Annotated in this window: 99 protein-coding genes (2 of these 99 only partly in view); 63 read left to right on the forward strand and 36 right to left on the reverse strand. The window is 65.2% G+C overall.

What is annotated here, in order from left to right:
* Nucleotides 1-636: the 5' end (the start) of a cardiolipin synthase gene (gene cls / locus FSY59_RS10325; protein WP_148728913.1), read on the reverse strand. Its footprint begins 810 nt before the window's first position; only the first 636 of its 1,446 coding nucleotides appear in the window; the start codon lies at nucleotides 634-636; its stop codon lies off the left edge, out of view.
* A gap of 208 nt (nucleotides 637-844) precedes the next feature.
* Here cls and FSY59_RS10330 point away from each other — a divergent pair, with 208 nt between their 5' ends.
* Nucleotides 845-2,077: an ammonium transporter gene (locus tag FSY59_RS10330; RefSeq protein ID WP_029158519.1), complete on the forward strand. Its 1,233-nt coding sequence runs from the start codon at nucleotides 845-847 to the stop codon at nucleotides 2,075-2,077.
* Nucleotides 2,078-2,103: 26 nt separating this feature from the next.
* Complete coding sequence (locus FSY59_RS10335) at nucleotides 2,104-2,424, forward strand: hypothetical protein (protein WP_003071883.1); 321 nt, start codon at nucleotides 2,104-2,106, stop codon at nucleotides 2,422-2,424.
* A 104-nt stretch (nucleotides 2,425-2,528) separates the two neighbouring features.
* On the opposite strand, the gene FSY59_RS10340 is transcribed toward FSY59_RS10335, so the two are convergent.
* Nucleotides 2,529-3,905: a glycerophosphodiester phosphodiesterase family protein gene (locus FSY59_RS10340; protein ID WP_222864293.1), complete on the reverse strand. Its 1,377-nt coding sequence runs from the start codon at nucleotides 3,903-3,905 to the stop codon at nucleotides 2,529-2,531.
* Nucleotides 3,906-4,022: 117 nt separating this feature from the next.
* Complete coding sequence (trpB, locus tag FSY59_RS10345; RefSeq protein WP_148728914.1) at nucleotides 4,023-5,225, reverse strand: tryptophan synthase subunit beta; 1,203 nt, start codon at nucleotides 5,223-5,225, stop codon at nucleotides 4,023-4,025.
* Nucleotides 5,226-5,409: 184 nt separating this feature from the next.
* On the opposite strand from trpB, the gene FSY59_RS10350 reads away from it, so the two are divergent.
* On the forward strand, nucleotides 5,410-6,843 hold the full coding sequence (locus FSY59_RS10350; RefSeq protein WP_019043081.1) for a DUF2868 domain-containing protein: 1,434 nt from the start codon (nucleotides 5,410-5,412) through the stop codon (nucleotides 6,841-6,843).
* A gap of 2 nt (nucleotides 6,844-6,845) precedes the next feature.
* Nucleotides 6,846-8,402 (forward strand): DUF3482 domain-containing protein, encoded by a 1,557-nt coding sequence (locus tag FSY59_RS10355; protein ID WP_148729023.1) that lies wholly within the window; start codon nucleotides 6,846-6,848, stop codon nucleotides 8,400-8,402.
* On the opposite strand, the gene FSY59_RS10360 is transcribed toward FSY59_RS10355, so the two are convergent.
* Together FSY59_RS10360 and FSY59_RS10365 are read right to left on the reverse strand one after the other, a co-directional pair.
* Nucleotides 8,377-9,549, reverse strand: a complete 1,173-nt coding sequence (locus FSY59_RS10360) for a cell wall metabolism sensor histidine kinase WalK (protein WP_019043079.1) — start codon at nucleotides 9,547-9,549, stop codon at nucleotides 8,377-8,379. The two genes, FSY59_RS10355 and FSY59_RS10360, sit on opposite strands and share 26 nt — an antisense overlap.
* Entirely contained in the window at nucleotides 9,534-10,283 is a 750-nt protein-coding gene (locus FSY59_RS10365; protein ID WP_003059738.1) for a response regulator, read from the reverse strand. Before FSY59_RS10365 ends, FSY59_RS10360 begins: the two co-directional genes overlap by 16 nt.
* A gap of 233 nt (nucleotides 10,284-10,516) precedes the next feature.
* On the opposite strand from FSY59_RS10365, the gene FSY59_RS10370 reads away from it, so the two are divergent.
* Genes FSY59_RS10370 through FSY59_RS10410 form a run of 9 tightly spaced genes read left to right on the forward strand, consistent with a single transcriptional unit; the run spans nucleotide 10,517 to nucleotide 18,332 of the window.
* A complete protein-coding gene (locus FSY59_RS10370; protein WP_148728915.1) occupies nucleotides 10,517-11,893 on the forward strand; it encodes an efflux transporter outer membrane subunit in 1,377 nt (458 codons plus the stop codon).
* On the forward strand, nucleotides 11,890-13,038 hold the full coding sequence (locus FSY59_RS10375) for an ABC transporter permease (protein ID WP_003059735.1): 1,149 nt from the start codon (nucleotides 11,890-11,892) through the stop codon (nucleotides 13,036-13,038). Before FSY59_RS10370 ends, FSY59_RS10375 begins: the two co-directional genes overlap by 4 nt.
* 10 nt (nucleotides 13,039-13,048) lie before the next feature.
* Entirely contained in the window at nucleotides 13,049-13,804 is a 756-nt protein-coding gene (locus tag FSY59_RS10380) for an ABC transporter ATP-binding protein (protein WP_003059734.1), read from the forward strand.
* Between the two features lie 2 nt (nucleotides 13,805-13,806).
* Nucleotides 13,807-14,742, forward strand: a complete 936-nt coding sequence (locus tag FSY59_RS10385) for an HlyD family secretion protein (RefSeq protein WP_148728916.1) — start codon at nucleotides 13,807-13,809, stop codon at nucleotides 14,740-14,742.
* Nucleotides 14,735-15,448, forward strand: a complete 714-nt coding sequence (locus FSY59_RS10390; protein ID WP_148728917.1) for an MtnX-like HAD-IB family phosphatase — start codon at nucleotides 14,735-14,737, stop codon at nucleotides 15,446-15,448. The genes FSY59_RS10385 and FSY59_RS10390 overlap by 8 nt, the downstream gene beginning before the upstream one ends.
* On the forward strand, nucleotides 15,445-16,353 hold the full coding sequence (locus tag FSY59_RS10395) for a carboxylesterase (RefSeq protein WP_148728918.1): 909 nt from the start codon (nucleotides 15,445-15,447) through the stop codon (nucleotides 16,351-16,353). The genes FSY59_RS10390 and FSY59_RS10395 overlap by 4 nt, the downstream gene beginning before the upstream one ends.
* A complete protein-coding gene (locus FSY59_RS10400; RefSeq protein WP_148728919.1) occupies nucleotides 16,346-16,714 on the forward strand; it encodes an EamA family transporter in 369 nt (122 codons plus the stop codon). Before FSY59_RS10395 ends, FSY59_RS10400 begins: the two co-directional genes overlap by 8 nt.
* 12 nt (nucleotides 16,715-16,726) lie before the next feature.
* Nucleotides 16,727-17,113, forward strand: coding sequence for a multidrug efflux SMR transporter (locus FSY59_RS10405; RefSeq protein ID WP_003059725.1), 387 nt, complete (start codon nucleotides 16,727-16,729; stop codon nucleotides 17,111-17,113).
* A gap of 1 nt (nucleotide 17,114) precedes the next feature.
* Nucleotides 17,115-18,332, forward strand: a complete 1,218-nt coding sequence (locus tag FSY59_RS10410; RefSeq protein ID WP_003059724.1) for a DegT/DnrJ/EryC1/StrS family aminotransferase — start codon at nucleotides 17,115-17,117, stop codon at nucleotides 18,330-18,332.
* Nucleotides 18,333-18,407: 75 nt separating this feature from the next.
* On the opposite strand, the gene FSY59_RS10415 is transcribed toward FSY59_RS10410, so the two are convergent.
* From FSY59_RS10415 to FSY59_RS10450, 8 genes are all read right to left on the reverse strand, one after another.
* Nucleotides 18,408-19,721, reverse strand: a complete 1,314-nt coding sequence (locus tag FSY59_RS10415) for a cyclopropane-fatty-acyl-phospholipid synthase family protein (RefSeq protein WP_050873044.1) — start codon at nucleotides 19,719-19,721, stop codon at nucleotides 18,408-18,410.
* 47 nt (nucleotides 19,722-19,768) lie between these two features.
* On the reverse strand, nucleotides 19,769-20,668 hold the full coding sequence (locus FSY59_RS10420) for an arginase family protein (protein ID WP_148728920.1): 900 nt from the start codon (nucleotides 20,666-20,668) through the stop codon (nucleotides 19,769-19,771).
* Nucleotides 20,665-21,726 (reverse strand): GNAT family N-acetyltransferase, encoded by a 1,062-nt coding sequence (locus tag FSY59_RS10425; RefSeq protein WP_148728921.1) that lies wholly within the window; start codon nucleotides 21,724-21,726, stop codon nucleotides 20,665-20,667. The genes FSY59_RS10420 and FSY59_RS10425 overlap by 4 nt, the downstream gene beginning before the upstream one ends.
* Before the next feature lie 152 nt (nucleotides 21,727-21,878).
* A complete protein-coding gene (locus FSY59_RS10430) occupies nucleotides 21,879-23,252 on the reverse strand; it encodes an aspartate aminotransferase family protein (RefSeq protein WP_003059716.1) in 1,374 nt (457 codons plus the stop codon).
* Nucleotides 23,253-23,501: 249 nt separating this feature from the next.
* Nucleotides 23,502-25,412 carry a DNA helicase RecQ gene (gene recQ / locus FSY59_RS10435; protein ID WP_003059714.1) on the reverse strand — a complete coding sequence of 637 codons (1,911 nt, stop codon included), beginning with the start codon at nucleotides 25,410-25,412 and terminating at the stop codon, nucleotides 23,502-23,504.
* Between the two features lie 137 nt (nucleotides 25,413-25,549).
* Nucleotides 25,550-26,284: a histidine utilization repressor gene (gene hutC / locus FSY59_RS10440; protein WP_003059711.1), complete on the reverse strand. Its 735-nt coding sequence runs from the start codon at nucleotides 26,282-26,284 to the stop codon at nucleotides 25,550-25,552.
* 46 nt (nucleotides 26,285-26,330) lie between these two features.
* On the reverse strand, nucleotides 26,331-27,479 hold the full coding sequence (locus FSY59_RS10445; RefSeq protein WP_148728922.1) for an acyl-CoA dehydrogenase family protein: 1,149 nt from the start codon (nucleotides 27,477-27,479) through the stop codon (nucleotides 26,331-26,333).
* 32 nt (nucleotides 27,480-27,511) lie between these two features.
* Entirely contained in the window at nucleotides 27,512-28,801 is a 1,290-nt protein-coding gene (locus tag FSY59_RS10450) for a CaiB/BaiF CoA-transferase family protein (RefSeq protein WP_187427906.1), read from the reverse strand.
* On the opposite strand from FSY59_RS10450, the gene FSY59_RS10455 reads away from it, so the two are divergent.
* From FSY59_RS10455 to hutH, 6 genes are all read left to right on the forward strand, one after another.
* The gene (locus FSY59_RS10455; protein WP_148728924.1) at nucleotides 28,780-29,712 is read left to right on the forward strand and encodes a LysR substrate-binding domain-containing protein; all 933 of its coding nucleotides are present in this window, start codon (nucleotides 28,780-28,782) and stop codon (nucleotides 29,710-29,712) included. The genes FSY59_RS10450 and FSY59_RS10455 overlap by 22 nt on opposite strands.
* 261 nt (nucleotides 29,713-29,973) lie before the next feature.
* The gene (locus tag FSY59_RS10460) at nucleotides 29,974-30,942 is read left to right on the forward strand and encodes an ABC transporter substrate-binding protein (RefSeq protein WP_003059705.1); all 969 of its coding nucleotides are present in this window, start codon (nucleotides 29,974-29,976) and stop codon (nucleotides 30,940-30,942) included.
* 17 nt (nucleotides 30,943-30,959) lie between these two features.
* On the forward strand, nucleotides 30,960-31,823 hold the full coding sequence (locus FSY59_RS10465; protein ID WP_043370475.1) for an ABC transporter permease: 864 nt from the start codon (nucleotides 30,960-30,962) through the stop codon (nucleotides 31,821-31,823).
* Nucleotides 31,823-32,602, forward strand: coding sequence for an ABC transporter ATP-binding protein (locus FSY59_RS10470; protein WP_003059701.1), 780 nt, complete (start codon nucleotides 31,823-31,825; stop codon nucleotides 32,600-32,602). Before FSY59_RS10465 ends, FSY59_RS10470 begins: the two co-directional genes overlap by 1 nt.
* 10 nt (nucleotides 32,603-32,612) lie before the next feature.
* Nucleotides 32,613-33,380, forward strand: a complete 768-nt coding sequence (hutC, locus tag FSY59_RS10475) for a histidine utilization repressor (protein ID WP_003059699.1) — start codon at nucleotides 32,613-32,615, stop codon at nucleotides 33,378-33,380.
* Nucleotides 33,381-33,447: 67 nt separating this feature from the next.
* A complete protein-coding gene (gene hutH / locus FSY59_RS10480) occupies nucleotides 33,448-35,007 on the forward strand; it encodes a histidine ammonia-lyase (RefSeq protein WP_003059697.1) in 1,560 nt (519 codons plus the stop codon).
* Between the two features lie 140 nt (nucleotides 35,008-35,147).
* Here the strand turns inward: hutH and hutC (FSY59_RS10485) are convergent, their stop codons facing one another.
* Nucleotides 35,148-35,864, reverse strand: a complete 717-nt coding sequence (gene hutC, locus FSY59_RS10485; protein WP_003059695.1) for a histidine utilization repressor — start codon at nucleotides 35,862-35,864, stop codon at nucleotides 35,148-35,150.
* Between the two features lie 145 nt (nucleotides 35,865-36,009).
* Between hutC (FSY59_RS10485) and FSY59_RS10490 the strand changes: the two genes are divergently transcribed.
* From FSY59_RS10490 to hutG, 8 genes are all read left to right on the forward strand, one after another.
* A complete protein-coding gene (locus FSY59_RS10490) occupies nucleotides 36,010-37,482 on the forward strand; it encodes a cytosine permease (protein WP_050873036.1) in 1,473 nt (490 codons plus the stop codon).
* Between the two features lie 31 nt (nucleotides 37,483-37,513).
* A complete protein-coding gene (hutU, locus tag FSY59_RS10495; RefSeq protein ID WP_003059691.1) occupies nucleotides 37,514-39,235 on the forward strand; it encodes a urocanate hydratase in 1,722 nt (573 codons plus the stop codon).
* 171 nt (nucleotides 39,236-39,406) lie between these two features.
* A complete protein-coding gene (locus FSY59_RS10500; protein ID WP_148728925.1) occupies nucleotides 39,407-39,973 on the forward strand; it encodes a HutD family protein in 567 nt (188 codons plus the stop codon).
* A gap of 139 nt (nucleotides 39,974-40,112) precedes the next feature.
* Entirely contained in the window at nucleotides 40,113-41,375 is a 1,263-nt protein-coding gene (gene hutI, locus FSY59_RS10505; RefSeq protein ID WP_148728926.1) for an imidazolonepropionase, read from the forward strand.
* Nucleotides 41,376-41,399: 24 nt separating this feature from the next.
* Nucleotides 41,400-42,788, forward strand: a complete 1,389-nt coding sequence (locus FSY59_RS10510) for an FAD-binding oxidoreductase (protein WP_043370483.1) — start codon at nucleotides 41,400-41,402, stop codon at nucleotides 42,786-42,788.
* Nucleotides 42,785-43,945 (forward strand): histidinol-phosphate transaminase, encoded by a 1,161-nt coding sequence (locus FSY59_RS10515; protein WP_003059684.1) that lies wholly within the window; start codon nucleotides 42,785-42,787, stop codon nucleotides 43,943-43,945. Before FSY59_RS10510 ends, FSY59_RS10515 begins: the two co-directional genes overlap by 4 nt.
* A gap of 42 nt (nucleotides 43,946-43,987) precedes the next feature.
* Nucleotides 43,988-45,412 (forward strand): formimidoylglutamate deiminase, encoded by a 1,425-nt coding sequence (locus FSY59_RS10520; RefSeq protein WP_148728927.1) that lies wholly within the window; start codon nucleotides 43,988-43,990, stop codon nucleotides 45,410-45,412.
* Between the two features lie 42 nt (nucleotides 45,413-45,454).
* Nucleotides 45,455-46,270, forward strand: coding sequence for an N-formylglutamate deformylase (gene hutG, locus FSY59_RS10525; protein WP_043370488.1), 816 nt, complete (start codon nucleotides 45,455-45,457; stop codon nucleotides 46,268-46,270).
* Nucleotides 46,271-46,277: 7 nt separating this feature from the next.
* Here hutG and soxR read toward each other — a convergent pair whose 3' ends face one another.
* Nucleotides 46,278-46,748 (reverse strand): redox-sensitive transcriptional activator SoxR, encoded by a 471-nt coding sequence (soxR, locus tag FSY59_RS10530; RefSeq protein WP_050873028.1) that lies wholly within the window; start codon nucleotides 46,746-46,748, stop codon nucleotides 46,278-46,280.
* A gap of 341 nt (nucleotides 46,749-47,089) precedes the next feature.
* Between soxR and FSY59_RS10535 the strand changes: the two genes are divergently transcribed.
* From FSY59_RS10535 to FSY59_RS10590, 12 genes are all read left to right on the forward strand, one after another.
* Nucleotides 47,090-48,280 carry an efflux RND transporter periplasmic adaptor subunit gene (locus FSY59_RS10535; protein WP_148728928.1) on the forward strand — a complete coding sequence of 397 codons (1,191 nt, stop codon included), beginning with the start codon at nucleotides 47,090-47,092 and terminating at the stop codon, nucleotides 48,278-48,280.
* A gap of 11 nt (nucleotides 48,281-48,291) precedes the next feature.
* Nucleotides 48,292-51,486 (forward strand): efflux RND transporter permease subunit, encoded by a 3,195-nt coding sequence (locus FSY59_RS10540; protein ID WP_148728929.1) that lies wholly within the window; start codon nucleotides 48,292-48,294, stop codon nucleotides 51,484-51,486.
* Nucleotides 51,479-52,963 (forward strand): efflux transporter outer membrane subunit, encoded by a 1,485-nt coding sequence (locus FSY59_RS10545; protein WP_148728930.1) that lies wholly within the window; start codon nucleotides 51,479-51,481, stop codon nucleotides 52,961-52,963. Before FSY59_RS10540 ends, FSY59_RS10545 begins: the two co-directional genes overlap by 8 nt.
* Complete coding sequence (gene alkB / locus FSY59_RS10550; RefSeq protein WP_003059672.1) at nucleotides 52,960-53,634, forward strand: DNA oxidative demethylase AlkB; 675 nt, start codon at nucleotides 52,960-52,962, stop codon at nucleotides 53,632-53,634. Before FSY59_RS10545 ends, alkB begins: the two co-directional genes overlap by 4 nt.
* A 66-nt stretch (nucleotides 53,635-53,700) precedes the next feature.
* Nucleotides 53,701-54,777: a homocysteine S-methyltransferase family protein gene (locus FSY59_RS10555; protein WP_003059671.1), complete on the forward strand. Its 1,077-nt coding sequence runs from the start codon at nucleotides 53,701-53,703 to the stop codon at nucleotides 54,775-54,777.
* Nucleotides 54,778-54,964: 187 nt separating this feature from the next.
* A complete protein-coding gene (locus tag FSY59_RS10560) occupies nucleotides 54,965-56,110 on the forward strand; it encodes a Fe-S oxidoreductase (RefSeq protein WP_148728931.1) in 1,146 nt (381 codons plus the stop codon).
* Between the two features lie 258 nt (nucleotides 56,111-56,368).
* Nucleotides 56,369-57,364 (forward strand): porin, encoded by a 996-nt coding sequence (locus FSY59_RS10565; protein WP_148728932.1) that lies wholly within the window; start codon nucleotides 56,369-56,371, stop codon nucleotides 57,362-57,364.
* A gap of 475 nt (nucleotides 57,365-57,839) precedes the next feature.
* Nucleotides 57,840-58,901 carry a biotin synthase BioB gene (gene bioB, locus FSY59_RS10570; protein ID WP_034399978.1) on the forward strand — a complete coding sequence of 354 codons (1,062 nt, stop codon included), beginning with the start codon at nucleotides 57,840-57,842 and terminating at the stop codon, nucleotides 58,899-58,901.
* 131 nt (nucleotides 58,902-59,032) lie between these two features.
* Nucleotides 59,033-60,376: an adenosylmethionine--8-amino-7-oxononanoate transaminase gene (bioA, locus tag FSY59_RS10575; protein ID WP_003059667.1), complete on the forward strand. Its 1,344-nt coding sequence runs from the start codon at nucleotides 59,033-59,035 to the stop codon at nucleotides 60,374-60,376.
* Nucleotides 60,373-61,056: a dethiobiotin synthase gene (bioD, locus tag FSY59_RS10580; RefSeq protein ID WP_050873016.1), complete on the forward strand. Its 684-nt coding sequence runs from the start codon at nucleotides 60,373-60,375 to the stop codon at nucleotides 61,054-61,056. Before bioA ends, bioD begins: the two co-directional genes overlap by 4 nt.
* Nucleotides 61,053-62,249, forward strand: a complete 1,197-nt coding sequence (gene bioF, locus FSY59_RS10585; protein ID WP_148728933.1) for an 8-amino-7-oxononanoate synthase — start codon at nucleotides 61,053-61,055, stop codon at nucleotides 62,247-62,249. The genes bioD and bioF overlap by 4 nt, the downstream gene beginning before the upstream one ends.
* 225 nt (nucleotides 62,250-62,474) lie before the next feature.
* The gene (locus FSY59_RS10590; protein ID WP_148729024.1) at nucleotides 62,475-63,443 is read left to right on the forward strand and encodes a porin; all 969 of its coding nucleotides are present in this window, start codon (nucleotides 62,475-62,477) and stop codon (nucleotides 63,441-63,443) included.
* A gap of 171 nt (nucleotides 63,444-63,614) precedes the next feature.
* On the opposite strand, the gene FSY59_RS10595 is transcribed toward FSY59_RS10590, so the two are convergent.
* Entirely contained in the window at nucleotides 63,615-65,096 is a 1,482-nt protein-coding gene (locus FSY59_RS10595; protein WP_148728934.1) for a PLP-dependent aminotransferase family protein, read from the reverse strand.
* 107 nt (nucleotides 65,097-65,203) lie between these two features.
* Between FSY59_RS10595 and FSY59_RS10600 the strand changes: the two genes are divergently transcribed.
* The 3 genes from FSY59_RS10600 (at nucleotide 65,204) to FSY59_RS10610 (ending at nucleotide 68,710) form a co-directional block, all read left to right on the forward strand.
* Complete coding sequence (locus FSY59_RS10600) at nucleotides 65,204-66,433, forward strand: benzoate/H(+) symporter BenE family transporter (RefSeq protein ID WP_148728935.1); 1,230 nt, start codon at nucleotides 65,204-65,206, stop codon at nucleotides 66,431-66,433.
* Between the two features lie 4 nt (nucleotides 66,434-66,437).
* On the forward strand, nucleotides 66,438-67,250 hold the full coding sequence (locus FSY59_RS10605) for a YggS family pyridoxal phosphate-dependent enzyme (protein ID WP_148728936.1): 813 nt from the start codon (nucleotides 66,438-66,440) through the stop codon (nucleotides 67,248-67,250).
* 260 nt (nucleotides 67,251-67,510) lie between these two features.
* Entirely contained in the window at nucleotides 67,511-68,710 is a 1,200-nt protein-coding gene (locus tag FSY59_RS10610) for an aspartate aminotransferase family protein (RefSeq protein WP_148728937.1), read from the forward strand.
* A gap of 69 nt (nucleotides 68,711-68,779) precedes the next feature.
* On the opposite strand, the gene alr is transcribed toward FSY59_RS10610, so the two are convergent.
* Complete coding sequence (alr, locus tag FSY59_RS10615; RefSeq protein ID WP_003059659.1) at nucleotides 68,780-69,886, reverse strand: alanine racemase; 1,107 nt, start codon at nucleotides 69,884-69,886, stop codon at nucleotides 68,780-68,782.
* A gap of 132 nt (nucleotides 69,887-70,018) precedes the next feature.
* On the opposite strand from alr, the gene lplT reads away from it, so the two are divergent.
* Nucleotides 70,019-71,320 carry a lysophospholipid transporter LplT gene (gene lplT, locus FSY59_RS10620; RefSeq protein WP_050873007.1) on the forward strand — a complete coding sequence of 434 codons (1,302 nt, stop codon included), beginning with the start codon at nucleotides 70,019-70,021 and terminating at the stop codon, nucleotides 71,318-71,320.
* A gap of 81 nt (nucleotides 71,321-71,401) precedes the next feature.
* On the forward strand, nucleotides 71,402-72,286 hold the full coding sequence (locus tag FSY59_RS10625) for a DMT family transporter (RefSeq protein WP_003059657.1): 885 nt from the start codon (nucleotides 71,402-71,404) through the stop codon (nucleotides 72,284-72,286).
* A 58-nt stretch (nucleotides 72,287-72,344) separates the two neighbouring features.
* Here FSY59_RS10625 and FSY59_RS10630 read toward each other — a convergent pair whose 3' ends face one another.
* Both FSY59_RS10630 and FSY59_RS10635 read right to left on the reverse strand, forming a co-directional pair.
* Nucleotides 72,345-72,860 carry an AmiS/UreI family transporter gene (locus FSY59_RS10630; RefSeq protein ID WP_003059656.1) on the reverse strand — a complete coding sequence of 172 codons (516 nt, stop codon included), beginning with the start codon at nucleotides 72,858-72,860 and terminating at the stop codon, nucleotides 72,345-72,347.
* Between the two features lie 117 nt (nucleotides 72,861-72,977).
* Nucleotides 72,978-74,129: a helix-turn-helix domain-containing protein gene (locus FSY59_RS10635; protein WP_050873022.1), complete on the reverse strand. Its 1,152-nt coding sequence runs from the start codon at nucleotides 74,127-74,129 to the stop codon at nucleotides 72,978-72,980.
* Between the two features lie 161 nt (nucleotides 74,130-74,290).
* On the opposite strand from FSY59_RS10635, the gene FSY59_RS10640 reads away from it, so the two are divergent.
* Both FSY59_RS10640 and FSY59_RS10645 read left to right on the forward strand, forming a co-directional pair.
* Entirely contained in the window at nucleotides 74,291-76,417 is a 2,127-nt protein-coding gene (locus FSY59_RS10640) for a PQQ-dependent dehydrogenase, methanol/ethanol family (RefSeq protein ID WP_043370509.1), read from the forward strand.
* Nucleotides 76,418-76,537: 120 nt separating this feature from the next.
* Entirely contained in the window at nucleotides 76,538-77,968 is a 1,431-nt protein-coding gene (locus FSY59_RS10645) for an aldehyde dehydrogenase family protein (RefSeq protein WP_148728938.1), read from the forward strand.
* 55 nt (nucleotides 77,969-78,023) lie between these two features.
* Here FSY59_RS10645 and FSY59_RS10650 read toward each other — a convergent pair whose 3' ends face one another.
* The 9 genes from FSY59_RS10650 to FSY59_RS10690 form a co-directional block, all read right to left on the reverse strand.
* Complete coding sequence (locus FSY59_RS10650; RefSeq protein ID WP_003059652.1) at nucleotides 78,024-78,776, reverse strand: ProQ/FinO family protein; 753 nt, start codon at nucleotides 78,774-78,776, stop codon at nucleotides 78,024-78,026.
* Between the two features lie 76 nt (nucleotides 78,777-78,852).
* Nucleotides 78,853-80,106: a glycolate oxidase subunit GlcF gene (glcF, locus tag FSY59_RS10655; protein ID WP_148728939.1), complete on the reverse strand. Its 1,254-nt coding sequence runs from the start codon at nucleotides 80,104-80,106 to the stop codon at nucleotides 78,853-78,855.
* An 18-nt stretch (nucleotides 80,107-80,124) separates the two neighbouring features.
* On the reverse strand, nucleotides 80,125-81,273 hold the full coding sequence (gene glcE, locus FSY59_RS10660; RefSeq protein WP_003059650.1) for a glycolate oxidase subunit GlcE: 1,149 nt from the start codon (nucleotides 81,271-81,273) through the stop codon (nucleotides 80,125-80,127).
* 133 nt (nucleotides 81,274-81,406) lie between these two features.
* Nucleotides 81,407-82,759 carry an ammonium transporter gene (locus FSY59_RS10665; protein ID WP_003059649.1) on the reverse strand — a complete coding sequence of 451 codons (1,353 nt, stop codon included), beginning with the start codon at nucleotides 82,757-82,759 and terminating at the stop codon, nucleotides 81,407-81,409.
* Between the two features lie 39 nt (nucleotides 82,760-82,798).
* A complete protein-coding gene (gene glnK / locus FSY59_RS10670; RefSeq protein WP_003059648.1) occupies nucleotides 82,799-83,137 on the reverse strand; it encodes a P-II family nitrogen regulator in 339 nt (112 codons plus the stop codon).
* A gap of 17 nt (nucleotides 83,138-83,154) precedes the next feature.
* Nucleotides 83,155-83,907 (reverse strand): TorF family putative porin, encoded by a 753-nt coding sequence (locus FSY59_RS10675; RefSeq protein WP_003059647.1) that lies wholly within the window; start codon nucleotides 83,905-83,907, stop codon nucleotides 83,155-83,157.
* Nucleotides 83,908-84,280: 373 nt separating this feature from the next.
* Nucleotides 84,281-85,609, reverse strand: a complete 1,329-nt coding sequence (locus FSY59_RS10680) for a sulfatase (protein ID WP_148728940.1) — start codon at nucleotides 85,607-85,609, stop codon at nucleotides 84,281-84,283.
* A gap of 113 nt (nucleotides 85,610-85,722) precedes the next feature.
* Nucleotides 85,723-86,715 (reverse strand): Bug family tripartite tricarboxylate transporter substrate binding protein, encoded by a 993-nt coding sequence (locus tag FSY59_RS10685; RefSeq protein ID WP_148728941.1) that lies wholly within the window; start codon nucleotides 86,713-86,715, stop codon nucleotides 85,723-85,725.
* Between the two features lie 129 nt (nucleotides 86,716-86,844).
* On the reverse strand, nucleotides 86,845-87,816 hold the full coding sequence (locus FSY59_RS10690) for a tripartite tricarboxylate transporter substrate binding protein (RefSeq protein WP_148728942.1): 972 nt from the start codon (nucleotides 87,814-87,816) through the stop codon (nucleotides 86,845-86,847).
* A gap of 92 nt (nucleotides 87,817-87,908) precedes the next feature.
* On the opposite strand from FSY59_RS10690, the gene FSY59_RS10695 reads away from it, so the two are divergent.
* Together FSY59_RS10695 and FSY59_RS10700 are read left to right on the forward strand one after the other, a co-directional pair.
* Entirely contained in the window at nucleotides 87,909-88,457 is a 549-nt protein-coding gene (locus tag FSY59_RS10695; RefSeq protein ID WP_148728943.1) for a MarR family winged helix-turn-helix transcriptional regulator, read from the forward strand.
* A gap of 85 nt (nucleotides 88,458-88,542) precedes the next feature.
* The gene (locus tag FSY59_RS10700) at nucleotides 88,543-90,081 is read left to right on the forward strand and encodes a YifB family Mg chelatase-like AAA ATPase (protein ID WP_148728944.1); all 1,539 of its coding nucleotides are present in this window, start codon (nucleotides 88,543-88,545) and stop codon (nucleotides 90,079-90,081) included.
* Nucleotides 90,082-90,094: 13 nt separating this feature from the next.
* Here FSY59_RS10700 and FSY59_RS10705 read toward each other — a convergent pair whose 3' ends face one another.
* Nucleotides 90,095-91,024, reverse strand: a complete 930-nt coding sequence (locus tag FSY59_RS10705) for a LysR substrate-binding domain-containing protein (protein ID WP_148728945.1) — start codon at nucleotides 91,022-91,024, stop codon at nucleotides 90,095-90,097.
* 110 nt (nucleotides 91,025-91,134) lie between these two features.
* Between FSY59_RS10705 and FSY59_RS10710 the strand changes: the two genes are divergently transcribed.
* Nucleotides 91,135-92,316, forward strand: a complete 1,182-nt coding sequence (locus FSY59_RS10710) for a YbfB/YjiJ family MFS transporter (RefSeq protein WP_050872994.1) — start codon at nucleotides 91,135-91,137, stop codon at nucleotides 92,314-92,316.
* A 33-nt stretch (nucleotides 92,317-92,349) separates the two neighbouring features.
* Entirely contained in the window at nucleotides 92,350-93,417 is a 1,068-nt protein-coding gene (locus FSY59_RS10715) for a nitronate monooxygenase family protein (protein WP_148728946.1), read from the forward strand.
* 131 nt (nucleotides 93,418-93,548) lie between these two features.
* Here FSY59_RS10715 and FSY59_RS10720 read toward each other — a convergent pair whose 3' ends face one another.
* The 4 genes from FSY59_RS10720 to FSY59_RS10735 are packed head-to-tail and all read right to left on the reverse strand — an operon-like array spanning nucleotide 93,549 to nucleotide 98,514.
* Nucleotides 93,549-95,354, reverse strand: coding sequence for a feruloyl-CoA synthase (locus tag FSY59_RS10720; protein ID WP_148728947.1), 1,806 nt, complete (start codon nucleotides 95,352-95,354; stop codon nucleotides 93,549-93,551).
* Between the two features lie 20 nt (nucleotides 95,355-95,374).
* Nucleotides 95,375-96,322 carry a 3-hydroxyacyl-CoA dehydrogenase NAD-binding domain-containing protein gene (locus tag FSY59_RS10725; protein WP_148728948.1) on the reverse strand — a complete coding sequence of 316 codons (948 nt, stop codon included), beginning with the start codon at nucleotides 96,320-96,322 and terminating at the stop codon, nucleotides 95,375-95,377.
* Entirely contained in the window at nucleotides 96,319-97,527 is a 1,209-nt protein-coding gene (locus FSY59_RS10730; RefSeq protein ID WP_148728949.1) for an ABC transporter substrate-binding protein, read from the reverse strand. The genes FSY59_RS10725 and FSY59_RS10730 overlap by 4 nt, the downstream gene beginning before the upstream one ends.
* A 48-nt stretch (nucleotides 97,528-97,575) precedes the next feature.
* Nucleotides 97,576-98,514: a 3-keto-5-aminohexanoate cleavage protein gene (locus FSY59_RS10735; RefSeq protein WP_148728950.1), complete on the reverse strand. Its 939-nt coding sequence runs from the start codon at nucleotides 98,512-98,514 to the stop codon at nucleotides 97,576-97,578.
* Between the two features lie 206 nt (nucleotides 98,515-98,720).
* On the opposite strand from FSY59_RS10735, the gene FSY59_RS10740 reads away from it, so the two are divergent.
* A complete protein-coding gene (locus tag FSY59_RS10740; protein ID WP_255439332.1) occupies nucleotides 98,721-99,350 on the forward strand; it encodes a Crp/Fnr family transcriptional regulator in 630 nt (209 codons plus the stop codon).
* Between the two features lie 19 nt (nucleotides 99,351-99,369).
* On the opposite strand, the gene FSY59_RS10745 is transcribed toward FSY59_RS10740, so the two are convergent.
* On the reverse strand, nucleotides 99,370-100,275 hold the full coding sequence (locus FSY59_RS10745; RefSeq protein WP_148728952.1) for a LysR substrate-binding domain-containing protein: 906 nt from the start codon (nucleotides 100,273-100,275) through the stop codon (nucleotides 99,370-99,372).
* A 134-nt stretch (nucleotides 100,276-100,409) separates the two neighbouring features.
* Between FSY59_RS10745 and FSY59_RS10750 the strand changes: the two genes are divergently transcribed.
* The 12 genes from FSY59_RS10750 (at nucleotide 100,410) to FSY59_RS10805 (ending at nucleotide 112,431) form a co-directional block, all read left to right on the forward strand.
* Nucleotides 100,410-101,423, forward strand: coding sequence for a tripartite tricarboxylate transporter substrate binding protein (locus tag FSY59_RS10750; RefSeq protein WP_148728953.1), 1,014 nt, complete (start codon nucleotides 100,410-100,412; stop codon nucleotides 101,421-101,423).
* Nucleotides 101,424-101,445: 22 nt separating this feature from the next.
* Nucleotides 101,446-102,336 (forward strand): MaoC family dehydratase N-terminal domain-containing protein, encoded by an 891-nt coding sequence (locus FSY59_RS10755; RefSeq protein ID WP_148728954.1) that lies wholly within the window; start codon nucleotides 101,446-101,448, stop codon nucleotides 102,334-102,336.
* Between the two features lie 64 nt (nucleotides 102,337-102,400).
* Entirely contained in the window at nucleotides 102,401-103,567 is a 1,167-nt protein-coding gene (locus FSY59_RS10760) for an acyl-CoA dehydrogenase family protein (RefSeq protein ID WP_003059579.1), read from the forward strand.
* Between the two features lie 174 nt (nucleotides 103,568-103,741).
* The gene (locus FSY59_RS10765; protein WP_050872973.1) at nucleotides 103,742-104,935 is read left to right on the forward strand and encodes a CaiB/BaiF CoA-transferase family protein; all 1,194 of its coding nucleotides are present in this window, start codon (nucleotides 103,742-103,744) and stop codon (nucleotides 104,933-104,935) included.
* 34 nt (nucleotides 104,936-104,969) lie between these two features.
* Entirely contained in the window at nucleotides 104,970-106,328 is a 1,359-nt protein-coding gene (locus FSY59_RS10770; RefSeq protein ID WP_043370549.1) for an MmgE/PrpD family protein, read from the forward strand.
* 9 nt (nucleotides 106,329-106,337) lie between these two features.
* A complete protein-coding gene (locus tag FSY59_RS10775; protein WP_003059576.1) occupies nucleotides 106,338-107,480 on the forward strand; it encodes a M20 family metallopeptidase in 1,143 nt (380 codons plus the stop codon).
* A 3-nt stretch (nucleotides 107,481-107,483) separates the two neighbouring features.
* Nucleotides 107,484-108,434, forward strand: coding sequence for a tripartite tricarboxylate transporter substrate binding protein (locus FSY59_RS10780; protein ID WP_003059574.1), 951 nt, complete (start codon nucleotides 107,484-107,486; stop codon nucleotides 108,432-108,434).
* 29 nt (nucleotides 108,435-108,463) lie between these two features.
* Nucleotides 108,464-109,453: a tripartite tricarboxylate transporter substrate-binding protein gene (locus FSY59_RS10785; protein ID WP_019042922.1), complete on the forward strand. Its 990-nt coding sequence runs from the start codon at nucleotides 108,464-108,466 to the stop codon at nucleotides 109,451-109,453.
* 79 nt (nucleotides 109,454-109,532) lie between these two features.
* A complete protein-coding gene (locus tag FSY59_RS10790) occupies nucleotides 109,533-110,405 on the forward strand; it encodes a CoA ester lyase (RefSeq protein WP_003059570.1) in 873 nt (290 codons plus the stop codon).
* Between the two features lie 70 nt (nucleotides 110,406-110,475).
* Nucleotides 110,476-111,333: an SDR family NAD(P)-dependent oxidoreductase gene (locus tag FSY59_RS10795; protein WP_043370554.1), complete on the forward strand. Its 858-nt coding sequence runs from the start codon at nucleotides 110,476-110,478 to the stop codon at nucleotides 111,331-111,333.
* Between the two features lie 82 nt (nucleotides 111,334-111,415).
* Nucleotides 111,416-111,844: a DUF4878 domain-containing protein gene (locus FSY59_RS10800; protein ID WP_050872962.1), complete on the forward strand. Its 429-nt coding sequence runs from the start codon at nucleotides 111,416-111,418 to the stop codon at nucleotides 111,842-111,844.
* The gene (locus tag FSY59_RS10805; RefSeq protein WP_034400815.1) at nucleotides 111,841-112,431 is read left to right on the forward strand and encodes a YiiX/YebB-like N1pC/P60 family cysteine hydrolase; all 591 of its coding nucleotides are present in this window, start codon (nucleotides 111,841-111,843) and stop codon (nucleotides 112,429-112,431) included. The genes FSY59_RS10800 and FSY59_RS10805 overlap by 4 nt, the downstream gene beginning before the upstream one ends.
* A gap of 9 nt (nucleotides 112,432-112,440) precedes the next feature.
* Here FSY59_RS10805 and FSY59_RS10810 read toward each other — a convergent pair whose 3' ends face one another.
* The gene (locus FSY59_RS10810; RefSeq protein WP_003059566.1) at nucleotides 112,441-113,211 is read right to left on the reverse strand and encodes an ABC transporter ATP-binding protein; all 771 of its coding nucleotides are present in this window, start codon (nucleotides 113,209-113,211) and stop codon (nucleotides 112,441-112,443) included.
* Nucleotides 113,208-113,963, reverse strand: the 3' portion of a protein-coding gene (locus FSY59_RS10815; protein WP_003059565.1) for an ABC transporter ATP-binding protein. 6 nt of this gene lie beyond the right edge of the window; the window shows 756 of its 762 coding nt (coding positions 7-762); the start codon falls outside the window, past its right edge; its stop codon occupies nucleotides 113,208-113,210. Before FSY59_RS10815 ends, FSY59_RS10810 begins: the two co-directional genes overlap by 4 nt.

Genomic DNA, 113,963 nt, shown 5'->3' on the forward strand with positions numbered 1-113,963 from the left:
CATGACCTTGAGCAGATTGCTGATGGGCAGGGCAATCGCCAGGTGCACGCCGGCCTGCCGCATCTGCTGCCATAGTGGCGAGCGCGTCAGTGCGCGCGAGCCCAGTCCGTCGACCATGGCCCGGCAGGTCACGCCGCGCTGAGCGGCACGTATCAGGGCATGGGCCATATCGGTGCCGGTGCCGTCGTCCAGCCAGATGTAGTACAGGACGTTGATCTCGTGGCGTGCGGCATCCATGTCGGCCAGCATCTGCGCCCGGGCATGCGCGCCATCGCGCATCAACTCGGCCCTGTGGCCGGGCAGCGGCACAAAGCCGTTGATGGACGAGGCATAGCGAAAGGCCGGCAGCCATTGACCGGGCATGGTCGGCAGTGCCTGCGGGCTGCGGTCGGCATCGGTAGCGGCGCTGCTGTGGGACTGGCAGAACTCGCGCACATTGAGTCTTCTGCGGCCTGGTACGCGGCCCAGGGCTACCTCGCCAAAAAGGTAGTACAGCAGGCAGCTCGCATAGGGCAGCAGCACGATGACCATGAGCCAGGCCAGGCGCACGTCGGGCCGCATGTCCCGGCGCAGCAGGATGCGCAGGCCGAAACCGGTGATCAGCAATACATGAAGAGTCAGCAGCAGCCAGGTCATGAATCAGTGCAGCAACGATGGACCTTGTCGAGCATAACGGGCTCTGCTCCAAGCACAAGCTGCAAGCCCTGATTCATATGCAACGAGCTTGAACTCTTTGATGAAAAAGCGCGGACTGCTATCAGTAATGCAGCGACAGAAGACAGACATGGCGCTGGCATGGAACCTGCTTCCTTTTCTTGTCAAAGCAAACAAGCAGGGGGAGTGCATGGAATTGGTGCCATTGACTGCCATCGACAAGGCAGATACCGGTTGGGTCATGGTTGCGTCGGCGCTGGTCTTGCTGATGACCTTGCCGGGCATCGCCCTGTTCTATGCGGGGCTGGTGCGTCGCAAGAATGTGGTCAACACCATGGTGGCCGTGTTCGCGGTGGCCTGTGTGGTGACCCTGACCTGGTTCGGCCTGGGCTACTCGCTGGCGTTTACGGCCGAGTCTCCCTGGCTCGGCAATCTGGGACGCGCCTGGTTTGCCTCTTTGCACTTTGATGGCCGGCGCAGCGTGATCTCGGTCAGCCATCTGGCGCCGCATCTGCCCGAAGCGGCCTATGCCCTGTTCCAGGCCGCATTCGCCATCATCACCACCTCGCTGATCGTGGGGGCCGTGGTCGAGCGCATGCGCTTTGCGGCCCTGCTGGTGTTTGCCGCGCTGTGGAGCGTGGTGGTCTATGCCCCGGTGGCGCACTGGGTGTGGGAGAGCGGCGGCTGGCTGAACCAGCTGGGCGCACTGGACTTTGCCGGCGGTGCCGTGGTGCATGTGAACGCGGGTGTGGCTGCGTTGGTCTGTGCCTTCATGATGGGGCGCAGGCGTGGCTATGGCACCGAGCCCTTCGAGCCGCACAGCCTGGGCTGGACGGCCATGGGCACGGCGTTGCTGCTGTTCGGCTGGTTCGGCTTCAACGCCGGATCGGCCCTGTCCGCCGACGGGCGTGCAGCGCTGGCCTTTGTGGTCACGCTGGTGGCGGCCTCGGCCGCGGGGCTGGCATGGATGGTGGTGGAGTGGCTGGTGCGCGGCGCTCCGACCTTGCTGGGCCTGCTCTCGGGCATGGTGGGCGGACTGGTGGCCATCACCCCGGCTGCTGGCTTTGTGCAGGTGGGCAGTGCAGTGTGGATAGGCCTGATTGCGGGCGCTGTCTGCTTCTGGGGGGCAACCTGGCTCAAGCGCCGACTGGGGGCCGACGACTCGCTCGATGTCTTCGGCGTGCATGGCGTGGGCGGCATTGCCGGCTCCATCCTCACGGCGGTTTTTGCCGATCCTCTGATCGCGGGCACAGGCGCCACGGTGCTGAATCAGCTGATTGCGGTGGCGGCGGTGGCTGCCTACAGTGCCGCAGCCACGGCCGGGGTGCTGGTGCTGATCCGTCTGCTGATGCCGTTGCGGGTGGATGCCGTGCAGGAAATGGAAGGTCTGGATATCAGCCTGCATCTGGAGCGTCAGCACTAGTGATCCATCAAAGACAGGAGCGGTGTATGGAGGACAGCGAGCGAGTGGCAGTGGCCGCACATCTGCATGTGGTGTTGCGCCGCAAGACGGGCCGGGTGACCGATACCGAATGGATGGCGTGCAACCAGGCCTATGCACAGGCCATGGTGGCTTTTGCGCTGGAGCATGCGCGAGAGCAACAGGACGAGGAGCTGGCGCGCCTGGCCCGGCGTCTGCAGGACAGCTGGAGCGGCGACAAGCCCCGGCATGCAGCGCCTGCCGAGACCGCGCAGAGCGATAGCTCGGTCACCACCAAGGCCGCCGAGATACTGCGCACCTCGGCACGCTATATCGGCGGGCTGCGCTGAGGCACAAGCCGGATCCGAGGCCGGGACGTCTTGCTGCCACGGATCACAATCCCTGTGATCCGTGGTAGTCCGCCGCCGCAGGCTGCGGCGGCAACGAGCCAGGCCTATTGCTTTTTCAGCTCGGCAATATAGGCATCGCGGGCCTTTACGCCATCGGCCGTGAAGTCGGTGAACACGCCGTCAATGCCCAGACGGTAGTAAGCCAGATATTCCTGCAGCGGGTCGCCCTTGAAGATGCCCGCGAGCCGGCTGGCCTCGCTGCGGAAGGTGAAGCTGTGCACCACCAGGCCGGCCTTGTGCGCATTGGCGATCAGGCCGGTGTCCTTGAGCGTGTTGACGTCCTTGAGGCCTGCGCCGTCCTTGTAGGGAACGACGGAATGGGCCAGCACCTGGGGTTTCCAGGGACCGATGCCGTCGGCATAGGTCTTGATCTCGGCCAGGCCTGCCGGCGTCTGCATGACCGCGAAGGTGCGCGCATCGCCGGCCAGAGTCCAGCTGTAGGGGCGGCCGCTGATGAAGGTCCATTCGTCGGCAGTGATATAGCCTACGGAGCCGTCCCTGAAGTTGTAGTCGTTGCCATCGATCAGCTGCACCCCCTTGGCCCGCATGCCTGCCTTGCGCAGATACTTCAGGCTTTCGGGGTCGAAGCTCTGGATGTAGATGGGCGCTTCCTTGCGGTTGAGATTGTTCCTGTCCAGCAGCGCCATCACGGCGTCCTCGAAGGGGTGCTCACCCGTTCCGCAGCTGTTGGCAATGGCCTGCTGGTTGTTCCAGTAAGGGTTCTTGGTCTCGGCGTAGACGGCAATCGTGCGGCCTGCCGCCTTGCCCCTGGCGAGTGCGATATCGATCACATCCTGTGCGCTGATCAGTGGCAGCTTGCCGTTCCATTCGCTGGGGCGGTCGGCGCGGTTGTCCAGCGTGGTGCCGCCAAACAGCGTGCGCAGCTCATGCAGGGTGAAGTCCGAGATGGACCAGTCGCCGGTGTGGTCCTCGCCATCGACCACCAGAGCCTGCAGAACCGACTTCTGATTGTTCGGATCGATGCGGTCGCTCAGGTACTGCGCGGGGCCGTTGGCGGCAATGGGCGGGTACTTCACGTTGACCAGCACGCCGGGCGTGTTGCGCTTGCGGCCAGCCACATAGGCATTGATCTTGGCGACCTCGGCGATATTGGTGCTGTCGCTGAGCCAGGCGTTGTGGCGTGCCACCAGCTGGCAGTCGCGGCTCAGGTGCATGTCCAGCTCGATCATGTCGGCACCGGCATCGATGGCTTTCTCATACGCCATCTGTGTCTGCTCGGGGTAAAGGCCCGAATAGCCGCGGTGGGCGATGACCTGGGGCTGCTTGCCGTCCAGCGTCAGAAACTGCGGTGCAGGTGCCGGCGTCGGGCCGTCTCCACCGCCACAGGCGCTCAGGGCAAGGGCGGCAAGCAAGGTCAGGGCAAAGACGGGGTGGCGGGTAGGGGACATGGTTTCAGGCATGGATGGAGATTGCCTCATGCTTGCGGTTGTTGATGACGGTTGTGTGACCGTGCCCTCAGAGCATTTCACGCTCCGAAGCACAGGGCTGCGGGAGCAGCCCTGTGCGGGATGCGGCTGTTACAGCCCCAGCTTCCTGGCGACGTAATCGGCATCCTTGTCGCCGCGTCCCGAGAGATTGACCAGAATATGCTGGTCCTTGCCGAGCCCCGGCGCTTCGCGCATGGCCCAGGCCACGGCGTGCGCACTTTCCAGTGCCGGGATGATGCCCTCCACACGCGACAGCGTCATGAAGGCATTCAGGCATTCCTTGTCGTTCACGGACTGGTAGTCCACGCGCCCTATGTCCTTGAGATAGCTGTGCTGCGGGCCCACGCCGGGGTAGTCCAGGCCCGAGGCGATGCTGTGCACGGCGGCCGGCGTGCCGTCGGCGTTCTCCAGCACATAGCACTTCATGCCGTGAATCTCGCCGGGCTTGCCAACCGACAGCGTGGCGGCATGGCGGCCGGGCTTGTCCACGCCTTCACCGGCAGGCTCCACGCCCACCAGATGCACGGACGCGTCACCCAGGAAGGCCGTGAAGATGCCCATGGCATTGCTGCCCCCGCCTACGCAGGCTGCCACATGGTCGGGCAGCTTGCCGTGCCGGGTCTGGAACTGTTCGCGAGCCTCACGACCCACGATGGACTGGAAGTCCCGCACCATCATGGGAAAGGGGTGTGGGCCGACCACCGAGCCAATCGCGTAAATGGTGTTGACGGGGTCCTGCAGATAGACCTCGAAGGCGCTGTCCACGGCCTCCTTCAGCGTGGCTGCGCCGCGCGTGACGGGCACCAGATTGCAGCCCAGAATGCGCATCTTGGTGACGTTGGGGTGTTCCTTCTCGATATCCACCTGGCCCATGTGAATCTCGCAGGGAATGCCCACCAGCGCACAGGCCGTGGCCAGGGCTACGCCATGCTGGCCGGCGCCGGTCTCGGCAATGACTTTTTTCTTGCCCATGAACTTGGCCAGCAGTGCCTCGCCCAGGCAGTGGTTGATCTTGTGTGCCCCCGTGTGATTCAGATCCTCGCGCTTGAGATGGATCTGCGCACCGCCCAGCTGATCGGACAGGCGTCTGGCGTGAAAGATGGGGCTGGGTCGGCCCACATAGTCGGCAAACAGTGCGGCCAGCTCGTCCTGGAAATCCTGGCGCTTGACGATCTCTTCATAGGCTGCGGCGATCTCGTCCATGCATTGCTTGAGCTCGGGTGGCACGAGCTGGCCGCCATAGGGGCCGAAGAAGCCCTGGGCATCGGGCATGGCTTGGGGGTTCTGGGTCATGGCTTGTCTCCTGGGGGGTGTGCAGCAAAGCTGCATTCATAGCACATGGCGGGCTTGGGGCGCTTGCAGGCAAGTCCCGATGGCAGAGTCGTGAAAAATGCCTGCAGCCCGCACGAAGAATATGCTGACAGCTATTGTTTTGATATTTGCGACGCCCTCTCTTGCTCTGAAACACAATAGCGACATGAAAGCCAGCTCAGCCCGCGATATTGTCTTTGCCCATGCTCTGGAAACCGCCGCTGCGCACGAGGCGCTGCCAACGGCCGAGCGCTGCACTGCCATCACGCAGGAGTGTCTGCACGCCCAGGGCAAGACCAGGGGCGGCGGCCGTGCGGCGTTCGAAAGCTTTCTGCAGGAGCGGGCGCAACGCGTGATTGCTGCGGCGCAGCTGCCTGCCGACATACGCGCGATGGCTCGGCAGCGCGCCGGCATTTCGCGCTGGATGGTGCTGGCCGTAATGGCTGCGGCGTTTGCGCTGGGTTTTGCGGGCCATGCGATCACCGACCCGCATCGGGTGGACCTGCTCTCTGCCTCCCTGATCGGTATCGTGCTGTGGAATCTGCTGGTCTATGCGCTGTTGCTGCTGACCTGGCTGCGCAGTCTGCTGCGGCGCAGGAAGATGGTGATTGCGCCGCTGCAGCCCGAACAGGGTCAGGGCGCTGGGGCAGCGCCCGGTGGCTGGCTGCAGAAGCTGCAGGCAAGGAAGTGGAGTGTTTCGCGCGGCACGGGGCTGCGCAAGATGGCGCTGAACTTCGAGCGCAACTGGTGGCAGGTCAACCAGCGGCCGCGCCATGCGCAATGGCTTGTGTGCCTGCATCTGGGGGCTGCCATGCTGGCGCTGGGCGCGCTGGCATCGCTATGGCTGACCGGCCTGACCAGGGCGTATCAAGTGGGCTGGGAGAGTACTTTTCTCTCGCCTTCCGCCGTGCAGACCTGTCTGAACCTGCTGTTTGCGCCGGTGCAGCATCTGCTGGGTCTGGCGCCGTGGAGTCTGGCCCAGATCCAGGCGCTGCAGGGCTGGTCGGCCGGTGATGCCGCAGATGCGGGGCCGCGCTGGGTGCAGCTCTACAGCTGGCTGCTGGGCTTGATGGTGGTGGCGCCGCGTCTGCTGCTTGCGCTGTGGCAGGGTGTCAGGGGCTGGTGGTTGAGCCAGCATCTGGCCTTGCCGCTGCAGCAGCCTTATTTCCAGAGGCTGCAGCGTGATTGGGCGGGACGCGCCACGGCGCTGCTGGTGCAGCCCTACAGCCTGGACATCACGCCCGAGCGCGAAGCCGCCCTGCGCAACCATGTGGCGCAGAGCTACGGCGCTGGGGCGCAGCTTGCGCTGCTGCCGGTGCTGGCCTATGGATCGCCATTGCCGGATGCTTCGGCCGTTGACGCACAGCAGGTGCTGCTGCTCAACCTGGCTGCCACGCCCGAGGCGGAAATCCATGGCGTGCTGCTGGCGCAGGTATTGAACCGCTGGGGCGCGCAGACCGATGTGTGGCTATGGGCGGCGGACTTTCGTGCGCGCAACAGCGGTGCCCCGGCGCGCGTGCAGGAGCGCGAGCAGCTGTGGCGGGAATTTGTGCGCAGCGCGGGATTGAATGCGACCCTGGTGCCCGGCGCAGGAGTGTGATGATGAGCGAGAGCAAGGAACTGGTTCCGATCGACCGCAGCGTTCAGTGGTGTCTGCTGTCGCACACCAATATCGGCAAGACCACGCTGACCCGTACGCTGATGGCCGACGACGTCGGCGAGATTGACGATGCCGCCCATGTGACCACGCAGTCACAGCGCTATCTGCTTCAGAAAACGCAGCAGGGTGATGAGCTGTGGCTTTGGGACACACCGGGTTTCGGCGACTCCGTGCGGCTCTATGAGCGCCTGCGGCAGCAAGGCAATCCGCTGGGCTGGTTTCTCAGCAATGTCTGGGATCGGTGGCGCGACAAGCCTTTTTACCTGAGCCAGCGTGCCCTGCTCGCCGCGCGCGACCATGCGGATGTGATGCTCTACCTTGTCAACGCGGCAGAAGACCCGGCCGATGCCGGCTACTGGAGCGCCGAGATGAACATACTGGCCTGGCTGAACAAGCCGGTCATCGTGCTGCTCAACCAGATCGGCTGCGACACCACGGCCGCTCAGACGCAGCAGGATCTGCGGCGCTGGCAGCAGGCGACGCAGAGCTTTCACAGCGTGGTGCGCGACGTGCTCGTGCTCGACGCCTTCACGCGCAGCTGGTGGCATGAGCGCAGGATGATGCAGAGCATTGCGCCACTGTTGCCTAGCTCCAAACAGCCCGCCTATCAGCGTCTGCTGGAGCAGCGGGCCTGGCAGCAGCAACAGCGCGAGCAGGCGAGCCTGGCGGTCATGGCAGAGCAATTGCTGACGGCTGCGGGGCTGCATGAAAAACTCGATCCCGAGCAAGGCCGGCTGCTGGCGCGTGCCTGGCAAAGCCTGAGCCAGCTCACCGCCAAGCTGGGCAAAGCGGCAGAGGGTGAAGAGCAGCTCGGAGCCCAGGCCAAGGTGGCCGTGCAGCGGCTGCTGCAGACTTTGCGTCAGGCCGATGTGCAGGCCACGCAGCGCTTGCTTGAGATTCATGGACTCGACGGTCAGGCGGCCAGTCAGATTCAGGAGCAACTGCGCAGTCAGCTTCAGATCACCACGCCTGTGGATGCGCAGGCAGCCAGCTTGTGGGGGGCGTTGACTGCCGGTGCAGCCACAGGACTGGGTGCCGATCTGATGGCCGGAGGCTTGACGCTGGGTGCCGGTGCCCTGGTGGGCGCGCTGCTGGGGGCTCTCACCTTTGGCGGGGCTGCCTGGGGAGCGAACAAGATGTTCGACCAGGAGCAGCAGAGCTTTCGACTCTCTGGCGACTATCTGAACGCCAGCGTGAGCCAGGTACTGCTCAAGTACCTGCTGATCTCGCATTTTGGCCGCGGTCGCGGGCGTTACACCAGCCCGGCGGCGCCCAGCCAATGGAGTGAGCTGGCCCAGCTCACGGTGCAGGCACATGCTGCGCAATGGGCGGCACTCTGGGCGCAGTTGCGCGAAGCAAATGCCGCAGGGACGGCCATCGATGCGCAAAGAGCCGCCATCATGGAGCTGCTCTCGCAAAGCCTGCAGCAGATCATGGCCGATCTCTATCCGGGGCTGAACGCGGACTCCGGAGTCAGAGGCGCGGAAAGCGCACCGTAAACAGGGCACCGCCACGCTCGGAGACGCCCGTGCTGACGGTGCCGCCCTGGGAGGTCACCAGAGCCTTGACGATGGACAGGCCCAGGCCCGAGCCTTCCCGGCGACGCTTGCCCGGGGCCTGGACAAAGCGCTGGAAAGGATGGGCCTGGACCTCGGTCGCAAGGCCGGGGCCCGCATCGCCCACTTCCAGGATCACCCATGACTGGTTCTGGTGGTCGGAGCTCGCATGCACCCGGATGCTCAGCCAATGGCCGCTGCTGGCATGGCGCAGCACATTGCTGATCAGGTTGGTGGTGATCTGGCGCAAGCGGTCGGTGTCGGCTTTGATGTCGGTGCTGCCATCGCCGTCCTGCATGGGCAGATCCAGTGACAAGGTCATGTCCAGTTTTTGCAGCTGCGGGTGCAGCTCCTCGACGACATCGCCGACCAGTGTGGCGAGGTCTATGCGTTCCTTGCGCAGGGACAACTGTCCGGCGTCGGCCATGGACAGGGTGTGCAGGTCGCCGACCAGCCGTCCCAGGTGCTCGACCTGGGCCAGCAGCGTCTTCATTTCGGCCTGGCTGGAGTCGATGACGCCGTCGCAGATCGCATGCAGTCTTGCCTGCAGCACCGTCAAAGGGGTGCGCAGCTCATGGGAGATGGAGGCGGCCGTGGCCAGCCGCTCCGCTTCCAGGGTCTCCAGCGAATCGACCATGCCGTTGAAGGCATCGATCATTTCTGCCATCTCTCCATGGGCATTGCCCTTGACGGCTCTGGAGGCCAGGTCGCCGCGCTCCACGCGCGCAGCCACTTCCACCATGGAGGCCAGCGGACTGGTGATGCGGCGGGAGATCCAGAAACCCACGGCCATGCCGAAAGGCAGGCTGACGGCCAGACCGATGACCAGCGACCATTTCTCGCCGAACAGGCGGTCGCCTTCCCAGTACTCGGAGTAGATCTGCAAGGCTCTGGGGCTGTCCTCCAGATCCTGGGACTTCAGCGCTTCCAGCTCGGTCTTGACGGGGCTTGGCAGGTGGCGATAGAACTCGCGGTACTGCAGCTCGGAAAACGCCAGCACGCCAATCGCCAGCGAGGCAATGGCCAGCAGCACGGCCGCCGTGATCCACAGACCAAAGCGGACCCAGATGCGGTTCAGTCCCAGGGCCATAGACGATAGCCAATACCGCGCACGGTCTCGATCAGTCCGTCCTGTCCGGCCAGTTGCAGCTTGCGGCGCAGCTTGGAGAGATGGGAGTCGATCACCCGCTCCAGCGCGTCGCTTTCCGGCAGGCAGTTCTCAATCAGGTAGGCGCGTGAAAAACAGCGGCGCGGCTGGGCCGCCAGACAGGCCAGCAGCCGAAATTCCGTAAGCGTCAGCGCCAGGGGAACGGCCTGGCCCGCATCGTCGTAGACGGCTGCGCTATGGGCTTCCACGTCGATCTCTATAGGTCCGACGCGGATGGGGGCTGCCACTGGCGCAGGCTTGGCCTGGGTGCGGCGCAGCACGGCACGCACCCGTGCCACCACCTCGGGAGGGTTGAAAGGCTTGACCACATAGTCGTCCGCCCCCAGGCGCAGTGCCAGCAGCTTGTCCACATCGTCGGCCAGGGCCGTCACCATGATGACGGGGACATCGCTGTCATTGCGAATCATGCGCAGCACATCCACGCCATCGACCTTGGGCAGATGGATGTCGAGCAGCACCAGGTCCGGGCGCAGCTGGCGAAAGCTCTGCAGGGCCTCCTCGCCGTCCTGCGCCATGCGGATGCGCAGGCCATCGCGTTCCAGATAGGCGCTGAGCACGCCGGCAATGGCGGGTTCGTCTTCGACTACAAGCACCAGGGGCGTGGAAGCAGGTTGAGCAAAAGTAGCCATGGTTTTGTGTGCAGCAAAGTCATGCATCTGCGGGACTCCCTGAATCTTGTTGTTTGCACATTATGTGCGTTGCCGCTGCAATCAACGAATGGCGGCGGCTCTCCATAATTCCTACATAAACCCTGCAATCTGGCGAAAGCTTGCTGCCGTCCAATGGCGAGGATGGAAAGCTGTTTCCGCTTTCTGCAGGTTCCCGGGTGACACCTATAGCTTGAGCCAACTGCGCTGTGATATTTCCCTCCCACGTCTCGCGTCTTCGCATGGGCAGCCTGTGTCTGTGCGCCTTGTCGTTGCTGGCAGGCTGTGCTGCGCCCGAGGCAGTCAGGCTGGACCGGACCACGCCACCGCAGTGGCAGCAGCAGGAGTCGGTTCAGAAGTCGGACTCTGCGGAACTGGCACGCTGGTGGCGTGCCTGGAATGATCCCGCGCTGAATGCGCTGGTGGACGAGGCGCTGTCCCAGAACCTTGATGTAGCCCAATCCGTGCTGCGTCTGCGTCAGCAGCGCTTGCTGGCAGGCACGGCCGATGCGGCTTTCCGCCCCGCGGTCAATACCGGAGCGCGGACCCTGCAGGATATTGCGGCAGTTGACACCTACTTTCATGCCAGCATCGATGTGAGCTGGGATCTGGGCCTGTTTGGCGATTCCGCCGCAGCACGCCGAGCAGGTGCGGCCGGCGTGCTGGACGCGCAAGCCCAGCTGCATGCGGCGCGGGTGGCCCTGGTGGCCGATGTGGTGCATCGCTATCTCGATATCCGGCTGGCCCAGGTGCAGCGCGGTCTCGCCGAAAAGCAGTTGCAGCAGGCACAGCGACAGCTGCAGCTCTTGCAGATCCGGCATGCGCAGAGGCTGGCGGATGCCCAGTCTCTGGAGCAGCAACAGCTGCAGCTGCGCACCGCAGAGTCCCAGCTGTCCACCCTGAACGAAGCCCAGGCGCGTGCTGCCCATGCGCTGGCAGCGCTGCTGGGGCGCGAGCGCGCCGAGCCGCAATGGCTGCAGCCCAGTGGCGATGCCGGGTTGCCCGCAGTGCAGGCACTTGCCGTGCTGCCGGCAGACCTGCTGCGCAATCGCCCCGATATTCAAAGTGCCGAGGCTGCGGTGGAGCAGGCCGCGGCCGAGGTCGGCGTGTCGCGCGCGGCGCTCTATCCGCGGCTGACCCTGACGGGGTCCTTGCTGTATGCCTACAACCTGACGCGCAATCACCGCACGACTTCGGACTCCATCCCCATGGTCGGTCCGCAGATCGATATTCCGCTCTTTGACTGGGGTCGCCGCCGTGCCGTCGCGGACGGCAAGGAGCTGGCGCTGCAGGCCAGCATCAAGGCCTACCGCCAGGCTGTGCTCAACGGTATTGCCGAGGCGGAATCGGCGCTGGCGGCGGTTGCCGCCCAGCAGCAAAGGCAGCAGCAGCTGCAGTCCGAGAGGCAGATCCATGCCGGGCGCGAGAAGGCCCAGGCAGTGCGTCAGCAACTGGGCCTGTCCAGCGAATTTGCGGGTATCGACAACGCCCGCGCCAGCCTGCTCAACCAGAGCGAGCTGGCAACTGCCAGGGCTGCCGAGGCGCTGGCCTATGTGGCGCTCTACAAGGCCGTGGGTGCTGCGCCCATCGATGCCGCGGTCTCCGAGGTCCAGCCATGATTGCCCTGGCGCGCAAGACGCTGATCTATGAGTGGAGGCGCTTTGTCCCCTCGGTGTTCGCCGTGGGCTTTTCGGGCGTTCTGCTGGCCATGCAGGCCGCCCTGGTGCTGGGCATCTTCGGCTCTGCAGCGATCTACGTGACGGCTTCTTCAGCCGATCTCTGGGTGGGCTATCCGGGTACGCAAAGCGTGAACTTCGGGCGCAATATCGGCAGCGATGTGGAGATGCGCCTGCGCATGGACCCCGATGTCGCGGCCGTTGAGTCCTATGTCTGGGTCGATGGCGACTGGCGTGCGCGCGCCGGCGCCCAGGGCGCGACCGGAGGTGGCGTCTCGGTCTATCTCTCGGGCGTCAGCACTGCGGACAACTCCATGATGTTCACCAAGGTGCTCGCCTCCTGGCAGCGACAGCTGCTGCGCGAGCCCGGTGCCGTGATTGTGGACAGGGCGGACCTGGGGACTCTGGGTGTGCAGGAAGGCAGCACGGCCTGGATCAACAACCATGCGGTCAAGATCGTGGCTGCCGTCGACGGCCTGCGCGGGCTGGGCGGCGTCAACGTGATCGCCTCGCTCAGCACGGCTCGCGAAATTGCAGAAACCAGTGCCGAGCATGGCAGCACCTATTTCGTGGCGCGTCTCAAGCAAGGAGCCAAGGCAAGCGAGGCCGAGGCGAGATTGAGCCGGTCCAGCAGCAGCTTCGGCCCGTACGAGGTCTGGACGGCGGATGCCTTTGCGCGCCGCTCTCAGCGTTACTGGATGCTCGATACCGGCGCCGGTGCCGGCGTGCTCTTCATGGCCGTCATCGTCTGCCTGGTGGGCGCCATCGTGACCAGCCAGTCGCTCAAGGCGGTGGTGGCAGGATCCGCCCGCGAGTATGCGGTGCTCAATGCCCTGGGCGTGAGCCGAGCGGCCTTGGGCCGCGTGGTGGTCGAGCAGGCCTGCTGGATTGGCGGTCTGGGCTTCGTGCTGGCGGCATTGGCCAGCGCGGTGCTGCTCAGCATTGCAGCAGCCTATCGCGTCCCTGTGGCCCTCAACCTGTCCGCAGTACTCGCCTGCGGCTTTCTGTTGGCCGTGCTGTCGCTGCTGTCGGGTCTGGGCGCCATGCGCAGCCTGCTGCGTGCCGACCCTGCAACCCTGTTGCGTTAAGGCCTGAAACATGCAAGCCGAGACCATGGAACGCGTCAAAACACCTGCTGCAGCCAAGGAGGCGGTGCCCAGCCTCGAGGCCGTGCGCCTCGACAAATCCTTTGTGTCGGGCATCGTCCAGGTGCATGTGCTGCAGGGGCTGTCCGTCAGCCTCTATGCGGGGGAGCTGAGCCTGATTTCCGGCCCGTCGGGCTGCGGCAAAAGTACGCTGCTGTCGCTGATGTCGGGACTGCAAAAGCCCGATGCCGGCCATGCGCTGGCACTGGGCGAGGACCTGGCCAGGCTCGGCACGGCGGCGCTGGAGAAATTTCGTCTGCGCCATACGGGCTTCGTCTTCCAGGGCTTCAATCTGTTTCCGGCCCTGACGGCACTGGAGCAGGTGCAGCTGCCACTGGGCTATATGGGCCTCAGAAGCGCCGAGACATTGCGCCGCGCCAAGGAGGCGCTCGATGAAGTGGGGCTCTCGCACCGCAGTCATATGCGCCCGGCCCAGCTGTCGGGCGGCGAGAAGCAGCGTGTGGCCATCGCACGTGCCATGGCCAAGCAGCCCCGTCTGCTGTTCGCCGACGAGCCCACCAGTGCGCTGGATGCCGAGAGCGGCCAGCGCGTCATTGACTTGCTGCACCGCGCAGCGCGCACGCACGGCACCACGGTGCTCTGCGTCAGCCATGACCCGCGTCTGGTGCGCCACGCCGATCGTGTGCTGGGCATGGAAGATGGCGCCATTCGCAGCGACTGGCGCCAGAACAGCCCCATCAAGGAATAAACATGAACCCAAGCCCATTTCGTCTCAGCATTGCGTCGGGCGCGCCGCTGCTGGCGGCGGCCGTGCTGATGCTGGGCGGTTGCTCTCCGTCTCAGGACGCGGCCTCCGTGGTCACACCGGCTGCAGCCCAGACCAAGCCTCAAAGCCAGGTAGCGGTTGCGAGAGGCAAGATCGACGTCGAAGGCGGTCTGCTCGATCTTTCGTCGGCCGCAGCCGGCGTGGTGCAGCAATTGCTGGTCAAGGAAGGTCAGAGCCTGCAGAAAGGCCAGCTGGTGCTGCGTCTCGCGGACGATGCGGCGCGTGCCGATCTGGCGGTAGCGGAGTCCGAGCTGCAGCTGGCACAGACCAAACTCAAGACGCGCCAGGATCGCCTGCCCGCGCTCAAGGTCACGCTGACGCGCTGGCAGGCTGCCGCCAAACAGGGCGCGGCGGATCTGCAGAGCGTTGACGAAGCCGTGCAGGCCCTGCGCGACGCACAGTCCGAAGTGGATATTGCGGCTGCGGAAGTCGCGGTCGCCAGGCGCAAGGCCGAGCAGCTGCGGGCCCTGCTGCAGCGCCACGAGCTGCGTGCGCCCGAGGCCGCGGTCGTGGTGCGCCTGCTGGCCCAGGGCGGCAGCATGCTGCAAAGCGGCAGCCCAGTGGCGGTGCTGCTGCCCAAGCGGCCCCTGATCGTGCGGGCCGAAGTCAACGAAAGCTATGTGACGGCGATTCGCGAAGGCATGAAAGCCCAGGTAGTCGTTGACGCAGACGGCAGCGCTGCCCGCCAGGAGTTTCCCGCGGCGACCGTGTTGCGCATCAGTCCCGTCTACGGCACGGCCCGGCTGCAGGACGACGCGCAGCGGGGCCCGGTAAGAGTTGTGGAATGCGTGCTGGCATTTGACCAGCCGCCCGTCAATGTCAAGGTCGGTCAGAACGTGAGGGTCAGTTTCCATGAATAAGCGCATTCAGATTTTCCCGTCGCCTGCAGGTACAGCTTCGACCGGCTGGATGGTGCAAAGCGATTTCGACGGCACCATCAGCCTGCTGGACGTGACCGATACCCTGCTCAACCGCTTTGGCAAGCCGGGCTGGCAGGAGCTGGAAGACGCCTGGGAACGTGGCGAGATCGGCTCGCGCGAATGCATGAAGGGTCAGGTGGCCCTGCTGGACATGAGCGAGGCAGAGCTGTGCAGCCATCTGGACGGCATAGCGATCGACGAGCACTTTGCCGGCTTCGTGGCCGAGGCCAGACTGCATGGCATCAAGGTGCAGGTCGTCAGCGACGGCATCGACTATGCGATTCGCCATGTGCTCGCCCGCCATGGCCTCGGGGATCTGGAAGTCATCGCCAATCATCTGGTGCAGACGGGCGAGCGCAGCTGGCGACTGGATTCGCCCTGGGCCAGCAATCGCTGCACGCGGGCCAGCGGCAACTGCAAGTGCGAGCGCCTTGCCGAGCAGCAGGCGGTGCACGGGCGGGTGCTCTATATCGGCGACAGCACGTCGGACTTCTGCGTTTCCGGCAAGGCGGATTTCGTGCTGGCCAAGTACAAGCTCATCGACTATTGCGAGAGCCAGGGGATTGCCCATGCGCGCTTCGAGCATTTTGCGCAGGCCACCCAGTTGCTGGAGCAGGTCCTGCTCGGCATGGAGCAGACTGCATGAATGCCGCCGATGGATTGGGGCTGCTGCAGCAGCCGGATTGGCAGCAGCTGTGCGTGACGCCGCATGAGTTCGTCATGCCCGGCGAAGGCCGCAATGCCCGCACGGGCGTGCTGCTGATTCATGGCCTGACCGGCACGCCGGCCGAGATGCGCCTGCTCGCCAAAGGTCTGAACAAGCAGGGCTTCACGGTCTACGGGGTGCAGCTGGCAGGACATTGCGGCAGCATGGAAGACCTGGTGGCCGCGCGCTGGACGGACTGGCTGGCAGGTGTGGAGTCGGGTCTGCAGCGCTTTTCGCTGCATGTGGACCATGTGGTGGTCGGCGGTCTGTCCATGGGGGCGCTGCTGTCGCTGGCCGTGGCCGAGCGCCATCCCGACAAGGTGGCCGGCGTCTGTGCGCTGTCCACCACCTTCCGCTATGACGGCTGGAGCATTCCGGCCTATACCAGGCTGGCGTTCCTGCTGCCGCTGTTCCGCCTGCTGGGCATCGGTCGCAACAGCGTCTTCATGGAGGCGCCGCCATACGGCATCAAGGACGAGGCCTTGCGCGCGCGCGTGGTCGAGCAGATGAACAGCGGCGACAGCTCTGCCGCGGGTCTGCCCGGCAATCCCTGGTGGAGCGTCATCGAGCTGCGCGCCCTGTCTGCGAATGTGCAGACCCGACTGGCGCAGCTGCGCTCGCCCTGTCTGGTCATTCATGCCCGGGAAGACGATATTTCCTCGGTCAGCAATGCCCACGATATCCAGCGCGGCGCGGTCAACGCCCATGTCGACCTGGTGCTGCTGGACAATTGCTATCACATGATCACCATCGACCGCGAGCGCCGCACCGTGATTGCCAAGCTCAACGAATTCATCGCGCGTATTGCCAGCTCGGCGGCGCCTGCCAGGGGGGCGAATGGGTAGTGATCTCTCGCCCCTGGTGGTGACGCTGTGGATACTCAATGTGCTGGTGGACAGTGGCGGGCAGCTGGCTTTCAAGGCCGCGGCCAGTGAGCCCGGGCATCGCAATGGCACGCAGCGTTGGCGCTTCATGCTGGCCAGGCCCTGGCTGTGGGTGGGCATTGCCTGCTACATCGCAGAGTTTCTGGTCTGGCTGGCGTTTCTGTCGCTGGTGTCGCTGTCGGACGGGGTGCTGCTGGGCTCGATCAACATCGTTGCCATCATGATTCTGGGCCGGGTGCTGTTTCGTGAAAAGCTCGCGCCCATGCGCGTGGCCGGCATCGTGCTGGTGTCCATAGGCGTGGCCATCGTTGGATTGCATTGAGGGCCGTCGGCTATGAAGCGTTTTTACATTGTCGGCTTTCTGGTTCTCATGGCCTTTGACACGCTGGCACAGCTCAGCTTCAAGCAGGCCGGTGATTCCGCATTGCCGCTCGAGTTCTCGACCGGCTGGCTGCTGCGCGTGTTCAGCCAGCCCTGGATCTACGGTGCCTTCGTGGGCTACATCGGGGCCTTTTTCACCTGGATGAGCCTGCTCAAGCACGCTCCCATCGGCCCGGCATTCGCCGCCTCGCATCTGGAGATCATCTCGGTGCTGGCGATCTCGTACTGGCTGTTCAACGAGCCCATTGGCTGGTCGCAGATCATTGGCTGTCTGTTCATCGTGGCCGGCATCATGTGCCTGGCCGTGAGCGAGAAGCCAGAGGCCGAGCAGGCCGCCTGAGATGCGTCAGCCCACCGTGCCGCCAACGGCCGGCCTGCCACTGCAGCTCGGCGATCTCTGGCCCTCGGGGGCAGGCAGCCTGGCAGCGCAGCTGGCCGCGTGGCTGGGCGTGGAGGCGGTGCAGCTCGAATGCTCGGGCACCTCGGCCCTGATGGTGGCTCTGCGCAGTCTGCAGGCCCTCAGTCCGGGGCGCAGCGAGGTCGTTGCACCGGCCTATACCTGTCCGCTGGTGGCGCTGGCGATTGCGCAGTGCGGGCTGCAGCTGCGCCTGTGCGATCTGCGCGCCGATGCGCTGGACATGGACCCGGTCTGCCTGCAGCGCCTGTGCAGCGACCGGACACTGGCCGTGCTGCCAACCCACCTGTGCGGGCGTGTGGCCGATGTGGATGCCGCCCTGCGATGCGCGCGTGCCGTGGGTGCCTATGTGATCGAGGATGCGGCCCAGGCGCTGGGCGCACGCAGCGACGCAGCTTCGGTGGGCCTCAAAGGCGACATCGGCTTCTTCAGCCTGGCCGTCGGCAAGGGGCTGAGCACTTTTGAAGGCGGCGTGCTGATGGCACGCGAGCCCTCCATGCGTGCCGCGCTGCACGCCGCCGGCGCCGCCACGCGCTTCAGCCCGTGGTGGGAGCTGCGCCGCAGCATCGAGCTGCTGGGCTACGCCATGCTCTACCGGCCCTCCGGGCTGCGCATGGCCTATGGCAAGCCGTTGGAGAAATCACTGTCCCGCGGTGATTGGGTGGAGGCCGCAGGCGATGACTTCGACGACCTCATTCCTCAGCACCGTCTGGGGCGCTGGCGCCAGAGCGTGGGCACGAAGGCATTGCGGCGGCTGGCAGCATTTCAGCAACAGACCTCCGAGCAGGCCGGCCTGCGCATCGCCCGGTTGCAGGCCTGCGGGCTGGAAGTCGTGCAGGATGCCGTTCCCGGGGCGCAGGGCGTGTGGCCGGTCATCCTGCTGCGCATGCCCAGCCAGCAGGCCAGAGATGCCGTGCTGCGCGCGCACTGGGGTCGTGGCTGGGGTCTGTCCCTGCCCTTTGTCCACGTGCTGCCCGACTATGGCCGCTACGACCATGTGCTGGGTGCTGCGCGGGGCGACACTGTCGACCAGGCGCGTGACTGGGCGCAGCGCCTGCTGGCCATCAGCAACAGCCCGTGGCTGGATGAGGCACGGTTTGCCCTACTGGCGGGCCACCTCCGGTCCATGGTTCAGCATGCCTGATGCTCATGAAGCGATAGCTTCTTGCGCTTGAGATAAAAAGATTTCAAGCCTTTTTGATGTTGAAATCGATACGAGTCAAGCGGTAGATGCTTTGATTTTTGCGGCGCCCGCCATGGCTGGCGCGATCAGGCCCAGGGCCGCCTCCCGGCTTTTGAGTGTCCCTTCGCGCTGGTGCACATAGTCGCGCGTCAGCGGCACAGCATCCTGCCTGCGTGCCAGCTGAACCTGGAAGATGGCAATGTCCTGGTAGCGGAACGCGGTTTCCGACATGGACAGATAGAACTCCCACATGCGGCAGAAGCGCTCGTCATACAGGGCTGCGGCTTCGGCGCGGCGGGCCATGAAACGCTCGCGCCACAGGCGCAGGGTCTGGGCATAGTGCAGGCGCAGCACCTCGATATCGCAGATCACCAGGCCCGCGCGCTCGATGGCCGGCGTGAACTCCGACATCGACGGAATATGGCCGCCGGGAAAGATGTAGCGCTCTATCCAGGGATTGTTGAAGTCGGGCACATCGCTGTTGCCGATGAAGTGCAGCAGCATCACGCCGTCCTCGCTGAGCAGCTCATGGCATTTGCGGAAGAAGGCGTCGTGGAATCTCGTGCCCACATGCTCGAACATGCCGACAGAGACGATGCGCTCGAACGGCCCATGTGCCTCGCGATTCATGTCGCGGTAGTCTTGCAGCCGGTACTCCAGCCGCTCGCCATGGATGGACTGCGAGGCCCTGGACCGCGCGCCGGCCAGTTGCTCCGTGGACAGCGTGATGCCGGTGACATGGCCGGCGCCGGCCACCTCGGCCAGATAGCGCGAGAGACCGCCCCAGCCGCAGCCGATGTCGAGCACGCGCTGGCCCGGCTCGATCAGCAGCTTGGCGGCGATATGGCGCTTCTTGGCCAGCTGTGCCGTTTCCAGGTCTTCGTTGCCCTGCTCGAAATAGGCGCAGGAGTATTGGCGCTCGCTGTCGAGAAACAGCTGATAGAGCCGGTCGTCCAGATCGTAGTGATGTGCCACGTTGGCGCGTGATTTGCCGCGCAGATTGTTCTGCAGCAAGGGCCGCAGCTTCATGCGCCAGGCATCGAGCATGCGCACCGTGGCGCTGACGGGTACCTGTCTGGCACCGCGCAGCACCAGCTCCAGCACGTCGTAGACCGTGCCTTGCTCGACCAGCAGGCGCTGCTGCATGAACAGCTCGCCAAAGTTGAGGTCGGGGTCGCGCAGCAGCGCAAGGACGGCGCGTCTGTCGGCAAAGCGCAGGCGCGCCTGAGGCTGGCCGCCGTCGCCGAAGATCAGCGCCTTTCCTGAAGGAGTGATGACTTCGAGCCGTCCCGTGGTGACCAGAGGTGCAAATGCCTGTTGCAGCAATTTTTCGGTCAACCGATCCAGCATGTCAGCTCCTTGAAGCGAAGTGTTGAAAAGTGGTCGGTGAAATCGCTCTAACTCGTGCTGCTGAGCGCTATGCGCTGTATCAGCCGCTGGTTCAATGCATGTTGCCCGGCCTGCCAGCCGGCCAGCGTCGCAGCGTCAATCTGTGTGTCTTGGCCGTCGCCCGCGCTCATCAGTCGTTTCCACCAGGTGCCATAGTGCCATGACGACACGTCGCCCGTGATGTCACTTCCCGCGATCTGTCCGCGCAGCGCATCGATCAGCTGCACGGCCTGCTCTTGCAGCATCCGGCCCTGGTCCCAGTTGGTGCGCACGACTTCGGCGGCGAACACATCCTTGTCTATGCTCAGATACGTGTCCTGCGGCCAGTCATGCAGATGGCTGGACAGTGCCTGTACCAGCTGCGAGATCTCGGCAAAGCTGCGAAACGCCTTGCCCGCGCCCACGCGCCTGGCCCAGCCGGTGTCCACGCCGCAGCTCCAGTAGGTGAGCTTGCCGGCGCGCAGCGGCCGCAGATAGTTTTCCCAGGCGTGGGCCGAGCCTATGTCCTGCGAGGTAATGCCTGCCACATGGACCTGCGACACGGCGGGGTGCATGGCCACGCGCCGCACCCAGGAGCCACAGTGCACGCCCCAGGGAAAGCGCATATTGTCGGGGTGGTTGTCCAGCACCACCACGCGCAGCGGATGCTTGGCACTGAAGGCCTTCTGGGCGATGCAGCGCTCGATCAGCGGCCAGCTCAGATGGTGAAAGTCGCCGCTGCCCATGAGCACGGTGCCGTGCTGCGCGGGCAGCTGCTCCTGCATGGCCTGGCTGAAGCGCCTGAAGCTGCGCAGGCCGCAGCCAAAGCGCACCAGCTCCTGCCACTGGGCAAGCGCAAGGCGTTTTTCCTGGGCCAGCGGGCCTACCGATCCATCGATATCCAGCACCACAGGTGTTTGTTGCATCATGGCTTGTCACTCCACTGGCGATCGCTTTCAAACAGACGGGAGAAGCGTCGCCCCAACGCGCGCAGCACGGGGTTGCGGATGAAGACCAGATGCTGCGTCATGGTGAAGCTGGCGCCGAGCTGGGCCTTGACTTCCGGATCGGTCCAGCCTGCCACATAGTGGAAAAGACCCCGTTCGAGTGCGTACTCGAGATTGACCATCCAGCTCACGAAATAGAGATTCGCCTCACGCGCTGCCGGGTAGGACAGGCCTATGTATTTGTCGATCAGCCTGCCGTCATGCTCGAAGCACAGGTTCCAGCCCAGCAGCGCACCACTGATCCGATCCCGATACTCGAACACCATGCCGCCGTTGTCCGCATCGCGCAGCAGGCCGGCCAGGAAGGCGCGCGAGAGCTTGTCGAAATGGATCTCGCTTTGCGCATACACCGCTTCGAACAAGGTGTAGTACGCGTCGATGCGGCTCTCGCCGGCAAAGGCAGCGCCGGTCGGCAGGCGACGAATGTCAAGCCCGGCGCGGCTCTTTAGCTTGCGCTTGAGGCTGCTGCGGCGGTTCTTGGACAAGCCGGCCAGATACTCATCCGTGCTGGCAAAGTCCAGCGGCACATAGGCCAGCGCCTGGCCTTCCAGGGCCACAAAGCCCCGCTCGGTCAGCGCTTGGGACAAGGCCTGGGCAAAGTCATTGTCGCTGGCGCTCAGCAGCGGCGATGCCTGCGGCAGATCCTTGACGATGGTGAGCAGGGTCCGGCCCGCAACGGCACGCAGCTGCCTGGCCAGCGTGGCGGCATCGGAATCGCGGGGCAGCGGCACATACTCGCTGACCGTGCTGCCGACGAAGTCCGTTTTCAGCCTGAGCCTGGAACTCAGCCAGCGCCCGCCGGGCAACGACAGAAGACGCGCCTTGAGCGCGTCATCTGCGGTGGTCAGCAGATCGAAGGGGGCGGTGAATGCTGGCGCCGGCCAGTCCTGCAGCAAGGCAAAGCCTTCTGGAGGATGGTTGGTGAACTGCTGCAGCAAGCCACTGGGTTCGAGCTGGTTGCGGAAATTTTCCGTCGCCATTTCGCCTTTTGTAGTCGGTTTTGATGGCGCCTGAGCGTGTCTGCAGCGCAGAAAACTGGCACAACCCAAGCAAGAGACAGCGAGGCTGTCGTCCCCCTCCCGAAGAGAGAGGGGGAAGCGGCGGGGCCGCCTAGGCAAAGCCGCTCAGGGGGTTACGCCTTTTTAGCCTTGGTCAGCAACTGATCCAGCAGCACCATGGCTTCGTCGATCTCGCTGCGCGAAATCATCAGCGACGGCGCGAAGGTGATCACGTTCTTGTAGTAGCCGCCCACGTCCAGCACCAGGCCGCGCTTCTGGCCCTGGTATTCCAGGCCGCCTTCGAGGCCGATGTCCACCATCTTGTCCAGCAGCGCCTTGTTGGGCGTGAAGCCGTCTTCGGTGCAGATCTCGGCACGCAGCGCCAGGCCCAGGCCGTCCACATCGCCGATTTCCTTGTGGCGCTTCTGCAGCTCCTTGAGGCCTTCGAGGAAGTAGGCACCCGATTCGCGCACCTGACGACCGAAGTCCATCTCGTGGGTCATCTTCATGACTTCCAGGCCCAGGGCCGTACCCAGCGGGTTGGAGGCAAAGGTGGAATGGGTGGAGCCGGGCGGGAACACCGTGGGGTTGATCAGCTCTTCGCGAGCCCACAGGCCGGACAGCGCATTCAGACCATTGGTCAGGGCCTTGGCAAACACCAGTACATCGGGCTGGATGCCGAAGTTTTCCACCGACCACAGCTTGCCGGTACGCCAGAAGCCCATCTGGATTTCATCGACCACCAGCAGTACCCCGTGGTCGTCCAGCACCTTCTTCAGGCCGGTAAAGAAGTTGGCAGGCGGGATCACGTAACCACCGGTGCCCTGAATGGGCTCGATGTAGAAGGCTGCGTATTCGCACTGGTTGGTCTTGGGGTCCCAGACCGCGTGGTATTCGTTTTCGAACTTGCGACGGAAGTCGGCCACGATGGATTCCGCGTACTCCTCTGCCGTCATGCCCTTGGGGCGGCGGAAGGGGTAGGGGAAGGGGATGAACTGTGCTCGGTCGCTGAAGTGGCCGAAGCGGCGGCGATAGCGGTAGCTGGAGGTGATCGAGGAGGCGCCCAGCGTACGGCCGTGATAGCCGCCTTCGAACGCGAACATCAGGCTCTTGCCGCCGCTGGCGTTGCGCACGACCTTCAGCGAGTCCTCGATGGCTTGCGCGCCGCCCACGTTGAAGTGCACGCGGCCGTCATGGCCCCATTTGCGCTTGGCGTCTTCGGCGATGAACTTGGCCAGTTCGATCTTGGTGGGGTGCAGATACTGGCTGGCCACCTGGGGCAGCTCCTGCAGCTGTTCGATCATCTTGGCTTCAAGACGCTTGTTCTTGTAGCCGAAGTTGACGGCCGAATACCACATCTGCAGATCGAGGTAGGACGTGCCGGCATCGTCGTACATATAGCTGCCTTCGCAGCCCGTGAAGATCTTCGGAGGATTGACGTAGTGGACGGTGTCGCCAAACGAGCAGTATTTGGCTTCGTCAGCCAGCAATTGGGCAGTATTGATCACAGCAGAAAGCGCTCCGCAAAAATGGATTCGGTCAACGGTATGCGGCAGCAGTGTGCGTTTGCAATATTTCCGGGCTGTCGAGCATTTGTGTGGGAATTGTGGAGAGGTTCCTATTGCCGGCTTCCTGCGGCATCAGGGACTTGAAACCGGCATAGCAGCTCTCCCGCTGCGGTTTCTGCAGGCCCAAGACCCCGGGGCCGAGTCGCCACCGGCTGGCCAGGTTGCGCGGAGGCCGCTGTGGCGGGCCGATCAGCCCAGGGCCACCACGCGCAGCACCTCGGCTCCATAGGCATCGAGCTTCTTGGCGCCCATGCCGCTGACGCCCTGCAGCTCCTGCAGGCTCTGGGGATTGAGTTCGGCGATCGATGCCAGCGTGGCGTCGTGGAAGATCACATAGGCCGGCAGATTGTGAGACTTGGCCACTTCGGCGCGCCAGGCCTTGAGGTTGATGAAGCGAACCTGTGCATCGGGGCCCAGATTGACCGCAGCCGCATTGGCGGCGGACTTCTTGCTCTGCTTCTTGCTGCGTGAAGCGGCCACGGCCTCGCGCAGCTGCACCTGTATCTCGCCCTTGAGCACGGCACGCGAGCCTGCGGCCAGACACAAGGTGTCAAACACATGGCCGCTGTTTTCGCTCACTACCTTGTGCAGGCCCAGGGCCCCCGTGGCCAGCAACTGGCGCATCACGGCGCGCAGCTGCGGCTCCGAATAATCCTTGCCGATGCCGAAGGTGGACACCTTGTCGTGCCCGTACTGGGTGACCTTGTCCGTCTCCTTGCCACGCAGCACGTCCATGATGTGGCCCGCGCCATAGGTCAGGCCGCTGGCCTCGTGCACGCGGAAGATGGTGGAAAGCAGCTTGCGCGCCGCATCGGTGCCGTCCCAGAGCGCCGGCGGCTCCAGGCAGTTGTCGCAGTTGCCGCAATGGGTGCGGGCAACGGCCTGCAATGGCTTGCCGTCCAGGCTGGGCTCCTGTCCATACTGCTCGCCAAAATAGGCCAGCAGGCGCACACGGCGGCAGTCCGTGGCCTCGGCCAGACCGAGCAGGGCATCGAGCTTGCCGCGCATCACCTGCTTGAACTGTTCCTCGGCCGGGCTTTCGTCGATCATGCGGCGCTGGTTGACCACGTCGCTGAGGCCGTAGGCCATCCAGGCATCGGCGGGCAGGCCGTCGCGGCCCGCACGGCCGGTTTCCTGGTAGTAGCCCTCGATGTTCTTGGGCATGTCCACATGGGCCACAAAGCGCACATCGGGCTTGTTGATGCCCATGCCGAAGGCAATCGTCGCCACCATGACCACGCCGTCCTCGCGCAGGAAGCGGTCCTGGTGGTTCTGACGCATGTCCTGGGGCAGGCCGGCGTGATAGGGCAGGGCATTGATGCCGTTCTGCACCAGGGTCTGGGCCAGTTCCTCGACACGCTTGCGCGACTGGCAATAGACCACGCCGGCTTCGCCCTCGTGCTCGCGTTCGATAAAGCGCAGCAGCTGGTTGCTGACATCCTTTTTCTCGGCGATCCGGTAGCGGATGTTCGGGCGGTCGAAACTGCTGATGAAATGCTGGGCCGCTTCCAGCTGCAGGCGCTCGATGATGTCGGCGCGCGTCAGCGCATCGGCAGTGGCCGTCAGCGCGATGCGCGGCACATCGGCATAGCGCTGGTGCAGCACGCTCAGCGCGCGGTATTCGGGGCGGAAATCGTGTCCCCACTGGCTCACGCAATGCGCCTCATCGATGGCGAACAGCGACAGCTTGCCCTGGGCGTGAAGGTCGTCGAGCAGACCCAGAAAACGTGGCGTGTTCAGCCGTTCGGGCGCGGCGTAGAGCAGGGTGATGTCGCCGCTTTGCAGGCGCAGCTCCACCTCCTGCGTCTCGTCGTAGCTCAGGGTGGAGTTCAGATAGGCGGCGCTGATGCCAGCCTCATGCAGTGCGCCGACCTGGTCGTGCATGAGCGCGATCAGCGGCGAGACCACGATCGTCACGCCATGGCCGAGCTGCTGGCGCGCAATGGCCGGAACCTGGTAGCACAGCGATTTGCCGCCGCCCGTGGGCATGAGCACCAGCGCATCGCCACCGTTGATGACATGCGAGACGATGGCCTGTTGGGGGCCACGGAATTGCTCGTAGCCAAAAACGGCTTGCAGAATGGATTGCGCGGAAGACACCGGGTACTCTTGAATCGATAGCTGGTAGCGCTTGCTGTATATGGGTTTGAGGTGGATTTGACCTCAGATGCAAGCATCAGGACTGGCCCTATTGTGCGCCGCGACCCGACGCGCTGCCCGGGCCGGGTTATGCGCAATCAGCCAGCCTGCCCCATGGTGGAGGGTGAAAAATGCGCATCCAGCTCGTAGAGATCGGCGGGATAGGTCAGGCGCACAAAGGTGATGGGCAGCTGCCCGGTCCAGGTGCGGCGGTCGATCACCAGGCAGGGAAAGCCGGGCTTGATCTCCAGCAGGCCGGCGGTTTCCTCGCTGGCTGCCTCGGCGCGTATGCGGTGTTCGGCCGAGCTCCAGGGCACATGGTTGACCATCCAGGAGCTGGGGCTGTGTTCGGTGAACGGCTCGTGCTCGGCATCCGGCACGGATTCGAGGTTGATCAGGCGGTCTTCGATGCAGAACGGCCGGGATCCCGCCATGTGCAGGCACAGCACATGGACGATGGAGGCCGGGCGGACCATGCGCATGGCCTCCATGTCCTCGCGCGTGCTGCGCCGCTGCGTGCGGCCGAGCAGCCTGCTCGAATACTCCTGCCCCATGCCCAGCACCACTTGGCGTAGATCTGGAATCTCCAGCACGGCAGAGCTGGTTTGTGGGCGCGTCACAAAGCTTCCGGCCTTGCGCTTGCGCACCAGCAGACCGGCTTCCGCCAGCTTGTTCAGCACCTTGCTCACCGTCATGCGCGAGCATTGGTAATGGACGGTCAGCTCCATCTCCGACGGGATGCGATAGCCGGGCGGCCAGCGGCCACTGAGAATGTTCTGTTCAATCTCGGTGAGAATTTTCCCGTGCAGCGACATGGAAGAGTGTTTGTCCATGGAGTGGATTACACCAGCAAATCCGGCCGGGTGCCGCTGCGCCTTTCTAAGCGTTCAATACGGAGCGCGCGATGATGGTGCGCTGAATCTCGGAAGAGCCTTCGTAGATGCGCAGGATGCGGGCGTCGCGCACATAGCGCTCCAGCGGCATCTCACGGGTATAGCCGTAGCCGCCATGGATCTGCAGCGCCTCGTCGGTCACGAAGCTCACCATCTCCGAGGCGAACAGCTTGGCCATGGCCGACTGCTGGGTGAAGGGCTGCCCCTGCTGGCGCAGTGCCAGGGCCTGCATGGTCAGGCCCCAGGCAGCTTCCAGGCGCAGCTTCATGTCGGCAAGCTTGAACTGTATGCCCTGCTTGCTGGCGATCGGTTCGCCGCCCACCATGCGCTGGTTGGCCCAGCCGGCCGCCGCCTTGAGCGCGGCCTCGGCGATGCCCAGAGAGGTCGCCGCCACGTCCAGGCGGCTGTTGTCCAGCACTTTCATGGCGGTCTTGAAGCCGGTGCCCTCGGCGCCGAGGCGATTGGCCGCCGGGACGCGTACGCCGTCCAGCGAAACTTCAAAAGCATGGCCGCCGCGGATGCCCATGAGTTTTTCGGGCGACGATATCTGTATGCCGGGCAGATCGCGCGGCACGATGAAGGCACTGACTCCGCGTGCCGCAGCCTCCGCATCGGTCTTGGCGAAGACGACCATGAAGCGGGCCTCTGCCGCATTCGAGATGAAGTGCTTGACGCCCGTGATCAGATAGTCGTCGCCGTCGCGCACGGCCCGGGTGCGCATGTCTGCAGGGTGAGAGCCGCCACGCGGCTCGGTCAGCGCGAAGGCCGCCAGCCATTCCCCGCTGGCGCAGCGCGGCAGCCATTGCTCGCGCTGCGCCTCGTCACCGCCGATGAGAACGGCATCCGTTCCCAGGTAGTGGGCACCGATCATGGACGAGGTCGCTGCACAGGCGCGCGAGATGGCGACCAGCGACATCAGCATGGCGGTGGGGGTGACGCCCGGCCCGCCGAAGCGCTCCGGCAGATTCATGCCCATCACGCCCAGCGCGGAAAGGCCGGGCACATGGCGCGTGGCGGAAAAGGCTTCCTCGTCCATGGCCTGGGCCAAGGGCGCCAGGGTTTCTTCAGCAAAGCGTGCAACGGCATCGGCAACGGCCTGATCTTCTTCGGTCGCGCCCAGACGGATCAATGACATGGCGGTCTCTCCTTGTTTTCTTGCTATCAAAATCAACCCAGGGCGCCTGCTTCGCGCAAGGCGGCAATGGCGTCCGTGCTGCGGCCCAGCCAGCTTTGCAGCAGCAGCTCCGTGTGCTCGCCCAGGGCCGGTGCGCGTTGCGCACGATTGGGCAGTGCGCCGCTGAAGTGCACGGGCTGTGTCGGCAGCTGCAGGCCCGGAAGGCGTTCGTCCTCGACCTCGCAGAGCAGGCCACGCGAGCGGATCTGCTCGGAATTCAGGGCTTGCTCGATATTCCAGATGGGGGCTGCGGGAACGCCTGCGCTCTCCAGCCGCGCGACCACATCGGCGACATCGTGCTGCGTGCTCCAGCCCTCCAGCGCGGCGCGCAAGGCGGGCTCGTTGGCCGAGCGGGCTTCGTCGCTGGCAAAGCGCGGATCGCTGGCCAGCTCGGGCAGGTCCATGGCGGCTGCGGTGGCGTCAAACAGCTTCTTGTTGAGCACGGCCAGGGCGTAATGGCCGTCACGTGCCCTGTAGACGCCGAACGGCGCCGAGAGCGGATGCCGATTGCCCACACGCCGCGCAGGCTGGCCGGTGAACAGATAGCGCGACATCGATGTCGCCAGAAAGCTCAGCGTGGTGTCGAACATGGCGACATCGACATGCTGGCCGACTCCGGTTCTCTGCGCCTGCAGCAGGGCTGCCAGTGTCGCCCAGGAGGCAAACAGGCCGGCAACCACATCGCTGACCGCCTCGCCGACCAGGGTGGGCGCACCTTGAGGCTCGCCGGTGGCCTCCATCAGGCCGCTCATGGCCTGAACAATGATGTCGTAGGCCGGCCGATGGGCCAGCGGGCCGGTCTGGCCGAAGCCCGAGACGCTGACATACACCAGCCGGGGATTGAGGGCACGCAGCGTTTCGGGGCCGATGCCCAGGCGCTCGGCCACGCCAGGCCTGAAGTTCTCGACCACCACGTCGACCTGGCGGGCCAGCTCATGCACCACGGCGACCGCGTCCGCATGCTTGAGGTCCAGCACCAGGCTTTGCTTGTTGCGATTCATGACCGTGAACAAGGCGCTTTGCCCGTTCTTCATGGGACCGATGGCGCGGTAGTCGTCGCCCTGGGGCGGCTCCACCTTCACGACTTGCGCGCCCAGATCGGCCAGCAAGGCCGTGGACATGGGGCCCGCCAGAACCCGGGTGAAGTCCAGGATTCGGATGCCGTCCAGCGGACGGGAGGCAGATTTTTCGGTGGATTCAGGCATGGGATTCCCGCTGTTGATCTGAAGCGATGTCTGCATGCTGCCCAAGATATGAATCAATGGAAAATATTCATTTCCCATTCATTGGATTCAAAAAATTGATTCAGATAAATCTGCGACAGCTCGAGTACTTCGTGGCTGCGGCACGCCACTGCAGCACGGCCAGGGCGGCGCTGGCCATCAATGTTTCACAGCCCTCCATCTCCAAGGCGATTGCCGACCTCGAAGCCCAATGGGGCGAGAAGCTGTTTGTGCGCAAACATGCCGTCGGGCTGGACCTGACCGCGGCAGGGCTGGCCAGAAGCCGGGAGGCCCTGAGCCTGCTGGAGGCTGCGCAACGGCTTCAGGAGCCACGCAAGCAGGCGGTTTCCGGCACGCTGAGGCTGGGCTTTCTGAGCACGCTGGGCGCGCTGTGGATTCCGCAGTTGCTCACCCAGATGCAAAAGCGCCACCCGTCCATCGACATCGAGCTGATCGAAGGGGACATCGCCTCCCTGACGCGGCAAGTGGAGCGCGGGGAGATCCATGCCGCACTGCAATATGACCTGGGCCTGGCCCGCCCTCTGCTGACCATGCACCCGGTTGCCGCATTGCCGCCCTATGCCTTGTTGCCTGCCAGGCATGCCCTGTCTGCGGCGCCCAGCGTGAGCCTGGCGGAGCTGGCCCAGTCGCCGTTGCTGCTGATTAACCTGCCGCAGAGCCGCGAATACTTTCTCTCGCTGTTTCGGGAAGCGGGCGTGGTTCCCACGGTGAACTATGAACTGGCGTCGATAGAGCTTGTCCGCTCCATGGTCGCCAACGGGCATGGCGTCAGCGTTCTGACCACGCGGCCGGTGGTCGACCGAACCCACGACGGCAAGCGGCTGGTCTGCAAAAGAATCAAGGGCCGCGTCGCCAAGCAGGCCGTGGTGCTGTCGGCGCCCAGGAGCAATGCCTCGGCGCTGATTGCACCATTTCTGACCGTGGCAAAAAGCGTGATTGCACCCGACTAGCGCAACGCGGGTGCTGTTTTGGTGCGCTCCCCAGGAGCCGGCGGAGGCGGCCCGTGGACGAGCGAGTTGGCACATAGCTTGCTCTTGTGGATTGTTGATGCATGTCTATACAGCTGTGAAATCCGGTAACTATGGCGCTCGGGTAAGCCTGTATATACATGTTCAATCAGCAACCGCAAACTTCGCTGTCTGCACTGTCGTGCAAGGCTTGAAGTCCGCATCAACAACCGAACTGCTCTGGCATCGACCGAGGAGAGTCCCATGAAATCGACACGTCGCGTTCCCATCTGGCAACTGGCATTAGCCGCAACCGTTCTGGCGTCTGCTGCACAACATGCAGCGGCTCAGGAGACCAAGATCGTCCTGGGCATGTCGGGATGGACAGGCTTCGCGCCGCTGACGCTGGCGGACAAGGCCGGGATCTTCAAGAAGAACGGTCTCAATGTCGAAATCAAGATGATTCCCCAGAAGGACCGGCATCTGGCGCTGGCCTCGGGTGCCGTTCAATGTGCCGCCACCACCGTGGAGACGCATGTGGCCTGGAACACCAATGGCGTGCCCATCGTGCAGATCTTCCAGATGGACAAGTCCTATGGTGCAGATGGCATTGCCGTGCGCAACGACGTCAAGAACTTTGCCGATCTGAAAGGCAAGACCGTCGCCGTCAGCGCGCCGGGCACGGCTCCCTACTTCGGTCTGGCCTGGATGCTGAACAAGAACGGCATGACCATGAAGGACATCAAGACCGTGTCGCTGGAGCCCCAGCCTGCGGCCCAGGCCTTTGTCTCCGGGCAGAACGATGCGGCCATGACCTATGAGCCCTATCTCTCCACGGTGCGCGCCAACCCCAGCGCCGGCAAGATTCTGGCCACCACCATCGACTACCCGATGGTGATGGATACCGTGGGCTGCGACCCCAAGTGGCTCAAGGCCAACACGGCAGCCGCCAAGGCGCTGACCCAGTCCTATTTCGATGCCATCGCCATGATCAACTCCGACAAGGAAAAGAGCTACGAAATCATGGGCGCAGCCGTCAAGCAAAGCGGCGAGCAGTTCGGCAAGTCGGCAGCCTTTCTGAAATGGTCGGACAAAGAGGCCAACCAGAAGTTCTTTGCCAGCGATCTGCTGCCTTTCATGAAGGAGTCTGCCGCCATCCTCAAGGAAGCCGGCGTGATTCGCAGCATTCCTGAGAACTACGGCGTCATGTACGACGCCAGCTTCATCAAGTAAGCGCAAAGAGGTTGCACATGGAAGCGGTATCACCTTCTATCAAGTCTGCATCACCCGCATCGGTTCAGGTGGCATCGCCTTCCGTGAGGCCGGCTCGCCGGCGCTATATGGCCCCTCTGGAGCCTGTCAGCCCCAAGGCCAAATGGCTGCTGGGCACGGGCTTCTTCCTGCTGTTCCTGCTGATCTGGTCGGCCGTCACCTTTGGCGGACTGGTCTCGCCGACCTTTCTCGCCAGCCCGCTGACGATGCTGCGCGAAGGCATTCTGCTGTTCACGGAGTTCGACTTTCATCATGACATCGGCATGACCGTATGGCGCGTCATGGGCGGCTTCATCCTGGCCAGCATCGTGGCCGTGCCGCTGGGCATTGCCATGGGGGCCTGGAAGCCCGTGGAGGCGTTCTTCGAGCCTTTTGTCTCGTTCTGCCGCTACCTGCCCGCCTCGGCCTTTATTCCGCTGCTGATCCTCTGGGCCGGCGTGGGCGAGGCCCAGAAGCTGCTGGTCATCTTCATCGGCTCGGTGTTCCAGATCACCCTCATGGTGGCCGTGACCGTGGGCGGTGCGCGCAAGGATCTGGTGGAGGCCGCCTACACCCTGGGCGCCAGCAATACCGGCATCGTCAAGCGGGTGCTGATTCCCGGTGCTGCTCCTGGCATCGCGGAAACCCTGCGACTGGTTCTGGGCTGGGCCTGGACCTATGTGATCGTTGCCGAGCTGATCGGCTCGTCCTCGGGCATCGGGCACATGATCACCGACAGTCAGGCGCTGCTCAATACCGGACAGATCATCTTCGGCATCATCATCATCGGGCTCATCGGTCTGGTGTCGGATTTCATCTTCAAAACCCTCAACCGTCGCATGTTCGAATGGAGTTCCCTGTGATGAACCAGCTGTCCATTCAAGGCGTTTCGCGCACCTTCACCAGCCACAAAGGCGTCAGCACCCAGGCGCTGCTGCCGGTGGATTTCGAGGTCCGGGAGAACGATTTCGTGACCATTCTCGGGCCCTCCGGCTGCGGAAAATCGACGATGCTGCGCATTGTTGCGGGTCTGGATTTCCCGACGACGGGGCAGGTGCTGCTGGACGGGAAGCTGGTGCAGGAGCCCGGCGCCGACCGCGGCATGGTGTTTCAGAGCTATACCCTGTTCCCCTGGCTGACCGTGGCGCAGAACATTCGCTTCGGGCTGCGCGAGAAAGGCGTGAGCGAAGCCGTCCAGAAAGAGCGCAGCGACTACTTCATTGCCAAGGTGGGCCTGCGCGGGTTCGAGAATCACTATCCCAAGCAGCTGTCGGGCGGCATGCAGCAACGCACGGCGATCGCGCGCGCGCTGGCCAACGACCCCAAGATCCTGCTCATGGACGAGCCCTTCGGTGCGCTGGACAACCAGACCCGGGTGCTGATGCAGGAGTTGCTGCTGGGCATCTGGGAGGCCGAGCGCAAGACGGTTATGTTCGTGACCCACGATATCGATGAGGCCATCTTCATGGCCAATCGCGTGGCCGTGTTCAGTGCGCGTCCGGGCCGCATCAAGGCAGACATCCCGGTCCATCTGCCGCACCCTCGGCATTACACCGTCAAGACCTCGCCCGAGTTCATGGAGCTCAAGGCCCGGTTGACGGAAGAGATTCGCGCCGAGTCACTGGCTGCGGCTGTTCACTGAGGCCTGCATCATGAATGTCCGAGATCCTGCCCAGCGCAAAACGGCTCCTGCAGCCCAGATGCCGCTCGCGTTGTATCAGCAGGTCAAGGACCATGTGCTGCGCAAGATCGGCGACGGCTCGCTGGCGGCCGGTGCGCGCGTGCCTTCCGAGCAGGAGCTGGTCAACGAGTTCGGCGTGGCGCGCATGACGGTGAACCGTGCCCTGCGCGAGCTGGCCGAGCAGGGCGTGATCGTGCGTGTGGCGGGGGTCGGCTCCTTCGTGGCCGAAGAAAAGCCGCAATCGACCCTGCTGCGCATTGCCAATATCGGTGAAGAGATCACCCAGCGCGGCCACGATCATCGCTTCGAGCTGCTCGATATGCGCCGCGAGTCCGCCTCGCCCGAAGTCGCTGCGGCGCTGGATCTCGCGGTCGGCGCCTCGGTCTTTCACCTGCACGGCGTGCACTTCGAAAACGAGCTGCCGGTCCAGATCGAAGACCGCTATGTGAACCCGCGCCTGGTCCCTGACTTCATGGACCAGGATTTCTCTGCCGTGCAGCCCTCGGTCTATCTGGTGCGCAATGTGCAGTACGACCAGATCGAACATGTGGTCGATGCGATCTTGCCGACGGCCGAACAGGCCCGGCTGCTGCAGATGGCTATCGACCAGCCTTGCCTGATGCTCACGCGCCGTACCTGGCTGCGCGGCGTCCCGATCACCTGGGTGCATTGCGTGCATCCAGGCATGCGCTACCGACTCGGTAGCCGTTTCCGAACCGATTCAGTGCACGGCGGCTGATCCCGGCCAGGCCCTTGAATCCCTCAGTACGTTTTTGTTTCTCTTGACTGTATAGACAGGTATAGCCATGAACACTACCACCACCCAAGAGCTCTCGAACTCCGAACTGGAACTGCATCCCGGCGAGCTCACGCTGGCTCAGCTGCGCCGCATTCAGGACGGCGGCGTGCAGCTCAGCATGGCGCAGGCTGCCTATGGCGCCATGCGCAAGGCCGAGGCACATGTGCAGCACATCGTCGATGAAGACCAGGTGGTCTACGGCATCAACACCGGTTTCGGCAAACTGGCTTCGACCAAGATCGCGCATGAGCGTCTGGCCGAGCTGCAGCGCAATCTGGTGCTTTCGCACAGCGTGGGCACGGGTGACCCGCTGCCGGATCATGTGGTGCGCCTGGTGCTTGCCACCAAGGCCGTGAGTCTGGCCCGCGGGCATTCGGGAGCCCGCACGGCGCTGGTGGACGCGCTGCTGGCTCTGGCCAATGCCGATGTCCTGCCCGTGATTCCCTCCAAGGGTTCGGTGGGCGCTTCGGGCGATCTGGCGCCGCTGTCGCACCTGGCCTGCGTGCTGATCGGCGAGGGGCAGGCCAAGGTGGACGGCAAGATCGTCTCCGGCCGTGAAGCCATGAAACATATCGGCCTGGAGCCCTTTGTGCTGGGCCCCAAGGAAGGGCTGGCATTGCTCAATGGAACCCAGGTCTCCACCTCGCTGGCGCTGGCGGGTCTGTTCCAGGCCGAAAGCGTGCTGGCCGCAGGCCTGGTGGCCGGTTGCCTGACGCTGGAAGCCATACAGGGCTCCATCAAGCCCTTCGATGCGCGCATTCATGAGGCCAGAGGCCAGCAGGGGCAGATTGCCGTGGCCGCCGCCGTGCGTGGCCTGCTGGATGGCAGTGCCATCGACCCCTCGCATCCCAATTGCGGACGCGTGCAGGATCCCTATTCCATCCGCTGCGTGCCGCAGGTCATGGGCGCCTGCCTGGACAACCTCAGCCATGCTGCACGCGTGCTGGTCATAGAGGCCAATGCCGCCTCGGACAATCCGCTGGTGTTCGACAACGGCGACGTGATTTCGGGCGGCAACTTCCATGCCGAACCCGTGGCCTTTGCGGCCGACATCCTGGCGCTGGCGATCGCTGAAATCGGCGCCATCTCCGAACGTCGCATGGCCTTGCTGCTGGACACCGGACTGTCGCGCCTGCCGGCCTTCCTGATCGAGGACAGCGGCGTCAACTCGGGCTTCATGATTGCGCAGGTCACGGCGGCCGCCCTGGCGGCCGAAAACCAGTGCCTGGCGCACCCGAGCAGCGTGACCAGCCTGCCTACGTCGGCCAACCAGGAAGACCATGTCTCCATGGCCACCTATGGTGCGCGTCGCCTGGCCGACATGGCCAGGAACACGGCGGTGATCGTGGGCGTCGAGGCCATGGCCGCAGTCCAGGGCATGGACTTTGACCGCCGACTCAAGAGCTCGCCGCTGATCGAGGAGCAGTACGCGCTGATCCGCAGTCAGGTGCCCTATCTGGACAAGGACCGCTACCTGGCGCCCGATATCGAAATCATGCGACTGTGGGCGCTGGAAACCGCCTGGCCCGAGGTGTTGCAGAACATTCTGCCAAGCACGGAGCGCTAAAACTGCTGCCTACAACCCACATCGCAAAAATCGCCGGTGCCGCAGGCCAGGGGTGCCAAGCAAGAGCCTCAGCCGGCCGCGCCACCTCGCAGCGAGGGCGCCGTCCCCTTGGGGGAAAGCGGCGCAGCCGCTCAGGGGGATCAAAAATTTCCTGCGAACTGGTAGCGCGATGCCGGGTGCCACAAGGCCGAAACCGAGGCCACCTGGCCCTGGGAGCGGGTTCTGCGGCGCAGCACCAGACAGGGTTCGGTGACCTCCATGCGCAAAAGCTCTGCCACCTCTGGCGTGGGCATGCTCGCTTCGATGGAGAAACTCACGCCCTGCAGCGGAGCCACGCGCACCAGATAGGCATTCGGCGTCTGGCTTGCAAAGTCCTGGCTCAGATAGTCGGGAGCCACGGCCGGGTTCACATAGCGGTCTTCGACCTGGATGGGGACATCGTTTTCGAAGTGCACGACCACGGAGTGAAACAGATGGGGGGCGGCGTTCAGCTCGAACTGGCGCAGCAGGGCGGTGTCGACCTTGCAGCGCTCGAGACGCTGCAGCTCGCCCCGATGGCGGTGGCCGCGAGCCGCAATTTCGTCGGCGATATTGCGCAGCTCGACCAGGGTGGCCTGGTACTTCTGCTGGGCCACGAAAGTGCCCGAGCCCTGGACACGCGTCAGTGTCTTTTCGTCGCTGAGCTCGCGCAAGGCACGGTTGACGGTCATGCGCGCCACATTGAACTGTTTGACCAGCGCAGCCTCGCTGGGAATGGCCTGGCCTTCCTGCCATACGCCACTGTGGATCTGCTGCAGCACATGGTCTTTGATGCGCTGGAACGCAGGTACGGCGGCGGTGGTATCGGTTCGCGACATAGGGTTTGTTTGGATTAGAAAAGCTGTCTAGATGATTGACGTTGGCAGGAGTAAATCACAAAATTCGTATAGACAACTTCATGGAAATTACTGAAAGTTGTTCGGACATATAAGAGACATCCAGAGGGATTGACGGAGCAATTTCATGAGTATTGATACAGCAACGCTGGGTTCCTCTGGCGCCATCGAGAGCAGAACCATCGACATGGTTCCTGAGAGCGAGCGCCACGGCACGCCCTCCAGCCAGTTCACCCTCTGGTTCGGTGCCAACATGCAGATCACCGCGGTGGTGGACGGCGCCCTGGCCGTGGTGTTCGGTGCCGAAGCCATGACCGCCATCCTGGGCCTGCTGATCGGCAACATTCTCGGCGGCATCGTCATGGCGCTGCACTCGGCCCAGGGGCCGCGCCTGGGGCTGCCCCAGATGATCTCCAGCCGCGTGCAGTTCGGCGTCAAGGGCGCAGCCCTGCCACTGGTTCTGGTGATCCTGATGTATGTGGGCTTCGCGGCCACGGGCACCGTGCTCTCGGGTCAGGCCATCAATCTGATGTTCGGCTTCCACAGCCCTGCGGTCGGCATCATCATCTTCGGCGCGCTCACGGCCCTGGTCGCCGTGGTGGGCTACCGGCTCATCCATGTGGTGGGGCGCATTTCCACCGTGGTCGGCATTCTGGGCTTTGGCTATCTGGCCTGGCAGCTGTGCCACCAGTTCGATGTGGTCTCGGCGTTCGGCCAGAAGCCTTTCACCTGGGCCAGCTTTCTGACCGCCATGGCCCTGTCGGCAGGCTGGCAGATGACGTTCGCACCCTATGTGGCCGACTATTCGCGCTATCTGCCCACCAGGACCTCGACCGCCGCCACCTTCTGGACCACGTTCAGCGGCAGCGTCATCAGCTCGCAACTGGCCATGACCTTCGGCGTGCTGGTCGCCGCCCTGGGCGCCAACTTCATCAAGAACCAGGTCGGCTTCATGGGCCAGCTGGCTGGCCCGCTGGCGGTGGTGATCTACCTGGTCATCGTCACCGGCAAGCTCACCGTGAACTGCCTCAATGCCTATGGCGGCTTCATGACCGTGCTGACAACGGTCAGCGCCTTCAACCGGAAAACGCAGTTCACTGCGACATCGCGCCTGCTCTACATCCTGGGCTTTGTGCTGGTGACGGTGCTGGTGGCCCTGATGGCCAGCTCCAACTTCCTGGCCACGTTCAAAAATTTCGTGCTGCTGCTGCTCACCGTCTTCGTTCCCTGGAGCGCCGTCAATCTGGTGGACTACTACCTGGTCTCCAAGGAAAAAGTGGACATCCCGGCGCTCTATGACAGCCAGGGCCGCTATGGCGCCTACAACTGGACGGCCCTGTCCTGCTATGTGATGGGCGTTGTGGTGCAGATTCCCTTCATCAACCAGGCCATGTATGTGGGCCCGCTGGCCAAGGCCATGAACGGTGCCGACATCTCCTGGATCGTGAGCCTGATCGTCACCTCGCTCGTCTACTACCCGCTGGCCAGGAGAAGCATGAATGTGCCCGGCCAGATGATTTACCCCAGCCCGGCTCCTGCCACGACCACAGGCGCAGACAGGAACTTTGCTGGTGCCACTTACGCCGTGCAAGCCGGCTGAATCCTCCCACCCATTCTTGAAGGATACGACCATGAACGCCAACGACGCCATCATCAGCGCGGCCAAGCAAGATCCCCGCTACGACGCCAGCCGAGAAATCCGCGCTCCCCGCGGCAGCGAGCTGCACTGCAAGAACTGGCTCGCCGAAGCGGCCTATCGCATGATCCAGAACAACCTGGACCCGGATGTGGCCGAGAACCCCAAGGCGCTCGTCGTCTACGGCGGCATCGGCCGCGCGGCTCGCAACTGGGAGTGCTATGACGAGATCCTGGCCCAGCTCAAGAAGCTCGAGGCCGACGAATCGCTGCTGATCCAGTCGGGCAAGCCGGTGGGCGTGTTCAAGACCCACCCCGATGCGCCGCGCGTGCTGCTGGCCAACTCCAATCTGGTGCCCAAGTGGGCCAACTGGGAGAAGTTCAACGAGCTCGATCAGAAGGGCCTGTTCATGTACGGCCAGATGACGGCCGGCAGCTGGATCTACATCGGTGCCCAGGGCATCGTGCAGGGCACCTTCGAGACCTTTGTCGAGGCCGGTCGCCAGCACTACAACAACGACCTGACCGGCAAGTGGATCCTCACCGCCGGCCTGGGCGGCATGGGGGGTGCCCAGCCGCTGGCCGGCGTGCTGGCCGGCGCCTGCGTGCTGGCCATCGAATGCAAGCAGTCCAGCATCGACTTCCGCCTGCGCACCCGCTATGTGGACAAGCAGGCCAAGGATATCGACGACGCGCTGGCCCTGATCAAGCATCACACCGAAAAGGGCGAGGCCGTCTCCATCGCGCTGCTGGGCAATGCGGCCGAAGTGCTGCCCGAGCTGGTCAGGCGCGCCAAGGCCGGCGGCATCCGTCCCGACATCGTGACCGACCAGACCTCTGCCCATGATCTGATCAACGGCTATCTGCCCGTGGGCTGGACTGTGGAGCAATGGAACGCCGCTGCGGCCGACCCCGGCCAGCACCCCACGCTCAGGAAGGCCGCCGCCCAGGGTTGCGCCCAGCATGTGCAGGCCATGCTGGACTTCCAGGCCATGGGCATTCCCACGGTTGACTATGGCAACAACATCCGCCAGGTGGCCCTGGACGAAGGCGTGAAGAACGCCTTCGACTTCCCCGGCTTTGTGCCTGCCTACATCCGTCCGCTGTTCTGCGAAGGCAAGGGCCCGTTCCGCTGGGTGGCGCTGTCCGGCGACCCCGAGGACATCTACAAGACCGACGCCAAGATCAAGGAGCTGTTCCCCGAGAACAAGCACACCCACCGCTGGCTGGACATGGCCAAGGAACGCATCGCCTTCCAGGGCCTGCCATCGCGCATCTGCTGGCTGGGTCTGGGCGAGCGCCACAAGGCGGCCCTGGCCTTCAATGAAATGGTCAAGAACGGCGAACTCAAGGCGCCCATCGTGATCGGCCGCGACCACCTGGACTGCGGCTCGGTGGCCAGCCCCAACCGCGAGACCGAAGCCATGAAGGACGGCACCGACGCCGTCTCCGACTGGCCGCTGCTCAACGCCCTGCTCAACACGGCGGGCGGCGCCACCTGGGTCAGCCTGCACCACGGCGGCGGCGTGGGCATGGGCTACTCGCAACATGCCGGCGTTGTGATCGTGGCCGATGGTACGGACGAGGCTGCGGCCCGCCTGAATCGCGTGCTCTGGAACGATCCCGCCACCGGCGTGATGCGCCATGCCGATGCAGGCTACGAGATTGCCGTGCAAGCGTCCAAGCGCCATGGCTTGAATCTGCCGATGGTGAAGTAACTGTCACCCCCTGAAGCGCTTACGCCTAGGTGGCCCCACGCCTTCCCCCTCTCTCGCTGCGCGGGAGGGGGACGACAGCCTCGGTGCGGGGCGGCCCTTCCTCGCTGTCTCTCGTCTGGGCCGTGCCAGTTTTAAGCTGCGTTTTGTGGTAGTTTTTTGTGCTTTTGATCGATGCAACGCTTTGACCTGAACCAGATTGTGCCCAGCCCGTGGAAGAACGGGGGCGGCAGCACGCGCGAGATTGCCTGCTGGCCGCAGGGCGCGGGCATGGACAGCTTTGGCTGGCGCGTGAGCGTGGCCACGATTGCCCAGGCCGGCCCGTTTTCGGCATTCCCGGGCATAGACCGCCAGATCATGCTGCTCGATGGCGACGGGGTGCGGCTGCACAGCGTCCAGGGCCAGGTCGAGCACGCATTGACCGATCGCTGGCAGCCCTTCGCCTTTTCGGGCGATACGGCTCTCGATTGCGATCTGCAGGGCGGGCCGTCCAGCGATTTCAATGTCATGACCCGGCGTGGACAATGGTCGGCACGGCTGGAGCTGCTCGCCGGCCAGGCCGAGGTGGGGCTGAGCGCTGCAGGACTTTGCATGGTGCTGCAGGGCAGCTGGAAAGCTGCCGACGGCCGGGTGCTGGAGACCGGTCAGGGCCTGTGGTGGAGCCGTACCGGGGCCGAGTCGCTGGTGGCGCAAGGCGAGGATGCCAGACTGATCCTGGTCAGCCTGACAGCGCACACCTGAAACAGGAGCAGCTTGCGCCTATGTACCGGACACTTCAATGAAGATTGATCTGAAAAGTTAAAAGGGGCAGGCGCTGGTAGCTATGAAATCAGGAGTTTCATGGCCTGGATTGTCGTTATCGAACACGAGGAGCATCGCCATGGCGCAAGCTAATCCCCATCCCGCAGTCTCCGCCGACGGCTGCTGGCACAACCTGCGTCTGGCGCCGGAGCTGTATGTCTCCGAGGTGGCGGATATTCCCGAAGGCACGCTGGCCTGCATCGTGGTGCAGCAAGGCCGCATGGTCTGGGTGGGACCGCAGCATGCCATGCCTGCCGAATACCAGGCGCTGCCCAGGCACGACGGCGCAGGGCGCCTGGCCACGCCGGGCCTGATCGACTGCCACACCCATCTGGTCTATGGCGGCGAGCGCGCCAACGAGTTCGCGATGCGCCTGGCCGGTGCCAGCTACGAAGAAGTGGCCAGGGCCGGCGGCGGCATCGTCTCCAGCGTCAGGGCCACGCGCGAAGCGTCGGAGGACGAGCTGGTGGCGCTGGCGCTGCCGCGTCTTGAACAGTTGCTGGCCGAGGGCGTGACGGCCATAGAGATCAAGTCGGGCTACGGCCTGGCCCTGGAACACGAGCGCAAGCAGCTGCGTGCCGCACGGCGCCTGGGCGAGCTGTGTGCCGTGACCGTGCGCACCACCTTTTTAGGGGCCCATGCGCTGCCGCCAGAGTATGCTGGCCGCAGCCAGGAATACACGGATCTGGTCTGTCAGGTCATGCTGCCGGCGCTGGCCGCCGAAGGCCTGATCGATGCCGTGGACGTGTTCTGCGAACGCATCGCCTTCTCGCTGGCCGAGACCGAGCAGGTCTTCGAAGCGGCCAAGGCCTTGGGCCTGCCCGTCAAGCTGCATGCCGAGCAGCTGTCGAATATGGAGGGTGCCGCCCTCGCGGCCCGCTATGGCGCCCTGTCATGCGACCATATCGAGCACCTGTCCGAGCACGGCATCACCGAGATGAAGAAGGCCGGTACCGTGGCCGTGCTGCTGCCCGGGGCCTTCTACACGCTGCGCGACACCAAAGTGCCGCCCATTGAAGGTTTAAGAGCTGCCAAGGTCCCGATGGCCGTTTCTACCGATCACAATCCGGGTACCTCCCCGTGCTTGAGCTTGCTGCTCATGGCCAATATGGCTTGCACGCTGTTCCGTCTGACGGTTCCCGAGGCTCTGGCCGGCATCACCCGGCACGCTGCGCATGCTCTGGGCCTGCAGGACGAGCAAGGCCTGATTGCCGTGGGCCGTCCCGCCAATTTCGTGCTCTGGCCCGTGCAGCGGGTTGCAGAGCTGGCCTACTGGTTTGGCAGCAAGCCTGACTGTACGGTGGTGCGCCAGGGCCGGATTGCGCAGCAAGCCAAAGCCTGAAGCGGGGAGCGCGAAAGGTTGCTGATGTCTCACGAACAATTTCTCAATGAACTGATTTCCACCCTGGGCGCCGATGTGGCGCTGCGCGGCAATGACACGCCGGAGCGTAGCCGCACCGACTGGAGCGGCACGCCGCCCCAGCAACCGCTGGCGCTGGTGCGCCCACGCACCACGGAGGAAGTCAGCGCCGTCATGCGTCTGTGCAGCGCCCACAGGATTGCGGTGGTTCCGCAGGGTGGACTGACCGGGCTGGCCGGTGCCGCAGTCCCTACGGAGGGCGCTGTCGCGCTGTCGCTGGATCGCATGAACCGCATCGAGGACATCGATGCCCAGACCGGGTTGATGCAGGTGCAGGCCGGCGTCACCCTGCAAGCCGTGCAGGAGGCGGCCGTGGATGTCGGCATGGTGTTCGGCGTGGATCTCGGCGCTCGCGGCAGCTGCCAGATCGGCGGCAATGTCTCCACCAACGCGGGCGGCAACGGCGTGCTGCAGCACGGCATGATGCGCGAGCAGGTGCTGGGCCTGGAGGTGGTGCTGGCCGACGGCACGGTGCTGCCCATGCTGCGCCCCATGATCAAGAACAACACGGGTTACGACCTCAAGCAGTTCTTCATCGGTGCCGAAGGCACGCTGGGCATCATCACGCGCGTGCTGCTGCGCCTGCGTCCTGCGCCGCAGGCCACGGCCACGACGCTGGTGGCCATGCCCGATTTCGACTCGGCGCTGGCCGTGCTCAAGCGCATGCAATCGCACTTCGGCAACAGCGTCGCGGCCTATGAGCTGATGTGGGACAGCTTTGTGCAGGCCTCCATGGCCTGGCTCAAGCTCGCTGCGCCTTTTGAACAGCGTTACCCCTTGCTGGCCCTGATCAATGTGGACGGCAAGGACGAGGCGCAGTTGCAAGGCGATGTGCAGCAGGTGCTCGAGGAGGCCATGGAGGCCGGCGAGGTGCTCGATGCCATCGTGGCCCAGTCGGTCGCCCAGGTACAGCAGCTGTGGAAGCTGCGCGAGGCACCTGCCGAGCTCAACAGCAATATGCATCCCGCGATCAACTTCGATGTGAGCCTGCCCCAGGCGGACATCGGCCGTTTTGCCGAGGCCTGCATGCAGGCCTTTGCCACTCGCTGGCCCGCTCACCAGGCGCTGTACTTCGGCCATGTGGGCGACGGCAATCTCCATGTCTCGGTGGATGGCAAGACCGTCAACGGCGAATGCGAGCAGGTGGAGGCGCTTCTCTACCGCATCGTGGGCGAGATGCAGGGCAGCGTCTCCGCAGAGCACGGCATCGGCCTGCACAAAAAGCCCTATCTGGGCAACAGCCGCACGCCCGCAGAGCTGGCGGCGATGCGGGCCATCAAGCTGGCCCTCGATCCCATGGGCCTGATGAATCCCGGAAAGGTGTTTGATCTATGACGAATTCCCTGGTGGCTTCGCTGGCCCGCGCCCAGGTGCGCCCGCTGCCCGCGTACAACGCCGGCCTGTCCAATGAAGCGGTGCGGGCGCGCTATGGCGTGACCGATATCGCGCGACTGGCCAGCAATGAAAATCCCTTCGGTGCCAGCGCCTCGGTGCGCCGGGCGATTGCCGAGGTGGCCAACGATGTGGGCAACTATCCGGATGCCAACTGCACGGCCTTGCGCGAAGCCATTGCCGAGCGCACCGGGCTGCCCGCCGGGCGTCTGGTGTTCGGCGACGGCTCGGAAGACCTGATCAAGATTCTCTGCGAGGTCTTTCTCGCCCCCGGCGATCTGGTGGTGACCCAGCGTCCCGTGTTCGGCCTGCACGAAATCTATCCAAAGATGATGGGCGCGGAGGTCGAGCTCCTCGAGCTGAACGAGGAGCTGGGCTTCGATCTGGGCGCCTGGTGCGCTGCCGTGGCCAAGGCCCCCAAGATCGCCTTCCTGCCCAACCCGTCCAACCCCGTGGGCTGCATGATGGATGCGGCGCAGTTTGCAAAGGTGCTGGAGGCCACGCCCGCCAACACCGTGCTGGTGGTGGATGAGGCCTATTACGAATACGCGCTGCATGACGATGACTATCCCGATGTGCTGGCCATGCTGGATGCGCGGGTCGGGCCCTGGATCGTGCTGCGCACCTTCTCCAAGGCCTGGGGCCTGGCCGGTCTGCGCGTGGGCTACGGCATGGCCGACAGCGCCGAGCTGGTGAGCCTGATGGACAAGGTGCGCTCGCCCTTCAACGTGAACATGGCGGCCCAGCGCGCGGCGCTGGCGGCCTGGAACGATCCTGCGCACATGCGCAGCGGCGTGGCGACCACGGTGGCGCTGCGCGAGGATCTGCGCAGACAGCTGCTGGCGCTGGCAGGGCCGTGCCAGCCGCTGCAAGGCCTGCGCATTGCGCCTTCGGTAGCCAACTTCCTGTTTCTCGACCTGGGCCGTCCCAATGCACCGGTGACGGAGGCGCTGCTCAGACAGGGCGTGATCGTCAAGCCCTGGAAGGAGCCCGGTTTCGAGAATTTTCTGCGCGTATCCATAGGTACCGAGAAGGACAACGCGCGTTTTGTTCTGGCTTTGCTCGCTGCGATGGAGCAGACTGAGCGCGTGACTGCATGAGCTGCGCGGTTTGATCTTTTCCGCCTCATAGAGACCATCACCATGACTGCATCCTCATCCATTTCGCGTACCTTGTTTGCCGCAGACGCCTTGCTGCCCACGGGTTGGGCGCGCAATGTCCTGCTGAGCTGGAACGAGAGCGGCCAGCTGACCGAAGTGCTGACCGATGTGGACCCGCAAAGCGGCGAGGCCGGGGAGGCGGAGGACGCCGCCAAGGCGGCCGGCCCGCTGATCCCGGGCATGCCCAATCTGCACTCGCACGCCTTCCAGCGCGCGTTCGGCGGGTTGACCGAATTTCGCGGTCAGGCGCAGGACAGCTTCTGGAGCTGGCGCAAGCTGATGTACGGCTTTGCCAATCGCATGACGCCCGAGGCGCTGGAGGCGATTGCGACCTGGCTGTACCTGGAGATGCTGGAGGCGGGCTATACCTCGGTGTGCGAGTTCCACTATGTGCACCATGATGCCGGTGGCAAGCCCTATGCCAACGATGCCAGCCTGTCGCTGGCGCTGCTGCGTGCGGCGCAGAAGACCGGCATCGGCATGACCTTGCTGCCCGTGCTCTATCAGACCAGCGGCTTCGGGGGCCTGCCTCCTCGCGAGGACCAGGCCCGTTTCATCCGCAGCACGGACAGCATGCTCTGCCTGCTGCAGCAGCTGGAGCCCGTGACCAGGGCGCAGCAGGCAGCTCTGGGCCTGGCTCCGCACTCGCTGCGCGCCGTGCCGCCGGACAGCCTCAAGACCGCGCTCGCAGGCCTGCACGCCCTGCTGCCCAAGGCTCCGGTGCACATCCATATCGCAGAGCAGACCCAGGAGGTGGATGACTGCCTGGCCTGGAGCGGTCAGCGCCCCGTGCAATGGCTGCTCGACCATGCTCCCGTCGATGCGCGCTGGTGCCTGATCCATGCCACGCACATGACGCCCGAGGAATATGCTGGCGCGGCACGCAGCGCGGCCGTTGCCGGCATCTGTCCCACCACCGAAGCCAATCTCGGCGACGGCATCTTCGACATGCCGCTGTGGCTCAGGCATGGCGGCCGCTGGGGCATTGGCTCGGACAGCCATGCTTCGGTGAATGCCGCCGAAGAGCTGCTGATGCTCGAATACAGCCAGCGCCTGAGCTTGCGCCAGCGCAATGTGCTTGGCGGCGGCGCCCAGCCCCAGGTGGCGACCTCCATGACCTTGCAGGCGGTGGCCGGCGGTGCCCAGGCCTCGGGCCGCGCCATTGCCGGTCTGGCCGTGGGCCAGCAGGCCGACTTCGTGGTGCTCGATGCCCGGCATGTGGCCCTCAACGGTCTGCCTGCCGACAGCGGCCATGCGGCCCATGTGTTTGCCAGCCATCGCACTTCGGCCATTGCCGATGTCTGGGTTCGCGGCCAGCAGCGCGTGCAGGCCGGCCGCCATGCGCTGCACGAGGTTGCGCAACAGGGTTTTGTCCAGGCCCGCAAGGCATTGTTGCAAGGCGCCTGAGCGCGGCTTGCCATCCGATTTTTGACACAAGAGAGACGCTCCATGAGCCAAGCCATCGCCCCCTTTGTCTTTCACCAGGGTACGGCACCGCTGCTGATTTCCATGCCGCATACCGGCACCCATGTGCCGGCCGACATTGCGGCCAAGCTCACGCCCGAAGGGCGCGAAGTCCATGACACCGACTGGCACATGCCGCAGCTCTACGACTTCGCCAAGGCACTGGGCGCATCCATTCTGGCTGCCACGCATTCGCGCTATGTCATCGATCTGAATCGTCCGCCCGATGGTGCCAGCCTCTATCCGGGCCAGAGCGTGACCGGGCTGTGCCCGGTTGACGGCTTTGACAGCAAGCCTCTCTATGCCAGCAAGGACCTGGAGCCCGACGAGGCGGAAGTCGCGCGCCGTCGCGAACTCTACTGGCAGCCCTATCATGCGCAGCTGCGCGCCGAGCTCGATCGCATCAAGAGCCAGCATGGCGTTGCCATGCTGTGGGATGCGCACAGCATCCGCTCGGTGCTGCCGCGCTTTTTCGAGGGCAAGCTGCCCGACCTGAACCTGGGCACCGCCGACGGCAAGAGCTGCGCGCCGGCGCTGGCCCAGCAGCTGCTGGATATTGCACGGCAGGCACCGGACCACACCAGCGTGCTCAATGGCCGCTTCAAGGGCGGTTTCATCACGCGCAACTATGGTCAGCCGGAGCAGGGCTTCCACGCCGTGCAGCTGGAGATGACGCAGTCCAGCTATATGCAGGAGCAGATGCCGTTCGACTACCTGCCCGAGGTTGCGGCCCGCATCCAGCCCACCATGCAGCGTCTGCTGCAGGCCGTGCTGGCCTTCGCCCAAGCCAGCGGCCGCTGAGCCGAGGCTAGTGGCCCTCGGCCTGCAGCTCGTCGCCTAGCCAGCGGCGCGGCCCCGGGCCGCCACGCTGGCATTGGTCGCCGGGGTTGTACATGCTGCAGACCTTGAGCGACAGACAGCCGCAGCCTATGCACTGGTTGAGGCTGTCGCGCAGGCGCTGCAGCTCGTCGATGCGCTCGTCCAGCCGCTGCTGCCAGATGCGCGACATCTTCTGCCAGTCGCCGCCCGTGGGCACATGCCGCGTCGGCAGCCGCGCCAGCTGCGCGGCGATCTCCTCCAGCGTGAAGCCCACGCGCTGCGCAAACACGATGTAGGCGATGCGCCGCAGGCCCGAACGGTGGTAGCGCCGCCTTCCGCTGCTGCTTCGCACCGATTCGATCAGGCCCAGCGACTCGTAGAAGCGCAACGCCGATGCGTTGACGCCGCTGCGCTGGGCGAAGTCGCTGATGCTCATCAGCGGATCATCCTCAATTTTCATGATGTCTTTCTCCGGAGCTTGACTTAAAGTTCACTTGAACTTGAAGAATGCCGCCATTGTGATCGATAGCCGGTGGAGCCGCAATCAACGGCCCATGCGCTGGCCGGAGTTCTTCTTATATTCATAGCTGCATCCGCTCGATGAAAAACGACTTCAGATGGTTTTGTGCCTGAAGTTGTTTATAAAAAAGCGATGGCAGCTATCTTTATTGAATCTCTTCCAGCCACCTGCCAATGCTTGTCACAAGCATGGCCGCTCCTGCGTCTTATCGGCAGAGGCGGTCGTTCCGTCAGGCCTGCTGCCGCCAGCAGGGCGGGCGCATTCATTCAGGGAGAGTCCATATGTCAGTCCATTCCACGCCGCTGCTGCGGCCCTTGCTGCTGGCAGGCGGCCTCGCGGCGCTGGTCCTGCTTTCAGGCTGCGGCCGTCCCGGAGCGGGCGATGCCCATGCCGGCAACGGCCCGCCGCCCGCGCCCGAGGTGCAGGTGGCCGAGGTCGCCTTGCAGGCCATACGCCCCTGGGACGAGTTCAACGGCCGCATCGAGGCCGTGGAGTCGGTGCAGCTGCGCTCACGCGTGTCGGGCTATATCGAGCGCATCGCCTTCGCCGAAGGCCAGGAGGTGAAGAAAGGCCAGCTGCTGTTCGTGATCGACCCGCGGCCCTACCGCGCGGCCCTGGCCAGCGCCCAGGCCCAGCTCGAACGCGCGCGTGCCGCTGCCGGGCTGGCGCAGACGCAGGACCAGCGCGCGCGCCAGCTGGTGGCCGAGAATGCGGTCTCGCGCGAGGAGGCCGACACGCGGGCCGCAACGCTGGCCCAGGCCACGGCCCAGGTACGTGCGGCAGAGGCCGAGCTGGCCACCGCACGGCTGCAGCTCGACTTCACCGAGGTGCGTGCGCCCATCACGGGCCGTGCCAGCCGCGCCCTGCTCACCGTGGGCAACATGGCCCAGGCCGACCAGAGCGTGCTGACCACCCTGGTCTCGCAGGACCCGGTGTATGTGTATTTCGATGCCGACGAGCACAGCTTTCTGCGCTACCAGAAAGCCGGCCTGAGTGGCCAGGGCCGCGCGGTGCGTGTCGCCCTGGTCGGCGACAGCGGCTTTGCCCATGCGGGCACGCTGGACTTCAGCGACAACCAGCTCCAGCCGGGCACGGGCACCATGCGTTTGCGCGCGCGCCTGGCCAACCCCGACCGGATGCTGACGCCAGGCCTGTTCGCACGCGTGCAGATGCAAAGCGGCCCGCAGCGGCAGGAGGCCGAGCCCCAGGCGCTGCTGATCGACGACAAGGCCGTGCTCACCGACCAGGACCGCAAGTACGTCTATGTGGTGGGCGAAGGCAATCTTGCCGAGCGCCGCGACCTTACGCTGGGGCGCATGGTCGATGGCCGGCGCCTGGTGGAAAAAGGCCTGGCAGCGGGTGACCGGCTGGTGGTGGGCGGCGTGCAGCGCATCTACTACCCCGGCATGCCCGTCAATCCCAGGCCGGTGGCATCGGCGGCCGCGCAGCCCGTGCCCGCCGCTGCGCAGTAAGGGGGAGTGCCATGGACTTCTCCAAATTCTTCATAGACCGGCCCATTTTTGCGGTCGTGCTCTCCATCATCATGTTCGCCGTGGGCCTGGTCGCGATTCCGCAGCTACCCGTGGGCGAGTACCCCGAGGTCGTGCCGCCCAGCGTGGTGGTGCGCGCCACCTATCCAGGGGCCAATCCCAAGGAGGTCGCCGAGTCGGTGGCCGTGCCGCTGGAGGAAGCCATCAACGGGGTCGAAGGCCTGATGTACATGAAGTCGGTCGCGGCTTCGGACGGCAGCCTGCAGGTGGTTGCCACCTTCCGCCCCGAGATCGACCCAGACACCGCTGCCGTGCGCGTGCAGAACCGTGTCAGCCAGGCCCAGAGCCGGCTGCCCGAGGAGGTGCGGCAGTTCGGCGTGACCACGCAGAAGCAGGCGTCCACGCCGCTGATGTACGTGGGCCTGGTGTCTCGGGACGGCGCGCATGATGCGCTGTATCTGCGCAACCATGTCACGCTCAAGATCAAGGATGTGCTGGCGCGCATTCCCGGCGTGGGCGACGTGGGCATCTACGGCGCAGGCGACTATGCGATGCGCGTCTGGCTGGACCCGCACAAGGTGGCGGCACGCCAGCTCACGGCCGGCGAGGTGATCGCCGCCATCCGCGAGCAGAACATCCAGGTCTCGGCCGGCCAGCTGGGCGCCGAGCCCAGTGCGCAGAAGTCCGACAAGCTGCTGTCCATCAATGTGCGCGGGCGGCTGAAGACGGCCGAGGAGTTCGGCGACATCGTGCTCAAGAGCGGCGAAGGCGGTCAGGTCGTGCGCCTGGCCGACGTGGCGCGCATCGAGCTGGGCGCCAGCGACTACACGCTGCGCTCGTGGAGCGACACCAAGAACATGGCTGCCGTGGGCATCTTCCTGTCGCCGGGCGCGAATGCGCTGGGCGTGGCCGAGCAGGTCTACGCGGCCATGGACCGGCTCTCCAAGGACCTGCCCGAAGGCGTGGCCTTCGAATCCGTCTGGGACCCCACGGTCTTTGTGCGCGACTCGATCAAGGCCGTGCAGAGCACACTGATCGAGGCCGTGATCCTGGTGGTGCTGGTGGTCATCGTCTTTCTGCAGACCTGGCGCGCCTCCATCATTCCGCTGCTGGCTGTGCCCGTGTCCATCATCGGCACTTTCGCGGGCCTGTACCTGCTGGGCTATTCCATCAACACGCTGACGCTGTTCGGCCTGGTGCTGGCGATCGGCATCGTGGTGGACGACGCCATCGTCGTGGTCGAGAACGTGGAGCGCTACATCGAGCAGGGCCACAGCCCGCAGGAGGCGGCCCATCTGGCCATGAAGGAGGTCTCCGGGCCCATCATCGCCATCGCCCTGGTGCTGTGCGCGGTCTTCGTTCCCATGGCCTTTCTCAGCGGCGTCACGGGCCAGTTCTACCAGCAGTTCGCGGTGACCATCGCCATCTCCACGGTGATCTCGGCCATCAACTCGCTGACCCTGTCGCCGGCGCTGGCGGCCAGGCTGCTGCAGCCGCACGGCGCACCGCGCGACGCGCTGGCACGCGTCATCGACAAGGGCATGGGCTGGTTCTTCCGGCCCTTCAACCGCTTCTTCGATCGCAGCGCCCAGGGCTACCAGAACTCGGTGGGGCGCTCGCTGCGTCGACGTGGCCTGGTGTTCGCGGTCTATGCGGCACTGCTGGCCGGCACCGCCGTGCTGTTCCATGCCGTGCCCGGGGGCTTCATCCCCATGCAGGACAAGCTCTACCTGTTTGCCGGCGCCAAGCTGCCCGAGGGCGCGTCGCTGAACCGTACCGATGCGCTCACGCGCCAGATGGTGGAGACGGCCAAGAGCGTGGATGGCGTGGACATGGTCGCCGCCTTCGCGGGCTTCAATGCGCTGCAGTCCACGACCACGCCCAATCTGAGCAGCTCCTACATCATGCTCAAGCCCTTCGGCGAGCGCACACGAAGCGCCGAGGCCATCAATGCCGAGCTGGGCGCCAAGTTCGCGCAGATCGAGGGCGGTTTCGCCTATGCGCTGATGCCGCCGCCCATCCAGGGCCTTGGCAACGGATCGGGTTATTCGCTGTTCCTGCAGGACCGCGCAGGCCTGGGCTATGCAGCGCTGCAGCAGGCGCTTGAGGCCTTTCAGGCCGAGATTGCCAAGACACCGGGCATGACCTATCCGGTCAGCAGCTACCAGTCCAACATCCCGCAGCTGGAAGTGAAGGTGGACCGCATCAAGGCCAAGGCCCAGGGTGTGGCGCTGACCGACCTGTTCCAGACCCTGCAGGCCTATCTGGGCTCGGTCTACGTCAACGACTTCAACGCCTTCGGCCGCGTCTGGCGCGTGATGCTGCAGGCCGATGCCGACTACCGGCAGGCCGTGGAGGACATCGCCCAGCTGCGCACGCGCAACGCGCGCGGCGAGATGGTGCCCATAGGCTCCATGGTCACCGTGGTGCCCAGCTACGGACCCGATCCGGTGCTGCGCTACAACGGCTTTCCGGCCGCCGACCTGATCGGCGACTCCGATCCGCGCCTGCTGTCCTCGGCCGAGGTGCTGACCAAGCTGCAGGAGATCGCGCAGCGCACGCTGCCGCGCGGCATCGAGCTGGCCTGGACGGATCTGAGCTACCAGCAGGTCGAGCAGAGCCATGCCGCAGCCGTGGTCTTCGTGATCGCCGTGATGCTGGTGTTTCTGGTGCTGGCCGCGCTCTACGAGAGCTGGACCCTGCCGCTGGCCGTGATCCTGATCGTGCCTGTGTGCATCTGCGCGGCGCTGTTCGGCGTATGGCTGGCAGGGGGGGACAACAATGTCTTCGTGCAGGTGGGCCTGGTGGTGCTCATGGGACTGGCCTGCAAGAACGCGATTTTGATCGTCGAGTTCGCACGCGAGCTGGAGATACGCGGTTCGGCAACAGTCGATGCCGCGCTGCAGGCCTGCCGTTTGCGGCTGCGACCCATCGTCATGACTTCCATCGCCTTCATTGCGGGCGCCGTGCCCTTGCTGATCGGCAGCGGCGCGGGCAGCGAGGTGCGGGCGGCCACGGGCGTGACGGTGTTCTCGGGAATGCTGGGCGTGACCTTGTTCGGCCTCTTCCTCACGCCGGTGTTCTACGTCACGCTGCGCCGTCTGTCGGGCCGTTCGCTGGCGGCTCGCACGACCGCCCAGCCGGCCTCTGCTGTGTCACCCGCATCCCTGGAGGGCAGCCATGTCTGATATCTGCAAACCCTTGCGCCGGCATGCACTGGCATGTGCCGTGGCGGGCCTTTCGGCCTTGCTGGCAGGCTGCGCCGTCGGCCCCGATTTCCGCGTACCCGAGCCGCCCCCAGCCGGCGCGCAGTTCGCGCGGGCCGAGCCGTCTGCAGTCCCGCAGCAGGTATTCCCCGAGACCGGTTCCGATGCGGCGTTCTGGCGCCAGTTCCAGGATGGGCAACTGACGCAGCTGGTCGAGCAGGCTCTGCGGGCCAACCAGGAGCTGCGCGGTGCACTGGCGCGACTCGATGCGGCCCAGGCCCTGCTGGGAGAAAGCCGTCTTGATCAGTTCCCCACGCTCACCTTGTCGGGTCAGGCGCTGCAGCAACGACGCAGCGAAAGCCAGGCACCAAGCGGGACACCAAGCGGGCCGCGCAGCCAGCGCAGCTACAGCGTCGGCATCAACGCGAGTTGGGAGCTGGATCTGTTCGGTCGTGTGCGTCGCAACATCGAGGCCGGCAGCGCCGACCTGCGCGCCAGTGCCGCCGACCTGGCCGCGCTGCAGGTCGCCATTGCGGCCCAGGTCGCGGCCGGCTACGCCGATCTGCGCGGCTGGCAGCAGCGCCTGCATCTGGCCGAGGCCAATGCCGCGAATCAGCAGGACACGCTGCGCCTGGTGCAGCTGCGGCTGGCGCACGGCAGCGGCACCGACTTCGACCTGGCGCGCGCCCAGGCGCAGCTGGAGAGCACGCGCTCGCGCATTCCGGCGCTGCAGGCCCGGATCGCCGTGGCCCAGCACCGGCTGGCCGTGCTCACCGGCCAGGTGCCCGAGGCTCTGATCGCGGCGCTGGACGTGCCGGCGGCATTGCCGCAGTTGCCAGAGAGCATCGCTCCCGGCACGCCCGCCGAGCTGTTGCGCCGTCGCCCCGATGTGGCCGCCGCCGAGGCGCGTCTGCATGCCGCCACGGCGCGGGTGGGCGTGGCCACGGCAGAGCTGTTCCCGCGCCTGTCGCTGGGCGGTCTGCTGGGCAGCTCCGCCCTTGGCGCGGGCGCGCTGTTCGAGGCCGGCAGCGCGAGCCGCAGCGTGTTCCTGGGTGTGGACTGGTCTTTTCTCGACGTGGGCCGCGTGCGCGCGCGCATCGCTGCCAGCGAGGCCGGTGCCCAGATCGCGCTGGCCCAGTACCAGCAAAGCGTGCTGCTGGCACTGGAGGACACCGAGAACGCCCTGGTGGGCCTGGCGCGCACCCGCACCGAGGATGCCCATCTGGCCCAGGCCGCCGAGCAGCGAGCACGGGCCGAGCAGCTCGCGCAGCGCCGCTACCGCCTGGGCAGCGTGGGCCTGTACGAGGTGCTGGACGCGCAGCGCGACCTCTACGCGGCCCAGGACGCTGCGGCCGACAGCCGCATGCGTGGCCTGCGCGCCGCCGTGGCGCTGTATCAGGCGCTGGCTGGCGGCTGGGAGGGGCAGCCACCGGCCAGGCCTATGATGGCGTTGCAATGACGCTTTCGCTGTTTCCTGACGATCCCCTGCCCGCCGAAATCATTGATGACGGTGCCGTGCTGCTGCGCGGCTTTGCGACAGCCGAGGAGCAGCGCTGGGTGGCCGAGGCGAGGGCCTTGCAGACACGGGCAGCGTTTCGCACCATGCAGGTGCCCGGCGGCAAGTCCATGTCGGTGGCGATCACCAACGCCGGCGGCTGGGGCTGGATTTCGGATCTGCAGGGCTACCGCTACAGCGCTGCCGATCCGCAGACCGGCAAGCCCTGGCCTGCCATCCCCGCTTTTCTGGGCGAGCAGGCCGCCAGGGCTGCGGCGCTGGCCGGCTATCCGGGCTTTGCGCCCGATGCCTGCCTGATCAACTGCTATCAGCCGGGTGCGCGCATGGGCTTGCACCGCGACCAGGACGAGCATGACTTTGCGGCGCCCATCGTCTCGGTCTCGCTGGGTCTGGCTTGCAGCTTTCTCTGGGGCGGGCTGACGCGCCAGAGTCCCACCCGGCGCCTTGCACTCACCCATGGCGATGTGCTGGTCTGGGGCGGGCCTTCGCGCCTGGTGTTTCATGGCGTCGCTCCGCTCAAGCCGGGCCAGCACCCGCTGCTTGGCAATGAGCGCTGGAATCTGACGTTCCGCATGGCCAAGGCTCGCTACCCGGCAGGCCAGCCATCGGAATAGGCGCTGGCGGCGGGGCAATGCCCGGCTGCCCGGCAAAGCCTGCCAGCTTTCCTACAATGGCGGTCTATGAGCCAGTCGCACCCCACCCCCGCCTACACCCGAGCCCAGGAGCTGCCCGCAACGCTTGCCAAGCGCCTCGTCATTCTTGACGGTGCGATGGGCACCATGATTCAGCGTTTCAAGCTGGGCGAGGCGCAGTACCGCGGCGAAGGCTATGCCGGTGCCGACGCTGTGGACGAGCGCTTCAAGGACTTCGCCTATGACGTCAAGGGCAACAACGAGCTGCTGTCGCTGACCCGTCCCGACGTGATTCGCGACATCCATGAGAAATACCTGGCTGCCGGCGCCGATCTGATCGAGACCAATACCTTTGGTGCGACCACGATTGCGCAGGAGGACTATCACATGGCCGATCTGGCCTACGAGATGAACCTCAAGAGCGCGCAGCTGGCGCGGGCGGCCTGCGACAAGTACAGCACGCCCGATCACAAGCGCTATGTGGCCGGCGCCCTGGGCCCCACGCCCAAGACGGCCTCCATCAGCCCCGATGTCAACGACCCGGCTGCGCGCAACATCACCTTCGAGCAGCTGCGCCAGGCCTATCTGGAGCAGACGCTGGCGCTGATTGAAGGCGGTGCCGACGTGATCCTGGTCGAGACCATCTTCGACACCCTCAACGCCAAGGCCGCGCTGTTTGCCGTGGACGAGGCCTTCGAGCAGACCGGCGAGCGCCTGCCCATCATGATCAGCGGCACGGTCACCGATGCCTCGGGCCGGATTCTGAGTGGACAGACCGTGACGGCCTTCTGGCACAGCGTGCGCCATAGCAACCCGCTGTCCGTGGGCCTGAACTGCGCGCTGGGTGCCACGCTGATGCGTCCCTATGTGCAGGAGCTGGCCAAGGCGGCTCCCGACACCTTCATCAGCTGCTACCCCAATGCCGGCCTGCCCAACCCCATGAGCGACACCGGCTTTGACGAAACGCCCGAGATCACCAGCCGTCTGGTGCACGAATTCGCGGCCGAAGGTCTGGTCAATATCGTGGGCGGCTGCTGCGGCACCACACCCGACCATATCGGTGCCATTGCCAAGGCCGTGCAGGCCACGGCCACGCGCAAGCTGTTCTACCCGGCCGAAGCCTGATTCCGCCCGCAATGGTTCGCCCCTGACCCTCGCTTCGGATCGCAGGCGTGAACCATGCGGCCCCGGCAAGATCCGGGCAGCCCTGGTGCTTGAGCCACAAGCACTGGCAGCTCTTTTTCAGATGCTTATTGCAGGGGCGGGCACAATGGCCTGATTCCGGCTTTGATGTCCCGCCACCGACGACCGCATGACTGCACCACTGCAACCCGTTGCCTCCGTACTGCCCGTGTCCGTGCCCACGGGTCAGGCGGCTGCGCAGGCCGGCAATGTGGCTGCAGCCGCTGGCCCGGATCTTCCCGCAGCGCAGCAGCTGCCCGCCGCTCAGGCGCTGCCCCCGGCGACCAGCATCGTGCAGTGGTCGCCGCAAACCTTGCAGAACCTCAAGCTCCAGGCCTTTGAACATCTGATTGCGCAACTGGCCCTGCAGGTGCAGGCCCAACCTGGTGCGCCTGCGACGAGCTGGCCCAGTCAGGGTCTGCCAGCGGCCGTGCAGCAGTTTGTGCAAAGCCTGCTCGCGCAGGTTCAGGTCAGCCTGCAGGGACAGGCCCGGCCCTTGCAGCTGCTGGCCGGCCAGCAGGGATCGGTTGCGCTGATGCAGGCCTTGGCGCAGGCTGCGGTGTCTGGCGCGCAGCCGCCCAGCTCGGCTTTGCAGACGGCTGCGGCCCTGTCGCCCTCGGCGGCCGTGGCGCTGGAGCAAGCACAGCAGGGCATGGCTGCAACCGCTGCCGGCGGCGCTGCCGCACCGCGTCTGCCCCAGCTGCAGAACTGGCTGGTGCAGCAAGGCACGCTGGCCACGCCGCAAGGCGAGCGCAGCTTTTCCCTGACATTGCAGGTGCCCGCCGCCTGGGCGCAGGCTGTGGGTGCGGCAAGCATTCCGGCAGCCCAGGGAACGGGGACGGCCCTGCGCCTGCCCATGGCGGAGCCGGGTGTCTTGAGCAGCGGTCCTCTGGCTCTGGTGGTGCAGCCGCAGTCGTCGGCGGCGACCAGCACGCTTGCCACCAGCGCATTGCTGTGGCTGGAGTTGCAGCCGGTCACGGCGAGCGCTGCTCAGGCGACGCCGGCACAGATGGCCGGTCTGCCACTGGCCATGCCCGCACCGGCGCTGGCGCAGGAGGTGCAGCAGCTGCTGCAGAACAGGTCCGATCCCTGGCTGATGATGGCAGCGGCCCAGGCTGCCAATGCCCTGCCTGTGCCGCGCCGCAATAGCGGGCACCGTTCGCATTTGTGCATGACCGAAGGCTGTCAGTACCAGGGTCTGGCCCCCTGTGCCCAGCCTTTTTGCAGCGAGATGAATCGCATCTGGGCCGCTTCCGGCGTGGCGCGCAGCGGCTGAACCAAGCTGACGACAGACTGGACTCTGCGCAGGCCAGACTTTCATAATGCGTCTCGTTGCCTGCTTTTTGAGCAGGCTTCTCGGGTCGGAATTGGCAGCCCCGCTGCCAGCCATGTTCCGGCTGTCTTCAGTGCATCAGGCAGTGCCTGACTGCCTGTCATCGCCTCATCTCACAGGTCTTCGACCTTCTCTGTCTTCTGCTGTGCCATGGGCTGGCTGCGGGGGCAGTGACTTCACAATTCAAGGAGAACCATCGGCATGCGCTTGCGTACTGGCATTGCTTGTTCCACATGTTTGACTCTTTTGTCTGCCGCTCTGCCTGCGGCAGCCCAGTCTTCCAGCGTCAGCATTGGCGGTCTGATCGACGGCGGCATCTATCGCGGCTTTGATGGCACGGCCCAGGCCGGCACGATCCAGCGCAGCAATCTCGCGATTGCGGGCTGGGAAGACCTGGGCGGCGGTCTCAAGGCCACATTCCGCCTGAGCGCGCGTTTCGATATCGACACCGGGCGCCTGGAGGATCAGGGCAGCAAGCCGTTCTGGCACGACGAGTCCACGGTGGGCCTGCAAGGCGGCTTTGGCCATCTGCGCCTGGGCCGCGCCCTGTCGGCCATGTGGTCGCAGGACTGGAAATTCGACCCCTGGGCCAATTTCAACCGCATTTCCTCGCCGGCCTGGTACCAGTGGCACTACCTCACGCCTACCGACCGCTACAGCAACAACGGCACGGCCGAGTATGGGCGGATGGCCAACGGCGTCTTCTACGACTCGCCCACGGTGGGCGGTTTCACCCTGCATCTGAGCGCCTCGCCGGAGCGAACCGAGGTGCCGCTGACCCTGCGCCGCGAAGGACGCGGCTACTCGGCCTCTCTCAATTACGACTCGGACAGCCTGAGCGGCATGCTGGCCTTCGAGCGCAACGGCAGCGGTGACAAGGACACTTTTGTCGCGGGTAAATACCGCTTTGGCGCGGCCGCCGTGATGGCCGCCTGGGACTATTCGCGCGTGGCCCAGACGGCACTCTCGGCCAAGGCCCTGACGCTGGGTGCCACCTACCAGATGGGGCAGACCACGCTGAAGGCCGGCTATGGCCGCCAGAGCATGCAGGAGCAGACCAACCATTTCTATTCCCTGGGGGCCGACTACGCGCTGTCCAAGCGCACCACGCTCTATGCCAGCCTGGGGCGCAAGAGCTACGAGTACGGTGCGGACTCGGGAACTTCGTTCGGCGTGGGCATGGCTCACGCCTTCTGAACCCTGCCTACCGCCCTCCAGCCGCAGCCTTGCTGCGGCTTTTTTGTGCCCGGTGCTAATGTCCAACAAGAGTTGAGGGAATTAAATCCGCCAGTTTGGGGTGTTTGTCCGCCTTGGCACGGACGGCACAGCACCGTTTCAGGCCCTGATCCAGGCCTTGTCCGGGTAAAAGTCGCCCAAAACCGTGTTTTTTGGCGATATCTACGCTCTTCCTCGTTGAAATCCAAAGCGTGAATCCGGTGCATTGCGCTGAATTGAGTGCACAAGGGCGGCAGTTGACGGAAGTTATGGCTGGCTGTTTCGAATGCGCGCTGAAAATCTGTCAAATACACTGAAAAATCATTCAAAAATAGCGCTTCTTGCGGCAACTCTTTGGTGACCAACTATTTGCATGCGGGCTCTGTGAATCCTTGATTTTTTTGCCCAAAATGCGCGGCATTCCCCCGATTGAGGAGAGACCGCGATGTCCTATTCCATGCCCGAGCAAGACCACCCAGTGCGCATCGCCGACGCACAGCAAGCCGCCGCCGGCGGCAGCCAGACTGTGCACTGGCATGCACCGGCCAAGCCTGCCGCGGCCGCTCAGGCGCAGCGCTGGCCGGTGGAGGCCGTGCAATCCCTGCTGGATATGCCATTCCTGGATTTGCTGCACCGCGCCCAGAGCGTGCATCGCGAGCACTGGCCTGCTGGCGAGATCGAGCTGGCGACCCTGCTGTCCGTCAAGACCGGCGGCTGCCCCGAGAACTGCGGCTACTGCCCGCAGTCGGCCGAGTTCGATACGGGAGTGAAGGCCGAGAAGCTGATGAGCGTGGAGGAGGTCACCCGCGCCGCCAAGGCGGCCCAGGATGCCGGAGCCACCCGCTTTTGCATGGGCGCCGCCTGGCGCGCGCCCAAGGACCGCGACATCGAGAAGATGAACGAGCTGATCGGTGCCGTGAAGGGGCTGGGCATGCAGACCTGCGCCACGCTGGGCATGCTGCAGCCGCACCAGGCGGCATCGCTGCGCGATGCGGGTCTCGACTACTACAACCACAATCTCGATACCGCGCCGGAGTACTACAAGGATGTGGTCAGCACGCGCCAGTACCAGGATAGGCTGGACACGCTGGCGGCCGTGCGCGATGCGGGCATCAGCGTGTGCTGCGGCGGCATCATCGGCATGGGCGAGACCGAGGTCCACCGTGCCGGCCTGATTGCCCAGCTCGCGAATATGCAGCCCTATCCCGAGTCCGTGCCCATCAACAGCCTGGTGCCCGTGCCCGGCACGCCGCTGGCCGACAGCGAGCCGGTGGACCCGCTGGACTTCGTGCGTGTGATCGCCGTAGCGCGCATCACCATGCCCAAGGCGCGTGTGCGCCTGTCGGCGGGCCGCCAGCAACTGGGCGAGGCCGTGCAGACCCTGTGCTTCATGGCGGGAGCCAATTCCATCTTCTACGGCGACAAGCTGCTGGTGACCGGCAATCCCGATGTGGAGGCCGATACAAGCTTGATGCGCAAGCTGGGCCTCAAGGGCCTGGGGACATCGGCCGCAAGCTGATCCCTGAATCTCCCCCGGCCATCGCGCCGGGGTTTTCTCGTTGCAAATTGCATGGCCCTGCCTCCGGTGCAGGCCAGGCCGCGCTGCGCCTGCGTTTTGACAAGGCCGGTGATTCGCCTCAGGAGTTTTTGATGGACCACAGCCTTGCCAGCCGCAGTCTGCGCCATGTCTGGCACCCTTGCACCCAGATGAAGCGGCACGAAGCCGCGCCGCCGATTGCCATTGACCATGCCAGCGGTCCCTGGCTGATGGATACCGAGGGCCGCCGTTATCTGGACGGTATCAGTTCCTGGTGGGTCAATCTGTTCGGTCACTCGCATCCGCATATCCGGGCGGCACTGACCGAGCAGTTGCGCAAGCTCGATCATGTGATGCTGGCGGGTTTCACCCACGCTCCCGTGGTCGAGTTGTCCGAGCGCCTGGCCGGCCTGACTGGCCTTGGTCATGCGTTCTACGGCAGCGACGGCGCTTCGGCCACGGAGATCGCGCTGAAGATGAGTGCGCATTACTGGCGCAACCAGGGGCAGCCAGCCAAGCACCGCTTCGTGGGCCTGGCCGGCGGCTACCACGGCGAGACCGTAGGTGCGCTGTCGGTCACCGATATTGCGCTGTTCCGCGACGCCTACGGCCCTCTGTTGCGTCTGTCGGCCACCGTGCCCAGCCCCGATGCACGCCAGGCCCGGCCCGGCGAATCCGCTGCCGATGTGGCGCGCCGCGCAGCGGAGGGTCTGGAGGCCTGGCTGCAAGCGCATCACCAGGAGACTGCTGCCCTGATTCTGGAGCCGCTGGTGCAGTGCGCCGCCGGCATGGCCATGCATGACGCCGAATACCTGCGTCTGGCCCGGGCGCTGTGCGATCACTATTCAGTGCATCTGGTGGTGGACGAGATCGCCGTGGGCTTTGGCCGTACCGGCAGCCTGTTTGCCCATCAGCAGGCAGGTATCAGGCCGGACTTCATCTGCCTGTCCAAAGGCTTGACGGGCGGCACGCTGCCCTTGTCTGCCGTGCTGACGACCGATGAGGTCTATGCCGCTTTTTATGACGACGATGCCGCGCGCGGCTTTCTGCACTCGCACTCCTATACCGGCAACCCGCTGGCCTGCCGCGCTGCCGTGGCCACGCTGGAGCTGTTCGAGCAGCTGGACCAGCTGGCTGCCAATCGGCAACTGGCTGAAAAGATCAGTGCTGCATTCGCCGGGCTGAATGCTCACCCCTGCGTCAGCAACGCGCGCCGGCAGGGAATGATATGGGCCTGGGACATCGATACCGCCTTGCCGGACTTCGGGCAGCGCTATCACCAGGCGGCGCTGGATCTGGGCCTGCTGCTGCGCCCCATAGGACGTACGCTTTACTGCATGCCGCCCTATGTGCTGGACGATGCCGATATCACCCACCTGGGTCAGGCCGCGCTGGCCGCGCTGAACACCACCTTGCAGCAGGAAGCGGAGCTTGCCGCGAAGAAGGGAAAAGCATGATCGGCTGTTTCGTCACGGGCACCGATACCGGTGTGGGCAAGACCCTGGCCAGCTGCGCACTGCTGCACGCACTGGCAGGACACCATTCGCGCGTGGTGGGCATGAAGGCCGTGGCCGCAGGCGCCGATCCCGACGGGCAGGGCGGCTGGGTCAACGAAGACACGGTGGCCTTGCGCGCTGCCTCCACGCTGGCCGTGCCGGCAGCGCTGGACAACCCCGTGTTGCTGCCAGACCCCATGTCGCCGCATATCGCGGCCCGGCGCGCGGGCGTGGAGGTGACACTGGCGCCGATTCTGGACGCCTACCGGCAATTGGCGGCGCAGGCCGATGCCGTGGTGGTCGAGGGCGCGGGCGGCTGGCGTGTGCCGCTGTCGGACTCTCTTTGCATTGCCGATCTGGCCGTGGCGCTGCAGCTGCCGGTGGTGCTGGTGGTGGGCCTCAAGCTCGGTTGCCTGAACCATGCGGTGCTGACGGCCGAGGCGATTCGCGCCGCCGGCTTGCCGCTGGCGGGCTGGGTGGCCAGCCGTGTGGAGCCACAGATGCTGGTGCCCGAGGAAAACATGGACTGGCTGCGTCATCAGCTGGGGCGGCTGGGCGCGCCGCTGCTGGCCGATATTCCATGGCAGGCCACTCCCGATCCTCGCCTGACCAGTTTCTCTTTGCCCAAGGAATGGCAATGACCACATCTTCCAATTTCTGGCTGCAGGATATTCCACGGCAGCTGGCTGCCCTGGACGCCGCCGCGCTGCGCCGCACCCGCCGTACCGTGGCGCCCTTGCAAGGTGCGCGCATTCAGGTTGACGGGCAGCCCATGCTGCAGTTCTGCAGCAACGACTACCTGGGGCTGGCCCAGCACCCGGCCATGATTGAGGCGGCCTGCGCCGGTGCGCAGGACTTTGGCGTGGGCTCGGGCGGCTCTCCCATGGTCAACGGCCATAGCACGGCCAATGCCGCGCTGGAGGAAGAGCTGGCCCGCTTTGTGCAACTGCCCCGTGCGCTTTACTTCTATGCCGGGTTTGCCACCAATGCCAGCATCATCCCGGCGCTGGTGGGCGCGGACGGTGCCATTTTTTCGGACGCTCTTAACCACGCCAGCCTGATCGATGGCTGCCGCCTGTCGCGTGCACAGATCCACCGTTTCGGGCATGGCGACCTGGCCACATTGGAGCAGTTGCTGGCTGCTTGCCCGGTGCAGCGCAAGCTGGTGGTGAGCGATGCCGTCTTCAGCATGGACGGCAATGTGGCTGATATCGAGGGTCTGCTGGCGCTGTGCGAGCGCTACGACGCCCTGCTGCTGCTGGACGATGCCCACGGCTTCGGCGTGCTCGGCCCGCAAGGCCGCGGCAGCCTGGCGGCCGCAGGGCTGACGGGGGCCAAGGCTTCGCCACGCGTGCTTTACATGGCCACGCTGAGCAAGGCGGCCGGCGTCTCGGGCGCCTTTGTGGCAGGCCATGAACTGCTGATCGAGTGGCTGCTGCAGAAAACGCGCAGCTACACCTTTGCGACGGCTGCACCCGCGATGCTGGCGCGTGCATTGCAAACCAGTCTGCAGCTGATAGAGCAGCAAAGCGCCCTGCGCCTGCAGTTGCAGGCCCGTATCGCCCAGCTGCGCGCGGGTCTGCAGCCCTTGTTGCAGGGCAAGGGCTGGCGGCTTTTGCCATCGGACACCGCCGTGCAGGCGCTGGTGGTGGGCGGCAACGACGCTGCGCTCAGCCTTATGGAAGGGTTGCGTCGTCATGGCCTGTGGGTGCCGGCGATCCGTCCCCCCACCGTGCCTGTGGGGACGGCACGGCTGCGCATCGCCCTGTCGGCGCTGCACACCGAGGCAGACGTGAAGCAGCTGCTGGCGGCGCTGCAGGAGCTGGCAGGCTGACGCTGGCCGGGCGGAGGGATTTGCACTGACAGGCCTGTGTTGCACAAGGCCCTGGCTGCGGCCTTCGCCGATTTGACCGTTATCAAACCGAACTTTCCGGCCCTTGGGCCATTCACGGGCCGGTGGTGCGATTGCGCTTGGGCGCGTGCGGATTCTTGATTCTCAACCTCGCAGTCAGGAGCGATTTTGATAGGTTTTTCTCGAGGTCTGGCCGCGTCGCTGGGCATGTTTGCGCTGGGTGCGGCCTGGGGCCAGTCTTCCCAGGTCCAGATCAGCGGTCTGCTTGATCTGGGCATTTACCGCGACTTCAAGGGCACGGCGCAGCTGGGCACGATTCAACGCAGCCACATCACATTTTCGGGTGTCGAGGATCTGGGGGGCGGACTCAAGACCACGTTTCGCCTCAGCCATCGACTGGATCTGGACACCGGTCTGAACGAAGGCTTTGGGCAAAAACCCTTCTGGCACGGTGAATCCACTGTCGGCCTGCGCGGCGACTGGGGTCATGTGCGCATGGGGCGGGCTTTGTCGGCACTCTGGGCCCATGACTGGAAGTTCGATCCCTGGGGGCATATCAATCGCGTGGCCTCCTCGGCCTGGTACCAGTGGTTCTATTACGCGCCCACGGATCGTGTCAGCAACAACGGCGCGCCCGAATTCGGCCGTACGCCGAACGGCATTTTCTATGACTCGCCCACGCTTGGCGGCTTCACCCTGCATCTGAGCGGATCGCCCGAGCGTACCCAGGGCGCGGGCGGTGGCAAGCCCTATGCGGCATCGCTGGAATACGCCAGTGGTCCGCTGTCGGGCCTGCTGGCGCTTGACCGCAACGGCAGCGGCGACCGGGCCCTGTTTGGGGCCGTCAAGTACCGGCTGGGCGTCACCACGCTGGGCGAAACGACGCTGGGCGACACTTCGCTGATGGCTTCGGCCGACGACAGCTGCAGGGCCCAGGGCCTGGGGCGCTCGCGCGTGCTCTCGGTCGGTGCCACGCACAAGCTGGCCGCGCAGACCACGCTCAGGGTCGGCGTGGGGCGGCAGAAGCTTGATGGCGATACCCGTCTGTTCTATTCGCTGGGCGCAGACCATGCGCTGTCCAGACGCACCACGCTATACCTCAGCCTGGGGCACCAGCGGCCGGACCACAAAGGCGGCAGCACCTCGCTGGGCGCAGGCATGTCGCACGCCTTCTGAGGTGATAAAAAGCCGCTGTTCTTGCCGCGGCTTGTCGATGGGGCGCAGGCCGGTCTACTTGCTCGCACCGTCCACCCGCTTGGGCACGGCACGGCACGGCTGCGCACTCTGCTGGCGGGGGGCACACCAGGACTGCTGGTGCTGCATCGGGTACCGGGTGCATGGAGCCGGTCAGGTGCCTAGCGTACGCAGCACGCTCGCCAGCTTTTTGGCAGCGACTTCCAGCTCATGCGGTGTGTGAGCGGCAAATCCCATGAGAAAACCCGCCTGGTGCGGGTTCGATGCATGCAACTGCGTCAACCCGAGCAGGTCGATGTCCGCTTTGCGGGCGCAATCCACGGCGGCGCGCTCGGAAATGTCGCGAATCAAGCGACACGGCATCTGCATGCCGCCCGCAGGCACCCTCGGCTCCAGAAAATCCCCCAGGTGCTCGCGTACCAGCCGAGCCAGCACGTCACGCCGCTCGGCATAGACGGCGCGCATGGTACGCACATGCGCGCCCAGGTGTCCGCCTTCGATGAACCGCGCCAGTGTCAATTGCGCAATGGGTGCGCTGTGTCCATCGAGCAAGGTCCGCGCCACCGTCATGGGGGCAACCAGCGAAGCTGGCAACACCATATAGGCAATGCGCAGCCCGGGGAACATCGACTTGGTGAAGGTGCCGATATAGATGGTGCGCTCGTGCTGATCGAGCCCCTGCACGCAGGCCTTGGGCTTGCCGGCGTAGTGAAACTCGCTGTCGTAGTCATCTTCGATGATCCACGCCTGCTCCTGCTGCGCCCAGGCAATGGCGGCTAGCCGGCGATCCAGGGCCAGAGTGGTGCCCGTCGGGAACTGGTGGGAGGGCGTCAGGAACACGGCCTTGGCGCAGGGCATGGTCTGCAATAGATCCACCTGCATGCCGTCGGCATCCAGCGGCACGGGCACGCACTCCAGCCCCGCCGCATCGAAGGCTTTGCGTGCGCCGTGATACACCGGGTCTTCGATGAAGATGCGGTCACCTGCATCGAGCAGCACATTGGCACACAGGGTCAGCGCCTGCTGCGAACTGGTCAACACCAGCACGCGTTCGGGCGTGGCGCGCGCGCCGCGCTCCAGGTTGACATAGGCGGCAATGGCCTGGCGCAAAGCCTCGGTGCCCTGTGGCGGACTGTGCAGCAGAGCCTGGGTGCCGTACTCCTTGAAAACCTGCCGCTGCAACCTTTCCCAGGTCTGAAGCGGAAAGTTGCGTGTCTCCGGCACACCGGGCGCAAAAGCGCGTGGGGCCAGGAAATCACGCAGGCCACCGCCCGCGAACATGGCTGCGCCACGCTGGCTCAAGCGCAAGGCGGGAGTGTGCCCTACAGGGCTGTACATCTGGCCACGCCCCGGAAGTCGCTGCACCTGCTCGGACACAAAGCTGCCGCTGCCCGTGCGTCGTTCGATAAAGCCTTCGGCATGCAACTGGGTATAGGCGGTCTCCACCGTATCGCGCGAGACGGCCAGCGATTGGGCCAGGGCGCGCGATGCCGGCAGGCGCCGGCCCACGTCCAGCGCGCCATCGAGGATCAGCTGCCGCAGGGCCCGCTGGATGCGGGCATGCAGCGGCAAGGGGCCATGAGCGGGGTCGCTGATCCAGGCCTTGACGGATTCGAGTTGGGCGTGCTTGAACAATTGGTCTGTATGCCTTCAAAAAAGTGGCGGGGAACATCAGTCCATTTTGATTCTATAAATCGCAGGCCTCCCAAGGCCAATCAATTTTCAAGAGCTCCTGCAAGACCATGTCAACCATCCACTCGCCAGCGCGCCTTCGCTGGAACGATCTCATTCATCCCGTCGTGGCAGGCCTGATCTCGGTCATCGTCAACTACGGCGGCACCTTCATCCTGGTGTTCCAGGCGGCCAAGGCGGCGGGCCTCGACCCGGAGCTGACGGCCTCCTGGGTATGGTCGATTTCGATGGGCGTCGGGGTGACAGGCCTGTTGCTGAGCTGGGTGACGCGCGAGCCCATCATCACGGCCTGGTCCACGCCTGCGGCGGCCTTCCTTGTGACGGCCCTGGCGACCACGCCTTACGCCGAGGCCGTGGGGGCCTATCTGGTCTCGGCGCTGGCTTTCGTGGTGCTGGGACTGTCGGGCTATTTCGAGCGCGTCATCCGGCTGATTCCCGCCGGCGTTGCGGCCGGGCTGCTCGCGGGCATCCTGCTGCAATTCGGTATCAAGGCGTTTGGCGGCATGAGCGTCGATCCCGCGCTGGCTGGCCTGCTGATCGTGGCCTATGTGGTGCTCAAGCGGATTTCGGCACGCTATGCCGTCGTCGGCATTCTGGTGCTGGGGCTGGTCTTTTTGCTGTCCCAGAACCGGGTTGATTTGTCCGGGCTGGAGTTGAAGCTCGCTGCTCCCGTGTTCACCAGGCCGGAGTTCTCGCTCAATGCCCTGCTCAGCGTCGCGCTGCCGCTGTTTCTCATCACGCTGACCGGCCAGTACATGCCCGGCATGCTGGTGCTGCGCAACGATGGCTTCAAGACCAGTGCCAACCCCATCGTCACGATCACGGGCCTGGGATCGCTGCTCATGGCGCCGTTTGGTTCGCACGCATTCAACATCGCCGCGATCACGGCCGCCATCGCCACGGGCCCGCAGGCGCATGAAGATCCGTCCAGGCGCTGGATCGCCGGCGTTGCTGCAGGCCTGTGCTACATCCTGGTCGGCATGTTCGGGGTCACGCTGGCGGCGGTCTTCATGGCTTTTCCTGCCACCTTCATCACCACGCTGGCGGGACTCGCCCTGCTGGGGACCATTGGCACCAGCCTGGCCACGGCCCTGGCGGATGCCAAGGTGCGCGAGGCCGCGCTGATCACCTTCCTGGCTGCCGCCGCCAACATCACGCTGCTGGGTATTGGCGGTGCCTTCTGGGGCCTGATTATCGGACTGCTCTGCTACGCGGTGCTCAATGGGCAGATGCCGTGGAGCGCACGGCCGGGCGCGACAGCCGCCATCGAACAAGCATGAGGGGATGCCCATGACTTCAGAAACCCTGACCCGCCACGATCAGCATGGCCTGTACCTGGAGCCGCGCACGGTAGAGGATTTCCGCAGCAACCTCGCCACAGTCCAGGTGCGTATCGCTGCCGCCTGCCAGCGCGTGGGGCGAGATCCAGCCAGCGTGCGCTTGCTGCCCGTCAGCAAGACCAAACCGCAAGCCAGTTTGCGTCTGGCCTATGCGGCGGGCTGCCGCTGGCTGGGCGAGAACAAGGTGCAGGAGGCTTTTGGCAAATGGGAGTCCCTGCAGGACCTGACCGATCTGCGCTGGTCGGTCATCGGCCATCTGCAGACCAACAAGGCCAGGCTGGTGGCACGCTTTGCCAGCGAGTTCCAGGCGCTGGACAGCCTGCGCGTCGCCGAGGCGCTGGACAGGCGCCTGCAGGCTGAAGGGCGGTCGCTGGACGTGTTTGTGCAGGTCAATACCTCGGGCGAGGCCAGCAAATATGGCCTGAGTCCCGAGGCTGTGCCGGACTTCATCCGGCAACTGCCCGTGTTTTCCGCATTGCGCGTGCGCGGACTGATGACGCTGGCGCTGTTTTCCGCCGAAGCCGAACGGGTGCGTCGGTGTTTCATTCTCCTGCGTCAGCTGCGCGATCAGTTGCGGCAAGGCGCGCCTGCGGGCATGGCGCTGGATGCGTTGTCGATGGGGATGTCCGGCGATTTCGAGATTGCCATCGAGGAGGGCGCTACCGTGGTGCGCGTGGGGCAGGCCATCTTTGGCGCGCGTGCATTGCCCGACAGCCACTACTGGCCAGTGCGCTCCGATCCGGATACGCCGCACTGAGCCCGCGACCAATTGACACCTATATCGACGCAATCGCAAGCGGCATGTGCGGGTGTGGCGCATGGCGGTCGCTGGACCGGCGCAATGTCTCCGCGCTGGGCGCCTAAGCCTGCCGGCAAGTCCGACAGCTGCTGCGCCATGCCCGGCAGACGCAATGCGTGCAGTTTTTTGCCGCTGACACCGGGCCTCGACCCGCTGCAGCGCTCTCCTGAACCGGCTGATTCACGCCAGCTTTCCTTCACATCCCACCGGAGCATTGCATGTTGCAAACCGACTCTCACCTGATGCGGGCCTACGCCCGCCAGCCCGTTTCTTTTGTGCGCGGACGTGGTGCGCGCCTCTGGGATGAGCAAGGGGTGGAATACCTGGACGCCATCGCCGGAGTGGCCGTCACCAGCCTGGGCCATGCCCATCCCGAGATAGCCGCCGTCATGGCCGATCAAGCCGCGACGCTGCTGCATACCTCCAACGTGTTCCGTGTCGACTGGCAAGAGCAACTGGGCCAGCGCTTGTGCACGCTGGCCGATATGGAGAAAGTGTTCTTCTGCAACTCGGGCGCCGAGGCCAACGAGACGGCTCTCAAGCTCGCCCGGTTGCACGGCCATCGCAAACAGGTGGCCGTGCCGCAAATCCTCGTCATGGAGAACGCTTTCCATGGTCGCACGCTGGCGACGCTCGCTGCCACTGGTAACGCAGCCAAGCAACAGGGCTTCGGGCCGCAGATGCCCGGCTTTGTGCGCGTGCCCTATGACGACATCGATGCGGTGCGCCAAGCGGCCCGGGAGACGCCGGACATCGTTGCCGTGCTGGTTGAGCCCGTACAGGGCGAAGGCGGTATCCGTGTCCCCAGCTCCGGCTACCTGCGCGCGCTGCGAGAGCTTTGCGACGCTCGGGGCTGGCTGTTGATGCTCGACGAGATCCAGACCGGCCTGGGCCGAACGGGGGCCTGGTTCGCACACCAGCACACCGCGATCACGCCCGATGTGATGACCCTGGCCAAGGCACTGGGCAACGGTGTCCCCATCGGCGCCTGCCTGGCGCGCGGCGCCGCCGCCGATCTGTTCTCCCCGGGCCAGCACGGCTCAACCTTCGGTGGTAATCCGCTGGCCTGCCGAGTCGCCTGCACTGTGCTCGACATCATGGCCAGAGACGGGATGGCGCAGCGGGCAGGCTTGCTGGGCGATCGCCTGTTGGCCGGGCTGCGGCTGGCTCTGGGCGGACACCCTGGAGTAACGGCCATCCGAGGCCTGGGTCTGATGGCTGGAATAGAGCTGGACCGCAGCTGTCAGGATCTGGTCGGCCGCGCACTGGCCGAACAGCGATTGCTGATAACCGTGACCCGTGAGCGCACGATTCGTCTGTTGCCGCCGCTGATCTGCGACGAAGCGCAGATTGACGACATCGTGGCTCGAGTTGCCCGTCTGTGCCATGACAGCGGCGCAAGCCACCACGCCGTCTAGCCCGCGCCTGCCGAGTCCGCAAAAAGCCGCTGCCATGAGCGGCTTCGGGCTTGCGGGAGGCGGGCAGTCTTATTTGCCCGCGCCTTCCACCACTTTGGGCACGCGGGGAGCCACGGCGCACATCAGCTCATAGCCCAGCGTGCCGGCGGCAGCGGCCACCTCGTCGATGGGCAGCACGGCGCCATTGCTGGCGCGGCCCCAGAGCGTGACCTCGCTGCCCAGTCTGGCCTTGGGCACGGGGCTCAGGTCCACGGCCATCATGTCCATGCTGACGCGGCCCAGCGTGCGGGTGCGCACACCTTCCACCAGCACCGGCGTACCTGTGGGGCAGACGCGAGGATAGCCGTCCGCATAGCCGCAGGCCACCACACCCAGACGCAGCGGAGCGTCGCACTGGAAGCGCGAGCCATAGCCCACGGTATCGCCCGGCTGCAGCTCCTGAATGCCTATGATTCTGGACGACAGCGTCATGGTCGGCTCAAGCCCCCAGTGGGCCGCGTCGTGAGCGGGGAAGTCGGGCGAGCTGCCGTAGAGCACGATGCCGGGGCGCACCCAGTCGCAGCGCACATTGCTCTCATCGCCATACAGCAAGGTGGCGGCGCTGTTGCTGATGCTGCGCTCGCCGGGCAGGTCCAGCGTGGTTTCGTGGAAGACCTTGAGCTGATGATCGATGCCATGCGCCACGTCGGCATCGCTGAAATGGGTCATGAACGAGATCTCGTCGACCTGGGGCAGGGCGTTCAGCCGCGCATAAGCCGCACGAAAACGCTCGGGTGTAAAGCCCAGCCGGTTCATGCCGCTGTTCATCTTGAGGAAGACACGGTGGCCGACCTGGGTCTTGTGGGCGGCCAGCCAGTCGATCTGTTCGTCGCAGTGCACGGCATGCCAGATACCGAGGCGCGAGCAGATTTCCAGGTCGCGCAGCTCGAACACGCCTTCGAGCAGCAGGATGGGGCCGCGCCAGCCCAGTTGGCGCACGCGCTGTGCTTCATCCAGGTCCAGCATGGCAAAGCCGTCCGTCGCTCGCAGCCCCTCAAACACGTTTTCGATACCGTGGCCATAAGCGTTGGCTTTGATCACGGACCACAATTTGGCATCCGGGACGGCTTGCCGTACCCGCTCCAGATTGTGGCGAACGGCTTCAGGATGGATGGTGACAGTAATGGGACGAGGCATGGTTTTTCTCAATCAGACCAGTGGGATTCTGGCACTGTCAGCCGGAGCCTGCGTGATATAACCGCCAGTCACTTGCCACGGGGTCTCTTATTTCTTGGCATCGGTCCGCCCGGTGCCAGTTACAGCTAATTCATGAAGCGCGGTTTCTACACCATCATGTCAGCGCAGTTTTTCAGCTCGCTGGCAGACAACGCCTTGTTTGTGACCGCTGTAGAGCTGTTGCGTGCCAATGGTGCCCCGGAGTGGCAACGTGCTGCCCTGGTGCCCATGTTCGCACTGTTCTACGTGGTTCTGGCGCCCTTTGTCGGAGCCTTTGCGGATGCCTTGCCCAAGGGGCGGGTCATGTTCATCAGCAACGCCATCAAGGTGGTGGGCTGTCTGATGATGCTTTTCGGCCATCATCCGCTGATCGCCTACGCCGTCATCGGCCTTGGCGCAGCGGCCTATTCGCCGGCCAAGTACGGCATCCTGACCGAGCTGCTGCCGGCCTCCCAGCTGGTCAAGGCCAATGGCTGGATCGAGGGCCTGACCATCACCTCCATCATTTTGGGAGTGCTGGTGGGTGGACAGCTGGTGGGGCCGACCATCTCCGAGCATCTGCTGGGCTTTGACTTCCCGTATTTCAGCACCGGCGTGGATAGCCCGGCCGAGGCCGCGATTGCCGTGCTGATCCTGATCTACATCGTGGCGGCCTGGTTCAATCTGCACATTCCGCTGACAGGCGTGGCCATGCGCTCGCTGCGTGAAGACCCGAGCAAGAGCCTGGTGGCCAATCTGCTGGGCCTGCTGCCCGATTTCTGGCGCTGCAGCAAACGCCTGTGGGCCGACAAGCTGGGCCAGATCTCGCTGTCCACGACCACGCTGTTCTGGGGCGCATCGGGCAATTTGCGCTATATCGTGCTGGCCTGGGGCGCTGCGGCCCTGGGCTACAGCACCACCCAGGCATCGGCCCTGGTGGGGGTGGTCGCCATAGGCACGGCCTTCGGTGCGGTGCTGGCCTCCATGCGCATGCGCCTGGACAACGCCACGCGGGTGATTCCCATGGGCGTGCTCATGGGTCTGCTCGTGGTCTGCATGATCTTTATCGACAATCTCTGGGTGGCCGTGCCCTTCCTCATTCTGCTTGGCGGTCTGGGCGGTTTTCTGGTCGTGCCCATGAATGCGCTGCTGCAGCACCGCGGCCACAACCTCATGGGTGCGGGTCGCTCGATTGCGGTGCAGAACTTCAACGAGCAGCTGGCCATCCTGGCCATGGGCGGCTTCTACAGCCTGTCCACCAAAATGGGATTGACTGCTTTTGGTGCGATCACGGTATTCGGTCTGCTGGTCGCCGCTACCATGGTGCTGATCGGCCTCTGGCACTGGAATAACTGCAAAAAGCACCCGCAAGAGGTCGAGAAACTGCTGGACATCGCTCGTCGCGACTGCCATTGAAGCCCTGCAGCCGGCGCGCTGCATTCACTACACAATCAATAGCTTCTAGCGCTTGTAGGGTAAGCGTTAGAAGCCTTTTTTATGCATAGTCCACTGCCTGTATTTGCGCTGCTGCTCAATGCCCTGATCTGGGGTCTGTCATGGTGGCCGTTTCGTCTCATGCATGAGGCCGGACTGCATCCGCTTTGGGCCACGGCATTGATGTATGCACTGGTGCTGGCCGGTCTGCTGACACTGCGCCCGGCCAGCATCAGGCAGGCCTGGCAATACCCGGTGCTCCTGCTGCTGGCGGCCAGCTCGGGCCTGAACAACGTGGCCTTCAACTGGGCCGTGACCGTGGGTGACGTGGTGCGCGTCATCCTGCTGTTCTATCTCATGCCGGCCTGGGCGGTGCTGCTGGCCTGGAAGCTGCTGGGCGAAAAGCCCACGCCGATGGCGCTGCTGCGGCTGTTGCTGGCCTTTGGCGGTGTGGTGCTGGTGTTGCTGCCCGCCGATGCCTCGCTCTCCGGGCTGTTTGCCGGACTGACCCTGGCCGATGCGCTGGCTGTGTTTGGCGGCTTCATGTTCGCGCTGACCAATGTGCTGCTGCGCCGCTTTCAAGGCATTCCGGCCCAGGCCCGCATGCTGGCCATGTTTGCCGGCTGCATGAGCATGGGCCTGCTGACAGCCCTGACCGCCAGCAGCCTGGGCGTGGTGCCTGGCTTTCCGGCCTTTGACGGCAGCTGGGCCCTGGTGGCGCTGGGTCTGGCCGTGCTGCTGATGCTGGGCAACTGGGCCCTGCAATTCGGTGCCGCCCATCTGCCTTCGGGCGTGACCTCGGTGGTCATGCTCAGCGAAGTGGTGTTTGCCAGTGTCTCCTCGGTGCTGATCGCCCATGAGGCGCTTTCGGCGCGCACGCTGGCCGGTGGCGCCCTCATCATGGGTGCGGCGTTGCTGGCGACCTTGGGCAGAACCCCGAGAAAGTAGCCCGCCACGACACCAGAGCATCCTGCAGGAGCCGCGCCGCAGCGGAGCGCTGGCTGGGTTACAGGAGCTTGCCGGCCAGGATCAGGTATCCGGGCACCCAGCCCGTGAGCACGCCTTGCGCGATGCACAGCCAGCCCGTGGGGCGCTCAATGCTTTTCCTCAGGGCCAGCAGTGCGAAGAACAAGGCCCAGAGCACGGCCCAGGCGGCCCAATTGACGCCCATCCACCAGTCCAGCCCCGAGCTGGCGCTGGTCAGCGTATCCAGGGCCACGGGCACGGCGGTGATCGCCACGAAAAGGCTGAACCAGCCCAGACCCCGGCCGTCGGCACCGCTGAAGCGATTGAAAGCCACCCAGAGATAGGTGAAGGCAAACAGCAAGGTCAGAGCGCCGCTCTTGACCGATGCTGCATCGGCTGCCGGGCCGAAGATGCTGGCCAGACCGATGCATAGCGACACCACGCCGGTGAAGATGTTGATGACCCAGATTTCCTTGTCGGCAATCTTGCCCAGCATCCACAGGCCGTTGAGAAACAGCACCGCACCCACATAAAACAGCGACAAACCCAACCACATACAAAAGCTCCTTGGCTGCAGGCTGGTGCAGCGCGGCGAGGATTGTGGGGCCGTGCGGGGCGGGGCGTAACCCTGGGTGAACGCAAAAGAGTCTTGCGCCGTGGGTCGGGAATGGGCTCAGAACTCCCCATCCCGACCGCCGCGCAGACGGCGGTACAGGGTGCCGCGGGAGATGCCCAGGGCGCGCGCGGCCTGGGAGACATTGCCGCCATGCTGGTCCAGCGTCTCCCTGATCAGCTGTGCGCTGTGCTCGCGCAGCGTCGCGAGAGGCTGCGCCTCGGCGACATGCGTTGCTTCGGGGGCTAAGGGGCAGGCCAGGTCTTGCGCGCTGCTGGTGTCCAGGTGCGTGCCAAGGCCGTGCGAAGTTTGCAGATGCGCCTGCATCCAGACGCCCAGGCCGCTGGCCAGGCGCAGCGGCGCGGGGCCGGGCTGGCCGCTCAGTTGCAGCAAGCGCGGCAGATCAAGGCCCAGCAGCTCCTGCGCGTTGCACGCTGTATGTCCGGGCTGGCCGATGAGCTGGGCGGCGGTGCCGTTCATCCAGGCGACGCGGCCATCGGCGGCCACGCCCATCAGCGCCTGCAGCGGCGTATGCAGCAGGGCTGGCGTCACCTGAAAGCGCAGCACCAGATGCTCGTGCGACTGCGCCTGCAGCAAGGTGTTTTCGATGGTCGTGGCGTACATGCCGACCACGGGACTGGCGTCGAAGCTGAAATGCTGCTCCTCCACCATCAGATTGAGCACCCCGGCCAGGCGGCCGTGCACGTCGCGTATCGGTGCTGCTGCGCAGCGGAAGGCGTACAGCTCGTCGAAATAGTGCTCGCCGTTGGTGACGGTGCAGGCCTGGCCGGTGGCGGCGACGATGCCCGGTGCGGTCGTGCCCATGGCCTGCTCGGACATGTTCAGGCCGACTCTCTCGTCACGGGGCCGCATGGATGCCGGGGAGACATGGAGCACGATGCCCTTGTCATCCGTCAGCATCACGCGCGTGCCGGTGCCCGCCAGGGCCTGCTCCAGGGTCGGCAGCTCGTGCTGCAGCGCGAGCAGCAGGCCGCGGCAGCGCTCCTGCGTGGCATGCAGCCGGCTGGGGCTGACGGGAGCCAGAGCCAGCCGCCGTCCATTGCAATGCTGGCGCTGGCTGCGCAGCCAGGACTGGATGACCGCCTCGCTGACCAGGCCCGAGGGACGTATGCCGGCCTCGAAGAATTGACGGCGAGCCTGCAGGGCCCGCTCCGCTCCGGTGCTCGAGAAGCACTGCTGTAGCGCGTCCATCGCGCGTGGCTCATCAACGCTCATGTCATGTCCAGGCTGTTCGCAGGAGCGGTCAATGTGTTCCGCAATAGAACAGTTCGAGCCTGGGGAAATCCCGATCATGAAGAAAAACAGGCGATACACCATGCTTTGCGGCATAGCAATCACAACAGGAGACCTCGATGGAACGGCTGATCGACAACTCTCATGGATGGCCGGGCCGCATGGTCTGGCTGCTGGCCGCCTGCCTGGGCAGCGCAGCGGCTTTCGCGCAAACCGGCCCTGCAGCGCAGGCTGCTGCTGCCGTGCAGCGCGTCGACGGCGATTTCATCCGCGCCAATGCCGCCAGGACGCCTGACTGGCCCACCATCGGCGTGGACTATGCCGAGACCCGCTACAGCCGCCTCGATCAGATCAATGCCGCCAACGTCAAGGACCTGGGCCTGGCATGGTCGTACAACCTCGAGTCCACGCGCGGCGTGGAGGCCACGCCTGTCGTGGTGGACGGCATCATGTATGTCAGCGCCTCATGGAGCGTGGTGCATGCCATCGACACCCGTACCGGCAACAGGATCTGGACCTATGACCCGCAGATCGACCGCAGCACCGGCTTCAAGGGGTGCTGCGACGTCGTCAACCGCGGCGTGGCGCTGTGGAAGGGCAAGGTCTATGTGGGGGCGTGGGATGGCCGCCTGATCGCGCTGGATGCCGCCACCGGCAAGGAGGTCTGGCACCAAAATACCTTCGAGGGGCAGAAGGGGTCGCTCACCATCACCGGCGCCCCGCGCGTGTTCAAGGGCAAGGTCATCATCGGCAACGGCGGCGCCGAATATGGCGTGCGCGGCTATATCACTGCCTATGACGCCGAGACCGGGGAGCGGAAATGGCGCTGGTTCAGCGTACCCGGCGATCCCTCCAAACCCTTCGAGGACGAGTCCATGAAGCGCGCCGCCAGGACCTGGGACCCCAGCGGCAAATGGTGGGAGGCCGGCGGCGGCGGCACCATGTGGGACAGCATGACCTTCGATGCCGAACTCAACACCATGTACGTGGGCACGGGCAATGGATCGCCCTGGTCGCACAAGGTGCGCAGCCCCAAGGGCGGCGACAACCTGTACCTGGCCTCCATCGTGGCCCTGGATCCCGATACCGGCAAATACAAGTGGCACTATCAGGAAACACCGGGCGACAACTGGGACTACACCTCCACCCAGCCCATGATCCTGGCCGACATCAAGATCGCCGGCAAGCCGCGCAAGGTCATACTGCATGCGCCCAAGAACGGCTTCTTCTTCGTGCTCGACCGCACCAATGGAAAGTTCATCTCGGCCAAGAACTTCGTGCCCGTGAACTGGGCCAGCGGCTACGACAAGCACGGCAAGCCCATCGGCATTGCCGCAGCGCGCGACGGCAGCAAGCCCCAGGACGCGGTGCCGGGCCCATATGGCGCGCACAACTGGCACCCCATGTCCTTCAACCCCCAGACGGGCCTGGTGTATCTGCCTGCGCAGAACGTGCCCGTCAACCTGATGGACGACAAGAAATGGGAGTTCAACCAGGCCGGACCGGGCAAGCCCCAGTCGGGCACCGGCTGGAACACGGCCAAGTTCTTCAATGCCGAGCCGCCCAAGAGCAAGCCCTTTGGTCGTCTGCTGGCCTGGGACCCCGTTGCGCAAAAGGCCGCCTGGAGCGTGGAGCATGTCTCGCCCTGGAACGGCGGCACGCTGACCACGGCGGGCAATGTGGTGTTCCAGGGAACGGCTGATGGCCGCCTCGTGGCCTATCACGCGGCCACGGGCGAGAAACTGTGGGAAGCGCCCACGGGCACCGGTGTGGTGGCCGCGCCCAGCACCTATATGGTGGACGGCAGGCAGTATGTCTCTGTGGCCGTGGGCTGGGGCGGTGTCTACGGTCTGGCTGCGCGCGCCACCGAGCGCCAGGGCCCGGGCACGGTCTATACCTTCGTCGTGGGCGGCAAGGCCAGGATGCCGGAGTTCGTGGCCCAGCGCACCGGCCAGTTGCTGCAGGGCGTGAAATACGACCCCGCCAAGGTCGAGGCCGGCACCATGCTGTATGTGGCCAACTGCGTTTTCTGTCACGGCGTGCCTGGCGTGGACCGTGGCGGAAACATTCCCAATCTGGGTTACATGGACGCGAGCTATATCGAGAACCTGCCAAACTTTGTCTTCAAGGGCCCGGCCATGGTGCGCGGCATGCCGGACTTCACGGGCAAGTTGTCGGGCGATGACGTGGAGTCCCTCAAGGCCTTCATCCAGGGCACGGCGGACGCCATCCGGCCCAAGCCCTGAAGCCTGCACTCCACCACGCCGGTGCGCCGGGCCGCCGGACCACCGGTGCGCCCGAGCCACGCACCGGCGGCCCCAGATCGCAAACCTCTTCTTTTGACTCGACACCAAGGAAATAGCCTTATGCAAGACCATCTGCAGTTCTACATCGACGGCCAATGGGTGAATCCGGTCAGCCCGCGCAGCCTGGAGGTCATCAATCCCTCCAACGAGCAGGCCATCGCCCGCATCAGCATGGGCTCGGCCGCCGACGTGGACAAGGCCGTCGTCGCCGCGCGCCGCGCCTTCGAGAGCTACTCGCGCACCAGCCGCGAAGAGCGCCTGGCCCTGCTGGCCAAGGTGCTGGAGGTCTACCAGCGTCGCTACGGCGACTTTGTGCAGACCATCTCGCAGGAGATGGGGGCGCCGCTGTGGCTGTCCAAGGCGGCACAGGCCGCCATGGGCGTGGCCCATCTGGGCTCCACCATCGAGGTCCTCAAGAACTTCGCCTTCGAACAGGTGCAGGGCAGCACGGCCGTCGTGCACGAGCCCGTGGGTGTGGTCGGCATGATCACGCCCTGGAACTGGCCCATCAACCAGATCATGTGCAAGGTCGCTCCGGCCCTGGCTGCCGGCTGCACCATGGTGCTCAAGCCCTCGGAGGTCGCGCCGCTCAATGCCCTGCTCGTGGCCGAGGTGCTGCACGAGGCGGGCGTGCCGGCCGGCGTCTTCAACCTCGTCAACGGCGACGGCCCCGGTGTGGGGGAAGCCATGTCCTCCCACCCCGAAATAGACATGATGACCTTCACCGGCTCCACGCGCGCAGGCATTGCCGTGGCCAAGGCTGCGGCCGACAGCGTCAAGCGCGTGGCCCAGGAACTGGGCGGCAAGTCCGCCAACATCGTGCTGGATGACGCCAATCTGCAAAAGGCCGTGACCCAGGGCGTGCAGGCGGTGCTGATGAACTCGGGCCAGAGCTGCAATGCTCCCACGCGCATGTTCGTGCCGCGCGCCCTGCATGGGCAGGCCGTGGAGATTGCCCGTAGCGTCGCCGCCGCAGCGACCGTAGCCGATGCGCTGGCCGAGGGCATGCACATGGGCCCCGTGGTCAGCGAGGCGCAATGGGGCAAGATCCAGGCCCTGATCCGCAAGGGCATTGAAGAGGGCGCGACCCTGGTGGCAGGCGGTACAGGCCGCCCCGAGGGGCTGGCCCGGGGCTACTTTGTCAAACCCACGGTGTTTGCCGACGTGAGCAACGACATGACCATCGCGCGCGAGGAAATCTTCGGTCCCGTGCTGGTGATGATTCCCTTCGATGACGAGGAAGACGCCATCCGCATGGCCAACGACACGGTGTACGGCCTCTCGGGCTATGTGCAGTCGGGCAGCCTGGAGCGTGCGCGGCGCGTGGCCGCACGACTGCGCACAGGCATGGTCCACCTCAACGGTGCGGGGCCTGACTTCAATGCGCCGTTCGGCGGCTACAAGCAGTCAGGCAATGGCCGTGAATGGGGCGAGCATGGTTTCCGCGATTTCCTGGAAACCAAGGCCGTCATGGGCTACGGCGCGGCCTGACCTATTCAAAATCAATAGCTGCTGGCGCCTATCTGATGGGCGTCAGCAGCTTTTTTTATTGAATATTCTGCTGACGGCGACGCGCGCGTTCCAGCTGCTGGGCGACCTGGCGCGGGTTCATGCCGTACATCTCGGCGAACTCCTGCTCCGAAGTCTGGCCGCTGAGCTCGAAGGAGCGCAGCAGCGCTTCGTCCTTGGCGGCACGGGCGTCGGCCTCGGCCAGCGCATCGGCCACCAGGGCATTGGTCTTTTCGTCACGGCCCTGCACGCGCTCGGCGTAATCCTCGCGCGTGAGACCGGAGGCTTCGTAGGCGACGACGATACGGTTGCGCAGCTTGGGCGTCAGGTCTTCCTGCGTGCGCTGCTGGCGGCGGCGGAAGACTTCGATCAGCGCGTGGTGCACATGCTCGGGCAGCGTGGCTTCCACGGGCTGACCGCTCAGGTCATGGCGCTGCTGACCGCTGGCCATGGCCGCCAGATAGCGACCGGAGCGGGTGTGCTGCTGCAGCGCGCTCTTGAGTGCGTCCTTGTCCAGCTCCGGGTGGGCGGCCAGCAGGTCTTCAAAAATGCCGCGCTTGAAGGGCAGCAACTGCTCGCCGAACAGGGCTGGGTGCCACTGCGCCAGCTGCTCCAGCAAGGGGTGTTGCGGGCGTGCGGCCTGCGGGGCGGCTTTGGCGGCAGGAGCCGGGTTCTGGCGGCCACGGCCGCCTCGGCGCGAGCGTGAGCCGGGCTGCGAGTCCTGCACGCTGTGCTGCGATGCCGCTTGCGTGGCTTTCTGCTCTTGTGATTCAGACACGATTTCAGTCATGGCAAAGCCCGTGGGCCTGGGAAAACAAAACCCCCAATCATGCCAGCATTGCAAACTGCAGTGGCATGCGGGGGTGTCAGCCGGTGGCCAGCGCCTGATCCAGCAGCTCCACCCAGTGCATGACCGGGACCTCGGTGCCGTTTTGCAGATGGACGATACAGCCCATATTGGCCGAGAGAATCGCCGCCGGCTTTTCGGGCGCGAACGGCTCGTCCAGTGCTGCGATCTTGCGGTCTCGCAACTGGTGCGAGATGTCGGGCTGCAGCACCGAGTAGGTGCCGGCAGAGCCGCAGCACAGATGGGATTCGGTGCGCGCCACGCGCAGATCGAAGCCCAGCTCGCGCAGGCCCGCCTCCACGCCGCCACGCAGTTTCTGCCCATGCTGCAGCGTGCAGGGCGGGTGGTAGGCCACGGGGGCCCGGGGCGCGGTGATGCGGTCCTTGAGCTTGTCCACCAGCTCGGGCAGCATGTCGGGCAGCAATTCGCTGAGGTCGCGGGTCAAGGCGCTGATGCGCGCGGCCTTGTCGGCGTATTGCGGCTCCAGCCGCAGCAGATGGGCGTACTCCTTGACGGTGACACCACAGCCCGAGGCGTTCATCACGATCGCCTCGACTTCGCCGCGTTCCACCAGCGGCCACCAGGCGTCGATATTGGCGCGCATCTGGGCTTTGCCGCCGTCCTGGTCGTTGAGGTGGAATTTCACCGCGCCGCAGCAACCGGCCTTGTCGGCAATCACGGTCTGCACGCCCACGGCGTCCAGCACGCGGGCCGTGGCGTAGTTGATGCGCGGCATCATGGCAGGCTGCACGCAGCCTGCCAGCAGCAGCACCTTGCGTGCGTGCTCGCGCACGGGCCAGACCCCGGCATCCTGGGCGGCCGGTATCTTCTCGCCCAGGGACTCGGGCAGCAGGCCTTTCACGGCGCGGCCCAGCTTCAACGCGGGGGCGAACAGCGGGGAATTCATGCCCTCCTTGAGCAGCCAGCGCTGCAGCTTCTCGCCCGTGGGGCGCTCGACCTGTTCATCGACGATCTTGCGGCCGATGTCGACCAGATGGCCGTACTGCACGCCGCTGGGGCAGGTGGATTCGCAGTTTCGGCAGGTCAGGCAGCGGTCCAGGTGCAGTTGCGTGGACCGCGTGGGCGTCTGGCCTTCGAGCACTTGCTTGATCAGATAGATGCGGCCGCGCGGGCCGTCCAGCTCATCGCCCAGGGTCTGGTAGGTGGGGCAGGTGGCGGTGCAGAAGCCGCAATGCACGCATTTGCGCAAAATGGCTTCGGCTTCCTGGCCTTCTGGCGTGGCACGGTATTCGGGCGCGAGATTGGTTTGCATGGGGTGCTGTCCTTGTTCTTACCAATGCGCCGAGAGACGGTTCACATTGAGAATGCCGGCGGGGTCGAAGGCCTGCTTGAGGCGGGCATGCAGCTGTGCCGATGTGCGGCCTGCCGGGCTGGCCTGTGCATGCGTGTCGAGATCGCTATTGGCGCTTGTCTGGCTGCCTTCCTCGGCCCTGAAAAGCGAGGCGGAACCACCGGCTGCCTGCGCCAGCTGCTGCAAGGCTGCTGCGGCCGAACGCGGGGCCTGCACCCAGCGCTGTGCGCCATGCCAGTCGATCAAGGGGCCGATGGCATCGCCGGGCAATTGCAGCGGTGCTGCGGTCGCGGGAACGGACAGACGCCACAGACAATGATCGGCAGCGCGCTGCTGGAACCAGGGCAGGCTCAGATCGCGGCTGGCGCTCCAGTCGGCGGCAACGGCATCGTTGTCCAGCCGCTCGCCACCCAGGCGCAGCGTGGCGGCCTGAACGGCGGCGCGGGCGCCGCGCAGTCGCAGATACAGCGTGCCCTTGCCGTCTTCTTCCAGCCAGTTGCTGGCATTGAGCGGCAGAGGCTGGCCGCCCCAGTGATTGAGCCAGTCCAGAGCCTGCGCCTGGCTGCAGGCGTCAAAGCGCAGCGTGGCCTCGGCCGGAGCCACGGGCAGGACCTTGAGGCTGACCTCGGTGATCAGACCCAGCGTGCCCCAGCTGCCCGTCATCAGGCGCGAGACGTCATAGCCGGCCACATTCTTCATGACCTGGCCGCCGTAGCGCAGCAGCTCGCCCTGGCCGTTGATCATCTCCAGGCCCAGCACAAAGTCACGTACTGCACCCACGCTGGCACGCGACGGGCCGGACAGGCCTGCTGCGACCATGCCGCCCACGGTGCTGGCGGCGCCGAGGTGCGGCGGCTCGAAAGCCAGGCACTGACCCTGGGCGGCCAAGCCCGCTTCCAGCTCGGCCAGCGGCGTGCCGGCGCGCACGGTGACCACCAGCTCGCTGGGCTCGTAGCTGACGATGCCACTGAGCGCGCGCGTGGACAGCGGCTCGCCCTGCAGGCGCAGGCCGTAGAAGTCCTTGCTGCCGCCGCCGCAGATGCGCAGCGGGGTCTTGTCACTGGCAGCGGCGCGAATGCGCTCGCTGAGCTGATTGATTTGGCTGGTGGCTGAATCCATGGCCTGCATGGTAGCCGGGGTGCCCCCGGGGCAGGAAGGGCCGATCTTTGATTTTTTTGAAAAGCAGGCGTGAATAAAAAAAGCCCCGCAGCTTGCACTGCGGGGCAACGTAATGAAACTGAACTTGCGAAGAGCCTGCCGCTTAGCGGGTGTAGGCCACCTCACCATGGGAAGTGATGTCCAGGCCTTGGCGTTCGGACTCTTCCGAGACACGCAGACCCACGGTCAGATCGGCAATCTTGTAGGCCACGTAGGAGACCACGCCGGACCAGACGATGGTCACCAGCACGCTCTCGACCTGCACCCACAGCTGATGGGCCATGTTGTAGCCCTCGGGCTCGATACCGCCCAGGCCCTTGGCGCAGAACACGCCGGTCAGGATGGCACCCAGGATACCGCCGACACCGTGGACACCGAACACGTCGCAGACGTCGTCGACCTTGAGCATGTGCTTCAGGCCGGAGACGCCCCAGAAGCACAGAGGGCCGGCGATGATGCCCATGACGATGGAGCCCATGGGGCCGACGAAACCGGCGGCGGGCGTGATGGTCACCAGACCGGCCACGGCACCCGAGGCGGCGCCCAGCATGGAGGCCTTGCCGCGCAGCAGCGCTTCGGCCACGATCCAGGAGATGGCGGCAGCGCCGGTCGCCAGGATGGTGTTGATGAAGGCCAGGCCGGCAATGCCGTTGGCGGCACCGGCAGAGCCGGCGTTGAAGCCGAACCAGCCCACCCACAGCAGGGAAGCGCCCACCATGGTCAGCGTCAGGCTGTGCGGAGGCAGGGCTTCCTTGCCGAAGCCGATGCGCTTGCCCAGCATGTAGGCACCCACCAGGCCAGCCACGGCTGCGTTGATGTGCACCACGGTGCCGCCCGCGAAGTCCAGCGCGCCATCGGCACCCAGCAGACCGCCGCCCCACACCATGTGGGCCATGGGGATGTAGCTGAAGGTGAACCACAGCACGGAGAACACGATCACGGCCGCGAACTTGATGCGCTCGGCAAACGCCCCCACGATCAGCGCCACGGTGATGGCCGCGAAGGTGGACTGGAAGGCCACGAACACGTATTCGGGGATGGTCTTGAGCATGGACGACAGCGTGTCAGGCGTGATGCCCATGAGGAACAGCTTGTCGAAGCCCGCGAAGAACTTGCCCTCGCCGCCAAAGGCCAGCGAGTAGCCATAGATGGCCCACAGCACGGTGATCAGCGAAAAGATCACGAAGACCTGTGCCAGCACGGACAACATGTTCTTGCTGCGTACCAGACCGCCGTAGAACAGCGCCAGGCCGGGGATGACCATCAGGATCACCAGCATGGTCGAGGTCAGCATCCAGGCGGTATCGCCGGCGCTCAGGGTGGGAACAGCCTCGGCTGCGGCTTCGGCCACAGGTGCTGCGGCGGCGGCAGCGGTGGCGGCTTCCTGGGCAAAGCCAGCAGCGCTTGCAGCCAGCAGGCCCAGTCCCAGGCCTGCGCTCAGTAATTTCTTGGTCATGGCAATCTTTCTCAAAACGGTTCCAGAGAGACTGGGCCTTTACAGGGCCGCGTCGCCGGTTTCTCCTGTACGGATACGGATCGACTGCTCCAGCGCCTGCACAAAGATCTTGCCGTCGCCGATCTTGCCGGTGCGGGCCGCGCCCTCGATGGCGTCGATGGCGGCGTCCACCAGATCGTCGGCAATCGCGGCCTCGATCTTCAGCTTGGGCAGAAAGTCCACCACGTACTCGGCACCGCGGTACAGCTCGGTGTGACCTTTCTGACGGCCAAAGCCCTTGACTTCGGTCACGGTGATGCCTTGGACACCGATTTGGGAAAGAGCTTCACGCACTTCGTCGAGCTTGAAGGGTTTGATGATGGCGATCACCATTTTCATGACGGGCTCCTGAAAAATTAGAAAGTCTTGGAGAGCGTCAGAATCAGACGCGCCTTGTTCACATCGCCGAAGTAGGCCTTCTTGTTGGCGCCGGTCACCGCTGCTGCAGCAGAGAAGCCGTCGCCCAGGTCATAGGCACCACCGACGCTGTAGTCCACATAGTTGGGAACGCCCAGGTCCTTGATGTCGCTGGAGAAATGGGTGTAACCAACTGATGCTTTCAGTGTCACCTTGGGCATCACTTCCTGGCTGTAGGAGAACTGCAGATAACCGGTGTTGCGACCCTTGAGACCCGAGCCGGCCTTGGCGCCAGCCCAGCCGAAGTAGTCCTTGGACACCGTGTGCGAGTACTTGGCCGTGAATGGGCCATAGGTGCCGGAGCCGTAGATCTCGGTGGTGTTGCCGTTGGCATTGCCCGAGTAGACATAAGTCAGCATGCCCACGTCCCAGTCCACATCGGCGGCCTTGAACTTGTAGCCGCCGTAGAAGTCGGTTTCCAGCGAGTTGCCGGGCAGCCAGTCCACGGAGGAGTTCCAGTTGCCGACGTAGAAGCCGCTGTCGCCGAACGTGTAGTCGAAACCACCTTGCAGCGCAGGCTTGATGGCCTTGGTGCGGCTGGCGTCCTGGTCCTGACCGCGGAACTTGTAGTTGGTGGTCAGGGCAACGTTGGCGGAGAGCTGGGCATGGGCCCACATGGGGGCGACAACGGCGCAGGCCAGGGCGGCGGTCTTGGCGAAAGTCTTGAAACGGCTTGCAGCGGGACTAGGCATTCAGGGTTCCTCCGGTTTGAAAATTTCGTGGCAAAAATCTCGGATGAACTCTCAAAGCACAGACCGTGCCAGTCTCTGCGGCCGCTGCGGCGCGGTGCGCAGTCATCGGCCTCAAACAGGCAGCGGGCCATAGCTGCCGAGTACAAAAAGCTACGAATTTTCACAATCACTGAGCGCAACTTTCGCCACCTGGCTGGCGGGCTGGATGGATTGCACCAAGATGGTGCGTTTTTGCGATGCACCGCCATGGCCCGGCTTTTGCGCGGCTTTTTGCACCAAACAGGTGATTTGCAAGTGAGTGCATGCTCTTTGTTCGAGCGCAGACGCAAAAAAGCCCATCGCCAGGGCGATGGGCTTGCAGGTCGCGCGCCGCTCAGAAGCTGGCCTGCGGCAGGTCTGCCTTGGTGAATACCAGCGAGACCCTGGCTTCCTCGGGAATCGGCGGCAAGTCCTGATTCCAATGCTCCCAGGCGCTGCGCAGTTCGGCCAGCTTCCGGGGTTCGCGATCACGCAGATTGGCGCGCTCGCGCGGGTCGTTGCCGATGTGGAACAGATACTCGATGCCCTCGATCTGCAGATATTTCCAGTCGCCGCGTATCAAGGCCTTTTGCTCGCGGTGCTTCATGCGCCAGGCCAGGTCGCGCTCGGGCATCCAGCGTTGATCCTGCATCAGGGGCAGCAGGCTGATGCCGTCCAGCGGATAGTCGGCATGTGCGGCTACGCCCGCTGCAGCCAGGAAGGTGGCCGACCAGTCCATGGTCAGGCTGGGCGTGTCGCAGACGGCTCCGGCCGTCATGCGCGCCGGCCAGCGGGCCAGCAAAGGCACGCGGATGCCGCCTTCGAGCAGGTCCATCTTCTGGCCCACGAAAGGCCAGGTATTGGAGAAGCGCTCGCCGCCGTTGTCGCTGGTGAAGACGATGAGCGTGTTCTCGCTCATTCCTTTTTCCTCCAGCGCATCCAGCAGCCAGCCGATGCCTTCGTCCATGTGATGGATCATGCGCTGATAGGTGTCGATGGAGCCGCCGTCGATATGCTTGCCCATGCCTTGCAGGCGTTCGGACTCGGCGCGGTCCTCGCGCGTCAGCCAGGGCCAGTGCGGCGCGCTGTAGTGCAGCGAGAGGTAGAAGGGCTGCTCGGCCGTCTGGCGCTTGACGAAGTCCACGGCGCGGCGGCTCAGCAGATCGGTCAGGTAGCCGTCTTCGGTGTGCGGCTCCTCGTTGTGCCAGAAGTCGGGGCGCCCGCGCGGATCGCAGTGGGCGAAGTAGTCGGCGCCGCCGGCATGAAAGCCGTAGAACTCCTCGTAGCCCGACAGGCGCGGGCCGAAATGCGGCGGGTAGCCCAGATGCCATTTTCCGACCAGGGCCGTGGCATAGCCGGCATCGCGCAGCAGCGAGGCCACCGTGGGGTGATCGGGCGGCAGACCCAGCACCTTGTCGCCATGCACACTGGCGATGGGTTCCTCGGCCGCACCGCGCAGTCGGTACTGCCAGCGGCCCGTGGCCAGCGCAAAGCGCGTGGGCGAGCACACCGAGGAGTTGGAATAGCCGCGCGTGAAGCGCAGGCCCTGGGCGGCCATGGCGTCCAGGCGCGGCGAGACGTCGGTGGCGTTGTTGTGTGCATCGCGCGCACCGGTGCAGCCCAGGTCGGCATAGCCGAGGTCATCGGCCAGGATGAAGATCAGATTGGGGCGGGAGTCGGTCATGGGAGAGCGGGGAACATTCAAAAACAGGAGCTTCTATCGCTTGTTAATAAAGGATTCTGAATAGATTTGATGCTGAAAATGTTTGGTAGCAAGCGATAGATGCTCCTCAAATATCAGGGCTTGAAGCCCGAGCGCTGCACCACCGGCGCCCATTGCGCGCGGTAGGCCTTGAGCATTTTTTCCGTGTCCTGCGCGCTGCTGACCACGGGCACCAGGTTGGAGGCGGCGAACTTGTGCTGCGTGTCGGCTTCCTTCATCACTTCCTGCACCAGCAGCGAAAGGCGCTGCACCGTGGCCGGCGCCATGCTCTGCGGGGCGAACAAGGTGTTCCAGCCCGTGCCGACCAGGTTCACGCCCAGCTCCTTGAGCGTGGGAATGCCGGGCGCCATGGCGCTGCGGCGCTCGCCCGAGGTGGCCAGCACGCGCAGCTTGCCCGCTTCGTGCTGGGCAATCTGGGTGTCGAAAGTGTCCACGGCGATGGGGATCTGCCCGCCCATCAGATCGGTGAGCAGCGGGCCCGAGCCCTTGTAGCCCACGACCTCGACCGGCACCTTGGCGGTCTCGCCCAGCATCAGCGCGAAAAAGTGCGGCAGGCTGCCCGTGGCCGGCACGCCGAAATTGGCCTGCTGCGGATTGGCCTTGAGCCAGGCCAGCAGGTGCGGCAGCTCCTTCACGGGCACGGCGCTGGCGACGGCCAGGCCGAATTCGTAGCGGTTCACCTCGCTGATGGGGCGGAAGTCCTTTTCCGGGTCGTAGCCCGAGTCCGGGAACACCAGCGGCGCGACCACCATCACAGCGGGATTGGCCAGCAGCACGGCGGGCTGGGAGGCGGGCGCGTTCTTCACGTACTGGGCCGACAGACGGCCGCCCGCGCCGGGCTTGTTTTCCACGATCACCGGGCTGCCCAGCCGGGCCTGCAGGCGGTCGGCCACGATGCGTGCCACGCGGTCGGTGGCGCCGCCGGGCGGATAGCCGACCACCATGCGCAGCGGTGTCTTGTTGGGAAACAGGGCATGGGTCTCCTGGGCCTGCAGCGCGCCGCTGCCCAGCAATCCTGCGCTCAGGCCGAGCCCCGCCGCGAGCTTGCCGAAGATTCTTCTTTGCATCGTCATGTCTCTCCTGGTCTGTGGTCCGCGCCGCGGTCTCACGCCATTGCTGATGGGAAAGTGGGCAGTGTAAGTGCGTGCCGGCACCGGCCTGAACAGCTCGGACGGGCGGTGTCCGGGCCTGCGGCCTCAATCGGGTTTCAGATTGATCTTGCGGGCCAGCGCTTCCCATTTGTCGGAGATCTCGCGCACCCTGGCCTGGGCCTGCTCGGGGCTGCTGCCCACCATCTCGATATCCACGGCCTTGACCCGCTCCTGCTGCTGTGGCGAGCGGATGGCGGCATCCATGGCGGCGAGAAAGCGCTTCTGGATCTCGGCAGGAATGCCCTTGGGGGCGGCGAGCAGCAGCCAGTAGGTGCCGTCGAAGTCGGGGTAGCCGGACTCGGCAATCGTGGGCAATGCCGGCAGCAGGGGCGAGCGCGTGCGCCCCGTGGTGGTCAGGGCGGTGACGCGACCGCTCTGGATCTGGGGCAGCACCGTGGGGGCGGCCAGGAAGCCGCAATCCACCTGGCCGCCCATCAGATCCTGCATGGCCGGTGCCGGCCCCTTGTAGGGCACATGCACCATCTTCACGCCGGTGCTGGACAGCAGGGACTCCATGACCAGATGGCCGGGCGAGCCCGCGCCGCCCGTGGCATAGGTCAGCTCGCGCGCCTTGGCGGCGTCCAGCATGTCCTTGACGGACTTGAAGCCGAGGCCGGGGTTGCAGATCAGGGTCTGCGAGAACCTGGCGGCGGCATTGAGCACCACGATGGCATCGCTGGAGTAGCCGATGTTCTTGTAGATATGCTTGTTGACGGTGAGCACCGGGTCCATGGCCCACAGCCAGGTGTAGCCGTCGGCCGGGGCGCGGGCGACCTCGGCCGCCCCGATATTGCCGTTGGCCCCGGCCCGGTTCTCCACGATCACGGCCTGGCCCAGGGCCTTCTGCACGGCCGCCGCGAGCGGGCGCACGGCGATGTCGGACGGGCCGGCGGGCGGTGTGGGAACGATGATGCGTATGGGCTTGGCGGGCCAGGTGTCGGCCGCATGGGCTGCCGTGAGCAGCGCGGCGGCCGCCAGCCCGGCCAGAGTGCGGCGGGCGATACGGGTGCAAGGCATGGTGTCTCCTGTCGTTTTCTTTGGAGCCACTGTAAGCAGTGACTCGATAATGGATCTAATCCATCATTCCTAGAGAAAACCCACAAACATCCATGACCAAGGTGCAGTGCCACCCCTGGCGGCAGCCGTCCGAGCTGGACGATCTGTTCCTCTACCATCTGGCCCGCCTGATGAGCTCGACCGGGACCATGGTGGTGCGCCTTTGCGAGGGCGGCTTCGGCATTACCCGGCGCGAGTGGCGCATGATCGGCCTGCTGGCCACCAAGGGTGCCATGCAGCCGTCCCGGCTCGCGGAGCTGGCACAGCTCGATCGCACGCGCACCTCGCGCACCATCTCCGCGCTGATTGCCAAGGGGCTGCTGCACAAGCAGGGCATGGCCGGCGACGGGCGCCAGGCCATGGTGCAGCTGACGGCCGCCGGGCTGGCGCTGCATGTGCAGCTGTTTCCGCAGATTCAGGCGATCAACCAGGAGCTGCTCGGTGACGTCAGCGATGCCGAGCTTCAGGTGTTGTCGCAGGTGTTCGAGCGCGTGCGCAATAGGGCGTCCCGCATGCAGGAGCAGGGCAGCTTTCCCAAGGCAGAGCGCCGTCGTGGCGGGGCCGCCGGCAGGCAGCCTGCCCGTGATGACGCCGCCGGCTGACGGCCTGTGCACACCCCTATTGCCTGTTTGAGCCGCTGGCGCATACGCTAGTCCCTACAGTCCGGCTTGAAGGGGAGGGGGCGTGATGGGTCTGGCTCTGGTTCAAAGTCGTGCCTTGCTGGGCTTGCAGGCACCAGGCGTCACTGTGGAGGTCCATCTGGCCAACGGCCTGCCTTCGTTCACCCTGGTGGGCCTGGCGGATGTGGAGGTCAAGGAGGCACGCGAGCGTGTGCGCGCGGCCATCGTCAATGCGGGGCTGCAGTTCCCGAACAACCAGCGCATCACGGTCAACCTGGCTCCGGCAGACCTGCCCAAGGACTCCGGCCGCTTTGACCTGCCGATAGCGCTGGGCATTCTGGCGGCCAGCGGGCAGATCGATGCCCAGCGGCTTGCCGACTATGAGTTTGCGGGTGAGCTGTCCCTGACCGGTGCGCTGCGCCCGGTGCGCGGGGCCCTGGCAACGGCGCTGGCCTTGCAGCGTCAGCAGCGCCGCGTGCGGCTGGTGCTGCCGCCGGACAGTGCGCAGGAGGCCGCTTTCGTGCCGGCCATCGAAGTCTTCAGCGCTGCGCATCTGCTGGATGTGGTCAGGCAGTTCATCGCGCATGACGCCACCCTGGCGGAGCAGGGCGACGGCGTCGAGGGCTGGCAGCGGGTGCACTCCATACCTGCTGAAGCCTCTTTGCAGTCGCTGGATCTGCGCGAGGTGCGTGGCCAGATGCAGGCCAAGCGCGCGCTTGAAATTGCAGCTGCCGGCGCACATGGTGTGCTCATGATCGGCCCTCCGGGTTCGGGGAAATCCATGCTGGCCCAGCGCTTTGCCAGCTTGCTGCCGGGCATGACCGATGAGGAAGCGCTCGAAGCCGCAGCCATTGCCAGCCTCAGCGGTCGTTTCACGCCGCAGCAGTGGCGCCAGCGACCGTTTGCCGCGCCTCATCACACGGCCAGCTCCATTGCGCTGGTCGGCGGCGGCTCTCCGCCCCGGCCCGGCGAGATCTCCTATGCCCATTGCGGGGCGCTTTTCCTGGACGAGCTGCCCGAGTTCGCGCGCAGCGCCCTGGAGGCCCTGCGCGAGCCGCTGGAGACCGGGCGCATCACCATCGCACGGGCCGCGCAGAGGGCGGAATTTCCGGCCCGTTTCCAGCTGGTGGCAGCCATGAACCCCTGCCCCTGCGGCTACTGGGGATCGCGCATCAGGGCCTGCCGCTGCTCGCCCGATCAGGTGGCACGTTATCAGGCGCGCATCAGCGGGCCCTTGCTGGACCGTATCGATCTGCATGTGGAGGTGGCGGCACTGTCGCCGCAGGAGCTGCTGGCAGCGCCCGAGGGCGAGAGCAGCGCTGCCGTGCAGCAACGCGTGAGTGCAGCCAGAGACAAGGCCTTGCAGCGCCAGGGCCTGCCCAATCATCAGTTGCAGGGGGTGCAGCTCGACACCCATCTGCAGCTGGAGCCCGAGGCGCTGACCTTTGCGCACAAGGCTGCAGCGCGCCTTGGCTGGTCGGCGCGCGGCACGCACCGGGCCCTGAAGGTCGCAAGGACCATTGCCGATCTGGCTGGCTCTGATTCCATCGCGCAAACCCATCTGGCCGAGGCATTGCAGTACCGCCGTGCGCTGATGCAGCCTTGATGCCTGCCCGTGCTCAGGCAGCCAGGGCCAGCGGCACGGGCCGTGCCTGCGCGGTTCGGGGATCGACGCCCATCACCTGCGCAAATGCGTGCAGTGCGGGGGACCAGCCTTCAACGGCTGCGGTCACAAAGCAGGTGTCGACAAAGGCCAGCTCCTGTCCGCTCCTGCCGGGCAAGGTCATCCAGTGCACGCCAAAGCGCTGCTGCTGGGCTTCGACCAGAGAGCGCGACAGCAGCGCATAACCCATGCCGGCGGCCACGCAGCCGAGGATGGTGTCCAGCATGCCCAGCTCCATGATGCGCACCGCCGTCACCCCCATCGAAGCCATCAGCAGCTCGATCCGCTGGCGGTAGCTGCAGCCCTGGCGGAAGGCCAGGAACACGGCGTTGCCGAAGTCCGCAGCGGTGGGGAAGCGCGTCAGCGGCTGTCCGCTGACCAGCACCAGTTCTTCGCGGAACAGCGGCCAGGAATGCAGCTCGCTCTGCGGTGCGGCTCCGTTGATGAAGGCGCAGTCGATGTGGCCGGCCGCCAGCTCCATCAGCAATGCGGCCGTGGGCTGGGCATCCAGTTCCAGGTCTATGTCCGGATGCAGTCTGCGCAACTCGGCCAGCAGGGGCGGCAGGCGCAGGGCGGCCGTGGTTTCCATGGAGCCTATGCGCAAGGCGCCCTTGACCTGGCCGGCAGCAAACTGCCGGGTATGCAGCATGGCCAGCACCTGGTCATGCGACTGCAGCATCTGCCGCGCAGATTCCAGCAGCGTACGTCCGGCCGGAGTGGGGAAGACCGGGTTGGCCCGCATCAGCAGTTGCACGCCTGCCTCGTCCTCGAGCTTTTTGATATGGGCCGTGACATTGGACTGCACGGTGTGCAGCCGCTGGGCAGCGGCACCAAAGCTGCCGCTTTCGCAGACGGCTTCGAACATGCGCAGGGATTTGAGTTGCATATGCGGCTCCAATATCTTGAAATGAGATGCAAGTCATCATTTTGAATCATTGGACATGATCGAGTCGCTGCGTTTAGGCTTGATGCCAATTTCCCTCCGGAACCCGAGCTGTGATCGAGCGCAAAGAACTTCCCCTGCTGTTGACCGGCTTCATGGCTACCTTGAGCGGCGTCGGCCTGGCCCGTTTTGCCTATACGGCGCTGATGCCGCAGATGGTCCATGCGGGCTGGTTCAGCGGCGAGCAGGTGGCTTATCTGGGGGCTGCCAATCTGCTTGGCTATCTGATCGGGGCTCTGGTCGCTGCGCCGCTGGCCGAGCGCATGGGCGCGCTGCGTGTGCTGGTGATCTGCTGGGTGGCCGTGATGCTCAGCTTTGCGGGCTGCAGCCTGCCCCAGCCCATGGCCCTGTTCTTTGTCTGGCGGCTGATCTCGGGCATTGCCGGGGCCGCGCTGATGGTGCTGGGCCCGTCGGTGGCCATGGCTGCGGCAGCGCCGCAGCGCCGCGCCACGCTGGGCCCGCTGATGTTCTGTGGCATTGGCGTGGGAGCCTTGCTGGCAGCCACCCTGGTGCCCATGTTTGCGCGCAGCAGCCTGAGCGCCGTCTGGTGGGCGCTGACGGCGCTATGTGCGCTGGCGCTTTACAGCGGATGGCATGCTGCGCGCCAGATCCCGCTGCATGCGCCGGTGGCGGTCCAGCCCACGGCGACGGCCGCAACGTCCGGTGCAACGCCATGGAGCCTGGCGGTGATCCTGGTGTTGACCGCCTATGCCTGCGACGCCTTTGGCTTTGTGCCACACACCGTGTTCTGGGTGGACTACCTGGATCGCGAGCTGCAGCTGGGCGGCGCCTATGCTTCGACGCAATGGGCATTCTTCGGGCTTGGCGCGATGGTCGGGCCGCTGTGTGCGGCCTACTGCGCCACGCGCTGGGGCTGGTGGGGAACGACCACGGGCGCCTATGCCCTCAAGGCCGTGGCCATCGGCCTGCCGCTGGTCTGGGCCGGTTTCGGCGGTCATGCGCTGTCGGGTTTTGTGGTGGGGGCGCTGTCACCGGGGATGGCGGCCATCACCTCGGGCTATCTGATGCAGCTCATTGGCCCCGGCCAGCACAAGAAAATGTGGGGCTATGCCACGGCGGCATTTGCGCTGTTGCAGGCCAGCTCCGGCTATCTGATGGCATTTGTCTACGCCAGCAGCGGCAGCTATCGACAGCTGTTCGTGCTGGGCTGCGCGGCGCTGGGCCTGGGGGCGCTGCTGGTGGCCTCCAGCCGCCTGGCCCGCGCGGCGCAATGATCAGGATCGAGATGTGAAACCGGGAGACGCGCGATGAGCAAACTACCTTCATGGATGACAGGCCTGGGGCTGCAGCATCCCATCATTCAGGCCCCGATGGCCGGGACCTCGACCCCGCAGTTGGCGGCTGCCGTGAGCAATGCATACGCCCTGGGTTCGGTCGGCATAGGCGCCTACGGCCTTGAGCAGGCGCGCCAGCACATCGAACAGACGCGTGCGCTGACCGGTCGCCCCTTCAACGTCAACCTCTTCTGCCATCGTGCGCCTGTGGCCGATGCAGAGCGCGAAGCGCAGTGGCTGCGCTATCTGGCGCCGGAGTTCGAGCGCTATGGCGCGTCCGTGCCGTCTGGTCTGCGCTGCATCTACGAGTCAGCGCTGGGCAATGCGCGGTTGCAGGCCATGCTGCTGGAGCTGCGCCCCGCCGTGGTGAGCTTTCATTTCGGCCTGCCGGAGCAGAGCTTTGTCGATGCCTTGCGTGCTGCCGGCATCACCACGCTGGCCTGTGCCACCAGTCTCGATGAGGCGCGCCAGATCGAGCGGGCCGGGGTGGATGTGATCGTGGCGCAGGGCATGGAGGCGGGCGGCCATCGCGGCGCTTTCGTGCCCGAGCAGGACACTCTGATGGGGACTTTGGCGCTGGTGCGGCTGCTGGCGCGCGAGTCCCGCCTGCCCGTGGTCGCCGCAGGCGGCATCATGGACGGCGCGGGCATTGCCGCTGCGCTGCAGCTCGGAGCCTGTGCCGTGCAGATGGGGACGGCCTTCATCCTCTGCCCCGAATCCGCAGCCAGCCAGGCCTACCGCGCCGAGCTGCAAGGCGACAGCGCACAGCACACGGCCATCACCGCCGCCATTTCCGGGCGTCCTGCGCGCGGCATGTTCAACCGTCTGCACCAGCTGGGACGAGACTATGCGGGAGCACTGCCCGCCTATCCCATGGTGTATGACGCAGGCAAGGCGCTGCACCAGGTCGCCAGCGCCCAAGGCAGCAGCGACTATGCCGCGCACTGGGCCGGCCAGGGCGCACCGCTGGCTCGCGCCATGCCTGCCGCCGAGCTCGTGCGCACGCTGGCGCAGGAGCTGGAGCAGGCGGAGCACGCCTGACCGGGCTTGAGCGGATATGCGGTGCGCCTGGAGCGATCATCTGATTTGATAGCTGTCATCGCTTGTTATGCATCAAATCTGGACTGTTTGTGCCAATATTTGAGCACTGACTTGCGATGACTGCTATGGCTTCAGCTATCCCAGCGAATGACCGATGCATCCTTTGACGCGAACAGACGTCGCACCGCATCGGCGCGCCGCGCCAGCACCGCTCGCTGGTTGATATAGCCCTTGTCGGTGATCTCTCCGGCCTCTGCATCCGGTGGTTCGGCCAGGACCAGCGCGCAGCCGGGGCTTTGCGAGCTGCCCGCGCCTGCGTCGCGCTGCTCGTGCATCACGCGGCGCAGTGCCTGTGCCAGTGTTTCGGGGGCGGCAGCGCCTGCGGGTGTGGCAAACACCAGCAGACCCAGCTCGTCGAGGTCGTGGCCTGCGATGACGATGTCCTGCACCCATGGTGCCAGGCGCGACACCAGCTCCACGCGCAACGTTCCCACCGAGACCCAGGTGCCGCTGGAGAGCTTGAAGTCCTCGGTCACCCGGCCGTTGAAGATGATGCCGCGTTCGGGGCGCAGCTCGTCGACCATGAAGCCTGCATCGCCTATGCGGTAGTAGCCTTCCTCGTCGAAGGCTGCGGCCGTTTCGCGCGCTGCATCGCGGTAGCCGGGAAACACCGACACGCCCTTGACGCGCATTTCCTGCTTGCTGCCGTTGGGCACGAACTTGAGCTCCAGTCCGGGCAGCGGCGCACCTATGCAGCCTGCGCCGTCGAGTTGCCAGTGGGCCGAGGTGATTGCAGGCGAGGTCTCGGTGCAACCCCAGGACGTGGTCAGCCACAGGGGGCGACCCTGGCGCACGCGCAGGGCCACCGCCTCCAGCCGCTTCCAGGTCGAGGGGGCCAGCGCCGCAGCCGCGTAGAAGGCCAGGCGAAGGCGCGAGAGCATGTCCGCCGCCAGCTTGTCGTCGGCCTCCATCAGCGGCAACACCATATCGAAGCCACGCGGCACGTTGAACCACAGCGTGGGCCGAACTTCCCGCAGATTGCGCACCGTCTTCTCGATCAGACCCGGTACGGGCCGGCCCTCGTCGATGTAGAGCGTGCCTCCGTGCGCCAGCACCAGATGCAGGTTATGGTTGCCGCCGAAGGTGTGGCTCCAGGGAAGCCAGTCCACGAGCACGGGCTTTTCCTGCTCGAGGAAGCGCCATGTCTGCGCCATTTGCTGCTGGTTGGCGCACAGCATGCGGTGCGTGTTGATGACCACCTTGGGCGAGCCTGTGGAGCCCGAGGTCAGCAGGTATTTGGCATGCGTGTCGGGCACGATGGCCTCATAGGCGGTGCGCACGGCGGCCGTCTCGGGTCTGGCCATGAGCGCCTCGAAGTCCAGCCCGCCGGGCCAGTGCTGTGCATGCGCGCTGAAGACGCAGGGCGCGCGGGTTTCGCAGGCCGCCAGCGCCGCTCCGTACAGGCGCGCGTCTGATGCGTAGATCAGCGCAGGCCGCAGCGCCAGGAGCATCTGGCGCAGTCGCCCGAAGTCGCGCGCCGTGCGCGAGTAGGCACTGGACAGCGAGCAGGCTGCCCGGCCCACGTGCATGGTGGCCAGCATCAGCACCGCGTGATCGATGGCGTTGTCCGACAGTATGACCACAGGCCCGGGAGGCAGATCCAGGTCCAGCAGTCCCTGGGCTGCGCGCCCCACGGCCTCGCGCAGCTCGCCCCAGCGCAGTTGGCGCCAGCCGCTGCCGTCGGGAGTGCGCTCGGCCAGGGCCGGTGCCTCGGGGGTCTCGCAGGCCCAGCGTTCCACCCACTCGCCCACGCAACGTGCATAGGGCTTGAGCTCCACGGGCGATCGCAGCACGAAGCTGCCGTCGTCGGAATCGATGCGCAGGCTGCGCGGCGGGGCGACCTGCTGCGGGTCGGACAGGAAGTCTATGGCTTGCACGGGTGCTCCTCCATGTGGGCTCAGAACAGCGAGCCCTGGGCCTTGGCCTGTATCAGGTCGGTCAGCAGTTCGTCGCGCGTGCGCTCCAGCTCCTGCTCGCGGCGCATGCCGCGCGCTTCGGCCACGCCCCGCACCACACTGTCCTTGAGCGCCGCTGTCATGGCCGGATCGCCAAGATCGCGCCACCAGCTTTCGATGGGGCCGCCCAGGTGCTCCAGCAGATGCTGCATGCCACCCTGTCCGCCAGACAGATGCAGGTTCATGAATGGCCCCATCAGCGCCCAGCGCAGGCCGGGGCCGTGGGCGATGGCCGTGTCGATGTCACTGACGCTGGCCACGCCCTGGTCAACGAGGTGAAATGCCTCGCGCCACAGCGCGGCCTGCAGGCGGTTGGCGATGTGACCAGCGATCTCGCGCCGTACATGAATGGGGCGCTTGCCCAGTGCCGCGTAGAAATCCATGGCACGCTGGATGCTGTCTGGCGATGTGGCACCGCCACCACCCACTTCCACCAGCGGGATCAGGTGCGGCGGATTGAAGGGATGACCCAGAACCACTCGCTGCGGCGTCTTGCAGCGTACCTGCATGCCGCTGACCGGTAGACCCGAGCTGCTGCTGGCCAGCAGTACCTGCGGCGGCGTGGCCGCGTCCATGCGCGCATAGAGGTCAGCCTTGAAGTCGGCGCGCTCGGGGCCGCTTTCCTGCACGAAGTCGCAGCCGTCCAGCGCACGCTCAAGTTCGGCGTCGAAGCGCAGGCGTTCGGGCGATGCTCCATCCGCCAGCCCCATGCGTTGCATGGTCGGCCAGTGGCGCTGCACCGCTTCGTGCAGGCGCTGCTCGGAGCCGGGTGCGGGATCGGTGGCCGTCACCTCCAGGCCGCGCGCCAGGAAGAACGCAGCCCAGCTGGCACCGATCACGCCGGTGCCGACCACGGCCACGCGCCGTATCGCTGGTGCGGCCGCGCTCATGATGTCTTCCATTGCGCGCAGCGCGTCTCTGCGCGGGTGGTCCAGGCGGCCTCGCCCCGGATGGTCTCGACCACCTTGTAGTAGTCCCAGGGTTCTCTGGATTCGGCCGGCATCTTCACCTGCATCAGATGCATGTCATGCACCATCAGGCCGTCGGCGCGCAGCCAGCCGTCCTTGACGAACATGTCGTTGAAACGGGTCTTCCTGAGCTGTTCCATCACCTTGGTGCCATCGTCCGTGCCCGCGGCCTGCACGGCCTTGAGGTACTGCAGCGTGGCGGAGTAGTCGCCTGCATGGAAGGAGGTGGGCATGCGCTTGTGCTTGTCGAAGAAGCGCCGTGCCCATGCGCTGGCCTCGGGGCTCTGGTTCCAGTACCAGCTATCGGTGAGATACATGCCCTGTGCCGTCTTCAGGCCCAGGGCGTGCACGTCCTGAATGGTGATGATCATGCCCGCCAGCTTCATCTTCTGCGCCAGCCCGAATTCCGCCGCCGACTTGATGGCGTTGACCGTGTCGCCGCCCGCGTTGGCCAGGGCCAGTACATCGGGCTTGGCCGCCAGAGCCTGTAGCATGAAAGACGAGAAGTCGCTGGCGCCCAGCGGGTGCTTGACCGCACCGGCCACTTTGCCGCTGCCGGCTTCGAGCACCTTGGCTGCATCGGCCTGAAGTGCATTGCCGAAGGCATAGTCGGCCGTCACGAAGAACCAGCGCTTGCCGCCGCTCTTGAGCACGGCGCTGGCGGTTCCGCGCGCCATGGCCACCGTGTCGTAGGCATACATGACCGTGTAGGGCGAACACTGCTCGTTGGTGAGGCTGGAAGCGCCAGAGCCGACCACGAAATAGGGCTTGCGCTTATCGCGCGCCACGCCCGCCATGGCAATGGCCGCGCCCGAGTTCACGCCGCCGATCAGCATGTCGAAGCCTTCCACGTCGAACCATTGGCGCGCCTTGGCGGCGGCGATGTCGGCCTTGTTCTGGTGGTCTGCCGCCACCAGCTCGATCTTCTTGCCGTTGATGGCACCGCCCATGTCGGCGATGGCCATGCGTATGGCCTCTGCGCCTGCCGGTCCGTCGTAGTCGCGGTACACGCCCGACATGTCGCTGATGAAGCCTATGCGTATCACATCGTCCGAAATCTGAGCTGCTGCCGTGGCCGCGCCGGCCAGCGTCACGGCGCCGGCCAGGGCCTTGAATGCGAAGTTCATGATGCTGTCTCCTCGTTGTTTTGCGAACTGTGCTGCGTCGTGTGCGGCTCAAGCCGCCTGTGTCATGGCTGCGGGCGCGAACGCGGGCAGCGGCGAGCTGCCGCGTTGCAGTCCCATGATCTGACGTGCTTCCTCGGGTGTAGCGGGCTCCATGTCGAGCTCGCGGATCAGCCGCACAATGCGCTCGGTCAGCTGTACATTGGTGGCCAACTCGCCCTGGCGGTAGTAGAGGTTGTCCTCCAGACCCACGCGTGCATGGCCGCCCAGCAGCAGCGCAGCCACATTGGCCTCCAGCTGCGAGGGACCGATGCCGCTGACGCAGAAGATGCTGTTGGTGGGCAGAACGTCCACCATCTGCTGCAGATAACGTGGAGAAAACGGCATCGCGTTCTGGAAGTTGCGGTGCACGTTCATCACCAGGTTGATGAAGTGCGGGGTTGCATCGTGGTCTTCCTCGATCAGCGTCGTCACGTCCTGCAGGATATGGGTGTGGGCGAAGACTTCCCACTCTGGCTTGATGCCGCGTGCCTTCATGCCTACGGCAAGCTCGCGGGCCCGCGACAGCGGCGTGTCCATGAGGATCTCGCGCCCGCCGAAGCTCAGGTTCAGCGTGGTCGCATCCAGCGTGCACATCTCGGCGCCTGCCTCCATGCCCTTGATGCGCTCCTCCCAGGCGATTTCCCAGCGCCCGCCCTGCAACTCGCGCACCATGTCGCCGTGCACGCCGCCGCCCGTCGAGTTGTTGATCACGATGTCGCAGCCCGCAGCGCGGATGCGGGTGTTGATGTCGCGGTAGATGTCGGCATTGCAGGTGGCACCGTCGTCTGGGCGGCGCGCATGGATGGCAGCCACGCTGGCGCCCGCATTGCAGCAGCGCACCACGTCTTCGGCGATCTCTTCCGGCTGGGTAGGGAGATGGGGGTTTTGCGATTTGCGGGCCATGCCGCCCGTGGGGGCAATGGTCACGATCACCTTGCGCTTGCTCATGGCGTCTCCTGATGCGTGGGGTTGGGTCGTCAGCTATTATTTTTTTCACCCCCGCATGAATCAGTCGTTGCGATGACATTTGACCTCGGGGTAAGTACGCAAGGAGCTTCACCATCGCCCGCCATCACCGCTCAACGGCCGCGGCCCGCCCCACTCTCGACGAACTGCTCTCCGGCTCGGTCTGGTTTCCCGCGCTCGACGTTGCCGTGCGCGAACGCGTGCGTGCCGAGATGCGCGAGGTGGACCTGCCCGCGGGCACTGCGCTGTGCCGTATGGGCGATGAGCCCCGGCACTGGTATGGCGCCATCGAAGGTCTGCTCAAATGGTCGGTGAGCAGCGCCGACGGTCGCTCGGTTACGCTGGGCGGCCTGTCGGTGGGAAGCTGGTTCGGTGAGGGAACGGTGCTGCGCGGTGTGGCGCGCACGGCGGACGTGATCGCGCTGCGCGACAGCCGCGTGGCCTTGATGCCTGTGGAGGTCTTCGAGTGGTTGCGCGGCAGCGAGCGCAGCTTCGAAGCCTTTTTGCTGCGTCAGATCAACGAGCGAATGCACTGGTTCCTGGGCAACTTCGCGGCCTACCATCTGCTCGATACCGACAGCCAGGTGGCGCGCGCGCTGGTGGGCCTGTTTCACTCATGGCTGCATCCGGGCAGCGATCCGCGCCTGCGGGTGTCTCAGGAGGAGATCGCCAACCTCTCGGGCCTGTCACGCCAGCGCTGCAACGCAGCGCTGCGGCGCCTGGCGGCGGCGGGCCTGATAGAGATCGAATACGGCGGCATCACCGTTATCGACCTGCCGCAGCTGCGCACGCGTGTGCTTGCTGCGGCATCGTTCTAGCGGCCAGATTCACGCAGCCTCACATGCTCTCGCTGTGCTCATGGTAGGCAGCGATGGCGTCCATCAGTTCCTGCAACTGGGCCGATACCTGCTGCTCCTCGCGCACCAGCATATAGCGCGGGCGCACTGCCCAGGCGTCCGTCAGCGGGACGCGGCAGACACGCGGCAGACCGCGGTAGCGCTGTGCCACGGTCTCGGGCACCACGGCCACGCCCACACCTGCCGCGACCATGCGGCACATCGAGTCGAAGCTGGACAGCTGTATGCGCAGCTTAAGCGTGGTGCCCAGTTGCTGGCTCAGCCGCTCCAGAAAAGTCTGCAGAGTGCTGCCTCGGTGCATGCCCACAAAGCGCTCGCGCAGCACATCGGCAAAGGCCACGCTGCTCATGTCCGCCCAGCGTGCGGTGTCGGGGGTCACCAGCACCAGCCGGTCGGTGCTGAAATGCAGCACGCGCAGGCCGTGCGTGTCCACCTCGCCGGCCACTATGCCCAGGTCGGCGCGGCCGTCGCGGATGTCGGCGGCAATGCCGGCATTGGGACGCTCCTGCAGGTCCACGCTGATGTGCGGGTGGTGGGTGAGGTAGGCCGCAAGTATGTCGGGCATGAACTCCGTCACGGCCGTGGTGTTGGCGAATACGCGCACATGGCCGCGCAGGCCCGCGCCGTACTCCTGCAGGTCGGCTTGCAATTGCTGCGAATGCTGCAGCATGGCACGCGCATGGTGCAAAAAGGCCTCGCCGGGTGCCGACAGTTTTACCCCTCTAGCCTCTCGTATCAGCAAAGGCATGCCGGCCTGATCCTCCAGTGCCCTGACACGTGCGCTGGTGGCTGCAAGCGATAGATGAGACTGTTCAGAAGCCCTTGTCAGGCTTCCTGTCTGTGCTATCAAAACAAACAGTCTTAAATCCTTTAGATCGAATTGCATGGCGGTTCATGGTTTATACCAGTCAAGTCAAGGCTTCGGAAAAGCAAAAGGCTTGATTCCAATATCAGAGATTGTGCACAGAGCTGGTGCCAGCGAGCATAGGGCTATCAATCCCAAAAGAGGAGACAGTCGCCGTGCCAGTCCGATCAGCCCCGCTCTCCACCCCATCGGTATCGCGCCGCAGCCTCTGTGCCGGCGCTCTGCTGACCCTGGGCCTGCCGACCTGGGCACAGGCCTCCTATCCCGCCCGTCCCATCGTGCTGGTGGTGCCCCAGGCCGCGGGCGGAACCAATGACATCGTGGGCCGCATCGTGGCACAGAAATTGGGCGAGAAGCTGTCCGTGGGCACGGTAGTCGAGAACCGGCCCGGTGCGGGCGGCAACATCGGTACCCAGGCCGTGGCCAAGGCCGCCAGGGACGGCCATACATTGCTGATGACCATCAGCAGCAGCCAGGTTATCAATCCCGCGCTCTACAAGTCGCCGGGCTTCGATCCCGTGGGCGACTTTACGCCGGTGAGCATGATCGGTGCCGTGCCCAATGTGCTGCTGGCTCATCCATCCTTTCCCGCACGGACCGTTCCTGAGCTGCTGGCCCTGGCCAGGTCCAAGTCCGGCGAGCTGCAATATGCATCGGCAGGCAACGGTACGCTCAACCACCTGCTGGGCGAGATGCTTAACCAGATGGCCGGCATGCAGCTGCAGCATGTCCCCTACAAGGGTGTGGCGCCTGCACTTAACGATGTGCTGGGCGGGCAACTGCCGCTGCTGTTCGGCAGCCTGCCGTCCACGCTGCAGTACATCAAGTCGGGCAAATTGCGGGCACTGGCCGTCAGCAGCGCAGCGCGTTCGCCCGTGCTGCCTGACGTGCCCTCGCTGGGTGAGTTCGTGCCCGGCTACAACGGCACGCTTTGGATTGCTTTGTTCGCACCGCGCGGCCTGCCGCCTGCGGTGATGAGCCGGCTGAGCGAAGGTATGCAGCAGGCCATGGCGGACAAGGACATGCGCGCCCAGTTGCAGGCCCAAGGCGTGGAGCTTGCGGGCACGCCAGAGCGTCAAATCACGCCCGACGAGCTGGCTGCCGTCCTCAAGCAGGACATCGCCAAATGGGCTCAGATCGTAAAGACCTCCGGCGCCACGGTGAACTGAATTCCTTCCTGCACTTTCATCCATGAACCCGAACACCGTCCAGATCAACGCTGCCGCCCTGACCAAGCTCCAGTCTTGGCAGGAGCGTAGCGAGACCATGTCCGACCTCATCACCGCCGCTCCCCTGCGTGCCCTCTCGGCCACGCTGGACCGTGACGACCCGGTGCCTGAAGACGGCTCAGCCGTGCCTGCGCTGTGGCACTGGCTGTATTTCCTGCCGCATGCGCGTCAGAGCGAGATCGGCCCCGACGGGCATCCACGGCGCGGCGGCTTTCTGCCGCCCGTGCCGCTTCCGCGCCGCATGTGGGCCGGCGGGCGGCTGCGCTGGGAGACAGACAATCCGCTGCGCCTGGGGCAGGAGGTGCAGCGTGTCTCCACCATACGCAGCGTGCAGCACAAGACCGGACGCTCGGGCGAGCTGCTGTTCGTGCTGGTGGAACACCGTTTCTCGAACCAGGACGGTTTGGCGCTGGTCGAGGAGCACGACATCGTCTACCGGGCCGCCGCCGGCCCCGGCGATCCGGTGCCGCCACCGCAGCAGCCGCCGCTTGCGGGCCAGGCAGCCTGGTCGCGCACCATCGTGCCAGACGACATCCTGCTGTTTCGCTACTCGGCGCTGACCTTCAACGGCCACCGCATCCACTACGACCGTCAGTACGTGACCCAGGTCGAGGGCTACCCGGGCCTGATCGTGCATGGCCCGCTGATTGCCACGCTGCTGCTCGATCTGCTGCGCCGCAAGCTGCAGGGCGCCAAGGTGGTCACGTTCGACTTCAAGGCCTTGCGGCCGACCTTCGACCTTCACCCTTTCAGCGTGCACGGCAAGCCGCGCGAGGACGGCAGGACCATCGACCTGTGGGCGCGGGACCACGACGGCTTTCTCACCATGCAGGCTACGGCCACGGTGTCCTGAAGAATTAAGAAAACCATAGCTGATAACGCTTTATGGGTAAGCGTTTGAGGTCAAAAGGCTTGAAATGATCGAATACACCAGCTCCAATAACCACCACGAGATCCGCGATGCCATTCGTGCGCTGTGTGCGGAGTTTCCCGACGAGTATTTCCGCAAGATCGACGAGCAGCGCGTCTACCCCGAAGCCTTCGTCAACGCGCTCACGAACGCAGGCTGGCTGGCCGCGCTGATTCCGCAGGAGTACGGCGGCAGCGGCCTGGGCCTGACCGAGGCCAGCGTCATCATGGAGGAGATCAACCGCTGCGGCGGCAACTCGGGCGCCTGCCACGGCCAGATGTACAACATGGGCACACTGCTGCGCCATGGATCGCAGGCGCAGAAGGAGAAATACCTGCCGCGTATCGCCTCGGGCGAATGGCGGCTGCAGTCCATGGGTGTCACAGAGCCCACCACGGGCACGGACACCACCAAGATCAAGACCAGCGCCGTGAAGAAGGATGGGCGCTATGTGATCAATGGTCAGAAGGTCTGGATCAGCCGCATCCAGCACAGCGACTTCATGATCCTGCTGGCGCGCACCACACCGCTGGCAGAAGTGAAGAAGAAAAGCGAGGGCATGTCCATCTTCATGGTCGATCTGCGCGAGGCCGAGAGGAAGGGCATGACCGTGCGCCCCATCCTCAACATGGTCAACCACGAGACCAACGAGCTGTTCTTCGAGGATCTGGAGATTCCCGAGGAGAACCTGATCGGCGAGGAAGGCAAGGGCTTCAAGTACATCCTCGACGGGCTGAACGCCGAACGCACGCTGATTGCGGCCGAGTGCATAGGCGACGGCTACTGGTTCCTGGACCGTGTGACGAATTACGTGAAGGACCGCCAGGTGTTCGGCCGTCCCATCGGCCAGAACCAGGGCGTGCAGTTCCCGATCGCCGATGCCTTCATCGAGGTCGAGGCCGCCAATCTCATGCGCTGGAAGGCCTGCGAACTGTTCGACGCGCGAGAGTCCATGGGCGCTCAGGCCAATATGGCCAAGTATCTAGCGGCCAAGGCCAGCTGGGAGGCAGCCAATGCCTGCATCCAGTTCCACGGTGGCTTCGGCTTTGCCTGCGAGTACGACGTGGAGCGCAAGTTCCGCGAAACCCGCCTCTATCAGGTGGCGCCGATCTCCACCAATCTGATCTATTCCTATGTGGCCGAGCACCTGCTGGGTCTGCCACGTTCGTTTTGACATGGGCAGCCCCCTGAGCGGCTGCGCCGCTTCCCCCTTCTCTCGAATTGCTGAGCAATTCGGGCAGGGGGACGACGCCAGCGCGGCGGGGCGGCCCTTGCGCGGCGTCTGCTGGCCTGCTTTGCGCCGGTTGCACGCGCCGCTCACCAAGCCAATCCATGGAATGACCGATTCATGACCAATACCATCCGCCCTCTCGACGGCATCACCGTGGTCTCGCTGGAGCACGCGGTGGCCGCACCCTTTTGCACCCGCCAGCTCGCCGATCTGGGGGCGCGCGTGATCAAGGTGGAGCGCCCCGGTGCGGGCGACTTTGCGCGCGGCTACGACCAGCGTGTAAATGGCCAGTCCTCGCACTTCACCTGGATCAACCGCAGCAAGGAAAGCCTGGCGCTGGACCTCAAGCAGCCGGCGGCCCTGCAAGCCCTGCTGCAACTGCTGACCACGGCTGATGTGCTGGTGCAGAACCTGGCACCGGGGGCGGCTGCGCGCATGGGTCTGTCCTACGAGGTGCTGAAGGCCCGCAACCCGCAACTCATCGTCTGCGACATCAGCGGCTATGGCGCCGACGGTCCCTACCGGGACAAGAAGGCCTACGACCTGCTGATCCAGAGCGAGGCGGGGTTTCTCTCGGTCACGGGCACGGAGCAGGAGCCGTCCAAGGCCGGCATCTCGGTGGCCGATATCGCGGCCGGGATGTACGCCTATACCAATGTTCTTTCTGCCCTGCTGCTGCGCGGGCGCACGGGCGAGGGCAGCCATATCGATGTCTCCATGCTGGAGGCACTGGGCGAATGGATGGGCTATCCCATGTACTACGCCTGGGACGGCGCGCCGCCGCCGCCGCGCACGGGCGCATCGCATGCCAGCATCTACCCCTATGGACCCTTCATGGCGGGCGATGGCGGTACGGTGATGCTGGGCCTGCAGAACGAGCGCGAATGGAAGCTTTTCTGCGAGCAGGTGCTGCTGCAGCCGGCACTGGCCAGCGATGCGCGCTTTGACAGCAATGCACGGCGCAATGCCCACCGCGAGGAGCTGCAGGGCCTGATCCTGAGTGTGTTTGCCGGGCTTGACGCACAGCAGGTGGTGCAGCGCCTGGAGCAGGCCGGCATTGCCAACGCCCGTGTCAACGACATGGCGGGCCTGTGGGCCCATCCGCAATTGGCCGCACGCCAGCGCTGGTGCAGCGTGGGAACGCCGGCCGGGCCGGTGCAGGCGCTGCTGCCGCCCGGTGCCAACAGCGCCTTTGACTACCGCATGGACGCCGTGCCGTCCCTAGGCGAGCACAGTGCGGCCATCCTGGCCGAGCTGGGGTGGTCGGCCGAGCGCATCCGTGCTCTGTACGCCGAAGAAGCAACTCTGTGAAAACTGTGCGCAGCGTATGCGCGGGAGTGATTCCATGAAGAACGAGACCCAAGTGAGCATTCATCCGCTGGCCCGGTTCGCGGCCACGCTGTGCTGGGAGGATGTCCCGCTGCAGGTGCAGCGCCGCGCCGAGGATCTGTGGGTGGACTGGTTCGGCTCCGTTCTCGCCGGCCAGAACGCGCGCCCTGTGCAGAGCATCACGCGCTTTGCACTGTCCCAGGGGCCGGCCGCGGGCCCCTGCGAGATACTGGGCAGTGACGCCACCAGCTCGCCGCTGATGGCGGCCCAGGCCAACGCCGCAGCCTCGCATGTGGCCGAGCAGGACGATGTGCACAACGGCTCGGTCTTCCACCCCGCCGCCGTGGTTTTCCCGCCCGCGCTGGCCGTGGCGCAGAGCCTTGGTGCCAGCGGCATCGAGCTCATGCAGGCCTGTGTGGCCGGCTATGAGGTCGGCATCCGGGTGGGCGAGTTCCTGGGCCGCAGCCACTACCGCATCTTCCACACCACGGCCACGGCCGGCACGCTGGCAGCGGCTGCTGCCGTGGGCCGTTTGCTCAAGCTGACACCCGAGCAGATGCAGCATGCCTTCGGCTCGGCCGGCACACAGTCGGCGGGGCTGTGGGAGTTTCTGCGCACGGGCGCCGACAGCAAGCAGTTGCACACGGCGCATGCTGCCTCAGCAGGACTGACGGCCGCCTTTCTGGCGCAGGATGGTTTCACGGGCGCGCAGGACATCTTCATGGGGCCGCAGGGGCTTGCGGCGGGCATGTCCACCGATGCCGACCCGGCCCGGCTCAGCGATGGGCTGGGCACGCGCTGGGCCACGGCAGAGACCTCGTTCAAATGGCATGCCTCCTGCCGCCACACCCACCCTGCCGCCGATGCGCTGCTGCAGGTCATGCAGCAGCACGGCATAGTGCCTGCCGACCTGGCACGGATCACCTGCCATGTGCACCAGGGCGCCATCGATGTGCTGGGCCCCGTGGTCAGGCCGAGCACCGTGCACCAGAGCAAGTTCTCCATGGGCACCGTGCTGGCGCTGGCGGCGCGTCACGGCCATGCGGGGCTGATGGAGTTCGACCGCGACTATCTGGCACAGGAGACCGTGGAGCTGCGCGACAAGGTGAGCATGGAGCTTGATGCCGAGGTCGACGCGGCCTATCCCCGGCGCTGGATAGGCAAGGTCAGCGTGCAGACCACGGATGGCCGCTTGCTCAAGGGCCGTGTCGACGAACCCAAGGGCGACCCCGGTAACACGCTGTCGCGCGAGGAGATCACGGCCAAGGCGCTGCGGCTGGCTGACTACGGCGGGGTGGATGCGGCGCGGGCTGCCGCGGCCATCCACAAAGCGTGGGCTGTGGCCGCCTGGCCGCAAGTGGGCGCTTTGATGTAGGAGACAGCGATGAACGACTTTTCTGCGTGGATGCAAGAACGGTTCGACGACTACGTCCGCCAGTTGGAAAGCCTGGTGAACATCGACTCGGGCAGCTACCACAAGGCAGGCGTTTCCAAGGTGCTCGATTGGGTCGCCGGCTACCTGGATGGGCTGGGTATCGAGGTGCAGCGGCTGCAGGATGGCGGGCGATTGGTATGCGTGCGCGCCACCGTCCACCCCGGCGCGTCGCGTGAGCGCTCTGCCCTGCTGCTGGGCCATTGCGACACCGTGTTCCCCGAGGGAGAGGCTCAGCGTCGGCCCTTTCGCGTGGATGGCCCTGTCGCCTATGGTCCCGGCGTGGCCGACATGAAGGCCGGCGTGCTGATGAACGCCTACCTGCTGCAGGCCTGGCAGGCCATGGGCGATAAAGGCACCACGCTCTCGGCGCTGTTCACCTGTGACGAGGAAATCGGCTCGCCCCAGAGCGGCGCCTTCATCGAGGCCACCTGTCGCCAGCACCGCTACGCTTTCAATTCCGAGCCCGGCCGCCCCAACGGCAACGTGGTGGTGGGCCGCAAGGGCGGCGTGTTCTTCGACGTGCAGGTGCAGGGCAAGGCCGCGCACGCGGGGGCGAACTTCTATTCGGGCATCAGCGCTATCTCGGCTCTGGCGAAAAAGATCCAGAGCATGGAGCAGCTCATCGACCCGGACGAGGGCATCACCCTCAACGTGGGCCTGATCCGTGGCGGCCTGTCTGTCAACACCGTGGCACCGTCGGCTGTGGCGGGGGTGGACCTGCGCATCCACACCATGGCGCAGCGCGAGCGCTGCCTGAGCGAGGTGGCTCGCATCTGCGCCACCAGCCTGCAGGGCGAGACCGCGTCGTGGTCGGTGCGCGGCGAGTTCAAGCCCTTCGTGCAGAGCGAGGGTTCGCGCCTCCTGGCCGAGAAGTACCTGGAGATTTCGGTGACCGAGGGCATCGCCGTCAAAGGCGAGGTGACGGGCGGCTGCTCCGACTCGGGCATCGCCGCCGAATGCGGCTGCGACGTGATCTGCGCCGTGGGCCCGTCGGGCGGCGGATTTCACACGCCCGAGGAATACGTGCGCCTCGACTCGGTGGTCGGCAAGGCCACGGTGCTTTTTAGAACCCTGAAGACCCTGGGAGCCTGAACTATGAGAACCATCCCCGCTCTGCTGGCCGCCTGTGCTCTGGCCCTGTCCCTCGGGGCCTTGGCGCAAGGGCGCATCCTGGTGCCTTACCCAGCCGGCGGCCCCAGCGACGCCACGGGCCGCGTGATCGCCAACGCGCTCAGCGGCCAGGGCAAGCCCTTCTTCGTGGAGAACCTCGGCGGCGCCACGGGGCTGCTGGCGGTCAACAAGTTCCTGGCCAACCCGCAGAACCAGGTCTTCCAGGGCACGCAGAACGAGCTGATCTTGCCTGTGCTGCTGAACCAGGCCGCCAAGTTCAAGTCCGAGGACTTCGTGCCCGTGCAGTACGTCACTCAGACCTACCTGGTGCTGGCCGTGCGCAAGGGCCTGGGCGTGAAGAACTTCGACGAATTCTTCGCGCTCGCCAGTAGCCGCAAGGACAGCCCCCTGACCTATGGCACGGTGGGCGTGGGATCGCTGTACCACGTGATGGGCGAGTACCTGGCCAAGAAGAAGGGCGTGGCGCTGAACCACATCCCGTACAAGGGCGGTGCGCCCGCCATGCAGGACTTGATCGGCGGGCAGATCGACTTCTCCATCACGCCCTATCAGACCGCTTTCGACGACATGGCGGCCAAGGGCATGTTCCAGGTCATCGGCATTTTCTCGGCTGCCAAACCGCCCACGCTGGCTCAGCTGCAGACGGCAAGCAGCGTGGAGGGGCTGGCCGACTTCGACTTCTCCAGCTATGCGGGCTACTTCCTCAAGCGTACCGCCACCGAGGAGGAGAAGCAAAAGGCCAGCGCGCTGTTCGCTTTCGCGATGGCGGACGAGAAAGTCAAGCACAGCCTTCAGCTCGACGGCCGCCGCGTGCTGTCGCCTGTTTCGCTGAAAGAGGCGGACGCGATGTACATGGCCGAGATCGCACGCTACAAGAAGCTGCTGGAGACCGTGGGCCCCATCAAGCTCGATTGATCCTTCAGAATTTTTACCAGGAGACAACCATGGCTTTCTTCCCCTCGCAAATCGCCCGCCGCGCCGTCGCGGCTCTGCTGCTCGGCTGGGCCGGCTTTTCCCAGGCCGCAGGCTGGCCGGACAAGCCTGTGACCCTGGTCGTTCCCTACAGCGCCGGAGGGCCTACCGATGTGGTGGCTCGGCTGCTGGCCGTGCCGATGGGCCAGTACCTGGGGCAGACGGTGCTTGTCGAAAACACGGTGGGCGCAGGCGGCACGCTGGCACCGGCGCGCATCGTGCGCTCCAAGCCCGACGGCTACACCATATTGATCCACCACATGGGCATGGCCACTGCGCCCTCGCTGTACAAAAAGCTGCCCTACGACCCGCTCAAGGACTTCGAGTACATCGGCCAGGTGCTGGACGTGCCCATGACCCTGCTGTCGCGCAAGGACTTCCCGGCGAACAGCTTTGCCGAGCTGCTGGACTATGTGAAAAAGCACCAGGACAAGGTGTCGCTGGCCAATGCCGGCGTAGGCGCCGTGTCGCAGCTGTGCGGCATGCTGTTCATGCACCAGGCGGGTGTGAAGCTGACCGTCGTGCCTTACAAGGGAGCCGGTCCAGCCATGAACGATCTGATGGGCGGGCAGGTCGACCTGCTGTGCGACCAGACTACCCAGACCGTGCCCGTGATCCAGGACGGCAAGCGCGCGAAGGTCTTCGGCGTGACCACACCTCAGCGTCTGTCGTCGCTGCCCAATATCCCGACGCTGGACGAGCAGGGCCTCAGGGGCTTCGACGTCAAGGTCTGGCATGGCATGTATGCGCCCAAGGGCACGCCCAGGGAAGCGTTGGAGCAACTGAACAAGGCGCTGAATGTGGCGCTCAAGGACGATAACGTCAGAAAGCGCATAGCCGAACTCAGCTCCGATCTCGTCACGCCCGACAAGGCCACGCCAGAAGGACTGCGCAAGCACCTGGAGGCCGAAGTCGCGCGCTGGCGCGCCGTCATCAAGGCAGCCGGCGTATCGGCCGAGTAAGACCGTGCACGGCATGAGGCCCGCGCCCCGGCGCGGGCCTCCATCAGCCGATTGAAATCCTGCATTTCCAAGAGACGCCATGAGCACCTTGCTGCATAACGCCTGCACTTTTTTGTTCGTTCCCGCCAACCGGCCGCAGCGGCTTGTCAAGGCTCTTGCCAGCGGCGCCGATATGGTGATCGCAGACTGCGAGGATGCCGTGGCGCCCGGCGACAAGCAGGCCGCCAGATTGGCCCTGGAGCAGGCCGTGCAGCAGCTTTCCATGTCCGAGCGCGAACGGTTGATGGTACGTATCAATGCCTGGGAAACGCCCTGGTTCGATGAAGATCTGCGGGCGCTGGCACGGCTGGTGGCCGACGGCGTGGCCGGGGCCGTGGTGCCCAAGGCGGAAAGCGCGGCGGTGCTGCAGCAGATTGCCGGTGCAGCCGGCCCGCGCTGTGCGTTGCTGCCCCTGGTGGAAAGCGTGGCGGGCCTGGATGCCTGCGATGCGCTGGCCGGCACCGCGCAGGTGGTGCGGCTGGCTTTTGGGCATCTGGACTTTCAGGTCGATGCCGGCATGCAGTGCGAGCCGGACGAAGCCGAGCTTCTGCCAGTACGTCTGGCGCTGATCCTGGCATCGCGCCGGCGGGGACTGGCCCGCGCCGTGGATGGCGTCACCATCGATACCAAGGATGCGGCCCGCCTGGAGAGCGACACCGGGCGCGCGCTGCGCATGGGTTTTGGCGCCAAGCTGTGCATACACCCGGACCAGGTTGGCACGGTCAACCGCGTGTTTGCGCCTTGCAATCCGGCCGTGGCCCAGGCCCGTGCGGTGGTGCAGGCCATGCAGGCCTCTGGCGGCGGCGTCTGCACCGTCAACGGCAAGATGGTGGATGCGCCCGTGCTCCATCTGGCGCAGCAGACACTGGCCCGCCACATCTGGGCCCAGCAGCGCATGCAGCGCGACATCTAGTCTTATCGGACGTTGCCGGGCACCGCCGTCTGGTGCAGATTCATGCTGCTTCATGAAACAGGGGAACGGCATGAACCAGGCTTTGGTATGTGTGGTGACGGGGGCCAGCCGTGGCGTCGGCCGGGGTGTGGCGCTGGCGCTGGGTGCGTCGGGGGCAATCGTCTATGTAACGGGGCGCAGCGTGAAGGAGGGCGACTCGCCGCTGCCGGGCACGATAGGCAGGACGGCCGCCGATGTGACGGCTGCGGGCGGCCACGGCATTGCCGTGGCCTGTGACCATGGCGATGATGCCCAGGTGGCAGCGCTGTTCGAGCGCGTGCGTCGCGAGCATGGCCGGCTCGACATTCTGGTCAATTGTGCGATTGCGATTCCCGATGCGCTCACGGTGCCCGGGCCCTTCTGGCAGAAGCCGCTGGAGATGACCGGGCTGCTCGATGTGGGCCTGCGCTCCACCTATGTGGCCAGCCATTGCGCGGCCGGCCTGCTGATCGCGGGGCGCGGCCTGGTGGTCAATATCTCGTCAGCCGGCAGCCGCTGTTATATGCATGGTCCGGCCTATGGCGCGGGAAAGGCCGGCTCGGACAAGATGAGCTTCGACATGGCCCACGATTTCAAGCCTGCCGGCGTGAGCGTGGTCTCGCTCTGGCCGGGGCTGGTCAAAACCGAACGCTCCGCACGCGTCTGCGCGGTCGAACCCGACAAGTACGGCGACAGCTTCGACAGCGCCGAAACGCCGCAATTCATTGGTCGGGTGATTCTGGCCTTGCATGGCGATGCCGACTGCCTGGAACAGCGCTCCGGCGGCGTGTTCTACACGGCCGAACTGGCCAGCCAGTATGGCGTGCAGGACATCGATGGCGCGCAGCCTCCGTCGCCGCGCGCCTACTTCGGCGCACCACCGGAGTTCAGCCCGGTGGTGGTCGAATAGGCCGGTGCACTGATTGCACGCAAGAGCCGGGCCGTTGTGGCGACTACACTGCGGCCTTCCTTGTTCTTGCTGTACCCGGTCCGTGTCTGCTTCTGTCTCCCCTTCCCGCCGCCGCTGTCTGCTTCTATCCTTCTCGCTGTCTCTGGCATTAGGTCTGTCGGCCTGTGCCACGGCCACCCCTGAACAAAGTCAGGATGAGCTGATCCGGCGCTTTTACGCACTGGTTGCGGCCGGCGATTTCGACGCCTGCATTGCCCTGGTCTCGGCACGCAATATTTCCAGGGAGCAGCTGGCGAGTTTTGAGTACAAGCTGCGCCGCATGCTGGCAGGCGCCAAGGCAATGATCGACTCCAAGGGCGGCCTGGCCAAGGTGGAAGTGGTGGAAAGAACGCTCTCCGAAGACCAGCAGGTCGTCAAGCTGCGGGTGCTGGTCACCTATGGCGATGGCAGTACCCGCCGCGAGCGCATCAATCTGTTTCAGGAACAGGGCGTCTGGAAAGTGCAGCTGTGATTTTTCGGCGGCTGGCAACGGCTGCTGTGATGGCGCTGTCGGCCTGCTGTGTCGGCCTGGCTTTTGCAAAGCCGCAACTGCCGCCGCAGGCGGCGCCCGGTGATCTGATCTTCCGCCAGGGTACTGAGAACGTCAGTCACCTGGTGCAAGCCGTGGACCGCGGTGACTTCAGCCATGTGGGCATGCTGGTGGGCCGGCCCGGTCAGTGGCAGGTGCTGCATGCCACGCCGTCCGAACGCGAGGGCCAGCCCGATGCCGTGGTGCTGGATTCGCTGGACTTTTTTCTGGACGCTCGGCGCGCCCGGGCCTATCGCCTGTATCAGGTCGCTTCCGACACCGGCACGCGTGAGCGGGCCGTGGCCTGGGCCATGGCGCAGCAGGGCAAGCCGTTTCAGCTGCAGGGAGACGCTCAGGATCTGTACTGCACCACGCTGGTCTGGCAGGCCTGGCAGCAAGGTGGTATGGATCTCGGGGTGGTGTTCACCAAGGTGGAGCTGCCGGTTCTCGGCGGGCTCTACCTGCTGCCCGGCAAGCTGCTGCGCTCATCCCGTTTGCGCCCGCTGACGCCCTTGCTGTCTTTGCGCTAGAGCAGGCCTCTACACACCCAGATATTGCTGGCGCACGGCCTTGTCGCCCGCCAGTTCGGCCATGCTGGCCGCATGCACGATCTGGCCCTTTTCCAGCACATAGGCACGGTCGGCCACGACCTCGGCGAATGGCAGGTTCTGCTCGCTGAGCAAGATGCCTATGCCCTGTGCCTTGAGTTCGAGAATCGTGCGCGCCATCTGCTCGACGATCAGCGGAGCAACCCCCTCGGAGGGCTCGTCCAGCAGCACCAGACAGGGCTGGCCCATCAGCGTGCGGGCCACGCTCAGCATCTGCTGCTCGCCACCGCTCATGCGCCCGCCCAGGCGCTCGGGCATCTCGCCCAGGTTGGGGAAAAGCGCAAACAGTTTTTCGGGCGTCCAGTGCGGCACGGCCTGGCCATCGGGCCAGCGGCGTGGCTTTTGCTTGCCGACCTCGAGGTTTTCCAGCACCGTCAGTTCGGTAAAGATGCGGCGGTCCTCGGGCACATAGCCCAGGCCGCGCTGCGCGATCTGGTGCGAAGCCTTTTTCTCCAGCGCCTCGCCCATGAAGCGGATACTGCCCTCGCGGCGCGGCACCAGGGCAGCAATGCTCTTGAGCGTGGTGGACTTGCCTGCGCCATTGCGTCCCATCAGTGCCACGACCTCGCCGCGCCCCACGTTCAGCGATACCTCATGCAGGATATGGGCTGCGCCATACCAGGCGTTGAGGTTCTGGACTTCAAGCAATTTGGGGCTCTTGCCCTTATCCATCAAGCGCTGGTTGCTATGCATTTGATTCATTGCTGCTTTTCAAGAACGAGGCCTGTACCGAGGTAGGCTTGCTGCACGCGCGCATCGTCGCGAATGGCTTGCGGACTGCCTTCGGCCAGCAGCTGGCCGCGCACCAGCACAGCCACACGGTCCGCCTGACCGAAAACCACATCCATGCTGTGCTCGGTAAACAGCACGCCCATGTGGCGCTGCTGCGCAATCCGGCGCGTCAGCTGCATCAGGGCCACACGCTCGCCCGGGGCCATGCCGGCTGTGGGTTCGTCCATGAGCAGCAATTGCGGGTCATGGGCCAGCGCCATGGCCAGCTCCACTCGTTTCACATCGCCATAGGCCAGAGCGCTGCAGGGGCGATCGGCTTGAGCGGCCATACCCACCTGCTCCAGCAGGGCCAGGGCGTCGGCACGCCGGTGACTGGCGGCACGTGGCCACCAGCTGAAGATTTTGTGGTCGGCCGACAGCAGGGCCATCTGCACGTTTTCCGCCACGCTGAGCGAGGTAAAAGTCTGTGCAATCTGGAAGGTTCGCCCCACGCCCTTGCGCCAGATGGCGCGTGGCGGCAGGCCCGTGATGGGCTGGCCATTGAGCAGCACCTGGCCGCTGTCGGGCGGCAACTGGCCGCCGACCATGTTGAAGGTGGTGCTCTTGCCCGCGCCGTTGGGGCCGATCAGGGCCAGCAGCTCGCCCGCCTGCAGGCCGAATGAAACCTGTTGCACGGCTTTCACGCCGCCAAAGGCCTTGCTGAGGTTCTGTACATGCAGCAG

The sequence above is a fragment of the Comamonas sp. Z3 genome (assembly GCF_008121565.1).
Classification (GTDB): domain Bacteria; phylum Pseudomonadota; class Gammaproteobacteria; order Burkholderiales; family Burkholderiaceae_C; genus Comamonas; species Comamonas brasiliensis.

Excerpts from the sequence above, each read along its gene's own strand:
- FSY59_RS10365 (WP_003059738.1), bottom strand. The coding sequence starts at position 10,283 with ATGCATGACTTTGCTGCACACAAAACCATGGCTACTTTTGCTCAACCT.
- FSY59_RS10445 (WP_148728922.1), bottom strand. The coding sequence starts at position 27,479 with ATGTCATTGATCCGTCTGGGCGCGACCGAAGAAGATCAGGCCGTTGCC.
- FSY59_RS10455 (WP_148728924.1), top strand. The coding sequence starts at position 28,780 with ATGGAAAATATTCATTTCCCATTCATTGGATTCAAAAAATTGATTCAG.
- bioB (WP_034399978.1), top strand. The coding sequence starts at position 57,840 with ATGCCCGAGCAAGACCACCCAGTGCGCATCGCCGACGCACAGCAAGCC.
- FSY59_RS10425 (WP_148728921.1), bottom strand. The coding sequence starts at position 21,726 with ATGGCGACGGAAAATTTCCGCAACCAGCTCGAACCCAGTGGCTTGCTG.
- FSY59_RS10705 (WP_148728945.1), bottom strand. The coding sequence starts at position 91,024 with ATGCAACTCAAATCCCTGCGCATGTTCGAAGCCGTCTGCGAAAGCGGC.
- FSY59_RS10755 (WP_148728954.1), top strand. The coding sequence starts at position 101,446 with ATGAACCCGAACACCGTCCAGATCAACGCTGCCGCCCTGACCAAGCTC.
- bioF (WP_148728933.1), top strand. The coding sequence starts at position 61,053 with ATGACCACATCTTCCAATTTCTGGCTGCAGGATATTCCACGGCAGCTG.
- FSY59_RS10380 (WP_003059734.1), top strand. The coding sequence starts at position 13,049 with ATGCAAGCCGAGACCATGGAACGCGTCAAAACACCTGCTGCAGCCAAG.
- FSY59_RS10760 (WP_003059579.1), top strand. The coding sequence starts at position 102,401 with ATGATCGAATACACCAGCTCCAATAACCACCACGAGATCCGCGATGCC.
- FSY59_RS10685 (WP_148728941.1), bottom strand. The coding sequence starts at position 86,715 with ATGCAAAGAAGAATCTTCGGCAAGCTCGCGGCGGGGCTCGGCCTGAGC.
- FSY59_RS10515 (WP_003059684.1), top strand. The coding sequence starts at position 42,785 with ATGACGAATTCCCTGGTGGCTTCGCTGGCCCGCGCCCAGGTGCGCCCG.
- FSY59_RS10630 (WP_003059656.1), bottom strand. The coding sequence starts at position 72,860 with ATGTGGTTGGGTTTGTCGCTGTTTTATGTGGGTGCGGTGCTGTTTCTC.
- hutC (WP_003059695.1), bottom strand. The coding sequence starts at position 35,864 with ATGTCGCGAACCGATACCACCGCCGCCGTACCTGCGTTCCAGCGCATC.
- FSY59_RS10650 (WP_003059652.1), bottom strand. The coding sequence starts at position 78,776 with ATGACTGAAATCGTGTCTGAATCACAAGAGCAGAAAGCCACGCAAGCG.
- FSY59_RS10730 (WP_148728949.1), bottom strand. The coding sequence starts at position 97,527 with ATGAACTTCGCATTCAAGGCCCTGGCCGGCGCCGTGACGCTGGCCGGC.
- FSY59_RS10535 (WP_148728928.1), top strand. The coding sequence starts at position 47,090 with ATGTCAGTCCATTCCACGCCGCTGCTGCGGCCCTTGCTGCTGGCAGGC.
- FSY59_RS10790 (WP_003059570.1), top strand. The coding sequence starts at position 109,533 with ATGAGCACCTTGCTGCATAACGCCTGCACTTTTTTGTTCGTTCCCGCC.
- FSY59_RS10770 (WP_043370549.1), top strand. The coding sequence starts at position 104,970 with ATGAAGAACGAGACCCAAGTGAGCATTCATCCGCTGGCCCGGTTCGCG.
- FSY59_RS10510 (WP_043370483.1), top strand. The coding sequence starts at position 41,400 with ATGTCTCACGAACAATTTCTCAATGAACTGATTTCCACCCTGGGCGCC.
- hutG (WP_043370488.1), top strand. The coding sequence starts at position 45,455 with ATGAGCCAAGCCATCGCCCCCTTTGTCTTTCACCAGGGTACGGCACCG.
- FSY59_RS10565 (WP_148728932.1), top strand. The coding sequence starts at position 56,369 with ATGCGCTTGCGTACTGGCATTGCTTGTTCCACATGTTTGACTCTTTTG.
- hutI (WP_148728926.1), top strand. The coding sequence starts at position 40,113 with ATGGCGCAAGCTAATCCCCATCCCGCAGTCTCCGCCGACGGCTGCTGG.
- FSY59_RS10330 (WP_029158519.1), top strand. The coding sequence starts at position 845 with ATGGAATTGGTGCCATTGACTGCCATCGACAAGGCAGATACCGGTTGG.
- FSY59_RS10450 (WP_187427906.1), bottom strand. The coding sequence starts at position 28,801 with ATGGGAAATGAATATTTTCCATTGATTCATATCTTGGGCAGCATGCAG.
- FSY59_RS10665 (WP_003059649.1), bottom strand. The coding sequence starts at position 82,759 with ATGACCAAGAAATTACTGAGCGCAGGCCTGGGACTGGGCCTGCTGGCT.
- FSY59_RS10700 (WP_148728944.1), top strand. The coding sequence starts at position 88,543 with ATGGGTCTGGCTCTGGTTCAAAGTCGTGCCTTGCTGGGCTTGCAGGCA.
- FSY59_RS10420 (WP_148728920.1), bottom strand. The coding sequence starts at position 20,668 with ATGATGCAACAAACACCTGTGGTGCTGGATATCGATGGATCGGTAGGC.
- FSY59_RS10625 (WP_003059657.1), top strand. The coding sequence starts at position 71,402 with ATGCATAGTCCACTGCCTGTATTTGCGCTGCTGCTCAATGCCCTGATC.
- bioD (WP_050873016.1), top strand. The coding sequence starts at position 60,373 with ATGATCGGCTGTTTCGTCACGGGCACCGATACCGGTGTGGGCAAGACC.
- hutC (WP_003059699.1), top strand. The coding sequence starts at position 32,613 with ATGAATGTCCGAGATCCTGCCCAGCGCAAAACGGCTCCTGCAGCCCAG.
- FSY59_RS10775 (WP_003059576.1), top strand. The coding sequence starts at position 106,338 with ATGAACGACTTTTCTGCGTGGATGCAAGAACGGTTCGACGACTACGTC.
- FSY59_RS10600 (WP_148728935.1), top strand. The coding sequence starts at position 65,204 with ATGTCAACCATCCACTCGCCAGCGCGCCTTCGCTGGAACGATCTCATT.
- FSY59_RS10640 (WP_043370509.1), top strand. The coding sequence starts at position 74,291 with ATGGAACGGCTGATCGACAACTCTCATGGATGGCCGGGCCGCATGGTC.
- FSY59_RS10735 (WP_148728950.1), bottom strand. The coding sequence starts at position 98,514 with ATGAGCAAGCGCAAGGTGATCGTGACCATTGCCCCCACGGGCGGCATG.
- FSY59_RS10715 (WP_148728946.1), top strand. The coding sequence starts at position 92,350 with ATGAGCAAACTACCTTCATGGATGACAGGCCTGGGGCTGCAGCATCCC.
- FSY59_RS10675 (WP_003059647.1), bottom strand. The coding sequence starts at position 83,907 with ATGCCTAGTCCCGCTGCAAGCCGTTTCAAGACTTTCGCCAAGACCGCC.
- FSY59_RS10375 (WP_003059735.1), top strand. The coding sequence starts at position 11,890 with ATGATTGCCCTGGCGCGCAAGACGCTGATCTATGAGTGGAGGCGCTTT.
- FSY59_RS10555 (WP_003059671.1), top strand. The coding sequence starts at position 53,701 with ATGAGCCAGTCGCACCCCACCCCCGCCTACACCCGAGCCCAGGAGCTG.
- lplT (WP_050873007.1), top strand. The coding sequence starts at position 70,019 with ATGAAGCGCGGTTTCTACACCATCATGTCAGCGCAGTTTTTCAGCTCG.
- FSY59_RS10415 (WP_050873044.1), bottom strand. The coding sequence starts at position 19,721 with ATGCTGGATCGGTTGACCGAAAAATTGCTGCAACAGGCATTTGCACCT.
- alkB (WP_003059672.1), top strand. The coding sequence starts at position 52,960 with ATGACGCTTTCGCTGTTTCCTGACGATCCCCTGCCCGCCGAAATCATT.
- FSY59_RS10500 (WP_148728925.1), top strand. The coding sequence starts at position 39,407 with ATGCAACGCTTTGACCTGAACCAGATTGTGCCCAGCCCGTGGAAGAAC.
- FSY59_RS10460 (WP_003059705.1), top strand. The coding sequence starts at position 29,974 with ATGAAATCGACACGTCGCGTTCCCATCTGGCAACTGGCATTAGCCGCA.
- FSY59_RS10590 (WP_148729024.1), top strand. The coding sequence starts at position 62,475 with ATGTTTGCGCTGGGTGCGGCCTGGGGCCAGTCTTCCCAGGTCCAGATC.
- hutH (WP_003059697.1), top strand. The coding sequence starts at position 33,448 with ATGAACACTACCACCACCCAAGAGCTCTCGAACTCCGAACTGGAACTG.
- FSY59_RS10785 (WP_019042922.1), top strand. The coding sequence starts at position 108,464 with ATGGCTTTCTTCCCCTCGCAAATCGCCCGCCGCGCCGTCGCGGCTCTG.
- alr (WP_003059659.1), bottom strand. The coding sequence starts at position 69,886 with ATGCCTCGTCCCATTACTGTCACCATCCATCCTGAAGCCGTTCGCCAC.
- FSY59_RS10390 (WP_148728917.1), top strand. The coding sequence starts at position 14,735 with ATGAATAAGCGCATTCAGATTTTCCCGTCGCCTGCAGGTACAGCTTCG.
- FSY59_RS10690 (WP_148728942.1), bottom strand. The coding sequence starts at position 87,816 with ATGCCTTGCACCCGTATCGCCCGCCGCACTCTGGCCGGGCTGGCGGCC.
- FSY59_RS10470 (WP_003059701.1), top strand. The coding sequence starts at position 31,823 with ATGAACCAGCTGTCCATTCAAGGCGTTTCGCGCACCTTCACCAGCCAC.
- FSY59_RS10350 (WP_019043081.1), top strand. The coding sequence starts at position 5,410 with ATGAAAGCCAGCTCAGCCCGCGATATTGTCTTTGCCCATGCTCTGGAA.
- FSY59_RS10605 (WP_148728936.1), top strand. The coding sequence starts at position 66,438 with ATGCCCATGACTTCAGAAACCCTGACCCGCCACGATCAGCATGGCCTG.
- FSY59_RS10765 (WP_050872973.1), top strand. The coding sequence starts at position 103,742 with ATGACCAATACCATCCGCCCTCTCGACGGCATCACCGTGGTCTCGCTG.
- FSY59_RS10360 (WP_019043079.1), bottom strand. The coding sequence starts at position 9,549 with ATGGCCCTGGGACTGAACCGCATCTGGGTCCGCTTTGGTCTGTGGATC.
- FSY59_RS10400 (WP_148728919.1), top strand. The coding sequence starts at position 16,346 with ATGGGTAGTGATCTCTCGCCCCTGGTGGTGACGCTGTGGATACTCAAT.
- FSY59_RS10810 (WP_003059566.1), bottom strand. The coding sequence starts at position 113,211 with ATGAATCAAATGCATAGCAACCAGCGCTTGATGGATAAGGGCAAGAGC.
- FSY59_RS10610 (WP_148728937.1), top strand. The coding sequence starts at position 67,511 with ATGTTGCAAACCGACTCTCACCTGATGCGGGCCTACGCCCGCCAGCCC.
- FSY59_RS10520 (WP_148728927.1), top strand. The coding sequence starts at position 43,988 with ATGACTGCATCCTCATCCATTTCGCGTACCTTGTTTGCCGCAGACGCC.
- FSY59_RS10385 (WP_148728916.1), top strand. The coding sequence starts at position 13,807 with ATGAACCCAAGCCCATTTCGTCTCAGCATTGCGTCGGGCGCGCCGCTG.
- soxR (WP_050873028.1), bottom strand. The coding sequence starts at position 46,748 with ATGAAAATTGAGGATGATCCGCTGATGAGCATCAGCGACTTCGCCCAG.
- FSY59_RS10410 (WP_003059724.1), top strand. The coding sequence starts at position 17,115 with ATGCGTCAGCCCACCGTGCCGCCAACGGCCGGCCTGCCACTGCAGCTC.
- FSY59_RS10680 (WP_148728940.1), bottom strand. The coding sequence starts at position 85,609 with ATGACCGACTCCCGCCCCAATCTGATCTTCATCCTGGCCGATGACCTC.
- FSY59_RS10795 (WP_043370554.1), top strand. The coding sequence starts at position 110,476 with ATGAACCAGGCTTTGGTATGTGTGGTGACGGGGGCCAGCCGTGGCGTC.
- FSY59_RS10355 (WP_148729023.1), top strand. The coding sequence starts at position 6,846 with ATGAGCGAGAGCAAGGAACTGGTTCCGATCGACCGCAGCGTTCAGTGG.
- glnK (WP_003059648.1), bottom strand. The coding sequence starts at position 83,137 with ATGAAAATGGTGATCGCCATCATCAAACCCTTCAAGCTCGACGAAGTG.
- bioA (WP_003059667.1), top strand. The coding sequence starts at position 59,033 with ATGGACCACAGCCTTGCCAGCCGCAGTCTGCGCCATGTCTGGCACCCT.
- FSY59_RS10545 (WP_148728930.1), top strand. The coding sequence starts at position 51,479 with ATGTCTGATATCTGCAAACCCTTGCGCCGGCATGCACTGGCATGTGCC.
- FSY59_RS10560 (WP_148728931.1), top strand. The coding sequence starts at position 54,965 with ATGACTGCACCACTGCAACCCGTTGCCTCCGTACTGCCCGTGTCCGTG.
- FSY59_RS10370 (WP_148728915.1), top strand. The coding sequence starts at position 10,517 with ATGGGCAGCCTGTGTCTGTGCGCCTTGTCGTTGCTGGCAGGCTGTGCT.
- FSY59_RS10490 (WP_050873036.1), top strand. The coding sequence starts at position 36,010 with ATGAGTATTGATACAGCAACGCTGGGTTCCTCTGGCGCCATCGAGAGC.
- glcE (WP_003059650.1), bottom strand. The coding sequence starts at position 81,273 with ATGCAGGCCATGGATTCAGCCACCAGCCAAATCAATCAGCTCAGCGAG.
- FSY59_RS10465 (WP_043370475.1), top strand. The coding sequence starts at position 30,960 with ATGGAAGCGGTATCACCTTCTATCAAGTCTGCATCACCCGCATCGGTT.
- FSY59_RS10340 (WP_222864293.1), bottom strand. The coding sequence starts at position 3,905 with ATGCCTGAAACCATGTCCCCTACCCGCCACCCCGTCTTTGCCCTGACC.
- FSY59_RS10395 (WP_148728918.1), top strand. The coding sequence starts at position 15,445 with ATGAATGCCGCCGATGGATTGGGGCTGCTGCAGCAGCCGGATTGGCAG.
- FSY59_RS10695 (WP_148728943.1), top strand. The coding sequence starts at position 87,909 with ATGACCAAGGTGCAGTGCCACCCCTGGCGGCAGCCGTCCGAGCTGGAC.
- FSY59_RS10405 (WP_003059725.1), top strand. The coding sequence starts at position 16,727 with ATGAAGCGTTTTTACATTGTCGGCTTTCTGGTTCTCATGGCCTTTGAC.
- hutC (WP_003059711.1), bottom strand. The coding sequence starts at position 26,284 with ATGGACAAACACTCTTCCATGTCGCTGCACGGGAAAATTCTCACCGAG.
- trpB (WP_148728914.1), bottom strand. The coding sequence starts at position 5,225 with ATGACCCAGAACCCCCAAGCCATGCCCGATGCCCAGGGCTTCTTCGGC.
- FSY59_RS10540 (WP_148728929.1), top strand. The coding sequence starts at position 48,292 with ATGGACTTCTCCAAATTCTTCATAGACCGGCCCATTTTTGCGGTCGTG.
- FSY59_RS10645 (WP_148728938.1), top strand. The coding sequence starts at position 76,538 with ATGCAAGACCATCTGCAGTTCTACATCGACGGCCAATGGGTGAATCCG.
- FSY59_RS10635 (WP_050873022.1), bottom strand. The coding sequence starts at position 74,129 with ATGGACGCGCTACAGCAGTGCTTCTCGAGCACCGGAGCGGAGCGGGCC.
- hutU (WP_003059691.1), top strand. The coding sequence starts at position 37,514 with ATGAACGCCAACGACGCCATCATCAGCGCGGCCAAGCAAGATCCCCGC.
- FSY59_RS10745 (WP_148728952.1), bottom strand. The coding sequence starts at position 100,275 with ATGCAATTCGATCTAAAGGATTTAAGACTGTTTGTTTTGATAGCACAG.
- FSY59_RS10335 (WP_003071883.1), top strand. The coding sequence starts at position 2,104 with ATGGAGGACAGCGAGCGAGTGGCAGTGGCCGCACATCTGCATGTGGTG.
- FSY59_RS10780 (WP_003059574.1), top strand. The coding sequence starts at position 107,484 with ATGAGAACCATCCCCGCTCTGCTGGCCGCCTGTGCTCTGGCCCTGTCC.
- FSY59_RS10725 (WP_148728948.1), bottom strand. The coding sequence starts at position 96,322 with ATGAGCGCGGCCGCACCAGCGATACGGCGCGTGGCCGTGGTCGGCACC.
- glcF (WP_148728939.1), bottom strand. The coding sequence starts at position 80,106 with ATGCAAACCAATCTCGCGCCCGAATACCGTGCCACGCCAGAAGGCCAG.